The following is a 113,100-nucleotide window of genomic DNA, read 5'->3' as shown; positions in this document are numbered from 1 at the left end:
GTTCATCGGCTCTCCCGACCACCCGCAAGGTCAAGGGCCTTCTGGGAACCAAGCTGGGCATGACCCAGGTGTGGGATGAGCAGAACAACCTCGTTCCGGTGACCGTCGTGGCCACCGGAAACAACGTCGTGACCCAGATCCGCAACGAGGAAACCGATGGTTACCCCGCCGTGCAGATCGCGTTCGGCGAGATCGATCCTCGTAAGGTCAACAAGCCGACTGCAGGCCACTTCGAGAAGGCCGGCGTGACCCCACGTCGTCACCTCGTCGAACTGCGCACCGCAGACGCTGCTGACTACGAGCTCGGCCAGGAACTCGGTGTCGACTCGTTCGAGTCCGGGATCAAGGTCGATGTGACCGCGAAGACCAAGGGCAAGGGAACCGCCGGTGTCATGAAGCGTCACGGCTTCGCCGGTGTCGGTGCCTCCCACGGTCAACACCGCAACCACCGCAAGCCAGGTTCGATCGGCGGCGCCGCAACACCTGGTCGCGTGTTCAAGGGTATGCGCATGGCCGGCCGTATGGGCGCTGTCAAGCACACCACCCAGAACCTCACGATCCACGCCGTGGACAGCGAGAACAACTTCCTGCTCATCAAGGGTGCCGTTCCCGGCCCCAAGGGTGGAGTCGTCCTCGTTCGCTCGGCCGTGAAGGAGGCCTGAACGTAATGACTGATGTCAAGACAGTCGACGTCATCGATGCCGCTGGTGCCAAGTCCGGTTCCGTTGAGCTGCCCGCCGAAGTCTTCGGTGTGCCTGCAAACGTGCCGCTGATCCACCAGGTCGTCGTTGCGCAGCTCGCTGCGGCCCGTCAGGGCACACACAAGACGAAGACCCGTTCCGAGGTCCGCGGCGGTGGCCGCAAGCCGTACCGTCAGAAGGGAACCGGCAACGCCCGTCAGGGTTCGATCCGCGCTCCTCAGTACAACGGCGGCGGTATCGTGCACGGACCGGTTCCGCGCGACTACTCGCAGCGGACCCCCAAGAAGATGAAGGCTGCCGCACTGCGCGGTGCCCTGTCCGATCGTGCACGGCTCGATCAGGTCTTCGTCGTGAAGAATCTGGTCACCGGCGACGCACCGTCGACCAAGCAGGCGAAGGCCGCACTGGCCGGCCTGTCCGACCGTAAGAACACCCTTGTGGTGCTCGATCGCGACGACGAGCTCAACAACTTGAGCGTGCGCAACCTGCCGCATGTCCACGTGCTCACCTTCGATCAGCTCAACACCTACGATGTGCTGCTCGCCGATGACATCGTGTTCACCGAGGCAGCTCTGCAGTCGTTCCTGAGCGGCAACCGCAAATCGGAGGACGCATCATGAGTCTCAACTTCAAGGACCCGCGCGACATCATCGTCGCACCGGTCGTCTCGGAGAAGACGTACAGCCTGATGGACGAAGGAAAGTACACCTTCCTCGTCGACCAGGACTCGAACAAATCCGAGATCAAGCACGCCATTGAATCGATCTTCGATGTGCAGGTCGCCAAGGTCAACACCCTGAATCGCCAGGGCAAGCGCCGCCGCACCCGCACCGGTTGGGGAAAGCGCAAGGACACCAAGCGTGCCATTGTCGCCCTCAAGGACGGATCGATCGACATCTTCGGTGGATCGCTCTAAGCGATCCTTCGTCAAAGAAGGACAAGACTCATGGGAATCCGTAAGCACAAGCCGACGACCCCGGGCCGCCGTGGCTCGTCGGTCGCCGACTTCGTCGAAGTGACCCGGTCTACACCGGAGAAGTCGCTTCTGCGTCCGCTGCCCAAGCGCGGCGGCCGCAACAGCCAGGGACGCGTGACCACCCGCCACCAAGGCGGCGGTCACAAGCGCCAATACCGTGTCATCGACTTCCGCCGCCATGACAAAGATGGCGTTCCGGCGAAGGTCGCACACATCGAATATGACCCGAACCGTACGGCTCGCATCGCTCTGCTGCATTATGCAGACGGAGAGAAGCGCTACATCCTCGCCCCGCAGAACCTCAAGCAGGGTGCACAGGTGGAAGCCGGTCCGGGTGCAGACATCAAGCCGGGCAACAACCTTGCCCTGCGCAACATCCCGGTCGGTACCGTGCTGCACGCAGTTGAAATGCGTCCCGGCGGCGGTGCCAAGATCGCTCGTTCTGCCGGTTCGTCCGTGCAGCTCGTGGCGAAGTACGGCCGTTTCGCACAGCTGCGGATGCCTTCGGGCGAAATCCGCAATGTTGATGCGCGCTGCCGTGGCACGGTCGGCGAGGTCGGCAACGCCGAGCAGTCGAACATCAGCTGGGGCAAAGCAGGCCGCATGCGTTGGAAGGGCCATCGCCCGTCCGTCCGCGGTGTCGTGATGAACCCGATCGACCACCCGCATGGTGGTGGCGAGGGCCGTACTTCGGGTGGTCGTCACCCAGTCAGCCCGTGGGGTCAGTTGGAGGGCCGCACACGCCGGCCGAACAAAGAGAGCGACAAGTACATCGTGCGCCGTCGCCGGACCGGCAAGAAGCGCTGATTGGAGTACTGACTTATGCCTCGTAGCCTCAAAAAGGGTCCTTTCGTCGACGAGCACCTTTACCAGAAGGTCGCTCGCCAGAACGAGAAGAACACCAAAAATGTCATCAAAACATGGTCTCGTCGCTCGATGATCATCCCGGACTTCCTGGGACACACCATCGCGGTACATGACGGACGCAAGCATGTCCCCGTCTTCATCACTGAGTCGATGGTCGGACACAAGCTCGGCGAGTTCGCACCGACACGGACGTTCCGTGGCCACGAAAAGGACGATCGCAAGGGTCGCCGCCGCTGAGGCGGGGCACTCTTACGATCCTAGACAAGAGAGAAGGAAGCGATGGAAGCCAAGGCTAAGGCGCGTTACCTGCGCGTCACGCCTCGCAAGGCTCGGCGCGTCATCGACCTCATTCGTGGTCAGCAGGCGACCGAAGCACTTGCAGTGTTGAAGTTTGCAGAACAGTCGGCATCAGATCCGATTTACAAGCTCGTTGCCTCCGGCATCGCCAATGCGCGTGTCCGGGCCGACGAGGAAGGCGTTGCGTTCGACGAGAACGAACTGGTCATCTCCGAAGCATTCGTGGACGAGGGACCGACCATGAAGCGGTTCCGTCCGCGTGCCCAGGGTCGCGCTTTTCGCATCGAGAAGCGCACGAGCCACGTGACCGTGGTCCTGGCCAGCGGCGACGACCTGCCTCAGCGCAAGAGCCGGAAGGGGAACCGCTAATGGGCCAGAAGATCAATCCGAACGGATTCCGACTCGGAATCACCACGGATCACAAGTCGAAGTGGTTCGCTGACTCGACCAAGCCGGGGCAGCGCTACAAGGACTACGTGCTCGAGGATGTCAAGATCCGCGAGATGATGAACACCGGCCTCGAACGGGCCGGCATCTCGAAGGTCAACATCGAGCGCACGCGTGACCGTGTCCGCGTCGATATCCACACCGCACGTCCGGGCATCGTCATCGGACGTCGTGGAGCCGAAGCGGACCGCATCCGCGGTCAGCTCGAGAAGCTCACCGGCAAGCAGATTCAGCTCAATATCCTTGAGGTGAAGAACCCCGAGATCGACGCGCAGCTCGTCGCTCAGGGAGTTGCCGAACAGCTCGCCAGCCGCGTGGCCTTCCGCCGCGCAATGCGCAAGGCGATCCAGAGCGCGCAGCGTGCCGGTGCCAAGGGCATCCGCGTGCAGTGCTCCGGCCGCCTCGGCGGTGCTGAGATGAGCCGGTCCGAGTTCTACCGCGAAGGCCGTGTGCCGCTGCACACCCTGCGTGCGAACATCGATTTCGGTCTCCACGAAGCACACACCACATTCGGACGCATCGGCGTCAAGGTGTGGATCTACAAGGGCGACATGACCGACAAGGAGCTTGCTGCTGAGCAGGCGAAGGCTCCTGCTGCTCGTGGCCCGCGTGGCCGTGGGCGCGGTCGTGGTGGCCGCGGACGTGGTCAGGAAGGCGCACCGCGCCGGGGTGACCAGGCCCGTAACACTGAGAACAATGCCGAAGCCCCCGCGGCTGAGGCCGGATCGGAGGGCTGAGATATGTTGATCCCTCGTCGAGTGAAATTCCGTAAGCAGCACCATCCCCGTCGGGGCGGCGCCGCCAAGGGAGGCACGACGTTGTCCTTCGGTGACTACGGCATCCAGGCTCTCGAGCCCGCCTACGTCACCAACCGGCAGATCGAGGCCGCACGTATTGCAATGACGCGCTACATCAAGCGCGGCGGCAAGGTGTGGATCAACATCTACCCCGACCACCCGCTGACGAAGAAGCCTGCCGAGACCCGTATGGGTTCCGGTAAGGGATCGCCTGAATGGTGGATCGCCAATGTCAAGCCGGGTCGGGTCATGTTCGAACTCGCCGGTGTGTCCGAGGAAGTTGCTCGCGAGGCTCTGCGCCTGGCGATCCACAAGCTTCCGCTGAAGGCCCGTATCGTGGCCCGCGAAGGTGGTGAGTGAGAATGGCAATCGGTTCGAAGAACCTTTCCATCGACGCACTGGACGGTTTCGACAACGAGCGTCTGCTCGAGGAGCTCAAGAAGGCCAAGGCCGAGCTGTTCAACCTGCGTTTCCAGTCGGCCACCGGCCAGCTGGAGAGCCACGGTCGCCTCAAGGCTGTGCGTCGCGACATCGCTCGTATCTACACCGTGCTCAACGAACGGGAGCTGGACATCCGTCCGAACCCCGCTGATGCTAAGGAAGAGGGCAAGTGATGGCGGAGACCGCGAACACTGAGGCCACTGCTGCGGAGCGGAACTCCCGCAAGACTGCACGTGGTTACGTCGTATCCGACAAAATGGACAAGACCATCGTCGTCGAGGTCGAGGAGCGCATGAAGCACCGCCTCTACGGCAAGGTCCTGCGCAAGTCGGTCAAGTACAAGGTTCACGATGAGGAGAACACCGCCGGTATCGGTGATTTCGTCCTCGTGGCCGAGACGCGGCCGCTTTCGGCCGCGAAGCGTTGGCGGCTCGTCGAGATCATCGAACGCGCCAAGTAACCAACGCCACCCCACCCACCCGGTCCCGCCCGCGGTCTCCTGGAGACTGCGGGCGGCTACCGGGAACGGGGTGAAATGTCAATGAATCCGTTCCGCAAGGCTCACGCCTGTGCGTGAGAACCAGCGCGACGACAGGAGAAAATAGTGATTCAGCAAGAGTCGCGACTCAAAGTCGCCGACAACACTGGCGCCAAGCAGATCCTGGCCATCAGGATCCTGGGTGGCTCCGGTCGGCGCTACGCCTCGATCGGTGACACCATCGTGGCAACCGTCAAGGACGCAATCCCCGGCGGAAACGTGAAGAAGGGTGACATCGTCAAGGCTGTCATCGTTCGCACCGCCAAGGAACGCCGTCGTCCCGACGGCTCCTACATCAAGTTCGACGAGAATGCAGCTGTCATCCTCAAGAACGATGAGGAGCCGCGCGGAACCCGCATCTTCGGGCCCGTGGGACGCGAACTCCGCGACAAGAAGTTCATGAAGATCGTCTCCCTGGCACCGGAGGTGTTGTGAGCATGGCGAACAAGCTCAAGATCAAGAAGGGCGATCTCGTCCAGGTGATCGCAGGCGCTCGGGAGTCACGTGGTGGCGATCGCGGGAAGCAGGGCAAGGTTCTTGCCGTCTACCCCGAACGCAACCGTGTGCTCGTCGAGGGCGTCAACCGCGTGATCAAGCACAAGAAGGCTACGCAGACTCAGGCCGGCGGCACCGCTGGTGGCCGTGAGACCCACGAAGCCCCCATCCACGTGTCCAACGTGGCGCTCGTTGATCCCAAGGACAACAAGCCCACCCGCGTCGGATACCGCGAAGAGAACGTCGAGCGCGACGGTCGCACCAAGACCGTTCGGGTTCGCTACTCGCGTCGCACCGGGGAGGAGATCTGATGACGGAAACAACCACCAGCCGTCCCGCACCGCGTCTCAAGCAGATTTACCGCAATGAGATCGTGGCGAAGATGCAGGAAGAGTTCAACTACGCCAACCCCATGCAGGTTCCCGGACTGACCAAGGTCGTCGTGAACATGGGTGTGGGTGACGCAGCACGCGATTCCAAGCTGATCGAAGGCGCCGTCAACGATCTGACTCTGATCACCGGTCAGAAGCCGGTCGTGACCCGGGCTCGGAAGTCCATCGCTCAGTTCAAGCTGCGCGAGGGCCAGCCCATCGGTGTCCACGTCACCATGCGTGGAGCACGGATGTGGGAGTTCATCGACCGCGTCATCACCCTGGCACTGCCGCGTATCCGCGACTTCCGCGGACTCTCGGATCGTCAGTTCGACGGACACGGCAACTATACCTTCGGTCTCACGGAGCAGTCGATGTTCCACGAGATCGACCAGGACCGGATCGACCGTGTCCGCGGTATGGATATCACCGTGGTCACCACTGCCACGACGGACGATGAGGGACGTGCACTGCTGCGTCACCTCGGGTTCCCGTTCAAGACAAAATAATCGCTACGTTGCAGGTCCAAGCACAGCATGTGGGCGGAAACCGTAACGAGGAAGGGCAAGTGCCCAAATGACAATGACTGATCCAGTCGCAGACATGCTCACGCGTCTGCGCAACGCCAACTCGGCTTATCACGAGGACGTCAGCATGCCGTTCTCGAAACTCAAGTCGAACATCGCCGAGATCCTCAAGACGGAGGGTTACATCACCGGCTGGAGCGTCGAAGACGCCGAGGTCGGAAAGACCCTGTTCCTGGACCTCAAGTTCGGACCCAACCGGGAACGTTCCATCGCCGGACTGCGTCGTGTGTCGAAGCCGGGACTGCGCGTCTACGCGAAGTCCACGAACCTGCCCAAGGTTCTCGGCGGACTCGGCATCGCCATCCTGTCGACCTCGTCAGGCCTCCTGACAGACCGCCAGGCCGCCAAGAAGGGTGTGGGTGGGGAAGTCCTCGCCTACGTCTGGTAAGGAAGGAGAGAAGAATATGTCACGTATTGGCAAGAACCCGATCTCCGTTCCCAGCGGCGTCGAGGTCAAGGTCGACGGCCAGGATGTTGCCGTCAAGGGACCCAAGGGCGAACTGTCTGTCACCATCGCCGAGCCGATCACCGTATCGCTCGAAGACGGTGTCGTCACCGTGGCGCGTCCGGACGAGGAGCGCGAATCGCGTTCCCTGCACGGACTGTCACGCACGCTCATCAACAACCTGATCGTCGGTGTGACCGAGGGCTACTCCAAGGGCCTCGAGATCGTCGGAACCGGTTACCGTGTGCAGGCCAAGGGATCGAACCTCGAGTTCGCCCTCGGCTACAGCCATCCCATCGTCGTCGAGCCGCCTGAGGGAATCTCCTTCAGCGTCGAGGGTCAGACGAAGGTCGGCGTCCACGGAATCGACAAGCAGCTGGTCGGTGAGACCGCTGCAAACATCCGGAAGCTGCGCAGGCCCGAACCCTACAAGGGCAAAGGTGTGCGCTACGCCGGCGAAATCGTCCGTCGCAAGGTCGGAAAGGCTGGTAAGTAAAGATGGCCTTTGGCAAGAAGGAAAGCTACGGCAAGGGCAGGGCTGCTGCTCGCAAGCGTCGTCACGCTCGTCTGCGCAAGCATGTGAGCGGTACGGCCGAGCGCCCGCGCCTCTCAGTGACTCGTTCCACGCGCCATGTCTTCGTCCAGGTCATCGACGACACCGTCGGCAAGACCCTGGTCTCGGCCTCCACCATGGAAGCCGATCTGCGGACATTCGAAGGCGACAAGACCGGCAAAGCCCGCAAGGTGGGCGAACTGGTTGCCCAGCGCGCCAAGGACGCCGGTATCGAAGCCGTCGTATTCGACCGTGGAGGCAACGCCTACCACGGCCGTGTGCAGGCAATCGCCGAAGGTGCCCGTGAAGGAGGATTGGCCCTATGAGCACTGAAGAGAACAAGGAACAGCAGGCGACTGCTGAGACGCGCACCGACAACAGCGGTGACCGTTCCTCCCGTGGCCGCGGCCAGGGTGGACAGGGCGGCCAGGGCCGCGGACGCGGCGAAGGCCGTGGGCGTGGCGGTCGCAACGATCGTGACGACAAGAACCAGTTCGTCGAGCACGTCATCACCATCAACCGCGTGTCGAAGGTCGTCAAGGGTGGACGTCGGTTCTCCTTCACGGCTCTCGTCGTGGTCGGCGACGGCGACGGCATGGTCGGCATGGGCTATGGCAAGGCGAAGGAAGTTCCTGCCGCCATCGCCAAGGGTGTTGAGGAAGCGAAGAAGAACTTCTTCCGTGTCCCCCGCATCCAGAAGACCATTCCGCACCCGGTCCAGGGCGAGGAAGCCGCAGGCGTTGTCCTGCTGCGTCCGGCCGCTCCCGGTACCGGTGTCATCGCCGGCGGACCCGTCCGTGCAGTCCTCGATGCCGCTGGCGTCCAGGATGTGCTGTCGAAGTCGCTGGGTTCGTCGAACGCGATCAACATCGTGCACGCTGCGATCACCGCGCTGAAGAGCCTCGAACGGCCCGAGGAAGTTGCGGCTCGCCGCGGCCTTCCCGTCGACGAGGTTGCTCCGCACGCATTGCTGCGAGCAGCTGCTGAAAGTGGGGCGAAGTCCTGATGGCAAAGCTCAAGATTACTCAGCGCAAGTCCGCTATCGGTTACCGTCAGAGCCAGCGCGATACGCTGCGTTCGCTCGGTCTCAAGCGGACCAACGACGTTGTGGTGCAGGATGATCGCCCGGAGATCCGGGGAATGATCAACGCTGTTCGCCACATCGTGACTGTGGAAGAGGTCGATTGATATGTCGAACAACGACTCGCTGAAGCTGCACGATCTGCACCCGGCCCCCGGAGCCAAGACCACCAAGACCCGTGTGGGTCGTGGTGAGGCTTCGAAGGGTAAGACCGCCGGTCGCGGAACCAAGGGCACGAAGGCCCGTTACCAGGTTCCGCACGGCTTCGAGGGTGGCCAGACACCGATGCACATGCGTCTGCCGAAGCTGCGTGGGTTCAAGAACCCGGCCAAGGTGACGTTCCAGGTTGTCAACCTCGACAAGCTGTCCGCCCTGTTCCCCGAGGGAGGAGACGTCACCGTCGCCGATCTCGTGGCTAAGGGTGCTGTGCGTCCCAAGCAGCCCGTCAAGGTTCTCGGCACCGGTGAGATCACCGTGGCTCTGAACATCACTGCAGACAAGTTCTCCGGCTCAGCGGCCGAGAAGATCAAGGCTGCAGGCGGAAGCGCCAGCGAAGCCTGATCGGATCCGTTGGAACGGGCCTGAGGCTTCAATGCTGAAAGAGGGGGCGGTCACTGCGGTGACCGCCCCCTTCTGCATGCCCGGCTCTGCATGCCCGGCAATACCCCGGGAATCACTCCGAAACCAGTCTGTCGGGCCACTGACCGGTTTCAGTCTGGAGGTCATACCCTGATAGTCTTTTGCAGGTATTTGTCTCATTCGCCAGGTCGCGACCACGACTCTGACTTTTCATCCGCCAACGAGGAGGACGCTTGATCGGCGCAATCCGGAGGGCTTTCAGAACGCCCGACTTGAGGAACAAACTCCTCTTCACCCTGGGCATTCTTGTCATCTTCCGACTCGGCTCGTTCATTCCCTCGCCCGGCATCGATTACACCCAGGTGCAGGAGTGTGTGGCTTCGCCTCAGCTGAATGAGGGCGGATTCGCAATGATCAACCTCTTCAGCGGTGGCGCTCTGCTGCAGCTGTCGATCTTCGCTCTGGGCATCATGCCCTACATCACGGCGAGCATCATCGTGCAGCTCCTGCGCGTGGTCATCCCGCGCTTCGAATCCCTCCACAAGGAAGGGGCGTCCGGTCAGGCGAAGCTGACCCAGTACACTCGTTACCTCACCATCGGCCTGGCGATCCTCAACTCGACCACGCTCGTGGCCACTGTCCGTTCGGGTGCGCTCTTCGGCAGCGTCGAAGGCTGCACCGACCTCATCGCCAACGACACCTGGTGGGGCATCGCAGTCCTCGTGCTCACGCTCACCGCTGGTACCGGCCTCATCATGTGGCTGGGCGAGCAGATCACCGAGCACGGTGTCGGCAACGGTATGTCGCTGCTGATCTTCACCTCTGTCGCCTCGGCGTTCCCGTCCTCGCTCGGTGCGATCTTCCGCGAGCAGGGCGTCGACATCTTCCTCATCGTCTTGGCGGTCGGCCTGGTCCTCGTCGCGCTCGTCGTCTTCGTCGAACAGTCGCAGCGTCGCGTGCCCGTCCAGTACGCGAAGCGGATGGTCGGGCGTCGTATGTTCGGGGGCACCTCGACCTATATCCCGATCAAGGTGAACATGGCCGGAGTCATCCCCGTCATCTTCGCCTCCTCGGTGCTCTACCTGCCGAGCCTGATCTCGCAGTTCTTCGATCCCGAGTCGAAGTGGGTCGAATGGATCAACACCTACTTCACCCGCGGCGATCACCCGATCTACATCACCGTCTACGCTCTGCTGACGATCTTCTTCGCCTACTTCTACGTGGCGATCACCTTCAATCCCGAAGAGGTCGCGGACAACATGAAGAAGTACGGCGGGTTCATCCCCGGCATCCGCGCCGGTCGACCGACAGCCGAATACCTCAGCTTCGTGCTCAGCCGCATCAACTTCCCCGGTTCGCTCTACTTGGCCTTCGTCGCCCTCATTCCGCTCATCGCGCTGGTGCTCATCAACGCGAACCAGAACTTCCCGTTCGGCGGAACTTCGCTGCTCATCGTCGTGGGCGTCGGCCTTGAGACGGTCAAGCAGATCGATGCGCAGATGCAGCAGCGCCACTATGAAGGACTGTTGCGCTGATTTGACCTGACGCTGAGCTTCAGCGGACAACCATTGGAAGGACACCTTATGAGTTCACGCATTATCCTGATCGGCCCCCCGGGAGCCGGCAAGGGCACCCAGGCGGCTCGTCTGTCGGAGGCGCTCGGCGTCCCGGCGATCTCCACCGGAGACATCTTCCGGGCGAACGTGAAGGGTGAGACCGAGCTCGGCAAGCTCGCCAAGCGCTACATGGACGCCGGCGAGTACGTTCCCGACGAGGTCACGAACTCGATGGTCGCTGACCGTTTGGCTCAGGACGATGCGGCAGACGGGTTCCTGCTCGACGGCTACCCGCGCACCAGCGCCCAGGTCGAAGAACTCGATCGGATGCTCTCGGCCGAAGACAAGGCGATCGAACACGTCGTCGAACTCACTGCTGACACCGACGAAGTCGTCGCTCGTCTGCTCGCCCGCGCACAGACCGAGGGCCGCAGCGATGACAGCGAAGACGTCATCCGCCACCGCCTCGACGTCTACGAAGAGCAGACCCAGCCGCTGACCGACATCTACCGCAGCCGCGGTCTGCTGCGCCAGGTCGACGGCCTCGGAGAGGTCAACGACATCACTGACCGTATCCTGTCTTCCATTCGATGATCTTCGGACCACGGATCGAGCTCAAGACTCCTGCGGAGCTCGAGCTCATGCACCGGGCCGGGCAGCTGACACGCCAAGTGCTCTCAGCCGCCCGGTCCGCGGCCGTTCCCGGTGCCACGACCACCGAGGTGGACGCCGCGGCCGAAGCAGTCATCGATGCCGCCGACGCGCGGTCGAATTTCAAGGGATACCAGGGATTCCCCGCCGTGGTGTGCATCTCCGTGAATGAGGAGATCGTCCACGGCATCCCAGGCAGTCGTGTCCTCGCAGCAGGTGACATCGTCTCGATCGACGGCGGTGCCATCGTCGATGGCTTCCACGGAGATTCGGCACTGACGATGATCGTCGGCGGCGATGATGCCGGCACCGAAGCGGACCGTCTGCTCTCCGTCGCCACCGAGACGGCGATGTGGACCGGCATCGCCGCATTCGCCACCGGCACGAAGGTCAGCGACATCGGCGACGCCATCGACGACTTCGTGACTGAGAACCATCCGCATCTGGGTCTCGTCGAGGAATTCACCGGGCACGGCATCGGCACTGCCATGCACATGGCACCTGAAGTGCTCAACTACCGCGCCCGGTCGAACGGACCGAAGATCAAGGCGGGAATGTGCCTGGCGATCGAGCCGATGCTCACCACGGGAGGTGGGGACACCCGCACCCTCGCCGATGACTGGACGGTCGTGACGGCGGACGGTTCTCGGGCGAGTCACTGGGAGCACAGTGTGGCCCGCCACGACGGGGGAGTCTGGGTGCTGACCGCCGAGGATGGGGGAGCGGCCGGGTTGGCGCCGTTCGGAATCACACCTGTGCCTCCGAAGAGCGCCTGAGGGGAGAACTCAGGTCGGCAGCGCCTGCTTCTTCAGTGAAGCCCTGCCGACGAAATAGACGGCGGTGAAGGTTCCCGACGCCGCCATGAGTGCGAGAGCGAACATCCACGCCGCCGTCTCGACGATGTTGAATCCGGCCAACTGGAATGCGCAGAACGCGATGAATGCCGTGATTGCGCCGGCCAGCACACCGGCTGTGCGTGACATCTGATGGGCGCGCTGCTCGAGAGTGTACGTGTGGTCATCCATGTCGTGGCTCCTTAGACGCATCGTCGCGATCTCGGTCCTGTCGGCACCGATACTTGTGTTTTCACGGTAGGATCTCGCCATGGCGAGTGTCTACGATGTCCCGAAACGTCAGACAGATGTGGGCGATCGCTATCGGATGACACGGATCGCCTTCGACGTGATCTCCGCGTTCGGATGCCTTCAGGCCAGCGGTCTGCCGGGTCCGGTGATTGTCAGCATCCTCGGCGAACACGGGTATTCGTCCTCGAGCGTCCACAACCAGCTCGTGCGGATGGTCCGACGGGGGATCCTTTGCAGTGAACGGGTCGGACGGGTGTCCGTCTACCGGCTCAGCGCGCACATCCTCTCAGGCTTCACCGATATCGCCGGCGATCATGTCTTCCCCGAATACGAAGGTCGCTTTCACACCATCCTGTACTCGGTTCGCGAGGCCGCACGAGGCGTGCGTGACCGTCTGCAGTACATCGCCCGCAGTCTCGGCTACGGACAGCTGCGCCCGGGGATTCTCGTGGGTTTCTCCGACCGCAGTGCGCAGCTGGATGCGCGTCTGCCCGCGATCGCCGATCCCGGCTGGTATGAGACCGCCGTTCTGACTCCCGAGTCCGTGGAGGCGGCACGCAGGATGACCTCCCGAGCCTTCGGCCTCGACGCGGCCCTCGCCCAGCTGCCTGCGCTGGAAGAGCGGATGAACGCACTGAGCGCAAATGGTTCAGCGCCGGCTACCGGACGTGTGGGACTGAGTCTCAGCAGCTTCTTCGATCTGTACTTCGATGTTGCCCGGGATGTGATGGCCCACCCTCTGCTGCCCGAAGTGCTCGTCGAAGGCACACAGCCGGCCGTGAGGTTCCGGAAGCTGATGAATCAGTGCAACCTCGAGTACTACCTCAGATTCGACCAGAGGATCCTCGAATGTGCGGGGTCGTGCTCGTCCTATGACCTCATCGAATGGCTGCCGCAGCGATGACCCGGGTCGCAGCCCTCATGCATGGTCCGAAGAATCTCAGAGAATCCGAGCGATCCGTTCGACCGCCTCGGTGAGCAGGGGACGGGGGAGTGCGAAGTTGAACCGGATATGTCCGGCACCGACCTCACCGCACAGTCGTCCCTCGGTCACTGCCACCCCCGCGCGGGAATTGATCGTTTCGGCCAGTCCCGACTCGAGACCGTAGCCGCGCAGATCCAGCCACGCCAGGTACGTGCCCTCCGGCTGGATGTAGGCGGCGTTGGGCAGTAGCGAGGTGACGAGATCGGTGAACAGGTCGCGACTGCCTTTGAGGTAGCCGTTGACCTCGTCGAGCCAGTCGAGTGAACGGGTATAGGCAGCTGTGGTTGCGAGCATTCCGGGATTCGATGCCGCCCCGGAGACGAATTGACCCTTCTGCTTCCACGTTTCTCGATCGCTCGGGGAGGTCAGGATCAGCTGTGCGCATTTGAGGCCGGGGATGTTGAAGGCCTTCGACGCGGCCGTCGCGGTGGTGGTGTGGGCGGCGGTCGCCTCGGTGAGGGTGGCGTAGGGAATGTGCTTGGCGGGGTCGTAGACGACGGGGGCGTGGATTTCGTCAGAGAACACCCGGGCCTCCTCGGCCTCGACCACCTCGGCGAGGGCCAACAGCTCGTCTTCGGTGTAGACCTTGCCGATGGGGTTGTGAGGGTTGCACAGAACGAGGGTGGCGCCGGGGGTGAGCGCAGCGGCGATGGCGTCGAGATCGAGCGACCACCCGGTTTCCGAGCGCAGCATCGGCGCTTCGATGAGGCGGCGGCCGGTGACCCGGGCGACGTCGAAGAACGGCATGTACGCCGGGGTCGGGAGCACGATCGGGGTGTCGGCAGGTGTGAGGTGGGTGAGCACGCCGAGGAACGCCGCGAGCACATCGCTGGCCGGCTCGATGTGTTCGACGGGGATCTGCCACCCGTAGCGGTCGGCGCAGAATCCGGAGGTCGCGGCTCTGAGTTCGGCTGTGAGGTCGGCGGGAGCGTAGCCGTAGAGGTCACGGTCGTCGATCACCTGGAGGGATCGGCGCACGGCGGGAGCGACGCCGAAGTCCATCTCGGCGATGAATGCGCCGATCGAACCGGGGAAGGCAGACCATTTGCGGCCGCCCTTCGCAACCAGGGACTCCTGCGTGATGGCGTCGAACTCGGACATCGTCGTTCTCCTCTGCTGGACGATTCGGCGGTACCGGGCGGAGCGGTGTGCGCAATCGCTCCGACCGTGACTGCTGCCGTGGGACGGACGGGCGCTCGTCGCACACAGCCGCATGCGTCGGTGCCCGCCCGAATGAGTTTCTCACGCTAGCAGTCGAGGCCATCGTCCGGTGCGCAGCCTGTCGTCGGGAGTCATAGGAGGGACCTGAATCGGCAGAGGGGAGCCGTGCCGGGCGGCTGCAGAGGGGAGCCGTGCCGGGCGGCTGCGGCACGGCGCGGACGGGATTGTAAGGGACTTCACGCGCAGAAGCGAACACCGTGTGGAAGATTCTTCGCACGTGGTGTAGGGTTGTGGATTGGTCTGTTCTCACTCAACTCACCCTTTTTCAGATGTGGGCGGCTTCTGCCATCCACGTCTTTTATGTGGTGACGAGAGCGACAGGCCATGGGGTCACCGGCATTGAGTCGGTGATACACGATTACGTCGAACGCGAAGGTTTCGCGGGAATACGAGGTTAGCGAGCGATATGGCCAAAAAAGAAGGGGTCATTGAGATCGAAGGCACCGTTGTCGAAGCTCTGCCGAACGCATCGTTTCGGGTTGAGCTGAGCAACGGGCACAAGGTGCTGGCACATATCTCCGGAAAGATGCGTCAGCACTACATCCGCATCCTTCCCGAGGACCGGGTCATTGTGGAGCTGTCTCCATACGATCTCTCGCGCGGACGAATCGTTTACCGCTACAAGTAAGGATCTTCGATCATTCGCGTCTTGCTCCCTTCAGGGCAAGGACCGAAAGAAGGAAAAACGATGAAGGTTAAGCCCAGCGTCAAGAAGATCTGCGAGAACTGCCAGATTACCCGCCGTCACGGTCGGGTCATCGTCATCTGCTCCAACCCGCGCCACAAGCAGCGCCAGGGTTGAGCAGCTCTTCGAGCAGATCGAAGCTCCTCTGAGGAGCTTCAGCAGCACCACACCCGCGCAAACCTCGCCATCTGCGCCCGGGCCCCTGTGAAGTGAGAACTTCTCAGGCGAAGGCACAGGACGATACCTCCGGTCGGGGGCCGGAGACCTTGGGGGACCAGGGACAGGTTTGCATCAGCACCTCCGAAACAACAACAGGAGACAGTACCTATGGCACGACTTGCCGGAGTCGACATCCCGCGTGAAAAGCGCGTGGAAGTCGCCTTGACTTACATCTATGGTGTGGGCCGCACCCGTGCGCGCCAGACCCTGACCGAAACGGGAATCAGCCCTGATACCCGTGTGAAGGACTTGAGCGACGCCGAGCTCGTCCAGCTGCGTGACTACATCGAGGGCACATTCCAGGTTGAGGGTGACCTCCGTCGTGAGGTGGCCGCCGATATCCGCCGCAAGGTCGAAATCGGAAGCTATGAAGGCCTGCGTCACCGCCGCGGTCTGCCGGTTCGCGGACAGCGGACCAAGACGAATGCGCGTACCCGCAAGGGCCCCAAGCGCACCGTGGCCGGTAAGAAGAAGTAATTCGCTCACCCCGGTTGGCTGCGGCCAACCACCTCGATCAGGAGTAGGAATCTATGCCTCCCAAGTCACGCGCCGCTACAGTGCGCAAGCCTCGCCGCAAGCTGAAGAAGAATATCGTCGCCGGCCAGGCTCACATCAAATCAACCTTCAACAACACCATCGTGTCGATCACTGATCCGAGCGGTGCTGTCATCTCCTGGGCCTCCTCAGGTGAGGTCGGCTTCAAGGGTTCGCGCAAGTCGACCCCGTACGCCGCACAGATGGCTGCCGAATCGGCTGCTCGTCGCGCGCAGGAACACGGCCTGAAGAAGGTCGACGTGTTCGTCAAGGGACCCGGCTCGGGTCGTGAGACCGCGATCCGTTCGCTGCAGGCCGCGGGCCTGGAACTGGGCACCATCCAGGATGTCACCCCGGTTCCGTTCAACGGCTGCCGTCCCCCCAAGCGCCGCCGCGGCTGATCCTTCCGTGGAACTGCAACGGATGACGGGCGGGAGCCCGGCATCGGTCGCAGAACGGATTCCCAGATAACCCGAACCGTTCTTCATGGCTCATGCCATGACGTGCAGTGCGAACGTCATATAGCGGATGTTCGCTGAAAGGAAGCCCACGTGCTCATTGCACAGCGCCCAACGCTCACGGAAGAAGTCGTCTCCGATAACCGCTCACGGTTCGCCATCGAACCGCTCGAGCCAGGATTCGGCTACACCCTCGGCAACTCGCTTCGCCGGACTCTGCTGTCATCGATTCCCGGTGCATCCGTCACGTCCATCAGGATCGACGGAGTTCTCCACGAGTTCAGCACCGTTCCGGGGGTCAAAGAGGATGTCACTGAGTTCATCCTCAACCTGAAGTCCCTGGTCGTGTCGTCCGAATTCGACGAACCGGTCGTCGCCTACCTGCGCAAGCAGGGTCCTGGCACTGTGACCGCTGCCGATGTCTCTGCTCCTGCTGGGGTCGAGATCCACAATCCGGACCTGCACATCGCCACGCTGAATGGTGAGGGTCGTCTGGACATGGAACTGACCATCGAACGCGGACGCGGATACGTTTCGAGCGCTCAGAACAAGAATGCGGATGCAGAGATCGGCCGGATCCCGGTCGATTCGATCTACTCCCCGGTTCTCAAGGTCACCTACAAGGTCGAAGCCACACGCGTCGAACAGCGCACTGACTTCGATCGTCTGGTCCTCGATGTTGAAACCAAGCCCTCGATGACTCCGCGCGACGCGATCGCGTCTGCGGGCAAGACCCTGGTCGAGCTCTTCGGCCTGGCTCGAGAGCTCAACGTCGAAGCCGAAGGCATCGAGATCGGACCCTCGCCTGTGGACGCGGCTCTGGCCGCCGATCTGGCGCTGGCCATCGAAGACCTCGACCTGACCGTGCGCTCCTACAACTGCCTCAAGCGCGAAGGCATCCACACCGTCGGTGAGCTCGTTGCTCGCAGCGAAGCCGACCTCATGGATATCCGCAACTTTGGTTCGAAGTCGATCGACGAGGTCAAGGCCAAGCTCAACGAGCTCGGTCTCAGCCTCAAGGACAGTCCTGCCGGATTCGATTCCGGTCTCGTTGATGAGGACCAGTCCTACGTCGAAGACGAACAGTACTGATTTAGACCTAGGAGTAACTCACAATGCCAACCCCAACCAAGGGCCCCCGCCTCGGCGGATCGCCCACACACGAGCGCCAGATGCTCAACAACATGGCTGCCCAGCTGTTCGAGCACAAGCAGATCACCACCACCGTGACCAAGGCCAAGCGTCTGCGTCCGGTCGCTGAGCGGATGATCACGAACGCGAAGAAGGGTGACCTGGCTGCACGTCGTCGCGTGCTCGGTCAGATCTCTGACAAGTCGGTCGTGCACGAGCTCTTCACCTCGATCGCCGAGGCCATGGCTGAGCGTCCCGGCGGTTACACCCGGATCACGAAGATCGGCCCCCGTCCCGGCGACAACGCCCCGATGGCCGTCATCGAACTGGTCCTCGAACCCTACTCGCCCAAGCAGGCGACCGTGAAGGAAGCCGAACAGGCGACCGCCGCTGCCGCTCCTGCTGAGGAAGAGGCTCCGGTCGAGGCTGAGGTCGTCGATGAGGCCCCCGAGGCTTCCGAGGAAGCCGCTGCCGAGGCCGACGCCGAGGCTGCCGAGGACAAGTAAGCTCCTCTTCCGACCGTCGGCTCCGCGGCTGCGGAGGCACGGCCGAACTTCTCAGGCGGGCACCCACCAGGGTGCCCGCCTGAAATGCATTCACTCCGCCGTCGGCCGCAACCGTGTTTGCCAATCGCGCATCGGCTTCTGCCGCCGATGAGCTGAGAGCGAAGACGCAGCGAAGGCCGGAGCATCATTGTGCTCCGGCCTTCGCTGGTTCCGCCTTCAGGCTCTGCCCTCAGCGGTTTCGCGCGAATGAGGACAAGTCATCGGTCGAGCGTGTGCGCAGGGAGCGGCGCGGAGGCCGCCGTGTCGCGCTCACTTCGCCCGCGACAGCACCACTGACTCGTCGAATTCTCGGTCGGATTCCTCATCGTGCTTGTACGTCAGCTTGCTGACGACGACCGCAACGATGAGGTTGATCGCGAACCCGGGGATGATCTCGTAGACCGCGTCCGTCAGCGGTGTGCTCACCTGTCCCCACACGAAGGCGACGACCGCGCCGGACAGCAGCCCGGTCAGAGCGCCCCAATTGCTCAGGCGCTTCCAGAACAGGGTGAGGAGGACAATCGGACCGAACGATGCTCCGAAGCCGGCCCAGGCGAAGGCGACGAGGTCGAGGATGCTGTTCGACGGGGAGAGCGCCAGCACTACGGCGATGATCGCGACGACGAGGACACCGAGACGGCCGAGGAGCACATAGGTTTTGTCCTGCAGCGTGCGCGTGGACCCTGTTCGCAGAGCGACGATCTTGAACAGGTCCTCGATGAGTGCCGAGGAGGTCACGACCAGCTGCGAGGAGATCGTCGACATGATCGCGGCGAGGACCGCTGCCAGCACGAGTCCGGCGATGAACGGGTGGAACAGGATCTGCGCGAGATCGAGGAACACGGTCTCCGCGTCCGTCGGCTCCTGTGCGGCGTGTTCGGAGAAGTAGGAGATGCCGACGATCGCGGTGGCCACGGCGCCGAGTGCCGAAATCGCCATCCAGCTGACTCCGATGCGGCGGGCGACGGTGGCGTCAGCCGGGGTGCGCAGCGCCATGAAGCGCACGATGATGTGCGGCTGACCGAAGTAGCCCAGACCCCACGCGAGTGAGGAGACGATCGACATGATCGTAGCGAAAGTCCAGAAGTCGCCTGAGCCCAGAAGATTGAGCAGACCCGGGTCGATCTCCGAGACGTTCCTGATCACGGCCGCCGGTCCACCGGCATTGATGACTGCGACGATCGGTACGGCGACGAGGGCTGCGAACATCAGCAGTCCCTGGGCGACGTCTGTCAGCGTCGCACCGAGGAAGCCTCCGAAGAGAGTGTAGATCATGGTGATCGCGGCGACGAGGAGCATCCCCCCGATGTAGTTGAGCCCGAAGCTCGATTCGAAGAACTTTCCGGCAGCGACCATGCCTGAGGAGACATAGAAGGTGAAGAACACGAGGATGATGACGCCGCAGACGATGCGCAGCAGGCGGGTGCGGTCTTTCAACCGCTGTTCGAAGAAGCTGGGGATCGTGATCGAATCACCGGCCCGCTCCGTGAACGCTCGCAGACGCGGTGCCACGAACTTCCAGTTCACCCACGCACCGATCGTCAATCCGATGGCGATCCAGGCCTCGATGAGACCGGAGAGGTAAACGGCTCCGGGCAGTCCCATGAGCAGCCATCCGGACATATCCGATGCGCCGGCGCTCAGGGCCGCCACGCTCGGGCGCAGACCACGCCCGGCGAGCATATAGTCGTCGAGGTTGTTCCTGGTCCGGCGATAGGCGAACCATCCGATGGACAGCATCCCGACGAAATAGAGAACGATGGCAATCGTACGGAAAGTGGTTTCCGTCATCTGAGCTCAGCTCCTTCTGTAGACCGAGGCGACTTTACAGCAGGAGTGGTTCCGGGTGTGAATTCGCTGGCAATCTGCATGGCGCGAGCCTACACCTCCGTCGCCGCGTACGGGGGCGGTGTAGTCGAATCGCAATGCTTCGGTGACGTTGCCGAGGCGGCAGACGACGGTCGACCCCTACCGCGGGGACGTATGCGGGGTCAGCCGCGGGGACCGCGGCGCCGCGGTCGGCGATCATCCGACGGTGAACGCGGCGAGCGGGGGATCCGGAAGGGCTTCGCGGCAGGCTGTGTTTGCCTCAGTGAACTGCGCATCGGCCGGTTCCAGACGGCCTGACGGTGATGGAGGTCTGCAACCGAGAAGGTGGGCCATACGCCGGCGAGATGTTTGAAGAACGGGGGAAGGTGCTGATGAGATAGGTGTGGCCGGGATCGAAGTGGCGCATCGTGTCGAGGTTCTTCTCCAGGTTCGTTCGGGCCTGTGTTCTCCGGGCCCGTGTTCGTCACCATCGCGACCTTGGCCAGGGCCGGCCCGGCAGCCGCGCCGGATGGGTGCGAAGAAAGCGGTTGTGTCAGAAACACATCATCGGCCGCTTCCGGTGCGGCAGAGTCTCGCCGAGGCGGACCGGTCCGCTCTGGAACGGCGTGGCGACGGCCGAGCCATGACCTCGCCGAGGCGGGGTATCAGTTGAAGACGACCGTGCGATGTCCGTCCATAAGGACCCGCCCCTGAGCATGCCACGCGACCGCGCGGGCCAGCACCGCCGCCTCGACGTCCTGTCCGCGTTGGACGAAGTCGGCGATTGCGCGGCTGTGGTCGACGCGGGCGACATCCTGTTCGATGATCGGGCCTTCGTCGAGGTTGCTGGTGACGTAGTGGGCGGTGGCGCCGATGATCTTCACTCCGCGGGCATGCGCCTGGTGGTACGGTTTCGCACCCTTGAAGCTGGGCAGGAACGAGTGATGGATGTTGATGACTCGGCCTTCGAGGCGGTCGCAGAGTTCGGGGGAGAGGATCTGCATGTACCGGGCGAGCACGATGAGTTCGACGTCGAGCTCCTCGACGAGGGCGGACAGCCGCGCCTCGGCTTCGGGCTTCGTGTCCTTCGTGATCGGAATGTGGTGGAAGGTGTGCCCGTGGAATTCAGCCAACGACCGCAGATCGTCATGGTTGCCGACGACGCCGACGATGTCGATGGGCAGCTGAGACGACGAATGCTGGAACAGGAGGGTATTGAGGCAGTGCGCGGCTTTCGACACGAGGATGAGGGTCCTCGTCCTCTTCTCCGCCGGCTGCAGGCTCACGGTCATGGCGAACCGGTCGGCCACCTCGGCGAGTTCGGTTTCGAGGGCACCGGCGGTGACCTCGGCGGCGGTGGAGAACTGCAGGCGCAGGAAGAACTGTCGGGAATCGGGGGAGGAGAACTGCTGCGATTCGGTGATGTTTCCGCCGCGCCCTGCAAGGACTCCGGTCACGGCATGGACGACGCCGGTCGCATCTGGGCAGGTGACACTGAGGATCCATTCGCGGTTCATGGTCTCGATCCTAAACCGTGTGCCGGGTTCGCACCGACCCGGTGTCGGCATGCGGGTCCGTCGGATGGTCCGATCCGCCTCAGGCGGATGGTCGCGTTCCGACCGCCTCGAATCGGGTGTTCGGCAGGCGGTCGCCGCGGTGGGCGCGCGGACTTCGCTGTTAGCATGGTCTGCGGGTGTCCGCGGCGGCAGATCGCCCTGTTTCACCCTCTACATCGGATGCCACAGGAGAGTACTCATGACCGAAACCTCGATGCAGGCCTCGCTTGCAGACATCGATCCGCAGATCGCTGAGGTCCTCGACCTCGAGCTGGGCCGCCAGCGTTCAACTCTTGAGATGATCGCCTCGGAGAACTTCGTCCCCCGCGCCGTGCTCGAAGCACAGGGCTCGGTGCTGACGAACAAGTATGCAGAAGGATACCCCGGCAAGCGCTACTACGGGGGCTGCGAATACGTCGATGTCGCCGAGAACCTCGCCATCGACCGGGCCAAGAGCCTCTTCGGGGCCGAATATGCCAACGTCCAGCCCCATTCGGGTGCTTCGGCCAACGCTGCGGTCATGCACGCTCTGGCCCGTCAGGGCGACAAGATGCTCGGCCTGTCTCTGGCCCACGGCGGCCACCTCACTCACGGCATGAAGATCAATTTCTCCGGCCGCCTCTACGATGTCGCCTCCTACGAGGTCGACCCTGATACGTACCGCATCGACATGGACAAGGTGCGCGAGAAGGCTCTCGAGCATCGTCCGCAGGTCATCGTGGCCGGCTGGTCGGCCTATCCCCGCCAGCTCGACTTCCAGGCCTTCCGCGAGATCGCCGACGAAGTCGATGCGAAGCTGTGGGTGGACATGGCCCACTTCGCCGGACTCGTCGCCGCTGGTCTGCATCCGAATCCGGTGCCCTTCGCCGATGTCGTCTCCTCGACGGTGCACAAGACCATCGGCGGACCCCGCTCCGGGTTCATCCTCGGCAAGGAGGAGTTCGGCAAGAAACTCAACTCCGCAGTCTTCCCCGGCCAGCAGGGCGGACCGCTCATGCACGTCATCGCTGCGAAGGCTGTCGCCTTCAAACTCGCCGCGTCCGCCGAGTTCAAGGAACGTCAGGAACGCACTGTGCGCGGTGCCCAGATCCTCGCCGAACGTCTGCTCGCCGATGATGTCGCCGAGGCCGGCGCCACCGTGCTCACCGGTGGTACGGATGTCCATCTCGTGCTCGTCGACCTGCGCAATTCCGCACTCGACGGTCAGCAGGCCGAGGATCTCCTCCATTCGGTCGGCATCACCGTCAACCGCAACGCCGTGCCCTTCGACCCGCGCCCGCCGATGGTGACCTCGGGGCTGCGCATCGGCACCCCGGCCCTGGCCACCCGCGGTTTCGGTGACGAGGAATTCACCGAGGTCGCCGATGTCATCGCCGAGGCGCTCAAGCCCGGTGCCGATGTCGAGGCGCTCGCCGCCCGAATCGCGAAGCTCAGCGACTCCTTCCCACTCTACGAAGGGCTGGAACAGTACTGATGAGTGCACAGATCCTCGACGGCAGGGCCTGCGCCAAGCAGATCAAGGCCGAACTCACCGAGGCAGTGGCGGAACTGGCCGAGTCCGGGATCGTTCCCGGTCTCGGTACCGTCCTGGTCGGCGAAGACCCGGGCTCGAAGTGGTACGTCGCCGGCAAGCATCGTGACTGTGCGGAGGTGGGCATCCACTCGATCCGCCACGATCTTCCCGAAACGGTGTCTCAGGACGAGCTGCTGGCCGTCATCGACGAACTCAACCACGATGACGCGTGCACCGGGTACATCGTGCAGCTGCCGCTGCCGGCTCATATCGACACCGACACGATCCTCGAGGCCATCGATCCGGGCAAGGATGCCGACGGTCTGCATCCGACGAACCTCGGCCGGCTCGTGCTCAATGTGAATGCGGAGATCACGACCCCGCTGCCGTGCACCCCACGCGGTGTCATCGAGCTGATGACCCGCAACGGCATCGACCTGGCCGGCAAACATGTCGTCGTCATCGGTCGCGGAGTCACCGTGGGTCGGTCTATCGGTGCCCTGCTGACCAGGCGTGAGCACAATGCGACGGTGACGCTGACGCATACGGGTACGCGCAACCTCGATGAGCTGCTGGCTCAGGCCGATGTCATCGTCGCGGCCGCCGGTGCGGCGCGGATCGTCAAGCCCGGGTCGGTCAAGCTCGGCGCGATCGTCCTCGACGTGGGTGTGTCGCGAGAGACGGACCCGGAGACGGGGAAGTCGAAGATCGTCGGCGATGTGGATCCGGCAGTCGCCGAGGTGGCGTCCTGGGTGTCACCGAACCCCGGAGGCGTGGGACCGATGACCAGAGCTCTGCTGCTCAAGAACGTCGTCGACACCGCCCAGCGCACCACCACCCCAACCCCAGCCCCCTAATTGCTACGTGACGGCGGCCCAGCAACCTCGCGCGAGGTTGCTGGGCCGCCGTCAGGTAGTTCTGGGGAGGAGGAGGGGTGTGGGGTCAGTCCTCGGCCAGCTTGAGTTCGAAGAAGACTCGCGGATCGCCGTCACCGGCGTAGTCTTCGATGAGTTCGCCGCTGAAGCCCAGCGAGGAGTGGAATGAGATCGCACCCGAGGACTCGGGCAGCGTCGTCGCCTGCACCGAAGCCACTCCGAGCTTCCGAGCATGTTCGATGAAATGCTGGTAGAGATGACGACCGATTCCCTGGTGTCGGAAATCCGTACGTGCAGCGACCAAGTGGATGTAGGCCGGACCGTCATGGGGAATGACGCCGAGCAGATAGCCGACGATCTCCGAACGGTAGCGGGCCACCAGGCCGGACGTGACGAACTGGCGGAACCAGTAGGCGTCATGGTCGCGGCTGAGGTCGCGGTCTCCCCAGAAATTCTCCTGAGCACCCAGCAGGAACTCTCGCATCTCACGGGCGTCGACCTCATCGAGCTGTCGGATGCTCAGCTGCTCGAGATCGATCGTTTCGTCACCAGCCATGGCGCCTCCTGAAGTTTCTCATCATTGCTCACACTATATCGCCCTGTCCTGGATGGGTAGTGCGCTCATGTCATCATAGAACACATGATTCGGATTGCTTCAGTCAACGTCAACGGAGTCCGCGCAGCATGGAGGAAGGGGATGCCCACCTGGATCGATGCGGCGAAACCCGACTTCATCACCCTGCAGGAGGTGCGGGCCGCCAACGATATCGCCCACGGTGTCCTCGCCGACACCGGGTACACCACGATCAGCCATGACGCGGAGGCCAAGGGCCGTGCCGGGGTGGCGGTGATGGCCCGGACCGAGGCCGAAGCCAGCCGGGAGGGCCTCGGTGATGACGGCTACTTCGATCGTGCCGGACGGTGGGTGGAGACGGACTACCGCCTCGGTGACGGTTCGCTGCTGACCCTGGTCTCCGCCTACGTCCACTCCGGCGAGGTCGACACCCCCAAGCAGGAGGACAAGTACCGGTTCCTCGACCGCATGACCGAGCGGCTGCCGCAGCTGGCGAAGAGCTCGGACCATGTGCTCATCACCGGTGACCTCAACGTCTGCCACACCGAACGGGACCTGAAGAACTGGAAGGCCAACCGGAAGAAGGCGGGATTCCTGCCCGAGGAACGGGCCTACTTCGACGGCTTCTTCGGTGAGGTCGGCTATGTCGATGTCCACCGGAGGCTCAGCGGGGACGTCGACGGGCCCTACACCTGGTGGTCGATGCGGGGCAAGGCCTTCGACAACGACACCGGATGGCGCATTGACTATCAGATGGCGACTCCGGCCCTCGCCGAGGCGGCGGTGAAGGCCACCGTGGACAAGGCCGACAGCTGGGCGGAGCGGTGGTCGGACCACGCCCCTTTGGTCATCGACTACGACCTGCCCGCCCCGACCGCCTGAGCCTGCGGTCGAAAGACGGCAGCGAAGAAGCCCGGGTGCGCACGACTGCTCGTCGTCCGCACCCGGGCTTCTCATCCACTGAGTTCGCCGATCACCAGTCCCAGCTGTCTGTGCTGGGCCTGCCGATCAACAGCGTCAGCAGCAGCGGGCCTTCGGGTTGCGGTCCTGCTCATCGGTGAGATCGCGCCAGAACGCTTTCTCTTCCATCGCCCCTTCGCGCGTTCCGTGACGCCGTTCGTAGGATTCGAGGTAGTGGAGGTAGGCGTTCTCGCCCATGATCTCCTTGAGATACCAGTGCAGCCACGCACCACCTCGGCGCAGGGCTCCCCACGGGTCACGTGCGATGCGGCCGAGCGGATGTGCGGTGCTCATTGTCTCTGCCTTCCTGCGCGGTGGTCGTCCCACTGGGTCTGCAGCTCACGCTCGGGTTTGCGGGCGATGAGCCCGGACGGGGCGAACAGCTTCGTCTCGACGAAGGGCTCTTCCGAGGTCGGAAGCGCACCCTTCTGCAGAGCCTGGATGGACTTCCAGACTGCCATGATGACGACCATGGCGACAAGGAGTGCGAAGACGATGGACAGCGTTCCCTGGACGAAGGTGTTGCGCACGACCGCGCTCATCGCTTCGACGCCCTCGGTGTTGCCCAGCGAAGTCTCTCCCGATGCCAGAGCATCCTTGTAGGCGAAGTGCTGCGCCCAGTAGCCGAGCTTGGGATCGGAGGAGAAGATCTTCTGCCACGAGGCGGCCATCGTGACCACGAGATCCCAGACGAGTGGGATGCCGGGGATCCACGCCCACTTGGCCAAGCCCATCTTGCACACGATCGCGAACACGACGGCCAACGCGATCGCGGCCAGCAGCTGATTCGAGATGCCGAACAGCGGGAACAGGGTATTGATGCCGCCGAGGGGGTCGGTGACACCCATGAGCAGGATCGATCCCCAGGCGGCGACCATGATGGCGGTTGTCAGCCAGGCGCCCGGCGTCCACGAGGGATCCCGGAATCGCTTGGACAAGTTGCCGAGCGCATCGGAGAGCATGAAACGAGCAACGCGGGTTCCGGCATCGATCGTGGTGAGGATGAACAGAGCCTCGAACATCACAGCGAAGTGGTACCAGAAGGACATCCAGGCGGGCCCGCCGAAGACGTTGTGGAGGATGTGTGCCATCCCCATGGCGAGCGTCGGCGCACCGCCGGTACGGGAGATGATGCTCTCCTCACCGACATCCTTGGCCGCCTGTTCAAGCAGTTCGGGGCTCGTCTCGACTCCGGACATGCCCAGGGAATTGTTGATGAAGTCTGCCGCTCCCTGCGCCGTTCCGCCGGTCAGCGGTTCGGCAGCGTTCATCGCGAAGTAGAGACCTTTGTCGAGACAGATCGCAGCGACGAGCGCCATGATTGCGACGAAGGACTCCATGAGCATGCCGCCGTAGCCGATGAGCCGCGCCTGGGTCTCCTTCTCGATGAGCTTCGGGGTGGTGCCGGAGGAGATGAGGGCGTGGAAGCCCGACAACGCTCCACACGCGATCGTGATGAACAGGAAGGGGAACAGAGCACCGGCGAACGCCGGACCCTCGGAGTTGAACGCGAACTCGGTCAGAGCCGGCATCTGCACGGTCGGGTTGACGATGAGGATGCCCACAGCCAGGAGCACGATGGTGCCGATCTTCATGAATGTCGACAGGTAGTCACGCGGTGCCAGCAGCACCCACACCGGCAGCACAGCGGCGAGGAAGCCGTAGATCATCAGGCACCAAGCCAGGGTCACCTTGTCGAGGTGGAAGACCTCCGACCAGAAGGGTGAGCTGTGGACCCAGCCGCCGGCGATGATCGCGATGACGAGCAGCACGATGCCGATGACCGAGACCTCGATGACCTTGCCGGGACGCAGGTAGCGCATGTAGATGCCCATGAACACGGCGATCGGGATGGTCATGGCGATGGAGAACACGCCCCAGGGGCTCTCGGCGAGGGCATTGATGATGACGACGCCGAGGACTGCGATGAGGATGACCATGATGAGGATGATGCCGATGGAGGCGATGATGCCGCCGGTGCGACCGAGCTCATCGCGGGTCATCTGTCCCAGGGAGCGGCCGTTGCGGCGCATCGAGAAGAACAGCACCATGTAGTCCTGGACGCCGCCGGCGAGGATGACGCCGAAGACGATCCACAGCGTTCCGGGCAGGTACCCCATCTGGGCGGCGAGGATCGGTCCGACCAGAGGGCCGGCACCGGAGATCGCAGCGAAGTGGTGTCCGAACAGGACCCGACGGTCGGTGGGCGCGAAGTCACGGCCGTTGTCGTTGAGCTCTGCCGGAGTGGCCCGCTTCGGGTCAGGGCGGCAGATCTTCCATTCGATGAGCTTCGCGTAGAAGCGGAAGCCGATGAGATAGCTGCCGACGGCGGCGGCGACGAACCAGCTCGCCGACAGCTCCTCGCCGCGCACGAAGGCGATCATCGACCAGCCTGCGCCGGCGATGAGGGCAATAGCCACCCAGAGCACGATCTTCGCCGGTGTCCAGCGTGGCTTCTCGACCACGGCGACCGGCGGAAGGTCATCCTCGGTCTTGACGTATTCGACCGACATGGTCCTCCTCCTTGAGAGTGATGCTTTGGCATCGTTGTGTTGATCGCACAGTCATTCCCGCGCTGGACCCCGACCGTTGAGATGATCGGAAGGTGTGAGACACCTTGGGAAGTCATGTGATCTGCAAGGTCACTATACCGTCGGACTGTGCCGTTTCGTGTCGGCGGTCACGTTGAGATTCCGGTCGTTCCGAACCGGTCCGCGTGATCCGCTCCGTCTCCGGACAAGGGGCGCCCTCGAGCGCGGGCTCGCCGTTTCGGATGAGGGACCAAGGTGCGGACCGGGACGGCGAAGGTGGCATCATGGGACTATGACGATCTCTTCACAGCCGCGCACGGTCTCGGGTATCCAAGCCACCTCCGATTCTCTTCACCTCGGAAACTACATCGGAGCCCTGCAGCAGTTCGTGACACACCAGGTGTCGCACGACGCCTTCTACTTCATCGCGAACATGCACGCGATCACCACCGAACAGGATCCGGCCGATCTGCGGGAGCGGACGCTGCGCACCGCCGCCCAATTCATAGCCGCTGGCATCGATCCGGAGAAGTCGACGATCTTCGTCCAGTCGCAGGTGCCGGCCCATCCGCAGCTGTCGTGGGTCCTCGAATGCACGACCTCGATGGGGGAGGCGAGCCGGATGACCCAGTTCAAGGACAAGTCGACGAAGCAGCAGCATGTGTCCCTGGGCCTGCTCACCTATCCGGCGCTCATGGCCGCGGATATCCTGCTCTACAACCCGCAGCTCGTCCCCGTCGGTGAGGACCAGAGGCAGCACCTCGAGCTGACCCGCAACCTCGCCGAACGCTTCAACTACCGGTTCGGCGAGACCTTCACCGTCCCCAACGCGCAGATCCTCAAGGCGACTGCGAAGATCTATGATCTGCAGAACCCGGGCGCGAAGATGTCGAAGTCCCAGCCGAGCCCGCAGGGCCGCATCGACCTCCTCGACGATGCGAAGGCGCTGACGAAGAAGATCAAATCCGCCGTGACCGACGACGGCACCACGATCGCCTTCGACCCGGAGAACAAACCCGGCGTTTCGAATCTGCTGACCATCTACTCCTCCCTGACCTCCCGTCCGGTCGACGACATCGTCGCCGAGTATGAGGGCAAGATGTACGGACACCTCAAGGTCGACCTCGCCGAGGTGGCCGTGGAGACGCTCACACCGGTGCGGGAACGTACGCTCGAGCTGCTCGAGGACCGGGCTCAGCTACAGACCATCCTCGACCGTGGGGCGGAGAAGGCGAGCACCATCGCCGAGGTGACCCTGCGCGAGGTCTACGACAAGATCGGCTTCATCTGATCGTGGCGAAGAAGAAGCCCGAGGAGGGTCCGCTCAACCTCACCCCCGACATGCTCCACACCGCTGCGCGAGTGGAGGATCGTTTCAACGGGTGGATCCAGAATCGGGCCACCGACCACAGCTACCAGCGCACGGTCATCGCCTACGACACGTACGGCGGCACCGGCTGGGTGCGCGTCCTCGGACGCCTCGTGCTCACGCCCAACGGGCAGCCGGCTGCCGACGTCCATGCCAGCATCCGCGGCTGGAAGTCCTTCGTCAGCGTCCCCCTGGCCAATGACACGGCGTGGGTGCGGGTCAACGACGAAGAGCACATGGTCACCTCGGACCGAGGCGGCATCATCGACACCGTGATCCCCGGCGATTTCGAACCGGGGGAGACGGAGATCGAACTGTGGACCGACGGTTCCCTCGTCGACTCCGCGGCCGTGCGGATCATCGGCGAAGACTCGACGTTCGGCATCATCTCCGATATCGATGACACCGTCATGGTCACCTCGCTGCCGCGTCCCTTCCTCGCCGCGTGGAACACCTTCGTGCTCAGCGAGCATGCTCGCTCGCCTGTTGCCGGCATGGCTGTCCTCTACGACCGGATCACGTTCATGCGTCCGGCCACTCCGATGATCTACCTGTCGACGGGGGCCTGGAACTCGGCGCTGACGATCAAACGCTTCCTCTCCCGCAACCTCTATCCGATGGGTCCTCTGCTGCTCACAGACTGGGGTCCGACGACGACGCGGGTGTTCCGGTCGGGCAAGGAGCACAAGCGCAATACACTCGAACGCCTGTCCCGGGAGTTCCCGTGGATGAAATGGCTGCTCATCGGCGACGACGGGCAGAAGGACGAAGAAGTGTATGGAGAGTTCGTCGAGAACCATCCGGAGAATGTCGCCGCCGTGGCCATCCGCCAGCTCACCGTCGGTGAGGCCGTATGGGCGGGCGGCCGCTCGAAGCGGCACGGTCGCGGCCAGGGCGTACCGTGGATCTATGCTCCGGACGGGGCAGGGCTGGCCTCCCGCCTGACCGAGCGCGGGATCATCTCGACGATCTGATCGACATGACTCGTTGTTGTTTTGAATCGTGTTGAGTTCTGGTCTTCGGAGGTGAGGTTCTGATAGCTGCGTTCCGGCCGCAGAATTGGCGGCAGCCTTCGAGCTAGACGGTCGTGAATCTTGAGAAGACTCTGGTGACGATCGAGAAACGCACGGCGGGCTCAACTGTTGGTTGAGCCCGCCGTGTTCTGCGTCTGTGGACTGATCGGAGCGGATTCCGGCACGCTCGGCGCGTCAGTCTGAACCCGAACCCGCAATGACGAAGCCCTCCCTGCAGGTCCGCGGCGATGGGGTCTGCAGGGAGGGTACATGGTCGGTCGGTTCAGCTCAGCTTGCTCTGCAGGTCCTGCTTCGCAGCCTCGAACTGGGCAGCGAAGGTCTCGACGAGCTCCGCGGTCGTCTGCTGGGTTCCGAGCGCCCCGATGCCCTGCCCGGAGCCCCAGATGTCGCGCCAGGCCTTGGCATCCGAATCCGGATCGGAACCGAAGTCCATCTTCGTCGGATCGGATTCGGGAAGATTGTCCGGGTCGAGGCCGGAGGCGACGATCGAGCCGCGCAGGTAGTTGCCCTTGACCCCGGTGAAGTAGTTCGAGTAGACGACGTCCTCGGCCGCTGATTCGACGATCATCTTCCGGTAGTCCTCGACGACATTGGCCTCGGGCGTGGACAGGAATGCCGATCCGATATAGGCGAAGTCCGCTCCGGCCGCCAGTGCCGCCAGGATCGAACGGCCGTGGGCGATGGCGCCCGAGAGCAGCAGAGGACCGTCGAACCAGGACCGGATCTCCTGGACCAGCGCGAAGGGAGAGAGCGCTCCGGCGTGCCCGCCGGCGCCGGCCGCAACCGCGATGACGCCGTCGACGCCCTTCTCGACGGCTTTGTGGGCGAATTTGTTGTTGATGACGTCGTGGAGGACGATGCCGCCGTAGGAATGGACGGCCTCATTGACCTCTTCCCGGGCACCCAGCGAGGTGATCACGATCGGCACCTGGTGGCGGACCACCTCGGCGAGGTCGGCCTCGAGACGATTGTTCGACCGATGGACGATGAGGTTGACCGCGAAAGGTGCGGCCGGACGGTCGGGATTGGCCGAGGTGTGGGCCGCGTTCGATTCTGTGATCTCGTCGAGCCAATCGGTGAGCATCGCTGCCGGACGGGCGTTGAGGGTGGGGAAGGCTCCGACGATGCCGGCCTGGCACTGGGCCTTGACCAGTTCGGGCCCGGAGGCGATGAACATGGGGGAGCCGATGGCAGGCAGGCGCAGCTGGGAACACAGATCGGTGAGTGAGGTCATGGTGCCTCCTTGAGTGGTTGAATGCATATCCTCACTTTAACTGAACGATTGTTAAATGCGATACAGGGCACATCTGTCCTCACTCGACGGCACAGAGATGTCCCGAAAGCGCCCGCCCCAGAAGGCCGAGGTGGTGTCGAAATCGATCGCCGAGGGCACGTGGAACCCGTCTCGCCGAGGTGGCGCACCGTGCCGTCGACGGGGCGCGGAGACGACGATGGCGCAGACCCCGGAAGAGTCTGCGCCATGACAGTCGGGCTCGTGAAGCTCAGGAATCCGTGAAGTTCGGGTCCCGCTTCTCGACGAAGGCGGCCATGCCCTCGGACTGGTCGTTCGTGGCCAGGGAGGAGTGGAAGAGCCGGCGCTCGTAGCGCAGTCCCTGCTCGAGCGTCGTCTCGAAAGCGGTGTTCACCGCTTCTTTGACCATCGCCGAGGCGATGCGGGACTTCGACGCGATCGTCTGCGCGATCTCATTGGCCGTGGTCAGCAGCTCTTCGGGCTCGACAACGCGAGCGACGAGACCGGAACGCTCGGCCTCCTCGGCGCCCATCATCCGACCGGTCAGGCACATGTCCATCGATTTGGCCTTGCCGACGGCGCGGGTCAGACGCTGGGATCCGCCCATGCCCGGCAGCACGCCGAGGTTGATCTCGGGCTGACCGAACTTCGCCTTCGTCGAGGCGATGAGGATGTCGCCCATCATCGCCAGTTCGCAGCCGCCGCCGAGGGCATAGCCGCCGACGGCGGTGATGACCGGCTTGCGCACATCGGTCAGTCGCGTCCAGCCGGCGAACCAGTCGGCCTTGTACGCGGTGGAGAAGTCGAGGCTCGACATCTCCTTGATGTCGGCTCCGGCGGCGAAGGCCTTCTCGCTGCCGGTGATGATGATCGCTTTGACGGCGTCGTCGGAGTCGAATGCGGTGGCGGCCTCGGTGATGTCCGTGAGCACCTGCAGGTTGAGTGCATTCAGCGCTTTGGGCCGGTTGATGGTGATGGTGGCGACACCGTCGGTGACATCGGTGAGGATGGTTTCGAAATCGTTCATGAGAACACCTTCTCTGCGTGATCGGTGGTGAGGATGGACTGGACCTGTGCGTCGCTGACTTCGGCCAGGGAAGCCGGGCTCCATTTCGGGTTCCGGTCCTTGTCGATGACCTGGGCGCGGATGCCCTCCTTGAGGTCGGGCAGCTCGGTCAGGGTCACGGCCACCCGGTAGTCCTGCTCCAGGACCTCTGCCAGCGTCATCGTCTCCGCATTGCGGACGGCGGCCAAGGTCACCTTCACCGAGGTGGGGGCCTTGGTTGCGATGAGCTCTGCGGCGGCCTGTGCGTCGGGGTTCTCGTGTGCGGCGAGAGCCGCGACGATGGCTTCGGCCTCATCGCCGGCGTAGCATTCGTTGATCCAGTCGGCTGCCTCGGCGAGTTCATCGGCCGGCGCTTCAGCGGTGTACTTGCCGATGACGGTGTCGAGGTCGCCCCCTGCGGTGAGATCGGCGATGAGGTCGGGGATCTGCGCGTCGGGAACGTAGTGGTCGGCCAGTCCCAGGGCGATCGCCGAACCGGCGCCGACGGGCTGTCCGGTCAGCGCTAGATGGGTGCCGAGCTCTCCCGGAGCGTTGGCGAGAAGATGCGTGCCGCCGACATCGGGGAAGAGTCCGATTCCGGTTTCGGGCATGCCGACCTTCGTCGAATCGGTGACGATGCGGTGCGAACCGTGACCGGAGATGCCGACCCCGCCGCCCATCGTGATGCCGTTCATGATCACGACATAGGGTTTGGGGAATTCGGAGATCGCGAAGTTCATCTTGTATTCGCGGTTCCAGAACTTCGCGTTCTCGTCGCTGCCGGCCACGATGTCGTTGTATACGGCCTTGATGTCTCCGCCGGCGCACAGTCCGCGTTCGCCGCGTCCGGTGACGAGGACGAGGGAGACCGTGTCGTCATCGCGCCAGGCTTGGAGCGCGTCATCGATGCGTGTGACCATGTCCTGGCTGAGCGCATTGATCAGCTTCGGTCGGTTGAGTTCGATGCGGCCCACCCCATTGGACACCGAGGTGATGACGGAATCGTCCGCCTGCTCTGTCGAAGGTTCTGTCATATCAGCCCACTCCTGTGCTCTTGCGCGAGATGATCACGCGCATGATTTCGTTGGTGCCTTCCAGAATCTGGTGGACGCGCAGGTCACGCACCAGCTTCTCAATTCCATACTCTGTCAGATAGCCGTAGCCGCCGTGCAACTGCAGTGCCCTGTTCGCGACTTCGAAGCCGGTGTCGGTGGCTTTGAGTTTCGCCATGGCGGACAGGAGGGAGGTGTTGGCATCGCCTGCATCGTAGGCGTTGGCCGCGCGCCACAGGAGGGAGCGTGCCCCTTCCAGATCGGCCTGCATCTGAGCGACTTCGAAGCGCAGCGCCTGGAATCCCGAGAGCTCGGTGCCGAAAGCCTGACGCTCACCCATGTAGGCGATGGCCTTCTCGAGTGCGGCCTGTCCGCCGCCGAGCGAGCAGGCACCGATATTCAGGCGTCCGCCGTCGAGGCCGGACATAGCGATCTTGAAGCCCTGACCCGGTTCGCCGAGCATGTTCTCCTTGGGCACTCGGACGTTTTCCATGATCACCTGACGAGTCGGCTGCGCGCGCCAGCCCATCTTCTGCTCGTTGGGGCCGAAGCTCAGTCCCTCCATGTCCTTCTCGAGGATGAAGGCGGAGATTCCACGAGCCCCTTCCTGACCGCTGCGGGCCATGACGAGGTAGGTTTCGGAGGTGCCGGCGCCGGAGATGAACTGCTTGGCACCGTTGAGGACGTAGTGGTCGCCGTCTTCGCGGGCGGAGGTGCGCAGGGCCGCGGCATCGGAGCCGGCGTTGGGTTCGGTCAGGCAGTAGCTGCCGAGGTGCTCCATGGAGACGAGGGGAGCGAGGTACTTGGCCTTCTGCTCGTCGTTGCCGAACTGGTCGATCATCCACGCGACCATGTTGTGGATGGAGATGTAGGCGGCCACGGACGGGCACCCGGTCGACATCGCTTCGAAGATCAGCGCCGCGTCCATCCGTCCCATTCCGGTTCCGCCGGCTTCTTCGCTGACGTAGATTCCGCCCATCCCGAGGTCAGCAGACTTCTTGATGACGTCGACGGGGAAGAAGTGATCGGCGTCCCATTCGAGGGCGTGCGGAGCGATCTCGGTATCGGCGAACTCGCGGACCATCCCGGAGACGGTCTGCTGTTCGTCGGTGAGACCGAAGGGGAGTGCAGCGGCTGTACTGTGGGACATGATTCCTCCAGTGGTCGGACAGGTTTGTGGTGATGGGCACCACGATACGTCCAAATTACTTGGACATCCAACTAATTTCGCCGAGGTGACCCTGGACAGGGTCGGGCAGAAGAGGTGACCGGCCGTGGCCGGGTGCAGGTCGGACCGGGACAGGTCGAGTCCGGATCCGAGGTCAGCTTCGGTTCTCGAGTCCTGAACGCAGGCTCTTCAGATGAGGCAGGAGCGAGTCGAGGTCGCTCCCGGCGAAGTCGGGGGAGGCGAAGACTTCGACGTTGAGGGCCGCGGTTGCCTGGGCGGCGAGCTCCCGGCCCGCCTCGGTGAGGTCGACCAGTGTCGTGCGGCGGTCATCGGGATGGCTGCGTCTGGCCACGAGGCCGGCTTTCTCGAGACGGTCGACCGAGTTCGTCGTCGACGTCGCATGCACCTGCATGCGCGCCGAGATCTTCGACATCGGCAGTGTTCCGGCTCGAGTGAAGGACAGGAGAGCGAGGACTTCGTAGCGGGAGAAGGTGAGTGCGAAGGGTTTGAGCGCGGCGTCGACCCGGGCGAGGAACAGCTGGTGGATCCTCATCACCGAGATCACCGTCGTCATGCCGTCGGCGGCATCGTGCCACCCGTGGGCCAGCCATTGCCGACGGGACTCTTCGATCGGGTCGAGTCTGCTGCCTGTATTCTCTTCTGCCGCCATTGTCGACAGTGTAGTGAAGTGAGAAGATGGGCGCATGTGCGGTCGACTCAATATGTCCCTCGATCCGGCTGATCTCGCCGACGAGCTGCGGTTGGACGTTGTGTCCTATGACTTCACCCCGCGCTACAACGTACCCCCGGGGGCCTTCGTGCCGATCGTCGTCGAACGCCTCGATGAGGAGGGGCAGCTGCACCGCCGTCTCGAAACGGCTTCATGGGGCTTGGTTCCCGGCTGGGCCAAGGACGTGAAGATCGGCTTCAAGGCCTTCAATGCTCGTTCGGAGACCGTGCTCGACAAGCCGATGTTCCGCCAGGCGATCAGGCGCCGTCGCTGTGCGCTGCCGATCCCGGGCTATTACGAGTGGGAGACCACCGAGGACGGCAAACAGCCGTGGATGATGAGCGCCGCCGGCGAGGATCCTCTGTTCATGGCGGGACTCTTCGAGTTCTGGAAGCAGCCTGACCAGACGTGGTTGGTCTCGACGACGATCCTCACGATGGAGTCGGCCGGACATCTCAGTGATGTCCACCACCGGATGCCGGTCTTCCTCGGCCGCGATCAGATCGATGACTGGATCGATCCCGGCGTTCTCAGCAGCGCGGTCCCGAACCTGCTGAGCGCAACTCTTGATCAGGTGGACCCGGCGAGCGTGACCCGGCACAAGGTCGGCAAGGCCGTCGGCAATGTCCGCAATGACTCCCCGGAACTCGTTCAGCCGGTCGCCTGAGGCCGTAGCCGCCGACGATCCGAGTCGGTGAGCGCTCGGCGTCTGAGCGCGGAGGATTCGGCTCGGACTCGGCGCCGGCGACACCGGTCTGGAGGCGCTGAGCGAGGCCGTTTTGCACACGGTCGAAGATGTGTGTAATGTTGATCCAGCTGCCGGGCCGCAAGGAACAGCAGCAGTCGCTCTCACCGGGAGTGATTCGGGTGAAACGAAGATGAACTTCGAGTTGCACGGATCCGAACAACCAGGTAGAGTAGACATCCGCTGGCACAGCGAATCGCAAGATGAAAAGTGCAAACAGAAACTGATGCCCCCAGTGAACACGCCCTTTTTGTTGGGTTGTGGTGATGGGTGAGTGTTTGTGGTTTGAGAATCCAATAGCGTGTTTGTTTGAACAAGTTGTGATGCCAGAAACATTATTTTTCTGGTGAGACAATCACACGGTCGAACAGTCTGGTTCGCCTCCTTGAGGTGGGTGGTTCTTTGTTGAATCGTTCACTGTGGTGGCGGTTGGGGTGTTTGATCGTATTTTTTGAAGCCGGCTGGTCACCCCGTGACTGGTTTGGCTGTCTTGCTGGGATTCATACTGCAACATAATTTTTTTATGGAGAGTTTGATCCTGGCTCAGGACGAACGCTGGCTGCGTGCTTAACACATGCAAGTCGAACGCTGAAGCCGGGTGCTTGCACCTGGTGGATGAGTGGCGAACGGGTGAGTAACACGTGAGTAACCTGCCCCTGATTTCGGGATAAGCCTGGGAAACTGGGTCTAATACCGGATATGACCGTTCCACGCATGTGGGATGGTGGAAAGTTTTTCGATCGGGGATGGGCTCGCGGCCTATCAGCTTGTTGGTGGGGTAATGGCCTACCAAGGCGACGACGGGTAGCCGGCCTGAGAGGGCGACCGGCCACACTGGGACTGAGACACGGCCCAGACTCCTACGGGAGGCAGCAGTGGGGAATATTGCACAATGGGGGAAACCCTGATGCAGCGACGCAGCGTGCGGGATGACGGCCTTCGGGTTGTAAACCGCTTTCAGCAGGGAAGAAGCGAAAGTGACGGTACCTGCAGAAGAAGTACCGGCTAACTACGTGCCAGCAGCCGCGGTAATACGTAGGGTACGAGCGTTGTCCGGAATTATTGGGCGTAAAGAGCTCGTAGGTGGTTGGTCACGTCTGCTGTGGAAACGCAACGCTTAACGTTGCGCGGGCAGTGGGTACGGGCTGACTAGAGTGCAGTAGGGGAGTCTGGAATTCCTGGTGTAGCGGTGAAATGCGCAGATATCAGGAGGAACACCGGTGGCGAAGGCGGGACTCTGGGCTGTAACTGACACTGAGGAGCGAAAGCATGGGGAGCGAACAGGATTAGATACCCTGGTAGTCCATGCCGTAAACGTTGGGCACTAGGTGTGGGGGACATTCCACGTTCTCCGCGCCGTAGCTAACGCATTAAGTGCCCCGCCTGGGGAGTACGGTCGCAAGGCTAAAACTCAAAGGAATTGACGGGGGCCCGCACAAGCGGCGGAGCATGCGGATTAATTCGATGCAACGCGAAGAACCTTACCAAGGCTTGACATACACTGGACCGTTCTGGAAACAGTTCTTCTCTTTGGAGCTGGTGTACAGGTGGTGCATGGTTGTCGTCAGCTCGTGTCGTGAGATGTTGGGTTAAGTCCCGCAACGAGCGCAACCCTCGTTCTATGTTGCCAGCACGTGATGGTGGGAACTCATAGGAGACTGCCGGGGTCAACTCGGAGGAAGGTGGGGATGACGTCAAATCATCATGCCCTTTATGTCTTGGGCTTCACGCATGCTACAATGGCTGGTACAGAGAGAGGCGAGCCCGTGAGGGTGAGCGAATCCCTTAAAGCCAGTCTCAGTTCGGATCGTAGTCTGCAATTCGACTACGTGAAGTCGGAGTCGCTAGTAATCGCAGATCAGCAACGCTGCGGTGAATACGTTCCCGGGCCTTGTACACACCGCCCGTCAAGTCACGAAAGTCGGTAACACCCGAAGCCGGTGGCCCAACCCTTTTGGGAGGGGGCCGTCTAAGGTGGGACTGGCAATTGGGACTAAGTCGTAACAAGGTAGCCGTACCGGAAGGTGCGGCTGGATCACCTCCTTTCTAAGGAGCACACATTCAGATCCCCACCGTCAGGAACCGTTCGTGTTCCTGGGTGGGTTGCTCATGGGTGGAACATCACAACTTTCGCTCGTCCACTCAGCGTTGTCGGGGTGAGTGCCTCGTCGATGTATGGGTATGAGGATGGGCTAGAACAGGCACGTTATTGGGTCCTGGAATCACAAACCCCGACAGTGGTTGGGTGTGGTTTCAACCAGCAGGACCGACCCGCTTCACGGGCAGCCACGGCAGTGGTCTGGTTTGTGGGTGGTGTTTGGTAGTGGTTTGAGAATCGTATAGTGGACGCGAGCATCAATGCTGCAGCCCTTGTGGGGTTGTGGTGTTATGTAATGTGATTTTTCTTGTCATCATCTTGTGTGATTGAAAGACAATATTTCGCGTACACGCCGCCAACCCTTTTGGGGGTGTGGTGAGTGTGTAAGAGCGCATGGTGGATGCCTTGGCATCAGGAGCCGATGAAGGACGTGGAAATCTGCGATAAGCCTCGGGGAGCCGATAAACGGGCGTTGATCCGAGGATGTCCGAATGGGGAAACCCCGCTGCCTGTGAGGGTAGTGACCCGTGCCTGAATATATAGGGTACGTGGGGGGAACGCGGGGAAGTGAAACATCTCAGTACCCGCAGGAAGAGAAAATAACAATGATTCCGGGAGTAGTGGCGAGCGAAACTGGATGAGCCTAAACCGTGTGCGTGTCAAGCGTGCTGGTGTTGCGTGCACGGTGTTGTGGGGTATGTACGGTCTGGTCCAGCATGGCCAGTCTGTGTTGGTGTTGGTGTAGTCGAACCTGGTGGGAAACAGGACCGGAGTGGGTGAGAGTCCCGTAGACGAAACAGTGACGCCGGCGTAGTGTGCGTGTGCCCGAGTAGCACGGAACTCGTGGAATTTCGTGTGAATCTGCCAGGACCACCTGGTAAGGCTAAATACTTCCTGATGACCGATAGCGGATAAGTACCGTGAGGGAATGGTGAAAAGTACCCCGGGAGGGGAGTGAAAGAGTACCTGAAACCATGTGCTTACAATCCGTCAGAGCAGTATCTAGATGACTGTGATGGCGTGCCTTTTGAAGAATGAGCCTGCGAGTTAGCGGTGCGTGGCGAGGTTAACCCGTGTGGGGTAGCCGTAGCGAAAGCGAGTCCGAACAGGGCGTTGTCAGTCGCGTGTCCTAGACCCGAAGCGGAGTGATCTAGCCATGGGCAGGGTGAAGCGTGTGTAAGAGCGCGTGGAGGCCCGCACCCACTTCAGTTGAAAATGGAGGGGATGACCTGTGGTTAGGGGTGAAAGGCCAATCAAACTCTGTGATAGCTGGTTCTCCCCGAAATGCATTTAGGTGCAGCGTTGCGTGGTTCTTGCTGGAGGTAGAGCTACTGGATGGCTGATGGGCCCCACCGGGTTACTGACGTCAACTAAACTCCGAATGCCAGTCAAGGTTCAGCGTGGCAGTGAGACAGTGGGGGATAAGCTTCATTGTCGAGAGGGAAACAGCCCAGACCATCAACTAAGGCCCCTAAGCGTGTGCTCAGTGGGAAAGGATGTTCAGTTGCGAAGACAACCAGGAGGTTGGCTTAGAAGCAGCCACCCTTGAAAGAGTGCGTAATAGCTCACTGGTCAAGTGATTGAGCGCCGATAATGTAGCGGGGCTAAGTACACCGCCGAAGTTGTGGCAGCACCACGTGTATCCGTAATGGTGTGGTGTTGGGTAGGGGAGCGTCGAGTCGCTGGTGAAGCTGCCGTGTGAACGAGTGGTGGAAGCGGTTCGAGTGAGAATGCAGGCATGAGTAGCGAAAGACGGGTGAGAAACCCGTCCACCGGATGACCAAGGGTTCCAGGGCTAGGCTAATCCGCCCTGGGTAAGTCGGGACCTAAGGCGAGGCCGACAGGCGTAGTCGATGGACAACCAGTTGATATTCTGGTACCGACACACAACCGACAGTACCAAAACACATGAAACTAACCATGTCCCTCGCCCTCTCGTACTTCGGTAGGAGGGTTTGGCGAGGTATGTGGGACCTGAGTGTGGAGTCGGTAAGCGTGTGGTGTGACGCAGAAAGGTAGCCAGGCCGTGCGATGGTAGTCACGGTCTAAGGTTGTAGCACGCGGGGGTAGGTAAATCCGTCCCCGCTTTGTGTGTGAGAGCTGATGGGCGCCCCACTGTGGTGGGGTGATCTGGTGATCCTCTGCTGCCGAGAAAAGCATCGACGTGAGGGTGTGTGTTGCCCGTACCCTATAACCGACACAGGTGGTCGAGTAGAGAATACTAAGGTGATCGAGAGAATCGTGGTTAAGGAACTCGGCAAAATGCCCCCGTAACTTCGGGAGAAGGGGGACCATCCTGGTGAACCGCACTTGCTGCGGGATGTGCTGGTGGTGGTCGCAGAGGCCAGAGAGAAGCGACTGTTTATTAAAAACACAGGTCCGTGCGAAGATGTAAGTCGATGTATACGGACTGACGCCTGCCCGGTGCTGGAAGGTTAAGAGGACTCGTTAACAGGTTACTGTGAAGCGGAGAATTTAAGCCCCAGTAAACGGCGGTGGTAACTATAACCATCCTAAGGTAGCGAAATTCCTTGTCGGGTAAGTTCCGACCTGCACGAATGGCGTAACGACTTCTCTGCTGTCTCAACCACGAACTCGGCGAAATTGCATTACGAGTAAAGATGCTCGTTACGCGCAGCAGGACGGAAAGACCCCGAGACCTTCACTATAGTTTGGTATTGGTGTTCGGTGTGGTTTGTGTAGGATAGGTGGGAGACTATGAGGCTTGGTCGCTAGATCAGGTGGAGTCGATCGGTGAAATACCACTCTGACCATAGTGGATTCCTTAACTTCGGACCCTGATCGGGTTCAGGGACAGTGCCTGATGGGTAGTTTAACTGGGGCGGTTGCCTCCTAAAGAGTAACGGAGGCGCCCAAAGGTTCCCTCAGCCTGGTTGGCAATCAGGTGTCGAGTGTAAGTGCACAAGGGAGCTTGACTGTGAGACGGACGTGTCGAGCAGGAGCGAAAGCTGGGACTAGTGACCCGGCCATGGCTTGTGGAAGCGTGGTCGCTCAACGGATAAAAGGTACCTCGGGGATAACAGGCTGATCTTGCCCAAGAGTCCATATCGACGGCATGGTTTGGCACCTCGATGTCGGCTCGTCGCATCCTGGGGCTGGAGTCGGTCCCAAGGGTTGGGCTGTTCGCCCATTAAAGCGGTACGCGAGCTGGGTTTAGAACGTCGTGAGACAGTTCGGTCCCTATCCGCTGCGTGCGTAGGAAATTTGTGGAGGTCTGTCCTTAGTACGAGAGGACCGGGACGGACGAACCTCTGGTGTGCCAGTTGTTCCGCCAGGAGCATGGCTGGTTGGCTACGTTCGGGATGGATAACCGCTGAAAGCATCTAAGCGGGAAGCCTGCTCCGAGATGAGATTTCCATCCATACATTTTGTGTGGGAGAGGTGTCCTATAGATGATGGGGTTGATAGGCCGGGTATGGAAGCACTGTGAGGTGTGGAGTTGACTGGTACTAATACACCGATCACTCATTAACTCTTTTGTTGGGGTTGGTGTGTGCGTGAGAGTCTTTTTGGGTTGCACGTGGTGTTGGCTTGAGAAGTCACCCCTTTTTTTGTGGGGTGCATGTTATGTGACTGTTGTTGGTGTTCGCGTTCGCTGTGCGGTTCTTGGACCATTACCGCCTGACCTGTTTGTGGGTTGGGTGTGGTGGTTTGTTGGTTTTGCGGTGGTGATAGTGGTGGGGAAACGCCCGGTTAACCGTTCCGATCCCGGTAGCTAAGCCCATGCGCGCTGATGGTACTGCAACTTGGTGGTTGTGGGAGAGTAAGTGACTGCCGCAATATTTTTTGGTGGGGGTGGCCTCGTCTGATTCCTGTTTGTGTGGGGGTTGGGCGGGGCCTTCCTCGTATTCATGGTGCGTTGTTGCTGCTGACCACAACCGTGTTTCTTGGTGGTTTGTGGGCAGTGTGGCGTGGTGGTGTTTAGTCGATTCCGAGGAACCGACGGACCGCCGTCCTTTTGTATTTGTCTTTCGTAATTGAACTCCTAAGGGCATCGAGATGGCGTTCGATCGGATCAGAGGAATCGTCCTTTCGGCGCATTCTCACACTGATATGAGGCCGTCGAGTTCTATATCTCAATCGACGTTGCCAGACAGTCGTGTCCATAATCCGGGCGGTCGGAGTCATGTTATGAGTGTCACGGTATGTTTGGGCGTATGAGCCTACATCCATCACTGCAGCCAATCTTGGACACGGTACTCCAACGTAATCCTGGAGAGTCGGAGTTCCACCAAGCGGTACAGGAAGTCCTCTATTCCCTGGGCCCCGTCGTGGATAAGCATCCCGAGTACCTGGAGCTTTCCGCACTCGAACGTCTGTGCGAACCCGAACGTCAGATCATCTTCCGGGTTCCATGGATCGACGACGCCGGCGATGTTCAGATCAACCGTGCCTTCCGCGTGCAGTTCAACTCGGCTCTCGGACCCTACAAGGGCGGTCTGCGATTCCACCCCTCGGTCAACCTCGGTATCGTCAAGTTCCTCGGTTTCGAACAGATCTTCAAAAACGCGATCACCGGGCTGCCCATCGGCGGCGGCAAGGGCGGAGCAGACTTCGACCCCAAGGGCCGCAGCGACCAGGAAGTGATGCGCTTCTGCCAGTCGCTGATGACCGAGCTCTCACGCCACATCGGCGAATACCGCGATGTTCCCGCCGGTGACATCGGCGTCGGCGGCCGTGAGATCGGCTATCTGTTCGGACAGTACAAGCGTATGACGAACTCCTACGAAGCCGGTGTCCTCACCGGTAAGGGTCTGTCCTACGGAGGGTCCATGGTCCGCACGGAAGCCACCGGCTTCGGTGTCGTCTACTTCCTCAAGGACATGCTCGCCGCGGCGAAGAAGAACATCGACGGACGTACGGTTTCGATTTCCGGGTCGGGCAACGTCGCTGTGTTCGCCGCTGAGAAGGTCACCGCATTCGGCGGCACCGTCATCACGATGTCCGACTCATCCGGCTTCATCCACGACCCGGACGGAATCGACACCGAACTCGTCAAGCGCATCAAGTTCGAAGAGCGCGGTCGGATCTCCGACTACGTTGTGGAGCACGGCGGACGTTCCTCTTACCATGAAGGTGGAAACGTCTGGGATGTTGAGGTCGATGTGGCACTGCCCTGTGCGACGCAGAACGAGCTCGACGCGGATTCGGCCTCGACCTTGGTCAAGAACGGTCTCATCGCCCTCGCCGAGGGGGCGAACATGCCGTGCACCCCGGAGGCCGTGAAGATCTTCTCCGAAGCCGGAGTGCTCTTCGCTCCCGGCAAGGCCGCCAACGCCGGAGGCGTGGGAACCAGCGCCCTCGAGATGCAGCAGAACGCCAGCCGCGACTCGTGGGACTTCGACTTCACCGAGGCGCGGCTCGCCGAGATCATGGGCGATGTCCATGACAGCTGCGCGGCCGCGGCCGATGAGTTCGGTCAGCCCGGAGACTACGTCTCCGGCGCCAACATCGCCGGTTTCATCCGCGTCTCCGAAGCCATGCTCGCCCAAGGGGTCGTCTGACCTCCTCCCCTGCCGACCGCTCAGCCCACGGCTGAGCGGCAGCAACCGGGCAGCCACGGCCGAGCCGATGGCAGCTGGGGGACAGGCGACAGCCTGAGGCGCGCCATCGGGTGCCACAACTGGACGGCCCTGCCCACCGCCGACTTCCTTCGCTGCGAAGAGTGTCGGCCGTGGGCAGGGCCTCGTTCGTGTGCTGGGCGCAGCCGAGTCTCAGCGCTGTCCGATGGTGCCGTATCCCTTGCGCCAGCGCAGCAGAGGACGATTCGTTCCGGCATTCGTCCCCGCGCCCAAAGCAACAACCCGACCGACGACGATATTGTGCGTGGCGACGTCGAGCACCTCGGTGAGTTCGAGCTCGAACCATGCGAGAGCCTCGGTGAGCACCGGCTGACCCGCCTGTGGGGCGGGGAAGGTGTCCACCCCCTTGAGGGACCCGTAGAGCGGTTGGCCCGACGCTCCGAGGCGTTCGGAGATATCCCGCTGATCCGAATTCAGCAGCGAGATCGCGAAATGCGAACTCGTCTCCAAGGTCTCCATCATCCTTGAACCGGAATAGATGCTCACCGCCATGGTCGGCGGATCGTAGGACACGTCGAGAAACGAATCGACGGTGATGGCGTGAAGAGCGCTGCCACGGGTGGCAGACACGATGGCGACTGCCGCGGCGATGTCATCGCTGAGCTCGCGGTAGCGTTCTGTGAGGGATTCGTCGTAGGCCTGGTCCATGACTCTCATTCTAGGGAACTACAATGGAGCCATGACCATTCCAGCTTCAGGCGGTTCAGCAACGATCGAGCGCGAGCAGACCGAGCAGCTTGCCGAGCCCGGAGATCACGAGCGCTTCAGCCACTACGCGCCCAAGGACAAGATCATGGAGTCCATGGTGACTGGGACTCCGCTGATCGCCTTGTGCGGAAAGGTGTGGGTTCCCACTCGCGATCCCGAGCGGTTCCCGATCTGCCCCAAGTGCAAAGAGATCTACGAAACGATGTCCGAAGGACCGCAGGAGTAGATGTCCGCGGAACAGCTCCCTGGAGCTCCAGGGACCTCCGCGGCAGAACAGCTTCCACCGGCTTTCCCCGAACGTGCGGCATGGGGAACAGCCGGAAAGTTGCGTGCCTGGCAGGCGGAGGCTCTCGAGCTCTACTTCAAGACCGAACCCAAGGACTTCCTCGCTGTCGCGACCCCCGGGGCCGGTAAGACGACCTTCGCTCTGCGTTTGGCCGCCGAACTCCTGGCCCGACGGGTCGTCAACCGCGTGACCGTGGTCGCACCCACCGAGCACCTCAAGGTGCAGTGGGCCGATTCCGCAGCCCGTGTGGGGATCAAGCTCGACCCCCACTTCAAGAACTCTCAGGGCAAGCACGCACCCGGCTACCACGGTGTCGCACTGACCTATGCGCAGGTCGCCGCGAAACCGGTCCTCCATCACAACCGCACAGCGGCCGGCCGCACCCTCGTCATCCTCGACGAGGTCCACCACGGCGGAGACGCGCTGTCGTGGGGTGATGCCGTGCGCGAGGCGTTCGGTCCTGCCGTGCGCAGGCTGTCTCTGACCGGAACCCCTTTCCGTTCGGACACCTCACCGATTCCGTTCGTCACGTACGCGCCCGACGAGAACGGCATCCGCACCTCGGTGGCGGACTACTCCTACGGCTACGGCCGGGCACTGAAGGACTCGGTCGTCCGTCCCGTACTGTTCCTCGCCTACGCCGGCGCCATGACCTGGCGGACCAAGGCCGGCGACGAGATGTCGCACGTCCTCGGTGAGGAGACGACCAAGGACATCAACTCCCAGGCCTGGCGCACCGCGTTGGACCCGAAGGGCGACTGGATCCCGGCCGTGCTCAAGGCGGCCGACATCCGGCTGACCGAGGTCCGCCGCACCGTCCACGACGCCGGCGGACTCGTCATCGCCACCGATCAGGACGCAGCCCGCGCCTACGCCAAACGCCTCCATGAGATCACGGGAGAGAAACCGACCGTGGTCCTCTCCGACGAAGTCGGAGCCTCAGAACGGATCGAACAGTTCCAGAACTCCACCGACCGGTGGATGGTCGCCGTGCGCATGGTCTCCGAGGGTGTCGACGTTCCACGTCTGTGCGTCGGCGTCTATGCGACCTCCTCGTCGACTCCGCTGTTCTTCGCCCAGGCGATCGGCCGTTTCGTCCGCGCCCGCAAACGTGGCGAGACCGCCTCGGTGTTCTTACCGTCCGTGCCGGTGCTGCTGGCCCTGGCGAACTCGATGGAAGCCGAACGCGATCACGCTCTCGACCGGCCGAAGACCGAGGACGAGAATGATGTCGTCGTCTTCGACGACCAGGCCATGGAGCAGGCGAACCGGAATGAGGGCGCCTCCTCCGACCAGCTCGGCTCGTTCGAAGCCCTCGGCGCGGAAGCCCTGTTCGACCGAGTGCTCTTCGACGGCGGCGAATTCGGCACCGGCGGTGCCATCGGCTCCGAAGACGAACTCGATTTCATCGGGATCCCCGGCCTGCTCGAACCCGACCAGGTCCACGAACTGCTGCGAACCCAACAGGCACGTCAGGCCAAACGCAAGACGGCCACGGGCCCTCCGGCACCGGAAGTCGAGACCAGCGAACTCGAACACCGAGCGATGAAGGAAGAGCGCAACCAGCTGCAGAGCCTCGTGGGCGCCTGGTCCAGGCGCACCGGCACACCGCACCAGAACGTGCACGTCGAACTGCGCAAAGCGTGCGGGGGACCGGCGGTCGCTCAGGCCACGCGTGAGCAGATCCAAGCCCGGATCAAGAAGCTCCAGGGCTGGTTCATCGGCAAGAAGTGACGCCGCCGGGCCGGACCCCGAAGCCGACGGAGGAGGGCGGTGCGGCCGCCGAGGCGGTCCGGCCGCAGGAGATCAGGCGGAATAGAAGACTGTGGGAATGGCGGGCTCGCCGTCCTGCAGTCGACGCGCCGAACGCGGCAGCTCCGCCAAAGACTCATCGTGGCGGGCACAGGCCTTCTTCACACCCGCGGCTCCGGTGAAGGACTCATCGACCTCACCGTCGCGTACGAGATCGACGCTGAGACGACGACCCTCACCGAGATCATCGGGCAGGGCCGGAATGCCGACGGCTTCCTCGACCGCAATCGCGCCGTCGATGAGGCGCAGCGCCTCCTTGTGCCCGCCGCGAGAGGGCTTGCCCGATGAGTGCTTCGCCACCGAGGTCCACTCACCGGCTTCATCGGCGCGGGCGACGAGCTTGTACACCAGTCCCGCTGCCGGAGCGCCGGAACCGGTGACGACGCGGGTGCCGACACCATAGGAGTCGACCGGGGACGCGGCCAGCGCGGCGATCGCATACTCGTCAAGATCGCTGGTGACGGTGATCGTCGTGTCATGAGCGCCGAGGCGGTCAAGACCCTCGCGCACCTCGCCGGCCTGCTCGATGAGGTCACCCGAGTCGATCCGCACCCCGCCGAGCCCGGTACCGGCGAGTTCGACCGCGGTCGCCAGGGCCTCTTCGACGTCGTAGGTGTCGAGCAGCAGAGTCGTATCGGTGCCCAAAGACTTCAGCTGCGCGGCGAAGGCCTCACGTTCGGAATCGTGGAGCAGAGTGAAGGAATGGGCCGAGGTGCCGATTGTCCGCAGACCATAGGTCAGTCCAGCGGCGAGATTCGACGTCGATGCGAATCCGCCGATCACCGCGGCCCGCGCCGCCGCCACAGCGGCGTGTTCGTTCGTGCGTCGTCCGCCCATCTCAGCGCAGGGGCGGTCGCCAGCCGCCTGCGCCATCCGAGACGCCGCCGACGCGACCGCACAGTCGTAGTTCATCGCGGAGAGGATGAGCGTCTCGAGGATGACCCCCTCGGCGAAGGTCGATTCGATCGTCAGCAGAGGGGAGCCGGGGAAGTAGATCTCGCCTTCGGCATAGCCGCGGATATTGCCGGTGAACCGGTAGTTCGCCAACCAGTCGATCGTGCGGGCGTCGACGATGTCCTCGCGGCTGAGGAAAGACAGCTCCGCATCATCGAAGCGGAAGTCGCGGATCATCTCGAGGATCCGACCGGTGCCGGCGACGACACCGTAGCGGCGGCCAGCGGGAAGGCTGCGGCCGAACACCTCGAAGAGACTCTTGCGATGGGCGGCGCCGGATTCCAAGGCAGCCTGCACCATCGTCAATTCGTACTGATCCGTGAAGAACGCCGTCGAATCGGTCCGTGTGAGATCACTCATAGGCGCGATCTTACGTCACGACAGCGTCAGTGTTCTGCCGTAAGCTGGAAACGTGAGCAACCCAACGACACCAGTTCTCGAGCCGGAGGTCGACGTTCGACCGGCCGAGGACCTGGCTAAGCCCTGGCGAACCGTGGTCTTCAACGACCCGGTCAATCTCATGAGCTATGTCAGCTACGTGTTCCAGACCTACTTCGGATATTCCGAGGACAAAGCCGACGCACTCATGCTCGAAGTCCACGAGAACGGGCGCTCCGTCGTCGCCACCGGAGGCCGCGAAGCCATGGAGAGAGACACCCAAGCGATGCACGAATACGGTCTGTGGGCCGCGTGCCAACCCGATTCAGGATCCGACTGACCTATGGCAGCCATCGACGCACGGGGGGATGATGTCGTCCTCCGCCTCGAAGACAACGAGCGCTCGCTCATGCTCACGGTCTTCACCGACCTCGCCGCCCTGCTCTCCGAAGACGATGGGTCCGAGGACGGCTCCCGACCGGATTCGGAGAACTGGGATGCCCGCCTCGGGCTCGTCGGCCGTCCCCGCCCCGAGGATCCGGCGCTGCTGCGGCTGCTGCCGGATGTCGACCCGGAAGACGAAGAGCGGTCGACGGAATTCCGGCGGCTGACCGAATTCGACCTCAAACAGGCCAAGGCACACAATGTGCGCATCGTGCTGCTGGGCCTGAGCAAGGGCAACGACATCACCCTGACCCACGACGAGACCCTGGCGTGGATGAAGGGCCTGAACGATCTGCGGCTCGTGCTCGCCGTCCGGCTCGGCATCGACACCGAGGACGCGCAGGATGAGAAGTACGCGCGCCGTGAGGAGCTCTCCGAGTCCGAAGACCTCACGCTGACCCTGTACGACTTCCTGACCTGGATTCAGGACCGACTGACAACGACCTTGCTGACCCGGAAGCAGGGGGATGACGAGACATGAGACTCACCGCCATCGGCACCGCCGGCTCTTTTCCCGGACGCGGTGCTCTCGCCAGCTGCTACCTCATCGAAACGGAAGAGGACACGCCGACTCGCATCATCCTCGACCTCGGGTCCGGGGCGCTGAGCCCCCTGCAGCAGACCGTAGACACCGACCGGCTCTCCGGCATCGTCCTCAGCCACCTGCACCCGGACCACTGCATGGACATGACCGGGCTCTACGTCAAACACTGCTTCGATCCGAAGTTCTTCAACGGCGACATCTCCGACACCGGCACGATCCGCACCCGCACCCCCGTCTTCGCCCCCGCCGGCGCGAAGGAGCGACTGATGAGGGCGTATTACACGGATCCCGGAAAGTCCCCGGTCGCCAACGGGGGAGACGACTCGGACTTCGACCATGCCTTCGAATTCTCCGACCTCGACCACGGCACTCGGAATCAGATCGGGTCGCTGACCGTCGAGTCCTTCCTCGTCGACCACCCGGTCGAGGCCTACGCGCTGCGCATCACCGACGCGAAAGGCAGCGTCATCACCTACTCCGGTGACAGCGACGAATGCGACAACCTCGTCGCCGCGGCGAAGGATGCCGACCTCTTCCTCTGCGAAGCGGCTTTCCAGGAAGACCGCGACACCGCTCGCGGGATCCACCTCACCGGCAAACGCGCCGGACGCGTGGCACAGAACGCCGAGGTGTCCGCGCTCGTGCTCACCCACATTCCGATCTGGACCGACTGCTCCATCGTCCGCGGTGAGGCAGCCGGTGAATACCGCGGTCCCATCGAGCTGGCGAAACCCGGAGCCACCTGGACCGTGTGAGCCGGAGCCGCAGGGGCGAAGGCACATCAGACCAACCCGCAACCGAAACATGAAAGAGGCACACCGTGCGAGCAGACGGCCGTCAGGCAGACGAACTCCGTGAAGTCCGGATCACCCCCGACTGGATCAACACTGCCGAGGGTTCGGCGCTCATCGAGTTCGGCAATACCCGTGTCCTCTGCGCGGCATCTCTGACCGAAGGCGTGCCTCGCTGGCTCAAGGGCCAGGGTCGCGGCTGGGTGACCGCCGAATACGCGATGCTGCCCCGGGCCACGGACTCCAGGAACACCCGCGAATCCGTCAAGGGCAAGCTGGGCGGACGCACCCACGAGATCTCCCGCCTCATCGGCCGCAGCCTGCGCGCGGTCATCGACATGGAGAAGCTCGGCGAGAACACCCTCGTCCTCGACTGCGACGTCCTCCAAGCCGATGGGGGCACACGCACGGCTTCGATCACCGGCGCCTATGTCGCCCTGGCGAATGCCATCGACAAGGGCCGCTCGACCGGTCTCATCCCCGCAGCCCACAATCCGCTCATCGACTCCATCGCCGCCATCAGCGTCGGCATCATCGACGGTGAGCCTCTGCTCGACCTGCCCTATGTCGAGGATTCCCGAGCCGAAACCGATATGAACGTGGTGATGACCGGTTCGGGCAAGTTCGTCGAGGTCCAAGGCACCGCTGAGGGCGCACCCTTCGATCGCGACGAGCTCGGCAAACTCCTCGACCTGGCCGCGCACGGCTGCAGCGAACTCACTCGCCTCCAGTCCGAAGTGCTGACGCGATGACGACGTTCGTCCTCGCCACCCACAATGAGGGCAAGAAGCGGGAGCTGCTGGCCATCCTCGGCCCTGTCCTCGGCGCCGACACCCAGGTGCTCACCGCCGCCGAGGCGGGCCTGGCCGATGTCGCCGAAACCGGGGTGACATTCACCGACAATGCCCTCATCAAGGCTCGCGCCGCCGCTGCGGCGACCGGTCGCACCGCGATCGCCGATGACTCGGGCATCAGCGTCGACGTGCTCGGCGGGGCGCCGGGGATCTTCTCCGCCCGCTGGTCGGGACGCCACGGCGACGACAGAGCCAACCTCGAGCTCCTGCTCGCGCAGCTGAGCGACATCGCCGCCGAACACCGGGGTGCGCAGTTTCGCTGCGCAGCGGCCGCGGTGACCGCCGACGGTCGCGAATTCACCACCGAAGGCGTCATGCCCGGGCGCCTGGCTACGGAGCCGATGGGGGAGAACGGCTTCGGCTACGATCCGATCTTCGTCCCCGACGGGTCGACGCTGAGCACCGCGCAGATGAGCTCCGAGGAGAAGAACTCGCGGTCACATCGCCGCATCGCCTTCGATGCTCTCGCCGAGGTCCTCGCCGCCGAAACGAATCTCTGAAGTCTCACGTCACCTGCTCGGGTTCGGGAGTTCGACCGGACGCTGCGCATCGCCCCGTCCGTGAGGCCCGAAGAACCGGTTCGCATGCTCTCGTCCGGTGAGTCCGACAGGCCAGCTCACCTGATCCAACATGTGAACCTGAGCGCTTCGACTAGTGAGAATTTCGGATACACTGACGGTGCTTGAGTGTTGGCGAACGACCCTCTCTGCGGTCGGCGAAATCGAGGAGAACAATGAAGACTCCGCGCATCATGAAGTGGGTGGCGGCAGCGGCGGCCGCAAGCATGCTGCTGACCGGCTGTTCGGCGGGAGCTTCGGACTCCGGCGACGACGGGGAGAAGAAGGATTCGATGAGCATCGCCTTCACCGCCGAACCGGTCAACCTCGACTTCACCTCCACTTCGGGAGTCGCCATCCCCGAGGCACTGATGGAGAACGTCTACGAATCCCTCGTCCGCCTCGACGAAGAGGGCGAGATCCAACCGGCACTGGCGAAGGACTGGAGTCTCTCCGACGACCGCAAGACCTACACCTTCGAACTGCAGGAAGGCGTGAAGTTCTCCAACGGCGCCGACTTGACCAGCGAAGACGTGAAATTCTCCTATGAGCGGGTGCAGAAGGACTGGAAGAACGCACTCAAGGCGAAGATGGACATCGTCAAGTCCATCGACACTCCCGACGACAACACCGTCGAGATCGAACTGAAGAAGCCCTCAAATACGTGGCTGTTCAACCTCACCAGCCTCGTCGGAGCCGTGTTCGACACCGAAGGCACTGAGGACCTGGCCAACGAAGCGATCGGCACCGGGCCCTTCGAGATCGAGAAGTTCACTCGGGGACAGTCAATCGACTTCGCCGCCCGGGATGACTATTGGGGTGAGAAGCCGGCCCTGGAGAAGGTCCAGTTCAAATACTTCAAGGACGCGGTCTCGGCGTCGAACGCACTGAAGTCCGGAGAGATCGACCTCGTCTCCAACCTGCAGGCCCCCGAACTGGCCGGAGAGTTCCAAAGCGACGACTACCAGATCGTCTCCGGCACCACGAACGGCGAAGTCGTGCTGTCGATGAACAACGCGGACGGCATCTTCAAGGACAAGAAGGCCCGTGAAGCCGTCATGTACGCCATCGACCGCAAGGCCGTCCTCGACACCGCCTGGGCCGGTTACGGTGAACTCATCGGATCCATGGTCCCGCCGACCGACCCGTACTACGAAGATCTCACCGGGGTGTGGAAGCACGACCCGCAGAAGGCCAAGCAGCTCGTCAGCGACGCCGGAATCAAGGGCGAGGAATTCTCCTTCACCGTGCCGAACCTGCCGTACGCGAAGGCGATCTCCGAAATCGTGTCCGCCCAGCTCGAAGAGGTCGGTCTCAAAGCGAACATCGAGACCCAGGAATTCCCGGCCGTGTGGTTGGACAAGACGTTCACCGAACACGACTTCGACATGTCGGTGATCAACCACGCCGAACCGCGCGATATCCTCACTGTGTTCTCCGACGACTACTACATCGGCTACGACGATGCGAAGATCGAGAAGATCGCCGAGAAGGCCGACACCGGCACGGAAGAGGAATACATCTCCGGAATGAAGGAGATCGCGAAGACGATCACCGAGGATGCCGCATCGGACTTCCTGTTCCTCTTCCCGAACCTCGTGATCGCCAAGTCCGACATCGGAGGGATCCCCGCCAACCGGGTCTCCGATGCGTTCAAGATCGCCGACCTGAGCTGGAACTGACCCACCGGTTCGATGCTCACCTATGCGATCAACCGCGCGATCCAGTTCGCGCTGTCCCTCCTCGTCGCCTCGGTGGTGGTCTTCGCCCTGATGAGCCTGCTGCCGGGCAATGCGGCACAGGTGGCATTGGGGACGAATGCCACGCCTGAGGCCGTGGCGGCTCTCGAAGCACAGTACGGCCTCGACCGTCCGCCCGTGATCCGGTACTTCGACTGGGTGGGCGGCATGCTCGGCGGGGACTTCGGCACGTCCTATGTCACCGGTGCCGAGATCACTCCGGTCATCATCGACAGCGTCCAAGTCACCGCGATCCTCGTCATCGCCGCGATCGTCCTGTCGATCCTCATCGCCGTGCCCTTGGGCACCTTCGCCGCCCTCGGACAGCGCAACTGGATCGGCGTGACGATCTCGGCCGCCAGCCAGGTCGGCATCGCGATCCCGAACTTCCTTGCCGCGATCATCCTCGTCATCGTCTTCTCACTCCGCCTCGGCTGGTTCCCCTCCCAAGGGTGGATGGCTCCGGTCGAAGGATTCGGCGGGTTCGTTCTGCGTCTCGTCCTGCCGGTGGTGTCGTTGGCTCTCGTGCAGGCGGCGATCCTCACCCGTTATGTGCGTTCAGCCGTGCTCGACGTCATGCGCGAAGACTTCATCCGCACCGCCCGGGCGAAAGGGCTGACCAAGACGAGGGCGCTGTTCGTGCACGGACTGCGCAATGCGGCGATCCCCGTCATCACCGTCGCCGGCGTCCAATTGGCCACCCTGTTGGTCGGGGCCGTGATCATCGAACAGATCTTCGTCCTGCCCGGCATCGGCTCCGAACTCGTGCGCGCCGTCGCCAACCGCGACCTCGTCGCCGTCCAGGGCATCGTCATGGTGCTCGTCCTGCTGGTGCTCATCATCAACCTCATCGTCGACATCCTCGTGCCCGTAGTCGACCCTCGGATCAGGAACGCCGCATGAGCCAGACCCCCACCGGTGCCACCGACCCCCGCGATGACGTCGCAGTCGACGCCGCGACCGCTCGTGCGAGGGGACCGGCGACCAGTTCGCGACAGTCGCTGCGTCTCAACGCTTCGATGATCATCGGCACCTGCTTCGTCACCCTCATCGTCGGTCTGGCGCTCGTGTCCTTCATCTGGACGCCCTACGCCCCGAGCGAGATCGACCCGGTCGCCCGTCTGCAGTCCGCCAGCCTCGCCCACCCGTTCGGCACGGACAAATTCGGGCGGGACACACTGACCTGGGTGATGTTCGGAGCCCGGATCACCCTCCTCGTCGGAGTCGTCGCCGTCGGCATCGCTCTGCTCATCGGCACCCCGATCGGGATCATCGCGGCCCTGTTCGCGAAACAGTCGTGGGGCATATGGATCGACGCGGTGATCATGCGCGCCAACGACATCCTGCTGGCGTTCCCAGCCCTGCTGCTGGCGATCATCTTCGCCGCCGTGTTCTCACCGGGAACGGGGCCGGCCATGATCGCCGTCGGCATCGCAGCGATCCCCGGCTTCGCCCGCGTGGCGAGATCCGGAACGCTGCAGGTGCTCGGATCCGAATACGTGCGCGCGGCGCGGGCATCGAACCGCCGGGTCTCGGCGATCGCCGTCGTCCATGTGCTGCCGAACATCGCCGGCATGGTCATCGTCCAAGCCTCCGTGGCGTTCGCGATCTCCGTCCTCGCCGAGGCGGGGCTGTCCTTCCTCGGCCTCGGCACCCAGGCTCCGGTGCCCTCCTGGGGACGGATGCTCCAGGAGTCCCAGCAGTTCCTGTCCACCCACCCCGAACTTGCGTTGTGGCCGGGCATGTTCATCGCATTGGCCGTGCTCGGGTTCAACCTCCTCGGCGATGGGCTGCGTGACCGATTCGATCCGAAGATGGAGGCTCGTCGTGGCTGAGAATCTGCTCGAGGTCCGCGACCTCACCATCACCCCCTCCGGTGCCGACGCCGCCGTGCTCCACGATGTCAGTCTGAACCTGGAGCCGGGCGAGCGGGTCGGACTCATCGGGGAATCCGGTTCGGGCAAGTCCCTGACCGCCCAATCCGTGATGGGGCTGCTGCCCGAAGAGCTGCACGCCGAAGGCCGAGTGCACCTGCAGGGCCATCACGGGAACCTCCTCGAAGCGAACGAGAAGACACTGGCGAGCCTGCGCTCGGACATCGTGTCCATGGTGTTCCAGGAACCCATGAGCGCACTCAACCCGCTCATGCGCATCGGCGACCAGATCGCTGAAGTGCTGCGCATCCACGGCAAGATCCCACGAGCCCAGATCCCGGCACGGGTGAAAGAGCTGCTCGAGGATGTGCGCATGCCCGACCCGGACAGCGCCCGCTTCGCCTATCCCCACCAGATGTCCGGCGGACAGCGACAGCGAGTCATGCTCGCAATCGCGCTGGCGAACTTGCCGAAGCTGCTCATCTGCGACGAGCCGACCACGGCCCTCGACGTCACCGTGCAGCGACACATGCTCGACCTCATCGCCGAGCGGGTCTCGGCCGTGGAAGCCGGGCTCCTGTTCATCACCCACGACCTTGCCGTCGTCGCCGGTGTCTGCGACCGAGTCATCGTCATGTACCGCGGCCGCATCGTCGAAACCGGCACCGTGACCGAGATCTTCACCGATCCGCAGCACGACTACACTCGCGGACTCCTGGCCTCGTCCGACCTGGAAGCCACCGATGGGAACGGACGCCTCTTCACCCTCAAGACCGCGCTCGCCTACACCGGCCCGCAGACCTCGGCGGGGGAGGACACCCCGGACCCGGTCGGCACCGAGACCGTCGAGGCAGACGACCCGGCGGGAGGGAACATCGCGGTCGACGATGTCGGTGCGGCCGCCTCGGCGAGGGACTCTGCGCCGCTGATCGAGGTCGCAGACGTGACCCGAGTGTTCAAGGGACGGGGACTGTTCGGTCGGCGCCGTTCGGATGTCACCGCGCTCGGCGGCATCGACTTCAGCGTTGCGGCGGGGGAGCGATTGGGCATCGTCGGCGAATCGGGATCGGGGAAGTCGACGCTGCTGGGCATCCTCTCGGGACTCGACCGGCCCACCACCGGGCACGTGCGCGTCGGCGACATCCGCGTCGAGGCGGCGAGCTCACGGTCCCTGCGCGCCCTGCGGGAGAATCTGCAGATCGTGTTCCAGGACCCCTTCGCCTCACTCGACCCGCGCATGCGTGTGGCCGACATCGTCGCCGAACCGCTCATCGCCGCAGGAATCGAGAAGGACGAACGCATCGCACGGGTCGAGGAGATGCTCGAGGCAGTTGACCTCGACGCGCGCTCCCTGCGCCGCTACCCGCACCAATTCTCCGGCGGGCAGCGACAGCGGATCTCGATCGCTCGAGCCCTGGTGACACGGCCGCAGATCCTCGTCGCCGACGAACCCGTCTCCGCCCTCGACGTGTCGGTGCGCGCGCAGGTGCTCAACCTGCTCACCGACCTCGTCGAGGACTATGCGCTCACCCTCCTCTTCGTCTCCCACGACCTCGGCGTCGTCCAACACCTGTGCTCGCAGATCATCGTCATGAAAGACGGCCGGATCGTCGAATCCGGTGCGACCGAGGACATCTACGCGAACCCGCGGCAGGCGTACACGCGGCGACTCATCGCGGCGACCCCGAGCCTGACGGACGCGCTCGCCGCCAGCGGCTGAACAACGCCGGAACGGCACCGACTCCGGTCGGCGGCGACGCGGCGCGGGCGTGCGCACTCGGGGCCGGAGGCACGCACTCGGGGCCGGGCAACACGGTTTTCATCATCGAGAGAAAGGGCAGGACATGGGCAACACGACGCTTGCCGATCACAGCGCATCCGACATGGTCGTCGGATTCGCCAAGGGAGACTTCGACCCGATTGAGGTGCACAGCGCGGTCGTGAACCGCATGGACGAATGCGAATCGACGATCAACGCACTCTTCCACCGCGATGACGAACGCTCTCGAACCGCGGCCGTGGCCAGCGCCGCCCGATGGCGAGAGGGCCGACCGCTGAGCGACCTCGACGGGGTGCCGGTCACGATCAAGGAGAACATCGCCCGCCGCGGCGTGCCGCTGCCCAGCGGGCACGCCTGGGTGGACATGCCGGTGTCCGACCACGATGCGCCGATCACACAGCGACTCGAAGAGGCCGGTGCCGTCATCCTCGGCTCCACGACGATGCCCGACTGGGGCATGCTGTCCTCGGGCGTCTCCTCGCTGCACGGCATCACCCGGTCACCGCTCGACCCCGCGCTCACCACCGGTGGTTCGAGCGCCGGAGCCGGAGCGGCCGCGGCAGCCGGGTACGGACCGATCCACATCGGTTCGGACATCGGCGGATCCATCCGCCTGCCGTGCACCTGGCTCGGACTGACCGGACTCAAGCCCAGCTTCGGTCGGGTCCCGCTCGACGGCCCGTACCTCGGTCGATGCGCCGGGCCCCTCACCCGATCGATGGCTGACGTCAAGGCCGCCATGGACATCATCTCCGCCCCCGATGACCGGGACTATTCGAGGCTGCCGCGATTCGCCGCCGACGAGACGCAGGCTCTTCCCGGACACGATTCGCCGGCTTTCGACCCGCGCGGACTGCGTATCGGACTGCAGCTCGATGCCGGGTGCGGGGTCGCCCCCGACGCGCAGGTGCTGTCGACGATCACCGAGGCGGCCGAACGGTTCGCTGCCGCCGGCGCCGAGCTCGTCCCCCTCGACCCGTTCATCGACGACGATCTGCTCCATGACATGGACCTGTTCTGGAGGGTCCGGTCCTGGGGCGACCTCAAGGCCCTGCCCGTGGAGGAGCAGGAGCTCATCCTGCCCTATATCCGACAGTGGGCTCAGGGCGGGGCCGACGTCAGCGGTGTCGAGCTCATGAGCTGCTATCACAGCGTGCAGGAGATCCGCCGTCGCACAATCACCGCCACGGCCGAGTTCGACCTCATCATTTCGCCGACAGCACCGGGCGCGGCGTTCCCGGCCGAGCAGCCGATGCCCTACCCGAGAGTGCACGAGCCGATGGGACACATCGGGTTCACCATGCCCTTCAACATGTCCGAACAGCCTGCCGCGACCGTGCTGGGCGGGTTCACGGCCGATGGGCGCACCATCGGAGTGCAGATCGCCGGGAAGCGCTTCGCCGACGAATCGGTCATGGCCGCAGGTTCCTGGTTCGAAGACGTCGCCGGAGTCGAGCGCCCGACCCGGACGGCGATGGGCTGAGCGGATTCGCAACGAAGAAGGCGGGCCCGCAGTGACCGGTATCGGTCGCTGCGGGCCCGCCTTCGTGCTCTCACCGCCTCGGCGAGGTGGTCAAGCTGCGCAGGATCAGAAGTCGAAGAATTCGACCTTGAGTTTGTCTCCGTCGATCTTCACGCTTCCCGACACCGACAGTGCGTTGCCGTTGGAGAAGTATGAGGAACCGGACTTCTTGCCGTCGACGGAGAAGTTGAACTTGCCGGGCTTGTCGGTGAAGAACGAACCGGTGTTCGTATCTGCCGTACCGAAGCTGGCCTTCACCTTGGGCATGTTCTTCATGTCCCACTTCGCGGTGCCGTCCTTCGCCAGATCATCGAGCTTCTTGTCCGAACCTCCGACAGGGATCTCGGTCGGGTCGTACTTGATGAACTTGCACTTCGGCTTGATGCTCTTATTGTCGAAGCACTTCTTGAGTTCCTTTTCGACCTGCTTCTGCACTTCTTTCTCGAACGCGCCCGTCGGTGCCAGATCGAGGTTGAGAGTCGTGGGGGAGACCTGACCCTGGTTCGGCTGACCGCCCGGGGCGAAAGCCTTCGGGAAGTTCACTCCGGCGGAATCCGAGGCCTCCGAGACCCATTTGCTCTTGGGGATCTTGAAGTCGTATTTGCCGGGGTAGACGGCGAACGACGTGGTTCCCGACTTCGCCGTGTAGTCCTGACCGTTGACGGTGAGACCGTCAGCGGCGGGAACGTCGAGGGAGATGACATTGAGCTCGGGCCCGGTCAGCGTCCATTTGTCGAAGAACAGGTCCTGTTTGCCATCCTTCTTCGCTGCCAGCTCGACGTTGTACTCGCTGCCGTCGAGTTCATAGGACACGAGGACCTTGCCGCTGTCCCCATCGACCTTGGAGGACTCGACCTTGGCCTTCTCGATCTTCGCCGAGGAGGATTCGGTGAAGTTCTTCGACAGCAGGTCGAGGTTCGTCCCTTCAGGACGCGGTGACGGCGCGATCTTCTCCGCAGCCGCGAAATCGCCCTTGTTCAGCGCGGCGATGTAGTCTTCTGCCACCTTGTCGGGCCCGTACTTGTTCTTGTTGACGCTGCCGATGACGAAGATGCCGGCGAGGACGAGGATGATGACGAGGGCGACGGCACCGAGTGTGATGAAGAGCGGAAGCCTGCTCTTCTTCTTCTCGGGGCGGGAGTCGGCCCGTGTTGCGGTCGCCTGCGAACCGGCGAAGCCCGGAGCCGGCGCCGGCTGCGGGATGGCCTGCGACTGTCCGGGACCGGAACCGGTCCGCTGGCTGTCCGGTCCCGAACCGGTCTGATACGGGTTCGACGAGTACTGGCTCGGCTGGTCGGGTCTGGGCTGATTGGGTCCGGCTTGATTCTGTGCTCCGGGGTACGGGGCGCCGCCTTGATGCTGACCGCCCTGGGGCTGGCTTCCGGGGTGTTGACCAGCAGAGCCCTGCGCACTCTGATACTGAGAGTTCTGGTAGGGCACATTCGGACCGCTCTGCGCGTTCTGTGCTCCGGGACCCGAGTACTGAGGCGCCTGATTCGGCTGCGATGAGGCCGGGGCCACGGTGGGGCGCGCCGCGGAGCCGTCTCCGGACTGTCCCAGCGGGGGCGCCAGGTCGTCGGGAACCGCGGACCCGGAGGAATCCGAGTCTGCCGAGGCTTCCGGCGGCTTCTTCACATCGTCGGGTGCTGCCGAACCCTCGATGCCTGCGTCCGTTTGCGGTTCCGAGTTCGGCTTCGATCGGCCGGCCTCCGGAGGCTCGCTGGGTGGTGGCGGGAAATGGGGGTGATCGTTCCCGTTGCTCATCGTTGGGTTCATCCTTTGCGTGTACAAGCCTGTCCTGGCGCAATTGTACGTCCCAGAGCAGGGAATCGCGTTGTCAATACCAGGAAGCCGCCCCGTAGTCAGCGAAAATGGTCGTGATGCACACTTCTCCTCACCCCCAGCCCTATCGTCGCCCGATCCTCGCAGCTCTGCTCGAGGTCGTGAAGATCGACCTCATCATCGTGCCTGCCGGCTTCGTGGCGGCGATCGTCTTCTGGATCGTCGGACTCGGCTCGCAGCTTCCCTACTCCGCGATTCCCGAATGGGCATTCGCGCTGTGGGCGGCGGTCTCGGGCCTGAGCGTGTCGACGCTCGGATTCGAATTCTCCATCGCTCCCAGCCTGGTCACCCTCGGACTGTGGTTCCTCGTGGCCGGCGCTGCGAAGCGGCTGGTCGAAGGTGCAGCAGCTGACACCTCGGATACCGGAGAGGACGCACCCGGCCAGTGGTGGACGGTGATGGCCGCTGCTCTCGGCACCTTCGTCGTCGGCTACGCCGGGCCTCTTCTCGTGCTCGCCATCGTCGTCGGTCACGCCGGCGTCTCCCCGTCCGGGATCCTCCGCCTTCTCCTCTTCCTCGTCACTGCCGTGGCCTGCGGTTTCCTCAGGGTCCGCGGCATCGGCGACATCCCCGGATTGCGCACTGTCGATGACGAGACGTGGAACGTCGGGACCCGTTTGGCTCGTCGTCTGCTGTGGGGCGCGTTGGCGGCGGCTGTGCTCGAGCTCGCTGTCGGCTTCGTCTTCCGTTGGCAGGCAGTGACCGAGTCCCTGCAGGTCTACAGCGCGCCGCTGGCCGCGGGCGTCGGACTGTTCATCGTCCAGTTCCTCTTCGCTCCGGGCATCCTCTACTCGGCCCTGTCGTGGAGCGCCGGGACGGGAGTCGTCGTCGGCGGAGCGGACGTCAGTTCGGCGTTCCGGTCGACTTCCTCGCCGGTGCCCGATGTCCCGGTGCTGCAGCTGCTCAGCGGCGAATACCCCGCGTGGACGATGGCCGCCCCGGTGATCTTGGTCCTCTTGGGGCTGCTGGGCACGATCCTGGGGCGGGTCCGGGCTCGCGAAGTCGCTGAGAGTTCATGGCCGGGCCTCGGTGTCGCCTCCGGCATTTTGTTCGTCGGTTCTGCAGTCCTCGGCGTCTTCTCGCGCGGAGCGCTGGGACCGTTCGGTCTCGCCGGCTTCGGCCCGTCGGCGCTGCTGTCGGCCGTTGCCATCACGGTGTGGATCGGAGTGGGACTGGCCGTCGGACTGCTCCTCATCCGACTGTCGAGCCTGCAGCAGGAGAACAGCGAGACCGATGGAGATGAGTTCACTTCCGATGGATCTGCGGGCGTCGACCGCGAAGACGCGCAGCAGAGCGATGTTGAGCCGGAGGCCGCGGATCTCGATGATCCAGCATCCGACGAGGATGAGCCGCGGTAAGAGTTGGACCAGCTGCGGTCAGAGGCGGCGTGGCGCGAGGCCTGATCGAACGCAACGACTGCTCGGCGGTCGCCGTCGTGCTGCCGCTCGCCGTGCCGCCGGTCGTTGTGCTGAACGGCTCAGTCTCGGCTGGGCGAGCCCGGACGGGCGAAGATCACTTGGTGCCCGGCAGGTCGAGTTCCTGCCCGGTGAGCTGCTTGAACCAGTCTCCGAGCCCGGATTGGTACTCGCTGGTGCATGAGAGCTGAGCCTGCTGCGTGATCGCATCACGCAGGCACTCCTCGTAGTTCGACTGCACCGGCCAGAGGATGATCGACGAGGCCGTCGAGAAGATGAGATAGAGGCTGAGAAGTCCACCGAGGATGCCCAACGACATGTTCCGACGCTGCTTGGTCTTGACCACGGCGACGATGTACTTCACCGACCACACGATCGCGGCGATGGAGAAGCCGATCGCGGCAAGCTTGAACGGAAGCTGATAGGTGAACGTCAGAACGGACGCGAGGATGAGCAGGATCAGGACGAGCCCGTGTCGTGCCGGAGCAGCCTGCTTCTCCTCTTCGGGAGTCGGCGCCTTCTTCTCTTCAGTGCTGTGTGGTGACGTCACCCCGCCAGTTTGTCATAGTCGCCTGACAAATGCCTCGGCAGGATGCCTGCCGGTGATGGTGGGGCGGCGACCGAGCCCGGCCACAGACGTTAGACTGGTCGGGTGCACATCGTTCTTCTGGCCTCAGGATCCGGTACCCTCACCCAGGCGGTCATCGACGCCTTCGCCGATGGGAAGCACGGCATCGACATCCTCGCCGTCGGTTCGGACTCGCCTACGGCCGGAGTGCTGGACCGGGCCCAGAAGCATGACATCCCCACCTTCGTCGTCCGCCCCAAGGACTTCGCCGACCGTGCCGCATGGAACGAAGAGCTGCGCGACGTCGTCGCCGAACTCGCACCCGACTGGGTCGTCTCGGCCGGGTTCATGCGCATCCTCGGCGAGAGCTTCGTCGCAGCGTTCCCGTCGCGGATCATCAATACGCACCCGGCGCTGCTGCCGTCGTTTCCCGGCGCACACGGCGTCCGCGATGCTCTCGCCCATGGAGTGAAGCTGACCGGCGGAACCATCCACCTCGTCGACGCCGGCGTCGACACCGGTCCGATCATCACCCAATACGCAGTGCCGATCGCTGATGACGACACCGAAGAGACCGTGCACGAACTCATCAAGGCCCGAGAACGCGAAGAGCTGGTGCGTCTGCTCGCGCACCTGGCCCACTCCGACCTCGTCGTCGACGGTCGGCATGTCCGCGGATATGCCGCCTCGGCGATGACCGCCAATTGACCCCAGCCGTGAGAAGAACCGACCGGCGACCGAACCTCAAGGAGGATCAGTGACAGGAACCCGCACGATCAAGAGGGCGCTCATCAGCGTCTATGACAAGACCGGGTTGGACGAGCTGGCCCGCGGACTCCACGCGGCCGGAGTCCAGATCGTGTCGACCGGCTCCACTGCCGGCAAGATCGCCGAGGCGGGAGCCGAGGTGACGAAGGTCGAAGAGCTCACAGGGTTCCCCGAATGCCTCGAGGGCCGCGTCAAGACCCTCCACCCACGTGTGCACGCCGGAATCCTCGCCGATTCCCGCAAACCTGAGCATTTCGAGCAGCTCAGCGAACTCAAGATCGAACCCTTCGACCTCGTCGTCGTCAACCTCTACCCCTTTGCCGACACGGTCGCCAGCGGCGCCGGATTCGATGACTGCATCGAACAGATCGACATCGGCGGACCGTCGATGGTGCGGGCGGCGGCGAAGAACCATCCCACCGTCGCCGTCGTCACCGACCCGGCCGATTATTCATCGGTGCTCGAAGCCGCTGCCGGAGACGGTTTCGACCTCGAGGCTCGGCGTTCCTTCGCCGCCCGCGCCTTCGCCCACACCGCCGCCTACGACTCCGCCGTGGCCTCCTGGTTCGCCTCCGAACTCGCCGGAGACGACAAAGCCGCGTTCGCCGGACTCACCGGTGAGAAGATCGCCGACCTGCGCTACGGGGAGAATCCGCACCAGGCGGCCGCGGTCTATTCCGACGGCACTCGCGGAATCGCCGGCGCCGAACTGCTCGGTGGTAAGGCGATGTCATACAACAACTACACCGACACCGATGCCGCGATCCGTGCCGCATTCGACTTCGACCAGCCGGCCGTGGCCATCATCAAGCACGCGAATCCGTGCGGCATCGCCGTTGCCGAGACCGCCGCCGCCGCCCACAGCGCCGCCCACGAATGCGATCCGCTCTCGGCCTACGGCGGCGTGATCGCCACGAACCGGGAAGTCGATGCCGATCTGGCGGCTTCGATCAAGCCGATCTTCACCGAATGCCTGGCCGCGCCGTCCTTCAGCGCCGAGGCGCTCGAGATTCTCTCGACGAAGAAGAACCTGCGTCTGCTCGCACTCGGAGACATCGATGCTCCCACCGCAGAGATCAAACCGATCAGCGGCGGCTTCCTCGTCCAGGACCGGGACGCTTTCCAGGCCGAAGGCGATTCTTCGCAGTACTGGACTCTGGCGGCCGGACCGGCAGCCAGCCCGGAGATCCTCGCCGACCTCGAGTTCGCGTGGAAGGCCGGACGGGCCGTGAAGTCCAATGCGATCCTGCTGGCCAAGAGCGGCGCATCCGTCGGTGTGGGCATGGGGCAGGTCAACCGCGTCGACTCCGCGAAGCTGGCCGTCGAGCGCGCCGGTGCCGAACGTGCCACCGGTGCTGTCGCCTCCTCCGATGCCTTCTTCCCGTTCCCCGATGGTCTCCAGATCCTCATCGATGCCGGTGTGAGCGCCGTCGTCCAGCCCGGCGGGTCGATCCGCGACGAGGAGGTCATCGCGGCTGCGGAAGAAGCCGGCATCACCATGTACCTGACCGGGAGCCGCCATTTCTTCCACTGAGATGAAGCGTCCTCACCCCCGCCACGCACGGCGGGGGAGAGGCCCGATCGCGAAACGGTGGATCTACTGGAAACGCCGGTACGCCCATCCCACCAGACGCGACTGGGTGCTCCTCGGGTGCCTCGTGGGCGCGATCGCCGCCGCGGCCTGTACGTTCATCGACTTCCGGGTCGGCGCCGTGGTTCTGGCGGTCGTTCCCACTGCTCTGGCCGCGCTGCGGGCGATGCCCGAGCCGTGGACCGATGTGTGGACCAACCGTTCGAAAACCGTCGACATCGCGACATGTCTCCTCTTCGCGGTGCTCCTCGTCAGTCTGGCCTTCATCGTCCCCACCTCGCGATGACCGTGAGGGCCTCGAAGGCACGCTGAAGACCAGAAGACAAGGTTTATGTGCATTCGCTGAGAAACGGGGCTCCTCGGTGTCGTGCCGACGGAATCGGTGGCAGGGTGAAAGGCGTCAAGGGGTTCGCTGAGAACCCTTTCCGAGGAAGGGAGACAGCATGGGACTGGACGATCTGACAAACAAAGCCAAGGACGCCTTGAATAGCGATAAGGGTGAGAAGATCAGCGACCAGGGCCTGGGTAAGGCTGCTGACGCCGCTAACAACGCCACCGGTGGTAAGTTCGATGACCAGATCAACAAGGGTCGCGACGGAGTCGATGGCAAGCTTGGCAACGAATGATCTTTGATCCATAGCCGCGTCCGGCATGGAAGAGCGCCGAGGAGAACTCTAGTTCTCCTCGGCGCTTTCGTCTTCTGCCCGGCTTCGCTGCGGTTTCCGCAGTCGCCCTCGACGTATTCGACCGGGAGTGAGGCCCGGCAGGCCGTCTCAGCCGAGCTTTTCGATCGGGGCGTAGCGCAGCAGCAGGCGCTTCGACCCGGCCGAACCGAAATCGACGACGGCCACGGTCTTGTCTCCGACACCGTTGACCTCGGTGACGGTGCCGAGACCGAAGGACTCGTGGGAGACCTTCTCACCGACCTCGACCGAGATGACCTCACGATTGGGACGGATTCGGTTGGGGAATCCTGCCACCGGCGACGAGGAACTTGCGTTCGAACGGGAACGCGACGAACCTCCCGAATACCGGGTCGAGCCGAAGCTGCGGGAGCCTCCCGAATACCCGGACGGTGCCCCTCCGGAGCCGTAGCCGCCTGAACCGAATCCCCCGGAGAACCCGCCCGAGAAGCTGCCCGTGTTCTCCCAGCTGATGAGGGTCTCCGGGATCTCTGCCAGGAACCGGCTCGGCGGATTGTACTGCGGCTGGCCCCACATGCTGCGGGTCTCGGCTCGGGTGACGAGCAGCCGCTGCCGGGCACGAGTGAGCCCGACATACGCCAGACGACGTTCCTCGGACAGCTCCTGCGGATTCTCGAACGACCGCGAATGAGGGAAGCCGCCGTCCTCGAGACCGGTGAGGAAGACGACGGGGAACTCCAGCCCCTTAGCCGTGTGCAGCGTCATCAGCGTGACCTGTCCCAGTTCCGCGTCGGGGATCTGATCGGTGTCGGAGGCCAGAGCGACCTGTTCGAGGAACTGGTCGATCGCGGCCGGCCCGACACCGGGCGCGGCACCCGCGGTGCCGGTCTCATCGATGGCAGCGGCCGCCTCGGCGGGGATGTCGTCTGCGGGCGCGGCCGCCTCGGTGGGGGTGTCGGTCTCTTCCGCCTCGGCGACAGCGGCAGACTCACGGGTGGCGACGAAGTCTTCGGCCACGGCGACGAGCTCGGCGAGGTTGTCGACGCGGGACTCATCCTGGGGATCCGTGCTCTTCTGCAGCGATTCGAGATAACCGGACTGTTCGAGGATCGCTTCGATGACACGCGACAGCGGCGAGGATTCGGCAGTGGAGCGGAGGTCCTGCATGAGGTCGTAGAACTTCTGCACCGAAGTCTGCGCGCGGGAACTCAGGTGGGGGATCTCAGCGAGCCGACCCAGAGCGGTGTAGAAGCTGATGTTCTCGCGGTCGGCGAAGTCCGCGATGAGACCTTCGGTGCGGTCGCCGATGGACCGTTTGGGCACGTTGAGGATGCGGCGCAGATTGACGTCGTCATCGGGGTTGGCGATCACGCGCAGGTAGGCGAGGGCGTCCTTGATCTCTTTGCGCTCGTAGAAGCGAGTGCCGCCGACGACCTTGTACGGAATGCCCGAGCGGACCAGGGCATCCTCGATCGCGCGGGACTGAGCGTTCGTGCGGTAGAACACGGCGAAGTCGCCGTAGGTGTACTTCTCTTCGTCGATGAGGTCGTCGATGCGGTCGACGATGAAGCGGGCCTCACCCTGCTCGTTCTCGGCGACCCAGCCGACGATCTGCTCGCCCGAGCCCTCCGAGGTCCACAGCTTCTTCTCTCTGCGGTCGTCGTTGTTGGCGATCACGGCGTTCGCCGCGTCGAGGATGTTCTGCGTCGACCGATAGTTCTGCTCGAGCAGAATGGTGTCCGCGGTCGGGAAGTCCTTCTCGAATTCGACGATGTTGCGGACCGTGGCGCCGCGGAAGGCATAGATCGACTGGTCGGCGTCACCGACGACGGTGAGTTCGGCCCCGGTCGCGCCACCGGCACCGTCCCCGGCCAGTGCCTTGATGAGCGCATACTGGGCCGGGTTCGTGTCCTGATATTCGTCGACGAGGATGTGGCGGAAGCGACGACGGTAGGAATCGGCCACCTCGGGGAAGGCCCCGAAGAGGTGGACGGTCTCGGCGATGAGGTCGTCGAAGTCGAAGGCATTGGCCAAGCGCAGACGAGCGGTGTATCGCCGGAAGACGTCGGCGAGCACCTCGTCGGCGGGATTGTTCGGACGGGGGATGAAATCGTCCGGAGTCTGCAGCTCGTTCTTGAGGTTCGAGATCCGATGGAGGATCGCCCGCGGTGCGTACTTCTTCGTATCGAGGCCGAGTTCCTTGAGGATCTGTGCGACGAGTCGCTGCGCGTCCTGGGCGTCATAGATGGTGAAGTTCGACTTCATGCCCAGGATCTTCGCCTCCCGGCGCAGGATCCGCACGCAGGAGGAGTGGAACGTCGAGACCCACATGGATCGGGAGGCCGGGCCGACGATGGAGGACACGCGTTCGGCCATCTCTTTGGCGGCCTTGTTCGTGAACGTGATCGCGAGGACCTCACCGGGATGTGCGCGTCCCGTGGCCAGGGCATAGGCGATGCGACGGGTGAGGACGGTGGTCTTGCCCGATCCGGCACCGGCGACGATGAGCAGCGGAGATCCGGTGTGGATCACGGCCTCGCGCTGTCGCGGATTGAGCCCGGTGAGGAGTTCGGCCGCTCGGGAGTCGGCGTCGGCGGCATGGTCGGTGTGTTCAGCTGCAGCAGTCATGTCGCCCATAACGATACCGCCCGGGTCCGACACGGGGCGATTCCCCTCCGCACCCGCAATAGCTCCTCGTCCAACGCGCACGCCGAACACACCCTCCCAGAACTACCTGACGGCGGCGCAGCAACCTCGCGCGAAGTTGCTGCGCCGCCGTCAGGTAGCAAGAGGGGTGGGTCAGTGGATGAAGACTGCCACGATGACGTTGATGATCGCGAATGCGAACGTCAGATGCGCCATCGTCGCCGAGGGGTTCTTCACCGCCGTCGCCGTTGCGCCCTCGGCCGGGGCGGCCGCGGCGAAGGCCTTCTGCTTCTTGTTGCCGATGAAGGCGAAGACCGTGACGAGGATCGCCACGACCAGCTTGATGCCGATCTTCATGTGGTTGACGCTGCCGTCGCCCATCTCGGCCAGGCCCATGAGCAGAAGCCCGGTGATGAGCTGAAGATAGGAGGCGTGCAGCATTCCGGGAAGCACTCTGGGGGAGCGGATGACGGTGAAATAACCGCCGACAATGATCGCCATTCCGACCAGATGCAGGGTCAGAAGAATCTCGCGTAGAATTTCCATAGAGTTAATCGTAGTGGCATGATGGTGTCTCGTGAGCGCGGGCCCCTGAACTGGTGCACGCTGTTCCGCCCTGGTGTAATGGCAGCACGCCGGCCTTTGGAGCCGTGCAGTATAGGTTCGAATCCTATGGGCGGAGCTGGCCCCAACCGACATGCGAAGGATTCAACAATGTCGCAGACTCGTCCGACCGCCGTCATCGTACTGGCTGCGGGCCAGGGAACCCGAATGAAGTCGGCTCTTCCGAAGGTGATGCATCCCATCGGCGGGCGCTCCCTGCTCCACCATGCTGTCTCCGCTGCCGCCGGAACGTCGCCGGAACATCTCATCGTCGTCGTCCGACACGAACGCGACCAGCTCGTCGCTCACCTCGACTCCCTGCCGGTGACCTCCCAGCGCACCCTGCTCATCGCCGACCAGGACGAAGTGCCCGGCACCGGCCGCGCCACCGAATGTGCGCTCACCCAGCTGCCCGAAGACCTCACCGGCACCGTCGTCGTCACCTACGGCGATGTGCCGCTGCTGACGACCGAGACGATCAACGGTCTCGTCGAGATCCACGAATCCGCGGCCAACGCCGTGACCGTCCTGTCCGCCGAGGTGGACGACCCCAATGGCTACGGACGCATCGTCCGTGATGCCAACGGCTCTCTGCTGCGCATCGTCGAGCAGAAGGACGCGGACGATGACGAGCGCTCCATCCGTGAGATCAACTCCGGCATCTACGCCTTCGACGCCGCTGCGCTGAAGGAGGGGCTGGCCTCGCTGACGACCGACAACGCCCAAGGCGAGAAGTACCTCACCGACGTCATCGGCCACTCCCGCCAGTCCGGACTGTCCGTCGCCGCCACCGCCACCGACGATCTGTGGCAGGTCGAGGGAGCCAATGACCGCGTGCAGCTGGCGAACCTGGGCAAGGAGCTCAACCGCCGCCAGTGCGAGAAGTTCATGCGTGCAGGCGTGTCCATCATCGACCCCGACACCACGTGGATCGACGTCGACGTCTCGATCGCCGCCGACGCGACGATCCTGCCGGGCACCCAGCTGCTCGGTGCCACGGACATCGGCGCCGACGCCGTCGTCGGCCCCGACACCACGCTCAAGGACACCGAGGTGGGATCGGGAGCACACGTCGTGCGCACCCACGGGGAGCTCGCCGTCATCGGTGCCGGCGCCAACGTCGGACCCTTCGCCTACCTGCGTCCGGGGACCAAGCTCGGCGAATCCGGAAAGATCGGCACCTTCGTGGAGACGAAGAACGCCGAAATCGGCAAGGACGCCAAGATCCCCCACCTCTCCTACGTCGGCGACGCCGAGATCGGGGAAGGCACGAACATCGGCGCCGCCTCGGTGTTCGTCAACTATGACGGCGTCAACAAGCACCGCACCGTCATCGGCAAGCATGCACGCATGGGCTCGGACAATATGTACGTCGCCCCTGTCACCGTGGGCGACGGCGCCTATTCGGGTGCAAGCACGACGGTGCGCAAGGATGTCCCTGCAGGAGCGTTGGCCATCTCGGTGGCCCCACAGCGCAACCTGGAGGGCTGGGTCCAGACAAACCGTCCCGGCACACCTGCAGCGCAGGCGGCCGAAAACGCATCCGAAGGGGAACGGATTAGTGAATGAGATAACGACGACGGGCGATAAGAAGCTCGTCCTGGTCAGCGGTCGGGCGAACCCCGAACTCGCCGAACAAGTCGCGGAGAACCTGGGGACCGAACTCCTCCCCACCGACATCTACAACTTCGCGAACGGTGAGATCTACGTCCGCTATTCCGAGTCCGTGCGCGGCAGCGACGTCTTCGTCCTGCAGTCGCACTGCGCTCCCATCAACGAATGGCTGATGGAGCAGCTGATTATGGTCGATGCCCTCAAGCGCGCCTCGGCCAAGCGGATCACCGTCATCGCACCGTTCTTCCCGTACGCTCGGCAGGACAAGAAGCACCGCGGACGCGAACCGATCTCCGCCCGCCTCGTGGCCGACCTGTACAAGACCGCCGGTGCCGACCGCATCATCGCCGTCGACCTGCACACCGCGCAGATCCAGGGCTACTTCGACGGCCCCGTCGACCACCTCATCGCAATGCCGATCCTCGCCGGCTACGTCAAGGACAAGTACCCCGGTGAGCTTGCTGTCGTCTCGCCCGATGCCGGACGCATCAAGGTCGCGGAGAACTGGTCGAACTCGCTCGGCGGCGTGCCGCTGGCGTTCATCCACAAGACCCGCGACATCACCCGCCCGAACGAGACGAAGGCCAACCGTGTCGTCGGAGAGGTCGAAGGCCGCACCTGCGTGCTCGTCGACGACATGATCGACACCGGCGGCACCATCGTCCAGGCCGCCGACGCCTGCATGGCCGCCGGCGCGAAGGGCGTCATCGTCGTGTCCACCCACGCCGTGTTCTCCGGCCCCGCCGTCGAACGTCTGTCGAACTCCGTGGCCGAAGAGGTCATCGTCACCAACACGCTGCCGCTGAGCGAAGACAAGATCTTCGACAAGCTCACCGTGCTCTCGATCGCCCCGCTCATCGCCCGGGCCGTGCACGAGGTCTTCGAAGACGGATCGGTCACCAGCCTCTTCGAGGTCTGAGACCGACCGAATCCGCTCGCCGCGAATCCCGCGACGCGCACAGGAACCCCGAGTCGTCACCGGCTCGGGGTTCCTTCGTCTCCGCAGCCGCAATGACCCGTGTCCTTCGCGCCCGTGGTCTCCGCTGCCGCGATGGCCCGTGGTCTTCGTGCCGACCCAGGCCCATCGTTTCCGCGCCCCGGACGATCTACACTGGTAGCAACGCCAAAGCGAAGGGATCCGCGACGATGTCGTCACACGATTACAACCGTTACCGCGTGGACGTGGAAGGCGGGCAGCTGTCCGTGGGGGTGTGGGAGCCGGTCGCTGCCGGTCCCGGGCACGTGCCCACCGTCTGCGTCATCCACGGGATCACCTCGAATCATCTCTTCTTCGCCGGGCTCGTCTCCGCCCTGCCTGGGGTCCGCGTCATCGGCCCTGACCTGCGCGGACGTGCCGATTCCCGGACCCTGCCCGGCCCCTACGGAATGGCCGTCCATGCCGCCGACGTCCGCGCCGCCATCGATGCCTTCGCCCCGGACGGCTCCGTGACGCTCGTCGGACATTCGATGGGCGGGTTCGTTGCGATGACTCTTGCCGGAACCACCAAGAGCACCGCTGCCGGCACCGAGGCGGCCGACCGCTTCCGCGGCCCCGTCCTCATCGACGGGGGACTTCCCCTGCCCGAGGGGCAGCCCAGCGGCGGAGCGCCGGTCGATGACCTCAATGACGAAGACCTCGACACCGACGATCTCATCGCCGCCGTGCTCGGGCCTGCCGCCGAGCGTCTGTCGATGAGCTTCGGCTCCATCGAGGAGTACCTGGCGTTCTTCGCCGCACATCCGGCCTTCGTCGACGGACTCGACACGGTAGCCACCGAGAGCTTCGTCTACGACCTTGCGGCCAAGGACGACGATTCCTTCCAACCGTCGACGTCGATCGAAGCGATGCAGGCCGATTCGGCCGATATGTACACCGGGTCGGCATACCAGAGTGCACTCGAAACGATCATGGGCGACGACCGGGCCCAGGCCGAGGTCGTCTTCCTCTTCGCCGAACGGGATCTCGTCGCGGCGGAACCGGGCCTCTACCCGCCCGAACTCACCGCCGACTATGCGCGGAAGTGGCCGCACATGAGCGTCATCGACGTCCAAGGCACGAATCACTACGACATCCTGCTCACCGAGGTGGGAATCGACGCCTGTGCCGATGCCGTGAACAGCCGACTTGGTGCCGTCGCGGACAGTGCCGTAGAATGATCAGGTTGCCTCGGCGAGGGAGACGGATCTCGTCTCCGTGATCGACGCGGTCGGCATCCCACGAATCCCTGAGGACCGGTTTCTCGAGATTTGCAGCGGATCCAGGCTGTTTCGCCGTGGTGCTCGAAGATAAGTTCACCACGAAGGAGAGAAAATGGCTGACTTCAAACTTCTGGCCGAAGCTCGCAACGAGTTCGGCAAGGGCGCAGCGCGCCGCATCCGCCGCGCCGGACGTATCCCCGCGGTCGTCTACGGACACGGCGGCGATCCCGTGCACATCTCGCTCGAGGGCCACGCCACCATGCTGGCACTCAAGCACGCCAACGCGCTGCTCGAGATCGAAAGCACCGACGGATCCAAGAACGTCCTCGCCATCGCCCGCGATGTGCAGATCGAACCCGTCCGTCGCGAGATCGAGCACCTCGATCTCATCATCGTCAAGCGCGGTGAGAAGATCGAGGTCGACGTGCCCGTCCACATCATCGGAGAGGCCGCACCCGGAACCATGGTCTCGCAGGAGGAGTCGACCATCGCCGTCAAGGCCGATGCGACCCGTCTGCCCGAACTCATCGAGATCTCCGTCGACGGCCGTCCTGCAGGCGAGCACGTCCTCGCCGGTCAGGTCGAGCTGCCCGCCGGCGTCGAACTCATCGCCGACGAAGAGCTGCTCATCGTCAACGTCTCGGAAGAGGCTGAGATGGACACCGAGTCGGACGCAGAGGACGAGGCTGCCGAAGAGTCGACCGGCGAAGAGTCGACCGAAGAGTCCGCAAGTGCAGAAGGCTCCTCCGAGGAGGAGTGATCTTTTCACACCACGGCACCTCGGTGCTGAGGTGAGTGCAGACTGAACACTCGATTCGGTGGGTCGCCTACAAGGCGGCCCACCGAATTCGTCTCAGCCCCGGGCCATCGCCGACGGCAATCGCGCACAGTGACACCCCCTGACTCTCGGGCAGGCGGCCAGCCCTGACGCGCTTGGACCAGCACCGACCCGCGTGCACGCCACAAGTGCCTCACGGGGTAGGCTTGCGCCGGATCGGCGGAGAACAGACAGACGAAGGACGGCAATGACGAACGAAGCCTGGTTGGTCTTCGGGCTGGGCAATCCCGGCCCCAAATACGAAGCGACCCGTCACAACATCGGACAGATGGTCATTGCCGAACTCGCTTCACGTATCGGCACGGGCCTCACCCGGACGAAGCTGAGATCCAATGTCGGCACCGGCCGCCTGCCCACCGGCCGCGTGCCGGGAGTGCCCGGGCCCCGTGTGGTGCTGGGAACTTCGACCGGATACATGAACGAATCCGGCGGGCCGGTCAGGCAGCTGGCCGATTTCTACGGCATCGCCACCGAACGGATCATCGCCGTTCATGACGATGTGGACCTTCCCTTCGACGCGATCAGAGCCAAACGGGGTGGGGGAGAAGGCGGCCACAACGGCCTGCGTTCGATGACCTCGGTGCTGGGGACGAAGGACTATCTGCGGGTACGGGCCGGAGTCGGACGGCCTCCCGGCCGGCAGGACACCGCCGATCATGTGCTGCGTCCGTTCTCCAAAGACGAACGGACCACACTGCCGATCTTCGTCTCCGACCTCGCCGACGCCGTCGAAGCTCTCATCAATGACGGTTTGGACGCCGTGCAGCAGAAGTTCCACTCCCGCTGAACGCAGCACCGAGCGAACAGTCACCTCCGCCCGACGGTGCCGAACGGCCCTGCCCGAGGCGGCCGGGACCTGAACGCGAGAGCACGCAGCGGTCAGCGGCTGTGTCGGCCGTCCTGGCGCCGGCGGTGAAGCAGCCACGCGGCGAAGATGCCGCCGGCGAATCCGAAGAGGTGACCCTGCCAGGAGATGTCATTGGTCTGCGGCAGCATGCCGAAGATCATCGAGGCCCCGTAGGTGACGAAGATGAAGAGCCCGATCGCAAAGTAGACGATCTTGCGCAGCACGTCATCGGTGAACCAGGTGCGCACCGCGAGGTATCCGAAGAAGCCGAAGACAATTCCCGAGGCGCCGATGATGTGCTGACCCGGCCAGGTGGTCAGCCAGGCGCCGAGACCCGAAGCGAGCGCAGTGATCGCGGTGACCTGCCAGAATCGGCGCGAACCTTCGAACGCGATGACGATGCCGAGGACGAGGAACGGGAACGTATTGGCCATGAGGTGGCCGAATCCCGAGTGCAGCAGCGGTGAGGTGACCAGCCCGTAGAGCGAGAGCGGATTCCACGACTGCAGGCTGAAGGCATCGAGGTCGAGGGGGAGGAGAGCATCGACGATCTCGACGACCCACATCGCCGCCAGCAGGACGAGGACCGGGACGAACCTCGAGAAGTGATGATTGCGGTCGACGCTGGTGGTCAGGTGGGCCACCGGCGGGTTCGCGGAGCGGCCGGGGTGAGGGGATCCGGAACCGGCGGATTCGGAGCCGAAGAGCATGCGGGATTCTTCGGGGGTGAAACGAGGGGAGTGGTCGGAGCTCATAACCCAATTGTGAGTGATGAAGATTGGAGAACCCCGAAAAACCGGGGCTCTGGTGCAATCGTGACCGTTCCGTTAGGCCCGTTATCGCCTCGACATGTTCCCGGTGACGGAGTCTGACTTCAGTGCACTCGCGGTGCCACTCGCGCCGACGCGAGCGTCTTGCCATCGTCATCGAGGGCTTCGACGATGATCTTCGACCCGTTCGGGGTGATATCCACGGCGGTTTCGAACCCGGTGCGTTCGACGACCGTGTTCTCGCTGAGATGGTCGTCGTCATCTCCGCTGAGCACCCGCCACGACTCCACCTCGGTGGCGCCGTTCCAGCTCATGTGGATGCGGGTGACATCGGGCTGCGGTTCGGTCTTCGTGGCCGTCGGCGGGGCGACCGGCTGGGCATGCCAATCGGAGCGGTACGCGCGGTAGTTCGACCCGCCGACGAAGGTGAGGTCGGTGAGCAGCTTCCCGTCCTTCGTGAACTCCGAGACATAGGGTTCAGAACCCCATCCGACGACGACATTGCCGTTGTCGAGTTCCTGCAGGTTCCCCTGACTGCCCGACGAGCGGTCGTCGGGGGCGGGATACTCGGTGACCACCTCGGCGCGCTTCTTCTTCTCATCGACGTCGAGACGCAGCCCGCGAGTGTCGCCGAGGCGGGGCGCGGCATGGTTGTCGAAGAGCGTCAGCGTCCCATCGGAGCGGCGGCGGGCATCGTGCTGCCAGGCGAACGTCGCCCCCTGACCCATCTCGAAGTCCGAAGCTTTGCCGCCGAGGACCCAGTTGAGATCCGCCGTCTTCCGGTCGAGCTGGTAGATCGCATGCGTATTGCGGGCGGACACAAGGAGGGACTCACCGTCGTCGTCCTCGTCCACGGAGTTGAGGTGGATGTAGTCGAAGGGTTCGTCCTTCGTGCCTTCGCCGTCCTTGAGTTCGGCTTCGGACTGGTCGACGGGAACGGCGTCGAGGGAGTGCCATTCGAAGAGGGGCTCGCCGGTGGCGATGTCGACCTCCTGGACGATGCCCTCCCACACCCAGCCATCGGCGCCTCCGCCGACGGAGCTGAGATCGGTCTGGGTCTTGACGTAGGAGAGGAGGAACATGGTGTCGTCATCGGTGATCGTCGTCTCGTGCAGATCCGAGGTGTCCTGGGGCAGTTCGCCGCCCATGCCCACGCGGGCGATCTCCTGGTACGAGGCGTCGAGGATGACGACCTCGCCGGCGGTGTGCGGAGTCTCCGCCAGACCCTCCCACCAAGTGAGAACCGGTTCTCCACGATACTCCTGTACCCGCAGGTCCCACAGCGCATCGCCGCCCTCACGGATCCACAGCGGGTCGCCGGCGGCATCGAGGATGAGTCCGCCGACCCACGACTTCTCGTCGGTCTTCGTCTGGCCCTTCGGCGCGAGGAGGGTCGACAGGTCCCCATCGTCGGTGGGGAACGCTGCCGAGTCGATCTCGACTTTCGGAGGGGCGAGATCGGGACGGGAGTGGAAGTCCCATCGTTCGGCGACTGCGATGTCGTCGTCGGCATCGCCGGTGCAGCCCGTGAGCAGGAGCGCGGTCGCGGCCAGTCCTGCCAGGACGGTTCTCAACTTGGCCATGTACTCATCCTCACACGTTTCGATGAATTCCGCCGCTGTCCGCCCGCCTCGAGCGCCCCTACGGCGCGGGCGCGGGAACCTTGTCCTCGCACCGGGGACGCACAGGTCCTCTGTCCGGGACACCGGTCGTGAGCGCAGACACCGGATGGGCCGTGTCAGGTGCGTGGCCTAGACTGTTCGGGTGCTCAACGGACTTGATCTCACCCGCCAGAACCCCGCCGTCAACGGACTCGTCGCCGCCTTCAACGACCCGGACTCGGGTGGGGGCACGATCGATGCGATCAAGGGACTGTGGCCGTCGATCCTGCGTCGGACGGTCGGCGCCGCGGGAGCAGCCTCGGCGCCGCAGCTCATCGTCACCGCCACGACCCGTGAGGCCGAAGACCTCGCCCAAGCGCTCGCCGACTGGGTTCCGGCCTCCTCCATCGCGATCTTCCCCAGCTGGGAGACGCTGCCGCACGAAAAGCTGTCCCCACGCTCGGACACCGTCGGCCAACGCCTCGAGGTGCTCCGCCGCCTGGCCCACCCCAGCCCGGGTCGGGAGCTGAGTTTCATCCTTGCGCCCGTGCGCGCATTCCTCCAGCCCGTGGCGAAGGGGCTGGGGGACATCGCGCCGGCCGAGCTCGCCGTCGGCGACGAATCCGAGATCGACGACCTCGCCGCACGACTGACGGAACTCGCCTACTCTCGCGTCGACATGGTCTCGCGACGGGGCGAATTCGCCGTGCGCGGCGGCATCGTCGACATCTTCCCGGCCACCGCTGAGCGGGCGCTGCGCGTGGAGTTCTTCGGCGACGAGGTCGATGAGATCCGCGAATTCTCCGTCAGCGACCAACGCTCCATCCCCGCCGCCGAAGGGGAGGAACCGCTGACCCTGTCCGCACCGCCGTGCCGGGAGCTGCTCCTGACCGATTCGGTGCGCGAACGCGCGGCGAAACTCGCCGAGGATGTGCCCGGTGCTGCGGACATGCTTGAGAGGATCGCCGGCGGAGTCGCCGTCGAAGGCATGGAATCGCTGTCCGCCGTCCTCGCCGACGGGATGGAGCCGATCATCGCGCTGCTGCCTGCGGAGTCGAAGATCATCATCACCGAACCCGAGCGAGTCGAAGCCCGCGCCGCAGACCTCGTGGAGACGACGAACGAATTCCTCGAAGCCGCGTGGGCCGGAGCCGCCGCCGGGGGAGAGTCCCCGATCGACCTGTCCGCGGCGAGCTTCCGCACCGTCGCCGAAATGGCAGAGGGCGCTCGCCTCATCGGGCTGGCCTGGTGGGAGATCGGGGGTTTCGCCCACGATGAGGAGCTCGCCGACCCGGAGGAGAACATCTTCGCCGTTCCGGCCCGCATCCCCAAGGGCTATGCCGGTGACGTCGAAGCGATCCTCGCCGATGTCAGGGACCTCATCCACGACAAGTGGCGGATCCTTGTCCTCACCGAAGGACCGGGACCGGGCCACCGGATGGTCGAAGTCTTCTCCGAAGCCGGAGTGCCCGCCACCTTCGTCGACGATCCCACGGACCTGCCCGAAGCGCTCGTGACTGTGACGACGGCTGCCTCGTTCGGCGGATTCGTCTTCGACGATCTCAAACTCGCCGTTCTCACCGAAGCCGATGTGCTCGGGCGGGCGGCGGCCACCTCGACGAGGGACATGCGGCGGCTGCCCACCCGACGTCGGCGCAACCAGGTGGACCCGCTCAATCTGGCCCCCGGCGACTACGTCGTCCACGACCAGCACGGTGTGGGACGCTTCGTCGAGATGACACAGCGGACGACCGGACGCGGTGCGAACAAGCACACCCGCGAGTACCTCATCATCGAATATGCTCCAGCCAAACGCGGCCAGCCCGGTGACCGTCTCTACGTCCCCAGCGACGCGCTCGATCAGGTCACCCGCTATGTCGGCGGCGAGAGCCCGAGCCTCAACAAGATGGGCGGGGCGGACTGGCAGACGACGAAGGCCAAGGCGCGCAAGGCAGTCAAGGAGATCGCAGGCGAACTCATCCGGCTCTACTCGGCTCGGCAGGCCACAGTCGGTCACTCCTATGGGCCCGACACACCATGGCAGCGCGAACTCGAAGACGCCTTCCACTATGTCGAGACCGCCGACCAGCTCACGACCATCGATGAGGTCAAATCGGACATGGAGAAGACGGTGCCGATGGACCGTCTGATCTGCGGCGACGTGGGCTATGGAAAGACGGAGATCGCGGTTCGTGCCGCGTTCAAAGCGATCCAGGAGGGCAAGCAGGTCGCGGTGCTTGTGCCGACCACGCTGCTTGTCCAACAGCACTATGAGACCTTCGCCGAACGGTATTCGGGATTCCCCGTCACGATCGGCGCGCTCTCCCGGTTCCAGTCGAAGCAGGAGTCGGAGAAGGTCAAAGAGGACTTGGGTGCAGGCAAACTCGACCTCGTCATCGGCACCCACCGGCTGCTCAGCGGCGAGGTGCGATTCAAGGACCTCGGACTGGTCATCATCGATGAGGAGCAGCGCTTCGGTGTCGAGCACAAGGAGACGCTCAAGGCCCTGCGGACCAATGTCGACGTGCTCGCAATGTCCGCGACACCGATTCCCCGCACCCTGGAGATGGCCGTCACCGGCATCCGCGAGATGTCGACCCTGGCCACGCCTCCGGAGGAGAGGCACCCGGTCCTGACCTATGTGGGCAGGCGCGAGGACAAGCAGATCAGGGCCGCGATCCGCCGTGAGCTCATGCGCGAAGGTCAGGTCTTCTACATCCACAACCGGGTCCGAGACATCGAGGCCGTGGCCGGGCATATCGCCGAGATGGTGCCCGAGGCCCGGATCGCCATCGCCCACGGCAAGATGAACGAAACCCGACTCGAGCAGGTCATCGTCGACTTCTGGGAGAAGAAGTACGACGTGCTCGTGTGCACGACGATCGTCGAGACCGGCATCGACATCGCCAATGCGAATACACTCATCATCGACAACGCCGACCGCTACGGGCTCTCCCAGCTCCACCAGCTGCGCGGGCGAGTCGGTCGCGGCCGGGAACGCGCCTATGCCTATTTCCTCTACCCGCCGGACACCCAGCTGACCGAAACCGCCCACGACCGACTGACGACGCTGGCTGCGCACACCGAACTGGGTGCCGGCATGCAGGTGGCGATGAAGGACCTGGAGATCCGCGGTGCCGGCAACCTCCTCGGGGGTCAGCAGTCCGGTCACATCGAAGGCGTCGGGTTCGACCTCTACGTCCGACTCGTCGGCGAAGCCGTCGCGAAGTTCCGCGGTGAGGAGACCGAACCCGAGGCCGATATGCGCCTCGAACTGCCCGTCGACGCGCACCTGCCGGCCGAGTACGTCGACCACGAACGGCTGCGCCTCGAGGCGTACCGGAAGCTGGCGGCGGCAGCGAACGAAGACGAACTCCAGGAAGTCCTCGATGAACTCGTCGACCGCTACGGCCCCTATCCGGCACCGGTCGGTGTGCTCGCCGACGTCGCCAGGCTGCGCATCCGTGCCCGCGCCTCCGGCGTCAGCGACATCGTCGCGCAGGGCAACTTCATCCGCTTCGGCCCGGTCGAACTCGCCGGCTCGCAGGTGGTCAGGCTCAAACGCCTGTACCCGAAGGCGCTGCTCAAACCGGCGTTGCGCTCCGTCCTCGTGCCCAAACCGATGGCCGGAACCGGGTTCGATGCGAAGGAGATGACCGATTCTGACATCCTGCGCTGGGCCCATCAGTTCCTCGACGCGATCCTGCCCGTCGTCGAGTCCGAGGCCACCCAGGAGACGGTCGAGAACACGTGAGAATTCCCCGACTGTTCTCCAAGCTTCCGCTCACCAGCGGCAGCGGTGGCGTAGAGTGCGAAGAGCGGAGCACTCCGCAGTAAGCGATACACCATTCGACGAAGGAGAATCGCCATGGGCGTTGACGACAAGTTCGAGAACAAGGCCGAAGACCTCGGCGGACGTGCCAAGGAATCCATCGGAGACGTCACCGGTGACGACGAACTCAAGGCCGAAGGCGCAACCGATCAGCTCAAGGCCAAGGCCAAGGACGTCGGCGAATCCGTCAAGGATCTCGGCGCATCGGTCAAGGACAAATTCTCGAAGTGACCATCGCAACGGCCCCCACTGCCTCGGTGGTGGGGGGCCTTTCGCGTCGGCAGGAGGACAGCGCGTGGATGAGCCCGCAGCCGAAGAGGACACCTCAACTCGGCACGTGGTGGCGGCGATGGCGACCCTGCGCAGACGGTGCCCTTGGTCGAGCCGACAGGACCACCGCAGCCTTGAGAAATACGCTCGCGAAGAGACCGAGGAGCTCATAGAAGCTCTCGAGGACTTCACCGCTGCACCGACATCGGCCCACCGTGCGGCAGTGGTCGAGGAGCTCGGCGACGTGTTCTACCAGGTGCTGTTCCACTCCGCTCTGCTCGACGAGAGCGGCGGACACGAATACGGGCACAGCCTCGGGACCATCATCGACGGTCTCGAGGAGAAGCTCATCCGCCGCCACCCGCTGGCCTTCGGCGAAGACGCCGGGGAAGAGATGGCCGCTTTGGAAGATGTGGAACGCGAATACCGCCGGATCAAAGCGGAAGAGAAGACCGCGCGGCGCAGAGAGGACGGAAATCGATGAGTCTGGAGCGTCTCGAGATCGAGGGCACCTTCAACTTCCGTGACCTCGGCGGCGCTCGCACGCAGTCCGGGGATAATGCGGTGCGACTCGGGAAGGTGTTTCGAGCCGACGGCCTGGCACGGCTGACCGACCGGTCACGCGCCGATATGCGCGAACTCGGCATCGGTGCCGTCGTCGACATGCGGGACATCGGTGAGCGTTCGAAGCTGCCCGACACCCTCGACGGGCTCGAGGTCGCCCACATCGAACTTCCTGTCTTCGAGGATCATTTCTTCCCCAGTCGACCGATGAGCGTCGAGGAGATGAGGGCCGCCGCCGAGGCGACGGGAATGGATCTCAGCGATCGCTCGCTCGAGCGCATCTACGACCTCATGATCACTCATTTCGGGCACCGGCTGGCCGCGGTCGTCGACACCGTCGCCGATCACTGCGGAACAGGTGTCGTCTTCCACTGCTCTGCGGGCAAGGACCGCACCGGTGTGGTCGGAGCGTTCCTGCTCGACCTCCTCGGCGTGGGCAGGGAAGCGATCATCGACGAATACGCGATCACCTCCACTCACCTCTCCGGCGGGTTCCTCGACTCGATCACGAAGAACTTCGCTGATGCCGGCATCTCCGGAAACCTCGCCGCGACCGCCACGGCCGCCCCTCCCGAACTCATGCACGAGGTCCTCGATCGGATCGAGACCGACTACGGGGCCGCCTCGGCGAATGGAATCGGAGTCGGCGGCGCAGGAAAAGGCTCCGACACCGGCAGGATCGCTGCCAACAGAGCAGGCGCCGGCGGGATCGGCACCGGCGGGGCAGTGGAAGCGTATCTGCTCACCCACGGAATGGACCCGTCCACCCCGCAGCGGCTGCGCGAGTGTCTGCTCGAACCCGCAGCCGAGGCCTGAACGATCGCGGACAGTCGGCGCCGCGGCGGGGCCGGCCAGTGTCATGCGACGAACAGAGAGTGAGCCCCGTCGTGCGTTGCATTAAGCTGTCCTGCAGGCACATGTTCCCCATGTGAAACCAAAAGCTAAGGAGTACTCAGTGGCTGAGATCGTTGCCGCAAATGCCCGCGAAATCCTGGATTCCCGGGGAAACCCCACCGTTGAGGTGGAAGTGCTGTTGGCCGACGAGTCCGTCGGTCGTGCCGGAGTCCCGTCCGGCGCCTCCACGGGAGAGTTCGAAGCCGTCGAACTGCGCGACGGAGATCCCGAACGCTACCTGGGCAAGGGAGTCACCCAGGCCGTCGACGCCGTCGTCGACGAGATCCACGAAGTCATCGCCGGGCTCGAGAGCGACGATCAGCGACTGGTCGACCATGCGCTCATCGAGCTCGACGGCACCGACAACAAGTCCCGCATCGGCGCGAATGCGATGCTCGGAACCTCGCTGGCCGTGGCTCGGGCGGCAGCGGTTTCGGCGGACCTGCCCCTCTACCGCTACCTCGGTGGCCCGAACGCACACGTCATGCCCGTGCCGATGATGAACATCCTCAACGGCGGGTCACACGCGGACTCGAACGTCGACATCCAGGAATTCATGATCGCCCCGATCGGTGCCGCAAGCTTCCACGAAGCGCTGCAGTGGAGCGTCGAGGTCTACCACGCGCTCAAGGGCGTGCTCAAGGAACGCGGTCTGTCGACCGGACTCGGCGATGAGGGCGGGTTCGCCCCGAACCTCGACTCGAACGCCGCGGCACTCGACCTCATCCTCGAAGCCATCGACCTCGCCGGACACCGTCCCGGACGGGACATCGCCGTCGCCCTCGACGTGGCCTCCTCGGAGTTCTACAACGATGGAGTCTACGAATTCGAAGGCGGCAAGAAGACGGCCGAAGAGATGGCCGCCTACTACGAGGAGCTGCTCGCGAAGTACCCGCTCGTGTCCATCGAGGACCCCCTCGACGAGAACGACTGGGAGGGCTGGGCGACCCTGACCGAAGCGATCGGTGCGAAGGTCCAGCTCGTCGGCGACGACCTGTTCGTGACCAACCCGGAGCGCCTGCAGCGCGGAATCGACAGCGCCACCGCGAACTCGCTGCTGGTCAAGGTCAACCAGATCGGCACCCTCACCGAAACCCTCGACGCTGTGTCCCTGGCGCAGACGCACGGGTACACGACGATGATCTCGCACCGTTCGGGCGAGACCGAGGACACGACGATCGCCGATCTGGCTGTGGCCACGAACGCCGGTCAGATCAAGGCCGGTGCCCCGGCCCGGTCCGAACGCGTTGCGAAGTACAACCAGCTGCTGCGCATCGAAGAGCAGCTCGGCGATGCGGCACGCTACGCCGGTCGCGGAGCCTTTCCGCGCTTCGAAGCCTGAGCGAACCCGGCAATCACGGGACACAGGTTCCTGAGGAACTCCCCGAGGCGGGGCCGGACGATCAGCGGTCGTCCGGCCCCGCCTCGGTGCGTGCAGACGGGGTTGCTCTGGTGCGGACGGGCGAGACCATCTCGGCGCGGACGGCTGAGGGAGGGCGAGACTGCCTCGTTGAGGACGGGCGAGACCATCTCGGTGCGTTGGTTCGGGGCATCCCTCACCGTTGCCGTCGCGTGGCACCGCCGGCCGCACTCCCTCCAGCTGGCGACACGTTGCACCGGTGCACCGGGAGGAGCTAGCGCGAACGGTGGGTGATCATGCCGTCTGTGGCTGTGAGCGGCGGATCGCCCGAAGGATCTCCTCGAATTTCGTCTCCCGAAACAGCTCCTTCCAGCTGATCCTGATCACCCGCCAGCCTCGATCGCGAAGCCACTGCTCGCGGCGGCGCTCCTCTTCGAGTTCCGTTCGCGGGACTCCCGAGCCCAGATAGAGCTTGCCGATGCCGTCGATCTCGACGATGAGACGCGCCTGGCTGTGGCGGAAGTCGACACGGATGTCACGGCGCAGATTCTCGGTGCGGAAGGTGATCTGCGGTTCCAGTCCCGTGATGCCGTGCTGGAAGAAGCGGACCGCGGCAATCGCCTCGGCGGGGGATTCGCGGCGGGAATCAGCGAGCTCGATCGCCAGCTTCACCTTGCTGATATTGCGCTTCTCCAGGCACTGGGCGAGGACAGTGCGGATCTGGTCTTTCGTGGTCAGTCCACGGTGCAGCGCATCGTCGAGCATGGCCACGGAGATGTCGAGGTTGTAGCTGCGGGCGACATCGATGAGGGTGCGCTCGAGCGTGGTGACCTCAGCGCCGCAGCCGGTGACGGCACGGTGGTTGGGCGGAATGAGATTCCCGCGAACGTGGATGCTCTTGAACCGCCGGTTGGTGCCGGGGCGGACGACTTCGACCTGGTGGGTGACTGGGTAGGCGACCGGGAGGTTGTGGATGAGGGCTGCGGAGATGTGAGAGAAGACCTCGGGCGGCGGATTCGGCTTCGAGGCATCGGTGCGAAGATCGGACTGCTGGTTGTGCCGCGCCATCACCGAGGCGTTGAGGTCCTCGACCTGATCGCGGATATCGCCGTGTTCGACGAAGGTCTTGTGGACCTTCTCATGGATGCTGGCCCACAGCGGCTGATGGGCCTTTTGATCGCAGACATGTTTGACGAGATAGACGCCTCTCGACAGCCGCCGCAGACAGCAGGTGCGGGCACGTCTGATATCACTGTGGCTGAAACCGAGTCTGTTGAGTTCTTCTGTGCCGATGAGTTTGTACATGCACTCAAATTGCATGAAACGGCAGCAAAGTGCAATGGAGGGCTGTTGATATGTGGATAACACTGTTGATACAGGCGCGTGAATTCAAGGGTGTGGGTGTGGAGTGGGTGGTGCTTTCGCGTGGTCGCGCGGTGGTGGTCACGCGGTATCAGTCACCGGTAGTCACAGAACATCCTGCCGGACCGGTGCGTGGCATCGGTTCCGGTGTTGGATGCCTCACTGACTGTAGGAGGCGCCGCGAGCGGGAGAACGTGACGCTTCCGGTGCTGGACGGGACAACGCGCGCCGGGCCGGGTCAGCGGGCAGGGTGCGGAATCGAACACGCCACGGGGCCCAAATCCTCGCGCGAAGTGAGCGGACACGGCACACTTGGAGATGTTGCGACACCCTTCCCCGATCCCCAGTCGCAGAGGAAAGAAGCATGGTCCCGAGCAAGCCCAGACGCAGTGCCCCGAAGTCGGCTCCAGGTAAGGCCGCCCCTCGTCGACGGTCGAAACCCGTCGTCGAAGCCGACGCCAGCGCCGAAGCGCGCAGCCGCCGCATGTCCTGGCGCACGGGAATGTTCCTCCTCGTCATCGCCATCGTCCTCTTCGCATTCCTGTCTCCGCTGAATTCCGCACTCAAGCAGGCCCAGCAGATCGCCGCTCTGAACAACGAGATCGAAACAACGAAATCCGAGGTCAAGAGCCTCGACGAGAAGAACAAGAACCTCAAGGATCCCGACTACATCAAGCGCAAAGCGCGCGAAGACCAGTACTACGTGGAGAAGGGCAAGAACGCGGTCATCGTGACCAACCAGGATGCCGTCGAGGAGGATTCCGAGGCAGATCGACCGGTTGCCAAGCAGGCCTGGTACCTTGAGTTGCTGGAGTCCATTCAGGAGACCGGCAATACCGTGGAGAAGAGCTGATGATCACAGAGTGCACCGAGGCGGATTTCGCAACCCTTCACGACCAGCTCGGGCGCATTCCCCGCGGAGTCGTCGGCATCGCAGCTCGCAGCACCGCCGGTGAACCTCTCGTCGTCGCCACGGCCCCCAGGCTCGAGGACGGCACCCCGTTCCCGACGACCTTCTACCTCACCCATCCCGCCTATGTCGCCGAGTGCTCGCGCCTGGAGGCCTCCGGGATCATGGCCGAATGGACGACCGAGGTCGGCGAGGACGAAGAGCTCGCCGCTGCCTACGCCGCCGCCCACCGGGCCTACCTGGCCGTCCGCTCCGAGATCGGGGCTGCAGCCGGACTGGCCGAAGTCGAGGAGATCAAGAACTATTCGGCCGGGGGAATGCCCACCCGCGTCAAGTGCCTCCACGCCCTCGTCGGCCATTCGCTCTCCGCCGGGCCCGGAGTCAACCCGATCGGTGACCGTGCACTGTCCTTCATGAACGATGTGCCCCCGATCGCCGCACCGGATCCCGAGCCCGCCGCCACAGGTGCCGGATCGTCCGACCCCTCGGACGCTGCCGAACCGTCCGCGCAGGCGACTGCTCCGACTGACACCGCCGAGGCGATTGCCGCCACCGAACCGACTGACTAGGATCCGACCATGCGAGTTGCTGCCTTCGACTGCGGGACGAATTCTCTGCGCCTGCTCATCGCGGATGTCGCCGACGGCACCCTCACCGATCTTCGCCGCGAGACCCGGATCGTGCGGCTGGGCCAAGGTGTCGATGCCACCGGCGAATTCGCTCCCGAAGCTCTGGAGCGCGCCTTCGCTGCGGCGAAGGAATTCGCCGAGGTGGCCGTGGAGTACCAGGTGGAGAGGCTGAGATTCGTGGCGACCTCGGCCAGCCGCGATGTGAAGAATCGCGATGAGTTCTTCGCCGGCATCTTCTCGATCCTCGGCATCGTCCCCGACGTCATCACCGGCGAAGAGGAGGCACGACTGTCCTTCCTCGGCGCCACCGCGGATCTCGAGGCCGCAGAGGGGCCCTTCGTCGTCATGGACCTCGGCGGCGGATCGACCGAACTCGTCCTCGGCCAGGGCGACGTCGAGGCGGCGGTGAGTATGGACATCGGATCCGTGCGTCTGACCGAACGCCACATGCCCGTGGAGACTCCCGGCGAGGATCAGACCCGTGCGGCGATCGCTGATATCGACGCCCAGCTCGATCGGGCCGCGCAGACGGTCGACTTCTCGGCCCCGCGCACCTTCATCGGCGTTGCCGGCACCGTCACGACCATAACCGCCGGCGTGCTCGGACTCGACAGCTACCAGCGAGACCGCATCCACGGCGCCCATATCAGCGTCGCCGACATCGAGGCCGAATCCCGCAGACTCCTCGCCATGGACCGCGAAGCCCGTACCGAACTGCCGTACATGCATCCGGGACGCGTCGATGTCATCGGTGCCGGCTCCCTGCTGTTCGCCCGCATCACCGCCCGCTTCGACCAGGCGGTCACCGCTGCAGGCGGGACACTGGACATCCGTATCTCGGAGACTGACATCCTCGACGGAACCGCGCTCGACCTGGCGCTGACGAGCTCGTGAGGGCCACCGCCAGACTCTTCGCCGCCACCGTCCTCGTCCTCGGCCTCATCGTCGGCACCACCCAGCCGGTCATGGCCGCGCCGAAGGCGGGGCCCGGTCAATGGTTCATCAAGGACTACGGCATCGACAAGGTCTGGAAGAAGTCCACCGGCAAAGGTGTCAAGGTCGCTGTCATCGACTCGGGCGTGAACACCGACCATGAGGATCTCGGAGGGGTCGTGACCTCAGCGAAGGACTTCAGCGGACTGGGAAAAGACGGAAAGACCCCTATCGGCGGCAAGACCACCATTCACCACGGCACTGCCGTCGCCGGAGTCATCGCCGGCCAGGGAACCGGAGCCGGACCGACCGGAGTCGCCCCCGATGCGAAGATCCTCTCCGCCTCGATGTGGCTGGGCCCTGACCGCCCGAAGGAATCAGGATCGACTCGTGAACAGGCCGAAAAAGCCCTCCGCTGGTCCGTCGACTCCGGAGCCAAAGTCATCAACATGTCCTTGGGATGGGACGATCCGGGCTGGCCGGAGAGTTGGGATGACGCCTTCGCCTACGCCTATAAGAAAGACGTTCTCATCGTGGCCTGCGTCGGCAACGCCTCACAGGGCGCAACTCAGGCCTGGTCGCCATCGACAGTCCCGGGAGTCATCGGTGTCGGGGGATTGGACAAGAACGGACGCGTGCTCGACGACTCCACTGCACCGGGCACGGCCGTCGACCTCATGGGGCCGGCCAAGGACATCCCGATCCCGTACTACAGCGGCGGGTACGCCGAAGGGCAGGGGTGCTCGTTCGCCTCACCGATCGTCTCCGGAGCGGCTGCGCTCATCCGCTCCGACAACCCGAAGCTCACCGCCGATGAAGTTCGCGCAAAGCTGCAGTCGAGCGCGAAGCCGGTCGCCGGTCACAAGGCAGTGAGCACGGAGGACAAACCCGATCCGACCGTCGGTTGGGGCAGGCTCGACCCGCAGGCGGCGGTCAAGGCGAAAGTCCCGGGCAAGGTCGTCTCCGCAGAGACAGAACTGGCGGACTGGGTGAAGATGCATCGTCGTGGCGAGGCGAAGGCGAAGGAGACCGAGACTGCTGCTCCGGACGAGAGCGAGAGCCCGCGGGCTGTTGCTCCCACAGACATCGCGGCCTCGCAGTCGACACCGATCTTCGGCTTCGCCGTCCTCGGCGTCGGCGCCCTGGTCACGCTCGTCCTCCTCGTCGCCTCAACCGTTTCCTTCGCTCGTCGCCGCAGGTGAATCGGGCCGGTGGAACGGCTCTGATCTGGGGCGTTCTGAGCCTACGGAGAAACAATTAGTGAAAGTTTTCACAAGGGTCTAGCATGGGAATATGGCACTCATCAGAAACTCGAAACTGCGTCCACGAATCCTCGTCGTCGGTGGCGGCTACCTCGGCCTGACCACCGCCCAGAACCTGCTGAAGAACCTCGGTCGGGGCGAAGCCACCGTCACCGTGGTCGACCCCAACCCGTACATGACCTATCTGCCGTTCCTCCCCGAGGTGGCAGCCGGTTCGATTGAGCCCCGTCACGCCGTTGTGCCGCTGCGCCGCAACCTGCCGGGTGCAGAGGTCATCACCGCGAAGGTCACCTCGATCAACCACGCCGAGAAGTTCGCCACCATCGAGCCCGACAACGATGAGGCATTCGAACTCGACTACGATCACATCATCCTCGCCGCCGGTTCGGTCGCTCGCGCGCTGCCGATTCCCGGTCTGAAGGAGAACGCGATTGCGCTCAAGCGCATCGAAGAAGCCGTCGCCCTGCGCGACCACTTCCTCTCCCGCCTTGCAGACGCTTCGCTGATGGAAGACGACGAGGAGCGCCGCAAGGCTCTGACCTTCGTCTTCGTCGGCGGCGGATTCGCCGGCATCGAGGCGCTCACGGAGCTCGAAGACCTCGTCCGTTCGGCCATCGCCCAGTATGAGACGCTGACCGAAGCCGATGTCCGCTTCGTCCTCGTCGAGGCCGTCGACCGCGTCATGCCCGAGGTCGGCGAAGCACAGGCCCGGTGGGTTGTCGAGCACATGCGTGAGCGTGGAATCGACGTCTACCTCGAGACCTTCCTCCAGGACTGCACCGATAAGCACATCAAGCTCTCCAACGGCGAGGAATTCGACGCCGACACCATCGTGTGGTCCGCCGGCGTCAAGGCCAATCCGCTGCTCGTCGATTCCGACCTGCCGATCAACGAACGCGGCAATGTCACCGTCCGCGCCGATCTGCGTGTCGAGGGCGACGACGGAGTGGTCGAGGGCGCTTGGGCAGCAGGCGACAACGCCGCTGTGCCCGACCTCTCCGGAGGCGGAGTGGCAGGCTTCTGTGTGCCCAACGCCCAGCACGCTTCGCGTCAGGCTCCGGTGCTCGCCGCCAACGTGCTCGCCGCTCTGCGGGGAGAAACGGAGTTCAAGCAGTACTTCCACAAGACGATCGGCTCGGTGGCTGGTCTGGGTCTGTACAAGGGCGTGTCGCAGATGGGCGACTTCGAGGCCCGCGGACTTCTCGCTTGGCTGATGCACCGTGCTTACCACGGCTACGCCATTCCGACCCTGGACCGCAAGGTCAAGGTCTTCGGCAACTGGTTCCTCAACGCCGTGCTCGGCCGCGATGCCATGCCGTTGGCCGACCTTGATGTTCCGCGCAAGAACTTCGTCGAGGCCGCTAACTCGAAGCCGGCTCCGAAGAAGGAACCCAAGGAACCTGCCAAGGCCTGATCCACTGCAACCGGTGCCATCCGGTGACAGGCCCTGATGAGACGACCGACGCCGGGGATGCATGAGTGCATCCCCGGCGTCAGTCATATCTGCAGACTCTGCTGCGAGTTCGTCCTGCTCAGTTCGCGACGGTGAAGCGGGCGTCGATGTGCTTGGGATCGGCGATCTCATCGACCATTGCGACAGCGAAGTCCTCGGCCGAGATCGAGTCGCCCGCAGGCACCTCGAGCTCGACGTTGTAGGAACCGGTGCGCTCACCCGGAGCGATTTCCGGGGCGGGGGAGATGAGCGTCCACGGGGACGGATTCGCGGCACGCAGAAGCTCGAGGGCCTTCGTGCCGGTTTCGGCCTCAGCCTTGTACGCGGGAGGGAAGCCCTCCGTGTCTTTGAGCATCGTGTCCCCGGCGAACAGCGAACCGGCACCGCCGACGACGAAGAGTCGAGCGTCGCCGGTGGCCTTGGCCAGAGTCGACAGCGCGTTAAGCCATTCTTGGTGGTCACCGCCGGTGCGGCTGGGGCCCGTGGTGGAGACGATGACATCGTGGTCGGCGGCCATCCGTGCTCCGAGCTCCGCATTGGCCATATCACCGGTGATTGAGCGGGCCGCTCCGGCCACCTCGGCGCCGGACCGAGTGATGGCGGTGACCTCGATCCCGCGGGAGGCCGCCTCCGCGACGACGCGAGAGCCGATCATTCCCGATGCTCCAAAGAGTGCGATCTTCATAAGAGTCCCTTCGTTCTTCGTGCGGCGCGACTGCGGTGCACGGTGGATGTCGTAATCTGACTTTCCTAAGGTATCTTTTGGATAGCGAGTACCTCAAGGATACTATGGAGCTATGAGTGTGAAAGTTCGCTGGGAAGGCGATGCCTTCGACCCCGAATGCCCGACTCGAGTGGTTCTTGACCGCGTCGGAGACAAGTGGACGGTGCTTATCGTCGACATTCTCGATTCCGGTCCGAAGCGCTTCAACGAGATCCGTCTGGCCATCGGCGGGATCACCCCGAAGGTGCTGACCTCGACCCTGCGGTCGCTTGTCGCCGATGGTCTCGTGGTCCGGGAGGTCTTCGCCGAGGTTCCGCCGCGGGTGGAATACTCGCTCACCGGCCTCGGACGATCGCTGCAGGATCCTGTGGCAGCGCTCCGGGAGTGGGCAGAGGCCAACGTCGCGGAGATCGTCGAGAACCGGGACCGCCATGACGAGCCACAGGTGTCCGAAGGCATGCGAGCGTTCCGGTGACCGGAGCCAGACGGTCAACCGGCCGCGGGCCCGGGCGCTTCGGCAGAATCGATGGGTCGCATCTCGACCAGTCGTGTGGTGGATACCGTCACAGTCGTACCGCGGAGGAACAGCAATAGGGATCAGGCGCGGGAGAATTCCCCGAGCACGGTGACGAAATCACGCAGCTCTCCGGCGACACGATAGACCCGCGGCTGGCCTGAGTAGACCCAGTTGTTCGTGATGATCGAGGCGCTGCCGCCGTTCGTCGCCTGTTTGAACTCGGCGACGTCGAGCGTCGCAAGATGATCCTCGACGAGGCGGCTGCGTAGGTCCGGCCCCATCTGCACCCAATGATCGGCGGCTTCGAAGCCGATCTCCGTCCAGTCTCCACCGGTCTCACGGAAGGCGAACGGGCGACCCTGCGACGGGAAGTCGGCAGTGGTGGAGCCGTCTGCCGAAGCGGGGGAGGCCGACTCGGTGGCGGTGATGATGACGGCGGGTCCGTGCTGCGTACGGGCGAGATCATCGTCGACGGAGGCGATCGGCTGGGGTGCCTGACCGGGGCTGAGAAGAAGGAACGACATAAGACGATCATGCCGCAAACGGCGGAAATCGGCGATCTCGGTCGGCACTCGACACCGACAAAGAATCGTCCCCCAGTGGGACTCGAACCCACACTGAATCGATGTGGAGTCATAGTTTTCGCGAGTTTCCGTGGGGTGGCTTCTGCCCCGAGAAATCGAGGAACGCGATGCTTCTGAGGTTCGCTTAGTTGCCATGAGTTTCCGTGGGGTTCCGCTGAAAAAGATGGGTAAACGTGGGGTGAGTGGAGTTATTTAACCGAAATGAAGCATCGCGGTAGAAGGATGCTGTCAGCGCGGCCGGCGAAAACGAACGAGATGGCCACTGGCTTTGAGGAATGGTCGCCTGTGCTCGGCCACAATGAGCGCCAGGAAGCTTGCCTGATGCTCAGTGTCCATCAACGCCAGCTTGTGCGGCCTCAGAAAAGTGGTCGCTCAAGAACCGAATCGCTTCGTCAACCTTCCGTGATGTGTGGGCTCCTCTCGGCAAGACAGCACTAATCGCGTTCCTCGGCACCGTATCTGCGGCCGGAATCTCAATGACACCAGGTCCCGGTGCGCTGGTCTCGCCGGGGAGTGCGTAGCGGAGAGAATATCCCAGTCCGTTCGCGACCAGAGCCATCACCGTTGCCAGGTTGGTGCTAGTCCATCTGATGCGGGGTTCCACTCCAGCATTTCGCATGAACTCGATCGATCTGTCACGGCTGGGAGGCAGATCGATCAGGATTGCGGACTCGTGGGCCACCTCGCTGAATGAGATCGATTTCCTACTGCATAGAGGGTGCTCAGCCGGAAGCATGATCTTCAAGATTGCTTCTGTGATGTCGTGAGAATGGACCGCTTCGAGAGTCTGCCGGGAGAATACGAATGCCATATCGAGAGCGCCGTCGATGAGCGCCTGCTGGAGGTCTCCGGCGGAGCCTTCTCGGTAGTTGAAGGTCACTTGAGGGTAGTGCCTTTCGAAGTGTGCGGCTAATGGCGGCACGACTTGAGGGGAAAGGGAAGACACGCACCCGATTTCGAGCACCCCTGAGATCTCCGAAGTTCCGGTTGCTGCCACCTGTTCTATCTCGGCTGTCATCGCAACGACGTGGCGTGCACGCGCTGACAGTTCTCTTCCGGCGCGGGTCGGTACGACCCCTTTGGACTGTTGTCGGATGAGCAGATCCGTGCCAAGGCGGCTTTCCAGTTGTGCAATCGCCATCGACACCGTTGCCTGAGTGACGTTGACCTTCTTCGACGCTGCGGTCACCGAACCGGCGTCGACGACAGCGACGAAATATTCGAGTTGACGAAGCGTGAGCTCACCCATCAATTCCGCCTATGTAGTACTTCACAAGTATTGATTCTACAAAATTAATGGCGTAGACCACACTGGGAACCAGATGTCCTATCGAACCGCTTGAGGAGCAACGCCGACCCATGACCAAGGCAAACAGTCCGCACATCATCACGTTGGGAACCGCGGGCGGACCACGCTGGTGGCGTTATCAAGGACAGAGCGTACGCGCGGGAATCTCGACTGCTCTCGTCATCGGCGAAGCTGTGTACTTGATTGATTGTGGTTATGGAGTGTCAACGGTCAGTAGGAACTGCCCATAGACGGCCACGAGAATTGCCCACTGGTGGCCAATAAAACTGCCCGCTGGTGGCCACGATTTCTGCCCATCGACTCGTTGTGTCCAGTCGTGACCACCCGGGGCCGTCGATATCAGCTCAAAGCAACCACCCCTGCCCCAGAAACGGCCTGGCTGAGTCGAATCGATTCCCCACTGGTCTGGACCAAATGAGCATGATGAAGGAGCCGATCAACCGTCGCCGTAGCCACGGTCTTGGGCATCAGCTGGTCGAAAGCAGAAGGATGGAGATTCGACGAAATCGCGACGGATCTCTTCTCATAAGCAGCATCGACAAGCCGATACAGACCTTCGGCAGCATCATCACTGACCGGCAGCAGCCCGATGTCGTCAACGATCACGAGATCGGCTCGCAACAGCCGCTGAACAGTCTTCGTCACCTGGTCATCAGGACGATGAGCACGAATGAGTCCGCCCAGATCTTCCAGCTTCAGCCAGGACACGCGTCCACCGCCGTCGATGACTTTCTGTCCCAGCGCTTCCAGGAAGAACGATTTGCCGGTTCCCGCGGGCCCACAGATGGCCAGGTTCTCCTTCCGCCCCACCCACTCCAGCGTCGACAGCGCCTGCTGTGTGGGTACAGGAATCGATGACACTTCCTCATCCCAGGACTCGAACGTCTTGCCCGTGGGAAACCCGGCCTGCTTCCGCCGGGTCGCTAACATCGCCGCCGATCGGCCACGAGATTCCTCGACTAACAGTGCCCGCACGACCTCGACCGGCTCCCACCGTTGCGCTTTCGCCGTGGCCAACAACTCGGGGGCAAGACTGCGCGCATACGGCATCTTCAACCGTCGCATCAGCGCCTCGACCTCGGTATCAAGGACTGGCGCCTGGGCAGAGACAACCATCACAGCTCACCCCCGTCCGCAGTCGTCGACGGTGAGCTCATCGCCCGCCATCCCGCCGTCCCCTGCGCCAGGGACGCATCCTCACCCGCACTGCGACTGCCTTGATCAGCAACCCGGTGGGCCAGCAGCGACGCCAGATCACCAGTGCCGAAGCGACCATAGGCAGCCGCCGTACCCAGGACCTCATCGACACGTTCTCGACCATGCAACCGCGACAGTGCCACGGCCTGGCCCATCTTCTGTCGCATCCTCGACGTCCCTGCCGCGGCCGCCTCACGTAACCACTCGTGAGCACCATGCCCAATCATCAGGAACGCTTCCTCATCAGGACTGTTCGCTGTGACCGCATACACTCCGGGCACCTTCTGTGTGGCATCAGTCGGGAAATGCTCGTCATCGATCTTCGGCGATCCGGGCCGGGCCCTGCCGTGTCGGGCGACTTCCCGAACCCCATCACGACCGGCAGCTACGATGATGATCTGTTCTGCCTCGGCGACACCGTGGACGCGGACGAAGACCTCGGACCCCAGGAGTGCATGCGGTACCGAATACTGCCCGGACTCGAAAGCGACCATCGGCGTATTGACCGGAACCTTCCTCGACAGACCGAACGCGATCGTATGCGCCCGATCCGGGACCGGATGCATCCTCTCCTGCTCCTGACCGATCAAGTCGATCGGACATCGTTTCGTCACCCGATGCTCTTTCTCGTTGATCTCGGACATAAAGGCTTGGCACGCGGCCTCGAGGTCAGCAAACGAAGCGTACTCATTGCGCAGGTTCGTGGCTGTGGGCACCAGATCAGCCTTCGCGATCTGGACGGACCGCTCCACCCCGCCCTTCGACGCCGGATCGGCCGGCTGACACGTCAGGACCGTCGTTCCGTAGTACTTCGCGAATGAGACTGTGTCGCGATTGCGCACCGGAACCCCGGCGATATGCATCGTCGTGACGGTCTTCTCGTTATCAGTCAACACATAGGTCGGGATGCCGCCGATGAGTCGAAACGTGCGGTCTAAGACCATAAACACCGACGCCAGCGTCTTATCCCGAAGCGGAATGACGATGCGAAACCGCGAGAACGCCAACCACGCGATGAACAACACCGTCTTCACGCCACCGACGACGGGCCCGTCACCGTAGTCGTATTGAAGCCACAGTCCCGGCTCTGCCACCCAGGGACGATGCACACGACGACCCGCTCTTTCATGGACCGCTTTGGCGTGGGCGACGGCACGGCGAGTTGATCTCTCCGAACCTTCATAGCCGAGTCCAAGAAGGCGTTCGTGGACCTTATCGGCACGGATCCTGCCCCCTGAACGAGCTACCAGCTCCGTGATTTTGTCCAAGAACTCGTCCGTGACCCGATCACGGCGGACGGGCACGCCCACCGGGCGGCCTTGAGCGCGGGCGGTGACGTGGGCCTTGACTGTGTGGTGTGAACACCCTGCCAACTCGGCTGCGGCTCGGTAGGACCCTGTGGAGTCATACGCTTCTAGAATTTCCATGATTTCTCCGTCAGACTTCATACGCGGCCCCGAACCCTCTCGTGGTGGATGTTGATCGATTAGACACCGTCATCATCTCCCGGAAGTGGTTCGGGGTCGTGTCTCAATGAGAGGTTCTACATGCTCGGATGGGCAGAAATCGTGGCCGCCACTGGGCAGTTCTTGTGGCCAGGAACGGGCATTTCTACTGTCCGCCTATGGGCAGTTTTCCATGGCCGCCAACAATGGAGCCGGCCGCCAACTCGTCCAAGCTGGATACAGCCTCGACAATGTCGTTGGGATGTTCCTGACGCATCTGCATTCGGACCATATTGCAGACCTGGCGTCGATTGCCATGTTCAGCACATTTGAAATCACCAATAGCGACCGTGATCCGATCGTCGTCATCGGGCCGGGAGACCGTGGCGTCTTGCCGACGGTCTCGCCGCATGCGAAAGTCGCGCCACGTCCGATTTCCGAGCAGTCGCCGACTCCCGGGACGGCCGAGACGCTGACCCGGCTTGTCGAAGCGAATGCCACAGACCTCAATGAGCGCATCCTCGATAGTCTTCGACCTTCTCCCCTGGACATGTTCCAGGCAGAGGACATCGTCTTGCCTGAAGGTCTCGGTTTCGAGCCGAACACGAACACTGCGCCCAAGATGTCCCCATTTGTCGTCTATGAGGACAGCAGGGTTCGTGTGTCGGCGATTCTGGTCGAGCACCCGCCCATGGCACCGGCATTCGGCTATCGATTCGACACAGATGATGGATCAGCGGTGATCTCAGGTGATACCGCCTTTACGACGAATATGATCACGCTTGCTCAGGGTGCTGACCTGCTCTTGCATGAGGCTATTGACTTGGAATGGTTGACTGGGAAGTTTCCTGATCCGACGAGTCCTCGCGCTCGAGCCATTCGGAGCCATCATGAGCGTTCGCACACCTCGATCGCAGACGCGGTCGCTATTGCTGAGGCGGCCGAGGTCAATCGACTGGCATTACATCATCTCGTTCCTGGCACTTCGGGACCCTCGCTGAAAAGTCAGTTGGATTCTGCGGCACATCTGTCCCCCATGGTTCCAGATGACCTCGAAGTGCTTCCGTTTGGCCAGAACGAATGAACACGTGAAAACCAGACCCCTGCCTCAGCCCTCTTCCTTCCTGGAGTGACAACGATGTACACGCCCAAGAAACCCAATTTCATCATCGCGACTATCCCTCTGCTGTCCCTGATCTTTATGGCCTTCATGTCCACCGTGTACTGGGGTATCGGCATGCTGTGTTTTGTCAACTTTTTTCCGGCCAAAAGAGCGCCGAAAATCCAGCCAGGCGAGCATGGTTTCCAGCCGTGTGAGCTCCGCGTCCGATACGGGGAACGTGCCTACCCGTGCAGGGCTGCGGATGGGAATCTGTCCGCAGCCCTGACCTTCGTGGTTACTACCAGCCTTGATGGTCCGCAATCTGGTCTTTCAGCGTTTCGATCTCCGCCAGCAGGCGCTGGTAGTGAGTTCCGTGGTGATCGGGGCCGAACAGGAATTGGGCGGCTGATGAGATCGCGATCTGGCCGTCGAGACTGCTTCGGCGCAGGATGGTTTCAGCTGCGTAGAGGACGGTTTCGCATCGTTGGAAGAGCTCGTCGGTGCTGACAGAGTTCATGGTTGGTGTCCTTGGATCGCCCCGGGTGTGGTGGAGGGCTTGATCCAACCGAGAGGATAGGAACATGCCCGCACCAAGTAAGTACCCTGCAGAAGTCCGAGACCGCGCCGTGCGCATGGTCAACGAGAAGCTGACCGACGATCCGGTCCTGGCCGTGAGCACCGCGTGTCGGCTGGTCGGTGAACAGATCGGAATCAACAAAAACACCCTCCGCAATTGGGTGAAGCACAATCATGTTGATTCTGGAAAGACGCCGGGAATGACGACTGACGACAAGCAACGCATCACAGATCTGGAAAAGGAAATCCGAGAACTGCGCCGGGCGAATGAGATCTTGCGGAAAGCGAGTGCGTATTTTGCCCAGGCGGAGCTCGACCGCCGCTGACGGATATCGATGGTTTCATCGATGACAATCGTGACGAATTCGGAGTCGAGCCGATCTGCCGTGTCCTTTCCGGTACCGGGGTGCAGATCGCTGCGAGTTCATATTACGCCAGAAAGTCTCGACCGGTCTCGGCACGGAAACAAACTGACGCCGTGTGGGATGAACGGATTCAGAAAGTGCATGCGAAGAATCGAGGATTATTCGGAGCACGGAAAATGTGGGTCATGCTCCGCCGGCTCTATCCAGACGAGCCGATCGCCAGGTGCACAGTCGAACGACGCATGCGCGCCCTGGGTCTGGCAGGGGTGAGCAATGCCCGGTCGGCGACTACGACATGGCAGTCCAAGACCGCCTCGTACCCGAGCGACCTTGTGTGCCGGGACTTCACCGCCGATGCTCCAGATACCCGCTGGGTCGCTGACATTACGTATGTTTCGACGTGGAGTGGTTTCGCCTATGTCGCGTTCGTCATGGATTTGTTTTCCCGCATGATTGTCGGGTGGCGAGTCGATACGACGCTGCGGACCGATTTGGCGCTGGATGCCCTGGAGCACGCCTTATGGGAAAGGAGACGAAAGAACCGTAATATCAATCAGCTAATTCACCATTCAGACAAGGGAAGCCAGTATGTTTCTCTTGCTTACACAGAGCGACTACGTGAAGCCGGGATAGAAGCCTCGGTCGGCTCGACGGGTGATTCTTATGATAATGCCGCAGCTGAAGCGTTAAACAAACTATTTAAGAAAGAGGTGGTGTGGCGCGAAGGTCCGTGGACTGGTCGCGATGCTGTGGAATTCGCGACTTTGGAGTGGGTGCATTGGTATAACAACACCCGCCCGCATTCGTACTGTAAAGACCTTGCTCCAGTGCAGTTCGAGGATCACTACTATACTGAAATCAGTCGGCCAGAGGTGGCTGGCGTACCGTCAAGAGCTCTCCACTGAACTCGGGGCGATCCACCTTTCGGTGTCTGGTGGTGGGGTCATCTCATGAGTGCGTTCTTGACGCGGTAGGACTGGCCGGTGAAGTGGAGGAGTCTGCCGTGGTGGACGATGCGATCGATGATTGCTGCGGCCATGTTGTCGTCGCCGAACACGGTTCCCCACCGGGCGAACTCGAGGTTCGTGGTCAGGATGAGGCTGCGTTTCTCGTAGGCGTCGGCGATGACCTGGAAGAGGAGCCTGGCGCCTTCGGTATCGATGGGCAGATATCCGAACTCGTCGATGATGAGCAGTTTGTTCTTACCCAGCAGGGCCAGTTCCTTATCGAGTCGTCCTTGATCGGCTGCTCGGCGTAGATGTGTGACGAGGCTGGCGGTGGTGAAGAATCTGGCGGGTATTCCCCGGTGACAGGCGTGAGCGGCTAAAGCGATCGCCAGATGCGTTTTCCCGCATCCGACGTCGCCGTAGAAGACGAGGTCGGAACCAGTGGTCAGGAACTCGAGGTCGGTCAGTCGAGTGCGGCCGTAGTCGGTGGGGAACTTGATGTTTGTCCAGTCATACCCGTCGAGGGTTTTCAGGGTGGGCAGTTTCGCGGCTTTGAGTAGCCGGGTGCGGCGCTGATGGGCTCGGGAGGCGTGTTCGGCGGTGAAGAGGTCGTGGAGGAGTTGTCGTTGTTTCGGAGTTGCTTTGGCGGCGGCTTCGGCGACGACGGTATGGCTGATGCCGGTGTGTCGTCCCGCGTCGATGACGTCTGTGGTCGTGATGGTCATGCTGGTTGTTCCTGCCGAGTAGTGGTGAAACGGTCATAGAGGCTTAAATCGACGTTCGATGCTGGTGGTTCGCTGCCTTGACACAGGCGTCTGGCCAGCATCGGCAGTCCTGGGCCGGTGGGGTCATCGCCGAGTCGGATGAGCCTGTCAGCAGCCTCGACGGCGGTGTTCCAAGACGTGGCTTGGGCACTGGCATCGAGACGGCCGAAGAACTCGGAACGAGCCCGACTATCGGCAGCATCGGCCCAGTCACGGACAGGGTCGGACACCTGGGCACGGATTGGTGAGTTCGACCAGGCTCCGGGTTTGGTCATCAACGCGGCCAGAAGCGTATCGGGAGTGAACACGGTCGGCCCCGGCTGGCCCCAGGCGCGGTCGAAGCCGATGACAGGTTGAGATCGTTCGTTGAGGATGCTGATGGCATCGTGACGGATCGCGACGGTGAGCAGCCTGTTGTGGTAGTCGGGGCCGGCGAGGTAGGAATGACCATCGATGACGATGGTGCCGGTCTTATCGGCCTTACGCGATTCGTAGCGGACCGGGTCGAAGGCGATCCCGGGCAACGCGAGTCCCGCGGCGATGTCGTGGGCGAACAGGTCCTGGATCTTCTGGCCCTTCTTCCAGTGATCCTCGGAGCCGAGTCCGTCGCAGTAGGCCAGCAGGTCCGTGTTGAAACCGGCCAGGGAGACCGCGGTGGGTTCGGGGACCATGAAGTTGCGGCGGATGAATCCGACAGCGTTTTCGACGTTGCCTTTCTCATGCCCCGAATAGGGGCTGCAGTAGCGGGCGGTAGTCCGATAGTGGGCTTTGAACGCGGCGAAGAGTCTGGCTTCGGTGATAATCGTGCCACAGCGTCTGCCAGCACCGGTGGCGTTATCGAGGATGAGTTCGACGGGCACGGTATTGATGTGGTGAAAGATCGTGGCCAGGCCCTGGCCGATGCATTCGCTGGTTTCTCCGCGGAAGGTCTGAGCGAAACGCATATTCGAAAACGGGAACGTAATGACCAGCAGGTGGAGGACTTCACGGATGCCGTCGACGATCGCTTCGGCCTGACCGAAATCGACTTGCGCGTGTCCGGGTGCCCATTCGAGTTCGAAGAAGCCCTGACTGCGGGCCCGGTGCATGGTCTTGTAGTCCTTGATGAAGCGCTGCACGGGTGAGTAGGAGCCTTGATAGTCGTGTTCGGCGACGAGTCTGTCGTAGACCCGTTTGGATGTGTGGCGCTGTTTACGGGGACGGCGGGCATCGTCGGTCAGCCACTGTTCGATGATGTGGGTCAGTCCTGCCAGGACGGCAGCACCGGCCTGACGGGTCGGGGCTGGTGGTTGCGGAGAGAAGTCGTCTTGGTTGAGGTATTTCGCGACGGTTTCACGATCGATGCCCAGATCGGTGGCGATCTGGCGTCCGGATCTTCCTTCGGCGTCGAGGCGCCTGATATTTTCGATGGTAGTCATGGGTGTGGTCATGGTCTTTCTGGTTCCCTTCTGACACCCCGGTTCGATCCTGCTGCAACGGGATCGGGGTGTTCGTTTGGGAACCTAATCGATGAGAGTGGCCACGCCCATGACTTTGTGTTTTCTGGGAGTGGCGCACAGAAGCAGAGACGGGCTGTTATGGCTGGAATCCAGCCGCTGTACTGGCTGGATTCTGGAGCTGAACCGGCCTACTTAAAGTTGATCACACACACCGAACCACGACGCCGTTGCTCAGGATCCGTTGATCATCGACATCGATGCCAGTCTCGTCACCTCACACAGCGAGAAAGAAAACGCGAAACCCACCTACAAGAAAGGATTTGGATTTCATCCCTTGCTCGCCTTCATCGACCACGGCGACTGTGGCACCGGTGAGCCTGTGGCCCAGTTGCTGCGTCCTGGCAACGCGGGATCGAACACCGCTGCTGATCACATCAAGTTGGTCAAACTCATCCTCGACCAATTACCCGGCAGCAATCCTCGTCCGGGTAAGAGCGTCCTCATCCGTACCGACACCGCTGGTGGCACCCATGACTTCGTTGAGTTCCTCACGAAGCGACGTCTGTCGTACTCGGTGGGCTGGAGGCTTCCCGGCAACACTCCCGAACTGTATCGGCAACTGTCGGAACTCGGTGCTTGGGAGCCGGCCTATGACACCAACGGCGATCCCCGCGAGGGTGCTGATGTGGCCGAGTTGACAGGGGTGCTCGACCTGGCCGACTGGCCGGAAGGAATGCGAGTCATTGTCCGCCGTGAGCGTCCTCATCCGGGTGCACAGTTGCGCTTTGATGATGTCGACGGGTACCGGGTCACCGCGTTCGTCACGAACACGAAGAGCGGGCAGTTGGCGGACCTGGAAGTCCGCCACCGATCCAGGGCTCGTTGTGAGGATCGGATCCGCATCGCCAAGGACTCCGGGTTACGCAACTTCCCGCTGAAGGGATTCGATCAGAACCAGATCTGGTTAGCTGTTGTCGCTTTGGCTGGAGAGATCGAGGCGTGGAAGTCGTTGCTGGCGTTTCCGACCCACGAGATCCGCCGGTGGGAACCAAAGAAGCTGCGGATGCACGTCTACGCGGTCCCGGCGACGATCGCGAGGACAGCCAGGCGGGCCGTGGTGCATATGAAGGCGACTGCCCGTTGGGCCGGGGTCATCGTTGCTGGTCTCGACCGGTTGCGGAGTCTGCCGCGGCCAGCCCCAGGATAGAGCCGTGGTGGCAGTGTTCGTTCGAGTTGAGGAAAGGGCTGGGGTTGGATCCCCGCAGGGCCGTGGCGACACACGGTGGTCGTGTCATGCTCGAATGGCAGAATCAGTGTCGGTACGCGGCAACGGAGCCGGAATCATGGGCAACCAGCTACCCATGAAAAATCGAGGTTAACAAAGTGGATCGCCCCGAGTTCAGTGGAGAGCTCTTGACGGTACGCCAGCCACCTCTGGCCGACTGATTTCAGTATAGTAGTGATCCTCGAACTGCACTGGAGCAAGGTCTTTACAGTACGAATGCGGGCGGGTGTTGTTATACCAATGCACCCACTCCAAAGTCGCGAATTCCACAGCATCGCGACCAGTCCACGGACCTTCGCGCCACACCACCTCTTTCTTAAATAGTTTGTTTAACGCTTCAGCTGCGGCATTATCATAAGAATCACCCGTCGAGCCGACCGAGGCTTCTATCCCGGCTTCACGTAGTCGCTCTGTGTAAGCAAGAGAAACATACTGGCTTCCCTTGTCTGAATGGTGAATTAGCTGATTGATATTACGGTTCTTTCGTCTCCTTTCCCATAAGGCGTGCTCCAGGGCATCCAGCGCCAAATCGGTCCGCAGCGTCGTATCGACTCGCCACCCGACAATCATGCGGGAAAACAAATCCATGACGAACGCGACATAGGCGAAACCACTCCACGTCGAAACATACGTAATGTCAGCGACCCAGCGGGTATCTGGAGCATCGGCGGTGAAGTCCCGGCACACAAGGTCGCTCGGGTACGAGGCGGTCTTGGACTGCCATGTCGTAGTCGCCGACCGGGCATTGCTCACCCCTGCCAGACCCAGGGCGCGCATGCGTCGTTCGACTGTGCACCTGGCGATCGGCTCGTCTGGATAGAGCCGGCGGAGCATGACCCACATTTTCCGTGCTCCGAATAATCCTCGATTCTTCGCATGCACTTTCTGAATCCGTTCATCCCACACGGCGTCAGTTTGTTTCCGTGCCGAGACCGGTCGAGACTTTCTGGCGTAATATGAACTCGCAGCGATCTGCACCCCGGTACCGGAAAGGACACGGCAGATCGGCTCGACTCCGAATTCGTCACGATTGTCATCGATGAAACCATCGATATCCGTCAGCGGCGGTCGAGCTCCGCCTGGGCAAAATACGCACTCGCTTTCCGCAAGATCTCATTCGCCCGGCGCAGTTCTCGGATTTCCTTTTCCAGATCTGTGATGCGTTGCTTGTCGTCAGTCGTCATTCCCGGCGTCTTTCCAGAATCAACATGATTGTGCTTCACCCAATTGCGGAGGGTGTTTTTGTTGATTCCGATCTGTTCACCGACCAGCCGACACGCGGTGCTCACGGCCAGGACCGGATCGTCGGTCAGCTTCTCGTTGACCATGCGCACGGCGCGGTCTCGGACTTCTGCAGGGTACTTACTTGGTGCGGGCATGTTCCTATCCTCTCGGTTGGATCAAGCCCTCCACCACACCCGGGGCGATCCAGAACAACCCGATCGAGCGGTTGAACCGAGAGATCAAACGTCGTGCTGATGTGGTCCAGATCTTTCCGAACCGGGAGTCGGTGACGAGGCTGATCGGGGCCGTGTTACAAGAGCAGCACGAGGAGTGGCAGTACGGTGAACGACGCTATTTGTCGGAGATCTCGATGCGCAAACTCATCACCGTGCTCAACGGAGATTCCAGCGCCGATCCTGTCGGGGTGGTGATGCCACTGACCGCGTGATCCGACGCTGGTCCCCACTGCTTACTACCAAGTCAAAGGAACTAGGAAAGAACACCACGAAAAGGGACTTGACCCTGTTCAGCGGGGCTGCTGAGGGTTTGGTCGGCTCCGAGACTCCGTCTTCCCGCGAACACCTTGTCAGTCTTTTATCTGTGGAACAGCTCCTGTCTGACCGGGAATAGTTGTCAGCGGAAGGGATAATGATCTCTTGCGGCTCCCAAACGCTTCTTCCGAGTCTTCGCTGTGGCCGAAACCATCACCTGGAACCCGTCGTGACACTGCACAACCACGAGTGAATAGTCGCTGGATCTCGAGGCCGTCGGTTGATGCCCATCGCAAGAGGCTCTTCCGATCGTCCACCTGACCCCGGTGTCTCTGGCGGTCACAGTGGTCCACGTCTGGATCGCCCCGTTATCTCTACACGATGTAGTTTGAGTGTTCGGGCGTTTGCCGTTAATGTGACTACTACGTGATGTAGATATAGGCAGGAGCGGCAGTGTTCGGTGATCCGGTAACGCAGTGGTGTTTCACCGTTGTGTTCCTCGTTCTCGGGCTCGACTCGACTATCCGAATGGTCATCGATCGCCGGCGTCCATTGCAGTCAGTCGGCCATGGTCTGCATCTTGCGATGTCAGTGGTCATGATGGCTATGGCTTGGCCGTGGTGGTCGGGTCTTCCCAGCGCTCCGCAGGTTGTGTTTTTCACCGTCGCTGCGGGATGGTTCGTGCTCATGCTCCTCGCACAGAGTTTGCGCCGGATGCCTCGCTGGTACGCGCATGGGCACAATCCCTGGCACCTGGTCATGCATGTAGTGATGATGCTGACCATGGTCTGGATGGTGGTATCTATGGCGGGTATGGGCCCATCGGCCCCGGGTCACGATCATTCGTCCCTGTCGTTGCCGATCGCGATCAGCGGGGTAGTCCTGACCGGGGGATTAATTGTCGCTGCGATGATCTGCCTCGTCGATTGCATGGAAAATCTGCGCGGCGATCGACGCAGCGGCGCGGAGGCGAGGGCATCCGGTGCCCAAACTCTCATGAACCTGGGCATGGCAGCGATGTGCCTGCCGATGCTTGTCGTATGAGCTCGCGCCAAAACAGGAGCGGGAAAACAAAAGGAGAAGAACAATGACGACAACCAACATGGACAAATCGATGCTCTCTCGAGTCAAACGGCCACTGGTGATGGGGGCGGCGGCAGCAGCTGGGGCTCTTGCACTCACCTTCAGCGGGGCAAGCGTAGCGAGTGCGCATGTGACGGTGGAGGCGGACACGACTGAGGCCGGCGCGTACTCGGTGCTGACGTTTAGTGTTCCGCATGGTTGCGATGGCTCGGCGACGGACAAGGTGGCCATCCAGGTGCCTGAGGGCATCGATGCGGTCACCCCCACTCGCAATCCCTACTATTCAGTGGACGTGAAGAACGAGAAGCTCGATACTCCGATCAAGGACAGCCACGGCAATGAAGTGAGCGAACGAACATCCGAAGTCGTCTACAAGGCCAAGACCCCTTTGCCTGATGACCAGCGTGACACCTTCGAACTCTCTCTCAAACTTCCTGACGACGCGGCGGGAAAGACACTGGACTTCCCCACAGTGCAAACTTGCGAGGAGGGTGAGACCGCGTGGGTTCAGACTCCCGCCGAGGGACAGGATGCAGATGAGCTCGAGGCGCCGGCTCCGCAGCTCACGGTCACCAAGCCCGGCGCTGATGACCCCGCCGGTGAGTCGGGGGTAGAGGCGGGTGCGGCAGGCAGCAGTGGTAGGCAGACTCCTCTGGTGATCACTTCTTTGGTCATCGGGTCGCTGGGACTGGTCGTCGCGATCATCGCTGTGGCCAGGGGTCGTAAGAAGGCATGAGTTCGAACGTTCACAGCAGCCGGCAGCGATCATGGGCAGTGCTTGTACGCGCATTGATCGCGTTCCTCTGTGGGGGTGTACTGGCCTTGTCGACGTCGGCCGACCCGGCGTCTGCCCATGCTGCTCTGCTTGAAACCTCGCCAGCTGAGGACGAGGTCCTGGACGCGGTGCCGGACTCGGCCGAACTGCGCTTTAACGAACCGGTCGAACTCATCGACGGTGCGATTCGTCTCTTTCCCAGCAGCGGCGACGTTCAGACTCTGGAGGCACAGACCCGTGATCACTCGGTCATTGTCGACCTTCCTCAGGAGCTGCCCGATGGCACCTATTCCCTTACGTATCGCATTGTGTCAGCTGATGGTCATCCCGTCGGCGGCGCGGTGACTTTCCACATCGGCGAGGAATCCGACTCGGCCCCGGCACCGACGACCCCCGATGCCGACTCCACACCAACGTCGACGGAAACGGCAGTCATTATTCTGACTGTGATGCAGTACCTCGGTCTGCTCACCTTTGCCGGATTGCTGTTCTTTGACGCGATGGTCCGCCGTTCACCCGCTCGCCCCGATCGCACGACCCGTCGGGTTGCCCGCTGGGGCATCGGCCTGGGTGTGATGGCATCGTTCCTGCTGATTCCCGTTTCGGCTCTGCGCATTACTGGTCAGGCTCTGACTTCGATTGTGGATCTGAGTTCATGGGTCTTAGGGATCCGGGTAGCACCGACGATCTTAGCGGCCGTTGTGTTGTTGGCCGGGTCCTTGGCACTGCTATTGTTCGGCCGACGCAGACGCTCAAGAGTCGCACCACGCGCGGCCGTCATCGTCGCAGCTGTCACAGTCGCCTCACCGGTGCTCGTTGGCCACTCCCAGACGATGGAACCCATCTGGCTCATGAGCGCCGCCGACATCGGGCATCTGCTTGCCGGATCCTTCTGGGTCGGAGGGGTTCTCGGACTGGTCCTGACTCTCAGGTCGATGAGCCCGCACCGGCCCGGGATCACCAGCGACGTTGATGCAGCGCTTGCGGTGGTGGAGCGGTTCTCTCGGTTCGCGCTCTATAGCGTGATCCTATTGGCCGCCAGTGGAACGCTCATGGCCGTCCTCATTTTCAGCGAGCCCAACAAGGTCATCACAACGGGCTACGGACGCACTCTGCTGATCAAACTCATCATTGTGGCAGCGATCATCACCGTGGCGGCCTGGAACCGAAAACGCATCCTGCCGTCCATCGCTACCGAACCACGATCGTATGAACGATGGGGGCATCTGTGTCAAACACTCAGTTACGAAGCCGCTCTGCTAATCGCGGTGATCTCGGTCACCGGGTTCCTCTCCAATTCCTCCCCAGATCATCAACATCAAGACCAGACTCAGCAAGAGTCGGTGGCCTCTGAAATCTCGTTCGGGGCTGAATCCCAGGGGCTTGTCATCGACGGGCAGGTGGATCCGGGGGCCACAGGAGCAAACACTTTCACATTCGATCTCACCTATAACGGTGAACCAGTCTCGAGCGATGACGTCGAGGTCTCTGCTCGACTGCCCGAGCAACAGCTTGGACCGTTGAGCACAACGCCCATGTTCGATTCGGAGACCGGTAAGTACACGGCTCAGCTGACTCTGCCGACGAGCGGCGACTGGGAGGTCCAGGTCAGTGCACGTGTCTCGAGATTCGAGCAGCCAATCGCCCTCGTTCCTGTCCGCATCAACTGACTTTTGGGCTGGTGGCCTGGGCTCTCCGGTTTTCGGGTTCGGACTCAGACCCTGACCGGTTCGGGGACGGTACGGTGGAATCTAGTTGGCCACCGCCGTAGCGTCATTCGTTCGGCACGCAGCTCCATCGAGGTGTCACCTGTCAGGTGGGAGTGGCGAACGAGAGCGTTGCCAAGATTTGCTGCACCAACTTGCTTTGCTGCAGCATCATCGGCAATCAACTCGATGAGCAGCTTCGTCGCTCGGCGCAATTCCGGCCCGGCGGAGAGGAACTGAGGCAGGCACGCAGCATTGATCTCAGCGATTCGTACTGCCCAGCCGTGCCTGTACCGAAGGTGAGCGCATTCATGGGCGATGACGGCACGCAGCTGAACTGTGGTGAGAGCTTCTTCCAAAGCAGTCGAGATCATGATCTCGTCCGGGCGCCCGGGAACGGCGAAAGCCAGGACTTCGGATGATTCGAATCGCACGAGAATGAACTGCCCTCGGTCTTCACGTGATTTTGCCACAGGAACAATCCTTCTGACTGTGTCACGGTGGGAGCTGATCAACGGTTCCGTGGAATCAGACACCAACGCAGCCACGGCCCCCACTATTGCGAGGCTCAACCACGAGATGAGGGTGAAAATGAGCTGCTGCGCTGGCGTCAACGCAGGCGAGGCCTCGAGGCCGATTGCTACGATCGCGATCACCGATCCCAGCGCCAAAGCACATCCAGTACCCACAGCAGACCACCATAGGGTCATCGCCAAACGGGGAAACCGAATCTGCCATGGGCTCAAAGCCAGGACAGAGGGCGTCGCAAAGAGCAGGAAACCTGCCCCGAGTACGCATCCGCACACCCACAGCACAGGCTATTTACGCTTTCGTGGTCGAGGACCGGCAATTGCGTTGCGCAACAGTTCAGCGTCCCTGGAGTCGAGGTTGCCTGCGAAACGCAACAGGGCTGATTCGCGATCGCTGGCCTCCTCGAGAGCGGAGAACATCGTCAGGCCCACATGCTCATCTTCTGAGTATGCTGCCCGGAAACGCACCTTCCGTTCCGAAACGACGATGCGAACTACCTGGGCCTTTTTCTCAAGTCGATCTAGTGCCGTCATTACCGTTGTATACGCCGGCGGATGGCCACTGGCCAGATGCTGGATTTCCTTGGCGCTGAGGCCCTCTGGGCGTGAGCGAAGGACCCGCATGACTTCTGCCTCGAGCTCGCCGGGACCCCGAGTCCGTTTTCCTACCATGAGCACCTCCACTCTAACTCTACAATATGTGGACCAACGGAGGCGCAGACTCGTTCGATACGGTCGTTGTGGTGGCAGGTGGCAAGGCCGCTCTTATGACACCATCGTGTCGTCAAGCGCTCCGTTGGATCCACGGCCAGGTACACGGATGGTGGAGTTGGTGCTTCCGGCAGTGGCACCTGAGATTCGCATTTCACATCATCTACTACAATGATACGTAGAATGAAGAAGCAGTCGCCACGGTCCCCTGCCGAAGCGGAGAAGGGCCACACAGCAATAAGAGCCACTCCTTTCGTGGTGGTGCCCGTGATCGTTGTCATCGCGACAACGGTCACGATTGCCACCGTGATCGGTGCGGGCACAGAATCATATACTTCGATCGCTCGTGAGTTTCCCGGCACTGCCGTCGTTGTGCTCGATGCGGTGTTGCGTTCGTTTCACGAAGTTTTCTCGGTCCTTTCACTCGGCTCGCTTGCCGCCGTGCTCATTTTCACCCCGCGAACCGCCCAATTGGGACGGACACGAACGACTGCCACCGCTCAGGCCCTGGTGCGGGCCTGCAGCGGGGTCTGGGCCACGGCGGTGCTCCTGCTCATTGTCGTCGACGGACTCAACACCACCGGGGTGTCTTTGACAGGCCTCGACAGCCCGGAACAATTGTGGTTTGCCTTGACCGGCACCTTCTACCCAGCGGCGTGGTTGATCGTCTTCGCAGCGGCGTTCACAGTCTTCTCGGTCTCCATCCTGTCGGAGTCCTGGGCTGCCTACGCTGTGAGCTTGTGGATAGGGATGATCGCGATCCTTGCCCCGGTCGTCATCTCACAGGTGCTCGTCGGACCGAACCATGACTTCGGAGAGGACGCGGCGATCATCCAAACACCCGTAGCGACAGTCGTCCTCGGGCTCCTGTTGGTCGGAGTGCTCCTCGACATAGGGCACCCGAGCGGAAGAATCATGCCGCAACTTTCATGCTCCCGACTCATGTGGGCCGGTCTGATCTCGATCGGGGGCACGGACGTCGTGATCTCGGTGTTCAAGCTCGCCGGCACCGCGTTGACCGACTCGATCACAGGTTGGCAGCTGACGACTCGCTGGATCGGCCTGCTCGTCGTTGCTCTGGGAATGTTGACAGCCTCCTCGACGCGCCCCCAGTGGGGTCGCCTCGGCGTCGTTGCCGGAGTCACGGTATGGGTGACAATGACAGCAGCCATGACCTTCATCCCTTCACCGAACTACTTCGCTCCCAACAGCATCGTCGCCGTCTTCCTCGGCTACACTCTCGACGCCGCCCCAGACCCGATAATCCTGCTCACACACTGGCGGATCAACTTGCTGCTGACCACCATTGCTGCCGTTGCGATGATCGGATACTGTCTCGGGGTGCGACGACTGCGACGTCGTGGCGATCACTGGCCGGTGTTACGGACGATCTGCTGGCTGATCGGTTGGTTGCTGACCATCGTGCTGATGGGGTCAGGGATCGGTAAATACTCTCCGGGTGACTTCGGTATCCACATGGTTGTGCATATGACGTTGAATATGCTCATCCCTTCCTTCCTCGTCGGAGCCGGACCGATCACGTTGTTGCTGCGAGCCTCCACTGGCACCGGTCCGCTCGGACACATGGTCCACGCCCGCGTGAATCAGGTGATCAATTCGCCTGGGCTGCGATTGCTGCTGCACCCCCTGTTCGTCTTCGTTGTCTACGTCGCCTCGTACTACGCCCTCTACCTCAGTCCGCTGTTCGGTGAGCTCATTCGCTATCACTGGGGGCACCAGCTGATGAACGTGCACTTCCTCATCGTCGGCTACATGTTCTTCTCGCTGGTCATCGGCGTCGATAAGCTCCCGTTCGAGCTTCCGCACATCGGCAGACTCGGCTATGTCATCGCTGCGATGCCCTTCCACGCCTTCTTCGGCATCGTGCTGATGATGACGAACACCCCTGTGGCCCAGAACTTCTATCGCACCCTCGACCTGCCCTGGCTCGATATCGCTGCCGAGCAGTACTTCGCCGGCGGCATCGCCTGGGCCGGGGGAGAGTTGCCTCTGTTGGGAGTGGTCATCGTCCTCGCCGTGCAGTGGACCCGACAGGACAAGCGGGATGCCAAGCGTTTCGATCGCCATGAGGACGCTGGCTTAAGCGATGAATTCGCGGCCTATAACGACATGCTGCGGCGGTTGGCAGAGCGAGACGGAGTCGCTGTTGCCGCGGATGCGACAAGCAGGTCTGAAAAGGAAGGGCTGAAATATAATGAGCAGTGACAGCGTGGTCCGACCGGAGGCCTCAAACCTACTCGAGCAGGTCGGCAATGGGATCGATATCGATATCACCGGGATGACATGCACAGCGTGTGCCCGCCGAGTCGAAAAATCGCTGAACACGATCGACGGCGCCACGGCATGGGTGAATTTCGCGACCGAACGGGCCCGAGTGACTGGACTCGATCATCCTGATGATGCACTGAAGGCGGTGAAAAAGGCCGGCTACGGTGCACAGATCCACAAGGCCGGCGACGACACATGGTCACAGCGAGCCGCCGAGGTGAGATTGAGTTCCCTTCGCTGGCGGCTCATCTTCGCCGCGATTCTCACCGTCCCGCTCATGGACGCCACCATCGCCCTGGCCTTGGTCGACACGTGGCGCTTCCCCGGTTGGGAGTGGGTCTGTATCGCCGTTGCCCTGCCGATTGTGACGTGGGCGGCGTGGCCGTTCCACCGGTCGGCGTGGAAGAACCTGCTGGGCCGGACAGCGAATATGGATACTCTCGTGTCCCTGGGCATCACTGCCGCATTCGGGTGGGCCGTAGTGACCGCGGCATTTGACTTCACCGGACCCGATGCGTGGTTGGGTTTCGGGCTCGTACCCGACGGTGCGGACGCTCTCTACCTCGATGTCGCCGCCGGAGTGACTACTTTCCAGCTGGCTGGCCGCTACTTCGAGACGCGATCGCGGCGGAAGGCCGGCGACCTGCTGGCCGCGCTCGGAGAACTCGCGCCGAAGACCGCTCGTGTCCGCGGTGACGACGGCGAATACGCTGAGACCCCTATTGAACTGGTCACACGCGGTGATGTCGTTCTCGTCCGTCCCGGCGAAACCGTACCTGTGGACGGAGCAGTCATCGACGGGCAGGCCGAACTCGATACGAGCAGCCTTACTGGCGAACCGGTGCCGACTCCTGTCGGGGCTGGGAGCCGGGCGGTTGGAGGGTCCTTTGCCACGAACGGGCAAATCCTCGTTGAGGCCGAGGCCGTCGGGGCCGATATGCAGCTGTCCCAGATTGCGACGATGGCGGAGAAAGCACAGTCGCAGAAGGCTTTGGTCGAAAGTCTGGTCGATCGCATCACTGCAGTATTCGTCCCCGTCGTACTCGTCTTAGCAGTCGGGACTCTGCTCGTCTGGTTGCTTCCACTCGGATACTCACCCTCACGGGCCATTGGTGTGGGCATCTCGGTGCTCATCATCGCCTGCCCCTGTGCACTCGGATTGGCGACGCCGACAGCGCTCATGGTCGGCATCGGCCGCGGTGCTCGTTTAGGCATCCTTGTCAAAGGTCATACAGCGCTTGAAGCCAGTGGAAACATCGACACGGTCATACTGGACAAAACTGGCACTGTGACCACCGGAACACTTGAAGTCGAGCAGACATGGTTCGCCGAGACCCACCGGCCAGACCTGCTGGACCGTATCGCCGCGCTTGAGTCCCGCTCGGAGCACCCAGTCGCCCGCGGCATCCTCGAATACGCCGACTCGGCAACCAATGCCACTGCTGCTGTGACAGTCGAACAGACGGAACCACCGATTGAAGTTAAGGATGTCCAGGTGTTGCCCGGCGTCGGCATCGAAGGCTTTGTTGGCGAGGCGACATTGTCAGTCATCAGCGCTGCTGCCGCCCTCGATCGACTGGAGCTCGATTCACAGCTCAGTGAATGGATCCGCGACCAAGAGGGAACGCAGCGCAGCGTCATCGTCATCATCGACGCTGGCACGCCGGTCGGGGCTCTGGCTTTACGCGACCAGGTCAAGTCTGACGCCGCCGCCAGTATCGAGCAGTTGCAGGCGCTTGGTCTGCGCACCGTCCTGCTCACCGGCGACAGTCGCGGACCGGCGGAGACAACAGCAGAGAGCATCGGTACCGATGAGGTTATTGCTGAGGTTATGCCGAATGATAAAGCAGACGTTGTGTCCGCATTGCAGGAGTCGGGCCACCGTGTGGCGATGGTCGGCGACGGGATCAACGATGCCTCAGCCTTGGCTGCGGCTGACCTTGGCATCGCTGTCGTCACCGGCTCGGACATCGCGATGAAGTCGGCCGATATCATTATCGTCCGTGACGATCTTGGGGCGATTGCCGAAGCGATCATGCTCTCCAGGAAGACCCTGCGTACGATCCGTGGGAACCTCGTCTGGGCGTTCGGTTACAACGTCTTAGCTATTCCGATCGCGATGTTCGGACTGCTGAACCCATTGATCTCGGCAGCGGCGATGGCAATGTCGTCGGTGTTCGTCGTCTACAACAGCCTGCGCCTGCAACGCGTGACACTGGA

The 113,100-nt window shown here is 62.9% G+C and carries 108 protein-coding genes, 1 tRNA gene, 3 rRNA genes, 2 pseudogenes and 2 other annotated features (2 of these 116 running past the window's edge); of the genes and pseudogenes, 82 read left to right on the top strand and 32 right to left on the bottom strand.

Features of this window, described 5'->3' with window-relative positions:
- From rplC to map, 22 genes are all read left to right on the top strand, one after another.
- Positions 1–662: the 3' portion of a 50S ribosomal protein L3 gene (gene rplC / locus ACQE2J_RS14600; RefSeq protein ID WP_135537129.1), read on the top strand. It extends 13 nt beyond the left edge of the window; the window shows 662 of its 675 coding nt (coding positions 14–675); its start codon lies off the left edge, out of view; it ends in the stop codon at positions 660–662.
- A gap of 5 nt (positions 663–667) precedes the next feature.
- Positions 668–1,321, top strand: coding sequence for a 50S ribosomal protein L4 (gene rplD / locus ACQE2J_RS14595; protein WP_135537128.1), 654 nt, complete (start codon positions 668–670; stop codon positions 1,319–1,321).
- A complete protein-coding gene (gene rplW / locus ACQE2J_RS14590; RefSeq protein ID WP_135537127.1) occupies positions 1,318–1,617 on the top strand; it encodes a 50S ribosomal protein L23 in 300 nt (99 codons plus the stop codon). The genes rplD and rplW overlap by 4 nt, the downstream gene beginning before the upstream one ends.
- 30 nt (positions 1,618–1,647) lie before the next feature.
- Positions 1,648–2,484, top strand: coding sequence for a 50S ribosomal protein L2 (gene rplB, locus ACQE2J_RS14585; RefSeq protein WP_135537126.1), 837 nt, complete (start codon positions 1,648–1,650; stop codon positions 2,482–2,484).
- Positions 2,485–2,499: 15 nt separating this feature from the next.
- Positions 2,500–2,781 carry a 30S ribosomal protein S19 gene (gene rpsS / locus ACQE2J_RS14580; RefSeq protein ID WP_135537125.1) on the top strand — a complete coding sequence of 94 codons (282 nt, stop codon included), beginning with the start codon at positions 2,500–2,502 and terminating at the stop codon, positions 2,779–2,781.
- Positions 2,782–2,823: 42 nt separating this feature from the next.
- The gene (rplV, locus tag ACQE2J_RS14575; RefSeq protein WP_025777926.1) at positions 2,824–3,210 is read left to right on the top strand and encodes a 50S ribosomal protein L22; all 387 of its coding nucleotides are present in this window, start codon (positions 2,824–2,826) and stop codon (positions 3,208–3,210) included.
- Positions 3,210–4,025, top strand: a complete 816-nt coding sequence (rpsC, locus tag ACQE2J_RS14570; RefSeq protein ID WP_135537123.1) for a 30S ribosomal protein S3 — start codon at positions 3,210–3,212, stop codon at positions 4,023–4,025. The genes rplV and rpsC overlap by 1 nt, the downstream gene beginning before the upstream one ends.
- 3 nt (positions 4,026–4,028) lie before the next feature.
- Positions 4,029–4,445 carry a 50S ribosomal protein L16 gene (rplP, locus tag ACQE2J_RS14565; protein WP_426936523.1) on the top strand — a complete coding sequence of 139 codons (417 nt, stop codon included), beginning with the start codon at positions 4,029–4,031 and terminating at the stop codon, positions 4,443–4,445.
- Between the two features lie 2 nt (positions 4,446–4,447).
- On the top strand, positions 4,448–4,699 hold the full coding sequence (rpmC, locus tag ACQE2J_RS14560) for a 50S ribosomal protein L29 (protein ID WP_135537474.1): 252 nt from the start codon (positions 4,448–4,450) through the stop codon (positions 4,697–4,699).
- Complete coding sequence (gene rpsQ / locus ACQE2J_RS14555) at positions 4,699–4,986, top strand: 30S ribosomal protein S17 (protein WP_135537121.1); 288 nt, start codon at positions 4,699–4,701, stop codon at positions 4,984–4,986. The genes rpmC and rpsQ overlap by 1 nt, the downstream gene beginning before the upstream one ends.
- A 144-nt stretch (positions 4,987–5,130) precedes the next feature.
- Entirely contained in the window at positions 5,131–5,499 is a 369-nt protein-coding gene (rplN, locus tag ACQE2J_RS14550) for a 50S ribosomal protein L14 (protein ID WP_135537120.1), read from the top strand.
- A 2-nt stretch (positions 5,500–5,501) separates the two neighbouring features.
- On the top strand, positions 5,502–5,870 hold the full coding sequence (rplX, locus tag ACQE2J_RS14545; RefSeq protein ID WP_135537119.1) for a 50S ribosomal protein L24: 369 nt from the start codon (positions 5,502–5,504) through the stop codon (positions 5,868–5,870).
- Positions 5,870–6,439, top strand: a complete 570-nt coding sequence (rplE, locus tag ACQE2J_RS14540; protein WP_135537118.1) for a 50S ribosomal protein L5 — start codon at positions 5,870–5,872, stop codon at positions 6,437–6,439. Before rplX ends, rplE begins: the two co-directional genes overlap by 1 nt.
- 67 nt (positions 6,440–6,506) lie before the next feature.
- The gene (gene rpsH, locus ACQE2J_RS14535) at positions 6,507–6,905 is read left to right on the top strand and encodes a 30S ribosomal protein S8 (protein WP_135537117.1); all 399 of its coding nucleotides are present in this window, start codon (positions 6,507–6,509) and stop codon (positions 6,903–6,905) included.
- A 16-nt stretch (positions 6,906–6,921) separates the two neighbouring features.
- A complete protein-coding gene (gene rplF, locus ACQE2J_RS14530) occupies positions 6,922–7,458 on the top strand; it encodes a 50S ribosomal protein L6 (protein ID WP_135537116.1) in 537 nt (178 codons plus the stop codon).
- A gap of 2 nt (positions 7,459–7,460) precedes the next feature.
- The gene (gene rplR, locus ACQE2J_RS14525; RefSeq protein ID WP_135537115.1) at positions 7,461–7,841 is read left to right on the top strand and encodes a 50S ribosomal protein L18; all 381 of its coding nucleotides are present in this window, start codon (positions 7,461–7,463) and stop codon (positions 7,839–7,841) included.
- Positions 7,838–8,521, top strand: a complete 684-nt coding sequence (gene rpsE, locus ACQE2J_RS14520; protein WP_135537114.1) for a 30S ribosomal protein S5 — start codon at positions 7,838–7,840, stop codon at positions 8,519–8,521. The genes rplR and rpsE overlap by 4 nt, the downstream gene beginning before the upstream one ends.
- Positions 8,521–8,703, top strand: a complete 183-nt coding sequence (gene rpmD, locus ACQE2J_RS14515; RefSeq protein WP_135537113.1) for a 50S ribosomal protein L30 — start codon at positions 8,521–8,523, stop codon at positions 8,701–8,703. Before rpsE ends, rpmD begins: the two co-directional genes overlap by 1 nt.
- Position 8,704: 1 nt before the next feature.
- Positions 8,705–9,157, top strand: coding sequence for a 50S ribosomal protein L15 (gene rplO, locus ACQE2J_RS14510; RefSeq protein ID WP_135537112.1), 453 nt, complete (start codon positions 8,705–8,707; stop codon positions 9,155–9,157).
- A 251-nt stretch (positions 9,158–9,408) separates the two neighbouring features.
- Positions 9,409–10,710 carry a preprotein translocase subunit SecY gene (gene secY, locus ACQE2J_RS14505; RefSeq protein WP_135537111.1) on the top strand — a complete coding sequence of 434 codons (1,302 nt, stop codon included), beginning with the start codon at positions 9,409–9,411 and terminating at the stop codon, positions 10,708–10,710.
- A gap of 48 nt (positions 10,711–10,758) precedes the next feature.
- The gene (locus ACQE2J_RS14500; RefSeq protein ID WP_135537110.1) at positions 10,759–11,325 is read left to right on the top strand and encodes an adenylate kinase; all 567 of its coding nucleotides are present in this window, start codon (positions 10,759–10,761) and stop codon (positions 11,323–11,325) included.
- Positions 11,322–12,158 carry a type I methionyl aminopeptidase gene (map, locus tag ACQE2J_RS14495; RefSeq protein WP_135537109.1) on the top strand — a complete coding sequence of 279 codons (837 nt, stop codon included), beginning with the start codon at positions 11,322–11,324 and terminating at the stop codon, positions 12,156–12,158. Before ACQE2J_RS14500 ends, map begins: the two co-directional genes overlap by 4 nt.
- A 9-nt stretch (positions 12,159–12,167) precedes the next feature.
- On the opposite strand, the gene ACQE2J_RS14490 is transcribed toward map, so the two are convergent.
- Positions 12,168–12,407: a hypothetical protein gene (locus tag ACQE2J_RS14490; protein ID WP_426936522.1), complete on the bottom strand. Its 240-nt coding sequence runs from the start codon at positions 12,405–12,407 to the stop codon at positions 12,168–12,170.
- 79 nt (positions 12,408–12,486) lie between these two features.
- Here ACQE2J_RS14490 and ACQE2J_RS14485 point away from each other — a divergent pair, with 79 nt between their 5' ends.
- A complete protein-coding gene (locus ACQE2J_RS14485) occupies positions 12,487–13,371 on the top strand; it encodes a PaaX family transcriptional regulator (RefSeq protein ID WP_135537107.1) in 885 nt (294 codons plus the stop codon).
- 36 nt (positions 13,372–13,407) lie between these two features.
- Here ACQE2J_RS14485 and ACQE2J_RS14480 read toward each other — a convergent pair whose 3' ends face one another.
- Positions 13,408–14,553, bottom strand: a complete 1,146-nt coding sequence (locus tag ACQE2J_RS14480) for a MalY/PatB family protein (protein ID WP_426936521.1) — start codon at positions 14,551–14,553, stop codon at positions 13,408–13,410.
- A gap of 526 nt (positions 14,554–15,079) precedes the next feature.
- Between ACQE2J_RS14480 and infA the strand changes: the two genes are divergently transcribed.
- The 6 genes from infA (at position 15,080) to rplQ (ending at position 18,206) form a co-directional block, all read left to right on the top strand.
- Positions 15,080–15,301 carry a translation initiation factor IF-1 gene (gene infA / locus ACQE2J_RS14475; RefSeq protein ID WP_009379245.1) on the top strand — a complete coding sequence of 74 codons (222 nt, stop codon included), beginning with the start codon at positions 15,080–15,082 and terminating at the stop codon, positions 15,299–15,301.
- Between the two features lie 60 nt (positions 15,302–15,361).
- A complete protein-coding gene (rpmJ, locus tag ACQE2J_RS14470) occupies positions 15,362–15,475 on the top strand; it encodes a 50S ribosomal protein L36 (protein ID WP_009884960.1) in 114 nt (37 codons plus the stop codon).
- 210 nt (positions 15,476–15,685) lie between these two features.
- Complete coding sequence (rpsM, locus tag ACQE2J_RS14465; RefSeq protein WP_025777905.1) at positions 15,686–16,054, top strand: 30S ribosomal protein S13; 369 nt, start codon at positions 15,686–15,688, stop codon at positions 16,052–16,054.
- A 53-nt stretch (positions 16,055–16,107) separates the two neighbouring features.
- Positions 16,108–16,512: a 30S ribosomal protein S11 gene (rpsK, locus tag ACQE2J_RS14460; RefSeq protein WP_135537105.1), complete on the top strand. Its 405-nt coding sequence runs from the start codon at positions 16,108–16,110 to the stop codon at positions 16,510–16,512.
- Positions 16,513–16,662: 150 nt separating this feature from the next.
- Positions 16,663–17,661 (top strand): DNA-directed RNA polymerase subunit alpha, encoded by a 999-nt coding sequence (locus ACQE2J_RS14455; RefSeq protein ID WP_135537104.1) that lies wholly within the window; start codon positions 16,663–16,665, stop codon positions 17,659–17,661.
- 23 nt (positions 17,662–17,684) lie between these two features.
- Complete coding sequence (rplQ, locus tag ACQE2J_RS14450) at positions 17,685–18,206, top strand: 50S ribosomal protein L17 (protein WP_425120280.1); 522 nt, start codon at positions 17,685–17,687, stop codon at positions 18,204–18,206.
- 309 nt (positions 18,207–18,515) lie between these two features.
- On the opposite strand, the gene putP is transcribed toward rplQ, so the two are convergent.
- Both putP and purU read right to left on the bottom strand, forming a co-directional pair.
- Entirely contained in the window at positions 18,516–20,036 is a 1,521-nt protein-coding gene (putP, locus tag ACQE2J_RS14445) for a sodium/proline symporter PutP (RefSeq protein ID WP_135537102.1), read from the bottom strand.
- A 683-nt stretch (positions 20,037–20,719) separates the two neighbouring features.
- Positions 20,720–21,571, bottom strand: a complete 852-nt coding sequence (gene purU / locus ACQE2J_RS14440) for a formyltetrahydrofolate deformylase (protein ID WP_135537101.1) — start codon at positions 21,569–21,571, stop codon at positions 20,720–20,722.
- A gap of 238 nt (positions 21,572–21,809) precedes the next feature.
- Here purU and glyA point away from each other — a divergent pair, with 238 nt between their 5' ends.
- Positions 21,810–23,084: a serine hydroxymethyltransferase gene (gene glyA, locus ACQE2J_RS14435; protein ID WP_135537100.1), complete on the top strand. Its 1,275-nt coding sequence runs from the start codon at positions 21,810–21,812 to the stop codon at positions 23,082–23,084.
- The gene (locus tag ACQE2J_RS14430) at positions 23,084–23,980 is read left to right on the top strand and encodes a bifunctional methylenetetrahydrofolate dehydrogenase/methenyltetrahydrofolate cyclohydrolase (protein ID WP_135537099.1); all 897 of its coding nucleotides are present in this window, start codon (positions 23,084–23,086) and stop codon (positions 23,978–23,980) included. The genes glyA and ACQE2J_RS14430 overlap by 1 nt, the downstream gene beginning before the upstream one ends.
- A gap of 85 nt (positions 23,981–24,065) precedes the next feature.
- On the opposite strand, the gene ACQE2J_RS14425 is transcribed toward ACQE2J_RS14430, so the two are convergent.
- Positions 24,066–24,554 (bottom strand): GNAT family N-acetyltransferase, encoded by a 489-nt coding sequence (locus ACQE2J_RS14425; RefSeq protein WP_135537098.1) that lies wholly within the window; start codon positions 24,552–24,554, stop codon positions 24,066–24,068.
- A gap of 84 nt (positions 24,555–24,638) precedes the next feature.
- Between ACQE2J_RS14425 and ACQE2J_RS14420 the strand changes: the two genes are divergently transcribed.
- Entirely contained in the window at positions 24,639–25,454 is an 816-nt protein-coding gene (locus ACQE2J_RS14420; protein WP_205683259.1) for an exodeoxyribonuclease III, read from the top strand.
- A gap of 135 nt (positions 25,455–25,589) precedes the next feature.
- On the opposite strand, the gene ACQE2J_RS14415 is transcribed toward ACQE2J_RS14420, so the two are convergent.
- Together ACQE2J_RS14415 and ACQE2J_RS14410 are read right to left on the bottom strand one after the other, a co-directional pair.
- A complete protein-coding gene (locus ACQE2J_RS14415; RefSeq protein WP_135537096.1) occupies positions 25,590–25,826 on the bottom strand; it encodes a CstA-like transporter-associated (seleno)protein in 237 nt (78 codons plus the stop codon).
- A complete protein-coding gene (locus ACQE2J_RS14410) occupies positions 25,823–28,045 on the bottom strand; it encodes a carbon starvation CstA family protein (RefSeq protein WP_135537095.1) in 2,223 nt (740 codons plus the stop codon). The genes ACQE2J_RS14415 and ACQE2J_RS14410 overlap by 4 nt, the downstream gene beginning before the upstream one ends.
- Positions 28,046–28,355: 310 nt before the next feature.
- On the opposite strand from ACQE2J_RS14410, the gene trpS reads away from it, so the two are divergent.
- The gene (gene trpS / locus ACQE2J_RS14405) at positions 28,356–29,354 is read left to right on the top strand and encodes a tryptophan--tRNA ligase (RefSeq protein WP_426936520.1); all 999 of its coding nucleotides are present in this window, start codon (positions 28,356–28,358) and stop codon (positions 29,352–29,354) included.
- Positions 29,355–29,356: 2 nt separating this feature from the next.
- A complete protein-coding gene (locus ACQE2J_RS14400) occupies positions 29,357–30,406 on the top strand; it encodes an App1 family protein (protein WP_135537093.1) in 1,050 nt (349 codons plus the stop codon).
- A gap of 322 nt (positions 30,407–30,728) precedes the next feature.
- On the opposite strand, the gene ACQE2J_RS14395 is transcribed toward ACQE2J_RS14400, so the two are convergent.
- From ACQE2J_RS14395 to ACQE2J_RS14375, 5 genes are all read right to left on the bottom strand, one after another.
- Positions 30,729–31,700: an NAD(P)H-dependent flavin oxidoreductase gene (locus ACQE2J_RS14395; protein WP_426936519.1), complete on the bottom strand. Its 972-nt coding sequence runs from the start codon at positions 31,698–31,700 to the stop codon at positions 30,729–30,731.
- A gap of 268 nt (positions 31,701–31,968) precedes the next feature.
- A complete protein-coding gene (locus ACQE2J_RS14390) occupies positions 31,969–32,745 on the bottom strand; it encodes an enoyl-CoA hydratase (protein WP_135537091.1) in 777 nt (258 codons plus the stop codon).
- Positions 32,742–33,797, bottom strand: coding sequence for an enoyl-CoA hydratase/isomerase family protein (locus tag ACQE2J_RS14385; protein ID WP_135537090.1), 1,056 nt, complete (start codon positions 33,795–33,797; stop codon positions 32,742–32,744). The genes ACQE2J_RS14390 and ACQE2J_RS14385 overlap by 4 nt, the downstream gene beginning before the upstream one ends.
- Position 33,798: 1 nt before the next feature.
- Positions 33,799–34,965: an acyl-CoA dehydrogenase family protein gene (locus tag ACQE2J_RS14380; RefSeq protein ID WP_135537089.1), complete on the bottom strand. Its 1,167-nt coding sequence runs from the start codon at positions 34,963–34,965 to the stop codon at positions 33,799–33,801.
- Between the two features lie 172 nt (positions 34,966–35,137).
- Positions 35,138–35,653, bottom strand: a complete 516-nt coding sequence (locus tag ACQE2J_RS14375) for a MarR family winged helix-turn-helix transcriptional regulator (protein ID WP_135537088.1) — start codon at positions 35,651–35,653, stop codon at positions 35,138–35,140.
- Between the two features lie 52 nt (positions 35,654–35,705).
- Here ACQE2J_RS14375 and ACQE2J_RS14370 point away from each other — a divergent pair, with 52 nt between their 5' ends.
- From ACQE2J_RS14370 to gdhA, 5 genes are all read left to right on the top strand, one after another.
- Positions 35,706–36,380, top strand: a complete 675-nt coding sequence (locus ACQE2J_RS14370; protein WP_240689506.1) for an SOS response-associated peptidase — start codon at positions 35,706–35,708, stop codon at positions 36,378–36,380.
- Between the two features lie 598 nt (positions 36,381–36,978).
- A 16S ribosomal RNA gene (locus ACQE2J_RS14365) occupies positions 36,979–38,504 on the top strand.
- A gap of 425 nt (positions 38,505–38,929) precedes the next feature.
- Positions 38,930–42,050 (top strand): 23S ribosomal RNA (locus ACQE2J_RS14360).
- A 188-nt stretch (positions 42,051–42,238) separates the two neighbouring features.
- Positions 42,239–42,357: ribosomal RNA gene (gene rrf / locus ACQE2J_RS14355) — 5S ribosomal RNA — on the top strand.
- Together the 16S, 23S and 5S rRNA genes form the textbook arrangement of a ribosomal RNA operon.
- Positions 42,358–42,734: 377 nt before the next feature.
- Complete coding sequence (gene gdhA / locus ACQE2J_RS14350) at positions 42,735–44,081, top strand: NADP-specific glutamate dehydrogenase (RefSeq protein ID WP_135542169.1); 1,347 nt, start codon at positions 42,735–42,737, stop codon at positions 44,079–44,081.
- A gap of 210 nt (positions 44,082–44,291) precedes the next feature.
- Here gdhA and ACQE2J_RS14345 read toward each other — a convergent pair whose 3' ends face one another.
- On the bottom strand, positions 44,292–44,807 hold the full coding sequence (locus ACQE2J_RS14345) for a flavin reductase family protein (protein ID WP_135542167.1): 516 nt from the start codon (positions 44,805–44,807) through the stop codon (positions 44,292–44,294).
- A gap of 31 nt (positions 44,808–44,838) precedes the next feature.
- Between ACQE2J_RS14345 and ACQE2J_RS14340 the strand changes: the two genes are divergently transcribed.
- Both ACQE2J_RS14340 and ACQE2J_RS14335 read left to right on the top strand, forming a co-directional pair.
- Positions 44,839–45,093, top strand: a complete 255-nt coding sequence (locus ACQE2J_RS14340) for a DUF3039 domain-containing protein (protein WP_135542165.1) — start codon at positions 44,839–44,841, stop codon at positions 45,091–45,093.
- A complete protein-coding gene (locus tag ACQE2J_RS14335) occupies positions 45,094–46,887 on the top strand; it encodes a DEAD/DEAH box helicase (protein WP_135542163.1) in 1,794 nt (597 codons plus the stop codon). It abuts the gene before it with no gap.
- Positions 46,888–46,959: 72 nt separating this feature from the next.
- Here ACQE2J_RS14335 and ACQE2J_RS14330 read toward each other — a convergent pair whose 3' ends face one another.
- Positions 46,960–48,279: a nicotinate phosphoribosyltransferase gene (locus tag ACQE2J_RS14330; RefSeq protein WP_135542161.1), complete on the bottom strand. Its 1,320-nt coding sequence runs from the start codon at positions 48,277–48,279 to the stop codon at positions 46,960–46,962.
- Between the two features lie 52 nt (positions 48,280–48,331).
- Here ACQE2J_RS14330 and clpS point away from each other — a divergent pair, with 52 nt between their 5' ends.
- The 10 genes from clpS to ACQE2J_RS14280 all read left to right on the top strand — a co-directional run bounded on the left by clpS (position 48,332) and on the right by ACQE2J_RS14280 (position 58,363).
- A complete protein-coding gene (gene clpS, locus ACQE2J_RS14325) occupies positions 48,332–48,637 on the top strand; it encodes an ATP-dependent Clp protease adapter ClpS (protein WP_135542159.1) in 306 nt (101 codons plus the stop codon).
- Positions 48,638–48,640: 3 nt separating this feature from the next.
- Complete coding sequence (locus tag ACQE2J_RS14320) at positions 48,641–49,222, top strand: DUF2017 family protein (RefSeq protein ID WP_135542157.1); 582 nt, start codon at positions 48,641–48,643, stop codon at positions 49,220–49,222.
- Positions 49,219–50,040, top strand: coding sequence for an MBL fold metallo-hydrolase (locus tag ACQE2J_RS14315; protein WP_135542155.1), 822 nt, complete (start codon positions 49,219–49,221; stop codon positions 50,038–50,040). Before ACQE2J_RS14320 ends, ACQE2J_RS14315 begins: the two co-directional genes overlap by 4 nt.
- 65 nt (positions 50,041–50,105) lie before the next feature.
- Complete coding sequence (rph, locus tag ACQE2J_RS14310) at positions 50,106–50,828, top strand: ribonuclease PH (RefSeq protein ID WP_135542153.1); 723 nt, start codon at positions 50,106–50,108, stop codon at positions 50,826–50,828.
- Positions 50,825–51,430 carry an RdgB/HAM1 family non-canonical purine NTP pyrophosphatase gene (gene rdgB, locus ACQE2J_RS14305; RefSeq protein WP_135542151.1) on the top strand — a complete coding sequence of 202 codons (606 nt, stop codon included), beginning with the start codon at positions 50,825–50,827 and terminating at the stop codon, positions 51,428–51,430. The genes rph and rdgB overlap by 4 nt, the downstream gene beginning before the upstream one ends.
- 233 nt (positions 51,431–51,663) lie before the next feature.
- On the top strand, positions 51,664–53,169 hold the full coding sequence (locus tag ACQE2J_RS14300) for an ABC transporter substrate-binding protein (protein WP_135542150.1): 1,506 nt from the start codon (positions 51,664–51,666) through the stop codon (positions 53,167–53,169).
- Positions 53,170–53,181: 12 nt separating this feature from the next.
- Positions 53,182–54,129, top strand: a complete 948-nt coding sequence (locus ACQE2J_RS14295; protein ID WP_135542148.1) for an ABC transporter permease — start codon at positions 53,182–53,184, stop codon at positions 54,127–54,129.
- Positions 54,126–55,061 (top strand): ABC transporter permease, encoded by a 936-nt coding sequence (locus ACQE2J_RS14290; RefSeq protein ID WP_135542146.1) that lies wholly within the window; start codon positions 54,126–54,128, stop codon positions 55,059–55,061. The genes ACQE2J_RS14295 and ACQE2J_RS14290 overlap by 4 nt, the downstream gene beginning before the upstream one ends.
- Positions 55,054–56,820: a dipeptide ABC transporter ATP-binding protein gene (locus ACQE2J_RS14285; RefSeq protein WP_426936518.1), complete on the top strand. Its 1,767-nt coding sequence runs from the start codon at positions 55,054–55,056 to the stop codon at positions 56,818–56,820. Before ACQE2J_RS14290 ends, ACQE2J_RS14285 begins: the two co-directional genes overlap by 8 nt.
- Positions 56,821–56,944: 124 nt before the next feature.
- Complete coding sequence (locus ACQE2J_RS14280; RefSeq protein WP_135542142.1) at positions 56,945–58,363, top strand: amidase; 1,419 nt, start codon at positions 56,945–56,947, stop codon at positions 58,361–58,363.
- A 105-nt stretch (positions 58,364–58,468) separates the two neighbouring features.
- Here the strand turns inward: ACQE2J_RS14280 and ACQE2J_RS14275 are convergent, their stop codons facing one another.
- Positions 58,469–60,166: a hypothetical protein gene (locus ACQE2J_RS14275; protein ID WP_426936517.1), complete on the bottom strand. Its 1,698-nt coding sequence runs from the start codon at positions 60,164–60,166 to the stop codon at positions 58,469–58,471.
- A 116-nt stretch (positions 60,167–60,282) separates the two neighbouring features.
- Between ACQE2J_RS14275 and ACQE2J_RS14270 the strand changes: the two genes are divergently transcribed.
- On the top strand, positions 60,283–61,602 hold the full coding sequence (locus tag ACQE2J_RS14270; protein ID WP_426936516.1) for a DUF6350 family protein: 1,320 nt from the start codon (positions 60,283–60,285) through the stop codon (positions 61,600–61,602).
- 154 nt (positions 61,603–61,756) lie between these two features.
- Here the strand turns inward: ACQE2J_RS14270 and ACQE2J_RS14265 are convergent, their stop codons facing one another.
- Positions 61,757–62,209, bottom strand: a complete 453-nt coding sequence (locus ACQE2J_RS14265) for a hypothetical protein (protein ID WP_135542138.1) — start codon at positions 62,207–62,209, stop codon at positions 61,757–61,759.
- Positions 62,210–62,311: 102 nt separating this feature from the next.
- Between ACQE2J_RS14265 and purN the strand changes: the two genes are divergently transcribed.
- From purN to ACQE2J_RS14245, 4 genes are all read left to right on the top strand, one after another.
- Positions 62,312–62,935 carry a phosphoribosylglycinamide formyltransferase gene (purN, locus tag ACQE2J_RS14260; RefSeq protein ID WP_426936515.1) on the top strand — a complete coding sequence of 208 codons (624 nt, stop codon included), beginning with the start codon at positions 62,312–62,314 and terminating at the stop codon, positions 62,933–62,935.
- Between the two features lie 49 nt (positions 62,936–62,984).
- Positions 62,985–64,529, top strand: a complete 1,545-nt coding sequence (purH, locus tag ACQE2J_RS14255) for a bifunctional phosphoribosylaminoimidazolecarboxamide formyltransferase/IMP cyclohydrolase (protein ID WP_426936514.1) — start codon at positions 62,985–62,987, stop codon at positions 64,527–64,529.
- Between the two features lies 1 nt (position 64,530).
- Positions 64,531–64,872 (top strand): DUF3017 domain-containing protein, encoded by a 342-nt coding sequence (locus ACQE2J_RS14250; RefSeq protein WP_135542132.1) that lies wholly within the window; start codon positions 64,531–64,533, stop codon positions 64,870–64,872.
- A 157-nt stretch (positions 64,873–65,029) separates the two neighbouring features.
- The gene (locus ACQE2J_RS14245) at positions 65,030–65,212 is read left to right on the top strand and encodes an antitoxin (RefSeq protein WP_426936513.1); all 183 of its coding nucleotides are present in this window, start codon (positions 65,030–65,032) and stop codon (positions 65,210–65,212) included.
- A gap of 147 nt (positions 65,213–65,359) precedes the next feature.
- Here ACQE2J_RS14245 and ACQE2J_RS14240 read toward each other — a convergent pair whose 3' ends face one another.
- Both ACQE2J_RS14240 and ACQE2J_RS14235 read right to left on the bottom strand, forming a co-directional pair.
- Positions 65,360–67,858 carry a UvrD-helicase domain-containing protein gene (locus tag ACQE2J_RS14240; protein WP_426936512.1) on the bottom strand — a complete coding sequence of 833 codons (2,499 nt, stop codon included), beginning with the start codon at positions 67,856–67,858 and terminating at the stop codon, positions 65,360–65,362.
- A gap of 171 nt (positions 67,859–68,029) precedes the next feature.
- The gene (locus tag ACQE2J_RS14235; protein WP_135542125.1) at positions 68,030–68,422 is read right to left on the bottom strand and encodes a hypothetical protein; all 393 of its coding nucleotides are present in this window, start codon (positions 68,420–68,422) and stop codon (positions 68,030–68,032) included.
- A 64-nt stretch (positions 68,423–68,486) separates the two neighbouring features.
- Between ACQE2J_RS14235 and ACQE2J_RS14230 the strand changes: the two genes are divergently transcribed.
- The 6 genes from ACQE2J_RS14230 (at position 68,487) to pth (ending at position 73,917) form a co-directional block, all read left to right on the top strand.
- Positions 68,487–68,558: transfer RNA gene (locus ACQE2J_RS14230), tRNA-Gln, on the top strand.
- A 32-nt stretch (positions 68,559–68,590) separates the two neighbouring features.
- Positions 68,591–70,048 carry a bifunctional UDP-N-acetylglucosamine diphosphorylase/glucosamine-1-phosphate N-acetyltransferase GlmU gene (gene glmU, locus ACQE2J_RS14225; protein ID WP_135542123.1) on the top strand — a complete coding sequence of 486 codons (1,458 nt, stop codon included), beginning with the start codon at positions 68,591–68,593 and terminating at the stop codon, positions 70,046–70,048.
- Complete coding sequence (locus ACQE2J_RS14220; RefSeq protein WP_135542121.1) at positions 70,041–71,012, top strand: ribose-phosphate diphosphokinase; 972 nt, start codon at positions 70,041–70,043, stop codon at positions 71,010–71,012. Before glmU ends, ACQE2J_RS14220 begins: the two co-directional genes overlap by 8 nt.
- 227 nt (positions 71,013–71,239) lie before the next feature.
- Positions 71,240–72,250 (top strand): alpha/beta fold hydrolase, encoded by a 1,011-nt coding sequence (locus ACQE2J_RS14215; RefSeq protein WP_135542119.1) that lies wholly within the window; start codon positions 71,240–71,242, stop codon positions 72,248–72,250.
- 154 nt (positions 72,251–72,404) lie between these two features.
- A complete protein-coding gene (locus ACQE2J_RS14210; RefSeq protein ID WP_135542117.1) occupies positions 72,405–73,052 on the top strand; it encodes a 50S ribosomal protein L25/general stress protein Ctc in 648 nt (215 codons plus the stop codon).
- Between the two features lie 265 nt (positions 73,053–73,317).
- The gene (gene pth / locus ACQE2J_RS14205; protein ID WP_135542115.1) at positions 73,318–73,917 is read left to right on the top strand and encodes an aminoacyl-tRNA hydrolase; all 600 of its coding nucleotides are present in this window, start codon (positions 73,318–73,320) and stop codon (positions 73,915–73,917) included.
- A gap of 92 nt (positions 73,918–74,009) precedes the next feature.
- Here the strand turns inward: pth and ACQE2J_RS14200 are convergent, their stop codons facing one another.
- A complete protein-coding gene (locus tag ACQE2J_RS14200; protein WP_425120550.1) occupies positions 74,010–74,732 on the bottom strand; it encodes a rhomboid family intramembrane serine protease in 723 nt (240 codons plus the stop codon).
- A 119-nt stretch (positions 74,733–74,851) separates the two neighbouring features.
- Positions 74,852–76,330, bottom strand: coding sequence for an arylsulfotransferase family protein (locus ACQE2J_RS14195; protein ID WP_426936511.1), 1,479 nt, complete (start codon positions 76,328–76,330; stop codon positions 74,852–74,854).
- A 181-nt stretch (positions 76,331–76,511) separates the two neighbouring features.
- On the opposite strand from ACQE2J_RS14195, the gene mfd reads away from it, so the two are divergent.
- The 5 genes from mfd to eno all read left to right on the top strand — a co-directional run bounded on the left by mfd (position 76,512) and on the right by eno (position 83,250).
- Entirely contained in the window at positions 76,512–80,102 is a 3,591-nt protein-coding gene (gene mfd / locus ACQE2J_RS14190) for a transcription-repair coupling factor (RefSeq protein ID WP_426936510.1), read from the top strand.
- A gap of 114 nt (positions 80,103–80,216) precedes the next feature.
- Complete coding sequence (locus ACQE2J_RS14185; RefSeq protein WP_135542107.1) at positions 80,217–80,411, top strand: CsbD family protein; 195 nt, start codon at positions 80,217–80,219, stop codon at positions 80,409–80,411.
- 64 nt (positions 80,412–80,475) lie between these two features.
- The gene (locus ACQE2J_RS14180; protein WP_240690064.1) at positions 80,476–80,934 is read left to right on the top strand and encodes a MazG nucleotide pyrophosphohydrolase domain-containing protein; all 459 of its coding nucleotides are present in this window, start codon (positions 80,476–80,478) and stop codon (positions 80,932–80,934) included.
- A complete protein-coding gene (locus tag ACQE2J_RS14175) occupies positions 80,931–81,830 on the top strand; it encodes a tyrosine-protein phosphatase (protein WP_426936509.1) in 900 nt (299 codons plus the stop codon). Before ACQE2J_RS14180 ends, ACQE2J_RS14175 begins: the two co-directional genes overlap by 4 nt.
- Before the next feature lie 139 nt (positions 81,831–81,969).
- Positions 81,970–83,250, top strand: coding sequence for a phosphopyruvate hydratase (eno, locus tag ACQE2J_RS14170; protein WP_135542103.1), 1,281 nt, complete (start codon positions 81,970–81,972; stop codon positions 83,248–83,250).
- 312 nt (positions 83,251–83,562) lie between these two features.
- Here eno and ACQE2J_RS14165 read toward each other — a convergent pair whose 3' ends face one another.
- The gene (locus ACQE2J_RS14165) at positions 83,563–84,573 is read right to left on the bottom strand and encodes a DUF559 domain-containing protein (protein ID WP_135542101.1); all 1,011 of its coding nucleotides are present in this window, start codon (positions 84,571–84,573) and stop codon (positions 83,563–83,565) included.
- 421 nt (positions 84,574–84,994) lie between these two features.
- On the opposite strand from ACQE2J_RS14165, the gene ACQE2J_RS14160 reads away from it, so the two are divergent.
- The 5 genes from ACQE2J_RS14160 to ACQE2J_RS14140 all read left to right on the top strand — a co-directional run bounded on the left by ACQE2J_RS14160 (position 84,995) and on the right by ACQE2J_RS14140 (position 89,778).
- Complete coding sequence (locus ACQE2J_RS14160) at positions 84,995–85,483, top strand: FtsB family cell division protein (RefSeq protein WP_135542100.1); 489 nt, start codon at positions 84,995–84,997, stop codon at positions 85,481–85,483.
- The gene (locus ACQE2J_RS14155; RefSeq protein ID WP_135542098.1) at positions 85,483–86,109 is read left to right on the top strand and encodes a DUF501 domain-containing protein; all 627 of its coding nucleotides are present in this window, start codon (positions 85,483–85,485) and stop codon (positions 86,107–86,109) included. Before ACQE2J_RS14160 ends, ACQE2J_RS14155 begins: the two co-directional genes overlap by 1 nt.
- Before the next feature lie 9 nt (positions 86,110–86,118).
- On the top strand, positions 86,119–87,063 hold the full coding sequence (locus ACQE2J_RS14150; RefSeq protein ID WP_135542095.1) for a Ppx/GppA phosphatase family protein: 945 nt from the start codon (positions 86,119–86,121) through the stop codon (positions 87,061–87,063).
- Complete coding sequence (locus tag ACQE2J_RS14145) at positions 87,060–88,304, top strand: S8 family peptidase (RefSeq protein ID WP_426936508.1); 1,245 nt, start codon at positions 87,060–87,062, stop codon at positions 88,302–88,304. Before ACQE2J_RS14150 ends, ACQE2J_RS14145 begins: the two co-directional genes overlap by 4 nt.
- A gap of 91 nt (positions 88,305–88,395) precedes the next feature.
- Positions 88,396–89,778: an NAD(P)/FAD-dependent oxidoreductase gene (locus tag ACQE2J_RS14140; protein WP_135542093.1), complete on the top strand. Its 1,383-nt coding sequence runs from the start codon at positions 88,396–88,398 to the stop codon at positions 89,776–89,778.
- 118 nt (positions 89,779–89,896) lie between these two features.
- Here the strand turns inward: ACQE2J_RS14140 and ACQE2J_RS14135 are convergent, their stop codons facing one another.
- On the bottom strand, positions 89,897–90,502 hold the full coding sequence (locus tag ACQE2J_RS14135) for an NAD(P)-dependent oxidoreductase (RefSeq protein WP_135542091.1): 606 nt from the start codon (positions 90,500–90,502) through the stop codon (positions 89,897–89,899).
- A 112-nt stretch (positions 90,503–90,614) separates the two neighbouring features.
- Here ACQE2J_RS14135 and ACQE2J_RS14130 point away from each other — a divergent pair, with 112 nt between their 5' ends.
- A complete protein-coding gene (locus ACQE2J_RS14130) occupies positions 90,615–91,016 on the top strand; it encodes a winged helix-turn-helix transcriptional regulator (RefSeq protein WP_135542089.1) in 402 nt (133 codons plus the stop codon).
- A 122-nt stretch (positions 91,017–91,138) separates the two neighbouring features.
- Here the strand turns inward: ACQE2J_RS14130 and ACQE2J_RS14125 are convergent, their stop codons facing one another.
- The 4 genes from ACQE2J_RS14125 to istA (ACQE2J_RS14110) all read right to left on the bottom strand — a co-directional run bounded on the left by ACQE2J_RS14125 (position 91,139) and on the right by istA (ACQE2J_RS14110) (position 95,596).
- Complete coding sequence (locus ACQE2J_RS14125; RefSeq protein ID WP_135542087.1) at positions 91,139–91,582, bottom strand: hypothetical protein; 444 nt, start codon at positions 91,580–91,582, stop codon at positions 91,139–91,141.
- 385 nt (positions 91,583–91,967) lie between these two features.
- Positions 91,968–92,891, bottom strand: coding sequence for a LysR family transcriptional regulator (locus tag ACQE2J_RS14120; RefSeq protein WP_135542085.1), 924 nt, complete (start codon positions 92,889–92,891; stop codon positions 91,968–91,970).
- 399 nt (positions 92,892–93,290) lie between these two features.
- The gene (gene istB / locus ACQE2J_RS14115) at positions 93,291–94,067 is read right to left on the bottom strand and encodes an IS21-like element helper ATPase IstB (RefSeq protein ID WP_426936507.1); all 777 of its coding nucleotides are present in this window, start codon (positions 94,065–94,067) and stop codon (positions 93,291–93,293) included.
- Positions 94,067–95,596, bottom strand: a complete 1,530-nt coding sequence (gene istA / locus ACQE2J_RS14110; RefSeq protein ID WP_426936506.1) for an IS21 family transposase — start codon at positions 95,594–95,596, stop codon at positions 94,067–94,069. The genes istB (ACQE2J_RS14115) and istA (ACQE2J_RS14110) overlap by 1 nt, the downstream gene beginning before the upstream one ends.
- 190 nt (positions 95,597–95,786) lie before the next feature.
- Here istA (ACQE2J_RS14110) and ACQE2J_RS14105 point away from each other — a divergent pair, with 190 nt between their 5' ends.
- A complete protein-coding gene (locus ACQE2J_RS14105; protein WP_425120639.1) occupies positions 95,787–96,677 on the top strand; it encodes an MBL fold metallo-hydrolase in 891 nt (296 codons plus the stop codon).
- A 316-nt stretch (positions 96,678–96,993) separates the two neighbouring features.
- Here the strand turns inward: ACQE2J_RS14105 and ACQE2J_RS14100 are convergent, their stop codons facing one another.
- On the bottom strand, positions 96,994–97,212 hold the full coding sequence (locus tag ACQE2J_RS14100) for a hypothetical protein (protein ID WP_135542787.1): 219 nt from the start codon (positions 97,210–97,212) through the stop codon (positions 96,994–96,996).
- Positions 97,213–97,276: 64 nt separating this feature from the next.
- Between ACQE2J_RS14100 and ACQE2J_RS14095 the strand changes: the two genes are divergently transcribed.
- Positions 97,277–98,541, top strand: a protein-coding gene (locus ACQE2J_RS14095; RefSeq protein ID WP_135542703.1) for an IS3 family transposase whose coding sequence is annotated in 2 segments (ribosomal slippage) — positions 97,277–97,568 and positions 97,568–98,541 — 1,266 coding nt in all. Because the reading frame shifts where the segments join, the coding sequence is not laid out codon by codon here.
- Positions 97,561–97,692: a sequence feature (AL1L pseudoknot), on the top strand. Its footprint overlaps the gene before it by 132 nt.
- A 38-nt stretch (positions 98,542–98,579) precedes the next feature.
- Here the strand turns inward: ACQE2J_RS14095 and istB (ACQE2J_RS14090) are convergent.
- Both istB (ACQE2J_RS14090) and istA (ACQE2J_RS14085) read right to left on the bottom strand, forming a co-directional pair.
- Positions 98,580–99,308, bottom strand: a complete 729-nt coding sequence (gene istB, locus ACQE2J_RS14090) for an IS21-like element helper ATPase IstB (protein ID WP_135542789.1) — start codon at positions 99,306–99,308, stop codon at positions 98,580–98,582.
- Positions 99,305–100,765 carry an IS21 family transposase gene (gene istA / locus ACQE2J_RS14085; protein WP_426936505.1) on the bottom strand — a complete coding sequence of 487 codons (1,461 nt, stop codon included), beginning with the start codon at positions 100,763–100,765 and terminating at the stop codon, positions 99,305–99,307. Before istA (ACQE2J_RS14085) ends, istB (ACQE2J_RS14090) begins: the two co-directional genes overlap by 4 nt.
- Before the next feature lie 226 nt (positions 100,766–100,991).
- Between istA (ACQE2J_RS14085) and ACQE2J_RS14080 the strand changes: the two are divergent.
- Positions 100,992–101,993: pseudogene (locus ACQE2J_RS14080) on the top strand (IS1380 family transposase); the annotation flags it as partial.
- Between the two features lie 192 nt (positions 101,994–102,185).
- Here the strand turns inward: ACQE2J_RS14080 and ACQE2J_RS14075 are convergent.
- Positions 102,186–103,450 (bottom strand): IS3 family transposase gene (locus ACQE2J_RS14075; protein ID WP_135542703.1). Its coding sequence is split into 2 segments (ribosomal slippage): positions 102,186–103,159 and positions 103,159–103,450, totalling 1,266 coding nucleotides; the frame shifts between segments, so codons are not numbered across the junction.
- Positions 103,035–103,166: a sequence feature (AL1L pseudoknot), on the bottom strand. (Overlaps the previous gene by 132 nt.)
- A 53-nt stretch (positions 103,451–103,503) precedes the next feature.
- On the opposite strand from ACQE2J_RS14075, the pseudogene ACQE2J_RS14070 reads away from it, so the two are divergent.
- The 4 genes and pseudogenes from ACQE2J_RS14070 to ACQE2J_RS14055 all read left to right on the top strand — a co-directional run.
- A pseudogene (locus ACQE2J_RS14070) lies at positions 103,504–103,743 on the top strand (transposase); the annotation flags it as partial.
- Positions 103,744–104,239: 496 nt separating this feature from the next.
- Positions 104,240–104,830, top strand: a complete 591-nt coding sequence (locus ACQE2J_RS14065; RefSeq protein WP_426936504.1) for a DUF5134 domain-containing protein — start codon at positions 104,240–104,242, stop codon at positions 104,828–104,830.
- Between the two features lie 43 nt (positions 104,831–104,873).
- Complete coding sequence (locus tag ACQE2J_RS14060; RefSeq protein ID WP_135542699.1) at positions 104,874–105,605, top strand: YcnI family protein; 732 nt, start codon at positions 104,874–104,876, stop codon at positions 105,603–105,605.
- Entirely contained in the window at positions 105,602–107,314 is a 1,713-nt protein-coding gene (locus ACQE2J_RS14055; RefSeq protein ID WP_135542697.1) for a copper resistance CopC/CopD family protein, read from the top strand. Before ACQE2J_RS14060 ends, ACQE2J_RS14055 begins: the two co-directional genes overlap by 4 nt.
- 44 nt (positions 107,315–107,358) lie before the next feature.
- Here ACQE2J_RS14055 and ACQE2J_RS14050 read toward each other — a convergent pair whose 3' ends face one another.
- On the bottom strand, positions 107,359–108,060 hold the full coding sequence (locus ACQE2J_RS14050) for a M56 family metallopeptidase (protein ID WP_346763102.1): 702 nt from the start codon (positions 108,058–108,060) through the stop codon (positions 107,359–107,361).
- Positions 108,061–108,168: 108 nt separating this feature from the next.
- Positions 108,169–108,552: a BlaI/MecI/CopY family transcriptional regulator gene (locus ACQE2J_RS14045; protein WP_135542707.1), complete on the bottom strand. Its 384-nt coding sequence runs from the start codon at positions 108,550–108,552 to the stop codon at positions 108,169–108,171.
- 222 nt (positions 108,553–108,774) lie between these two features.
- Between ACQE2J_RS14045 and ACQE2J_RS14040 the strand changes: the two genes are divergently transcribed.
- Complete coding sequence (locus ACQE2J_RS14040) at positions 108,775–110,817, top strand: cytochrome c oxidase assembly protein (RefSeq protein ID WP_426936503.1); 2,043 nt, start codon at positions 108,775–108,777, stop codon at positions 110,815–110,817.
- Positions 110,807–113,100, top strand: the 5' portion of a protein-coding gene (locus ACQE2J_RS14035; protein WP_135542691.1) for a heavy metal translocating P-type ATPase. The gene runs 7 nt beyond the window's last position; 2,294 of the gene's 2,301 nt are visible here — the first part of the coding sequence; the start codon lies at positions 110,807–110,809; its stop codon lies beyond the right edge, outside the window. The genes ACQE2J_RS14040 and ACQE2J_RS14035 overlap by 11 nt, the downstream gene beginning before the upstream one ends.

The organism is Brevibacterium sp. LE-L (assembly GCF_050214925.1).
Classification (GTDB): domain Bacteria; phylum Actinomycetota; class Actinomycetes; order Actinomycetales; family Brevibacteriaceae; genus Brevibacterium.
The sequence above is the reverse complement of the archived record's forward strand: the minus strand, read 5'-3'. Positions and strand labels throughout refer to the sequence as shown.

Excerpts from the sequence above, each read along its gene's own strand:
- rplD (WP_135537128.1), top strand. The coding sequence starts at position 668 with ATGACTGATGTCAAGACAGTCGACGTCATCGATGCCGCTGGTGCCAAG.
- rplW (WP_135537127.1), top strand. The coding sequence starts at position 1,318 with ATGAGTCTCAACTTCAAGGACCCGCGCGACATCATCGTCGCACCGGTC.
- rplB (WP_135537126.1), top strand. The coding sequence starts at position 1,648 with ATGGGAATCCGTAAGCACAAGCCGACGACCCCGGGCCGCCGTGGCTCG.
- rpsS (WP_135537125.1), top strand. The coding sequence starts at position 2,500 with ATGCCTCGTAGCCTCAAAAAGGGTCCTTTCGTCGACGAGCACCTTTAC.
- rplV (WP_025777926.1), top strand. The coding sequence starts at position 2,824 with ATGGAAGCCAAGGCTAAGGCGCGTTACCTGCGCGTCACGCCTCGCAAG.
- rpsC (WP_135537123.1), top strand. The coding sequence starts at position 3,210 with ATGGGCCAGAAGATCAATCCGAACGGATTCCGACTCGGAATCACCACG.
- rplP (WP_426936523.1), top strand. The coding sequence starts at position 4,029 with ATGTTGATCCCTCGTCGAGTGAAATTCCGTAAGCAGCACCATCCCCGT.
- rpmC (WP_135537474.1), top strand. The coding sequence starts at position 4,448 with ATGGCAATCGGTTCGAAGAACCTTTCCATCGACGCACTGGACGGTTTC.
- rpsQ (WP_135537121.1), top strand. The coding sequence starts at position 4,699 with ATGGCGGAGACCGCGAACACTGAGGCCACTGCTGCGGAGCGGAACTCC.
- rplX (WP_135537119.1), top strand. The coding sequence starts at position 5,502 with ATGGCGAACAAGCTCAAGATCAAGAAGGGCGATCTCGTCCAGGTGATC.
- rplE (WP_135537118.1), top strand. The coding sequence starts at position 5,870 with ATGACGGAAACAACCACCAGCCGTCCCGCACCGCGTCTCAAGCAGATT.
- rpsH (WP_135537117.1), top strand. The coding sequence starts at position 6,507 with ATGACAATGACTGATCCAGTCGCAGACATGCTCACGCGTCTGCGCAAC.
- rplF (WP_135537116.1), top strand. The coding sequence starts at position 6,922 with ATGTCACGTATTGGCAAGAACCCGATCTCCGTTCCCAGCGGCGTCGAG.
- rplR (WP_135537115.1), top strand. The coding sequence starts at position 7,461 with ATGGCCTTTGGCAAGAAGGAAAGCTACGGCAAGGGCAGGGCTGCTGCT.
- rpsE (WP_135537114.1), top strand. The coding sequence starts at position 7,838 with ATGAGCACTGAAGAGAACAAGGAACAGCAGGCGACTGCTGAGACGCGC.
- rpmD (WP_135537113.1), top strand. The coding sequence starts at position 8,521 with ATGGCAAAGCTCAAGATTACTCAGCGCAAGTCCGCTATCGGTTACCGT.
- rplO (WP_135537112.1), top strand. The coding sequence starts at position 8,705 with ATGTCGAACAACGACTCGCTGAAGCTGCACGATCTGCACCCGGCCCCC.
- ACQE2J_RS14500 (WP_135537110.1), top strand. The coding sequence starts at position 10,759 with ATGAGTTCACGCATTATCCTGATCGGCCCCCCGGGAGCCGGCAAGGGC.
- map (WP_135537109.1), top strand. The coding sequence starts at position 11,322 with ATGATCTTCGGACCACGGATCGAGCTCAAGACTCCTGCGGAGCTCGAG.
- ACQE2J_RS14490 (WP_426936522.1), bottom strand. The coding sequence starts at position 12,407 with ATGGATGACCACACGTACACTCTCGAGCAGCGCGCCCATCAGATGTCA.
- ACQE2J_RS14485 (WP_135537107.1), top strand. The coding sequence starts at position 12,487 with ATGGCGAGTGTCTACGATGTCCCGAAACGTCAGACAGATGTGGGCGAT.
- ACQE2J_RS14480 (WP_426936521.1), bottom strand. The coding sequence starts at position 14,553 with ATGTCCGAGTTCGACGCCATCACGCAGGAGTCCCTGGTTGCGAAGGGC.
- infA (WP_009379245.1), top strand. The coding sequence starts at position 15,080 with ATGGCCAAAAAAGAAGGGGTCATTGAGATCGAAGGCACCGTTGTCGAA.
- rpmJ (WP_009884960.1), top strand. The coding sequence starts at position 15,362 with ATGAAGGTTAAGCCCAGCGTCAAGAAGATCTGCGAGAACTGCCAGATT.
- rpsM (WP_025777905.1), top strand. The coding sequence starts at position 15,686 with ATGGCACGACTTGCCGGAGTCGACATCCCGCGTGAAAAGCGCGTGGAA.
- rpsK (WP_135537105.1), top strand. The coding sequence starts at position 16,108 with ATGCCTCCCAAGTCACGCGCCGCTACAGTGCGCAAGCCTCGCCGCAAG.
- rplQ (WP_425120280.1), top strand. The coding sequence starts at position 17,685 with ATGCCAACCCCAACCAAGGGCCCCCGCCTCGGCGGATCGCCCACACAC.
- putP (WP_135537102.1), bottom strand. The coding sequence starts at position 20,036 with ATGACGGAAACCACTTTCCGTACGATTGCCATCGTTCTCTATTTCGTC.
- purU (WP_135537101.1), bottom strand. The coding sequence starts at position 21,571 with ATGAACCGCGAATGGATCCTCAGTGTCACCTGCCCAGATGCGACCGGC.
- glyA (WP_135537100.1), top strand. The coding sequence starts at position 21,810 with ATGACCGAAACCTCGATGCAGGCCTCGCTTGCAGACATCGATCCGCAG.
- ACQE2J_RS14430 (WP_135537099.1), top strand. The coding sequence starts at position 23,084 with ATGAGTGCACAGATCCTCGACGGCAGGGCCTGCGCCAAGCAGATCAAG.
- ACQE2J_RS14425 (WP_135537098.1), bottom strand. The coding sequence starts at position 24,554 with ATGGCTGGTGACGAAACGATCGATCTCGAGCAGCTGAGCATCCGACAG.
- ACQE2J_RS14420 (WP_205683259.1), top strand. The coding sequence starts at position 24,639 with ATGATTCGGATTGCTTCAGTCAACGTCAACGGAGTCCGCGCAGCATGG.
- ACQE2J_RS14415 (WP_135537096.1), bottom strand. The coding sequence starts at position 25,826 with ATGAGCACCGCACATCCGCTCGGCCGCATCGCACGTGACCCGTGGGGA.
- ACQE2J_RS14410 (WP_135537095.1), bottom strand. The coding sequence starts at position 28,045 with ATGTCGGTCGAATACGTCAAGACCGAGGATGACCTTCCGCCGGTCGCC.
- trpS (WP_426936520.1), top strand. The coding sequence starts at position 28,356 with ATGACGATCTCTTCACAGCCGCGCACGGTCTCGGGTATCCAAGCCACC.
- ACQE2J_RS14395 (WP_426936519.1), bottom strand. The coding sequence starts at position 31,700 with ATGACCTCACTCACCGATCTGTGTTCCCAGCTGCGCCTGCCTGCCATC.
- ACQE2J_RS14390 (WP_135537091.1), bottom strand. The coding sequence starts at position 32,745 with ATGAACGATTTCGAAACCATCCTCACCGATGTCACCGACGGTGTCGCC.
- ACQE2J_RS14385 (WP_135537090.1), bottom strand. The coding sequence starts at position 33,797 with ATGACAGAACCTTCGACAGAGCAGGCGGACGATTCCGTCATCACCTCG.
- ACQE2J_RS14380 (WP_135537089.1), bottom strand. The coding sequence starts at position 34,965 with ATGTCCCACAGTACAGCCGCTGCACTCCCCTTCGGTCTCACCGACGAA.
- ACQE2J_RS14375 (WP_135537088.1), bottom strand. The coding sequence starts at position 35,653 with ATGGCGGCAGAAGAGAATACAGGCAGCAGACTCGACCCGATCGAAGAG.
- ACQE2J_RS14370 (WP_240689506.1), top strand. The coding sequence starts at position 35,706 with ATGTCCCTCGATCCGGCTGATCTCGCCGACGAGCTGCGGTTGGACGTT.
- gdhA (WP_135542169.1), top strand. The coding sequence starts at position 42,735 with ATGAGCCTACATCCATCACTGCAGCCAATCTTGGACACGGTACTCCAA.
- ACQE2J_RS14345 (WP_135542167.1), bottom strand. The coding sequence starts at position 44,807 with ATGGACCAGGCCTACGACGAATCCCTCACAGAACGCTACCGCGAGCTC.
- ACQE2J_RS14340 (WP_135542165.1), top strand. The coding sequence starts at position 44,839 with ATGACCATTCCAGCTTCAGGCGGTTCAGCAACGATCGAGCGCGAGCAG.
- ACQE2J_RS14335 (WP_135542163.1), top strand. The coding sequence starts at position 45,094 with ATGTCCGCGGAACAGCTCCCTGGAGCTCCAGGGACCTCCGCGGCAGAA.
- ACQE2J_RS14330 (WP_135542161.1), bottom strand. The coding sequence starts at position 48,279 with ATGAGTGATCTCACACGGACCGATTCGACGGCGTTCTTCACGGATCAG.
- ACQE2J_RS14320 (WP_135542157.1), top strand. The coding sequence starts at position 48,641 with ATGGCAGCCATCGACGCACGGGGGGATGATGTCGTCCTCCGCCTCGAA.
- ACQE2J_RS14315 (WP_135542155.1), top strand. The coding sequence starts at position 49,219 with ATGAGACTCACCGCCATCGGCACCGCCGGCTCTTTTCCCGGACGCGGT.
- rdgB (WP_135542151.1), top strand. The coding sequence starts at position 50,825 with ATGACGACGTTCGTCCTCGCCACCCACAATGAGGGCAAGAAGCGGGAG.
- ACQE2J_RS14300 (WP_135542150.1), top strand. The coding sequence starts at position 51,664 with ATGAAGACTCCGCGCATCATGAAGTGGGTGGCGGCAGCGGCGGCCGCA.
- ACQE2J_RS14295 (WP_135542148.1), top strand. The coding sequence starts at position 53,182 with ATGCTCACCTATGCGATCAACCGCGCGATCCAGTTCGCGCTGTCCCTC.
- ACQE2J_RS14290 (WP_135542146.1), top strand. The coding sequence starts at position 54,126 with ATGAGCCAGACCCCCACCGGTGCCACCGACCCCCGCGATGACGTCGCA.
- ACQE2J_RS14280 (WP_135542142.1), top strand. The coding sequence starts at position 56,945 with ATGGGCAACACGACGCTTGCCGATCACAGCGCATCCGACATGGTCGTC.
- ACQE2J_RS14275 (WP_426936517.1), bottom strand. The coding sequence starts at position 60,166 with ATGAGCAACGGGAACGATCACCCCCATTTCCCGCCACCACCCAGCGAG.
- ACQE2J_RS14270 (WP_426936516.1), top strand. The coding sequence starts at position 60,283 with ATGCACACTTCTCCTCACCCCCAGCCCTATCGTCGCCCGATCCTCGCA.
- ACQE2J_RS14250 (WP_135542132.1), top strand. The coding sequence starts at position 64,531 with ATGAAGCGTCCTCACCCCCGCCACGCACGGCGGGGGAGAGGCCCGATC.
- ACQE2J_RS14245 (WP_426936513.1), top strand. The coding sequence starts at position 65,030 with ATGGGACTGGACGATCTGACAAACAAAGCCAAGGACGCCTTGAATAGC.
- ACQE2J_RS14240 (WP_426936512.1), bottom strand. The coding sequence starts at position 67,858 with ATGACTGCTGCAGCTGAACACACCGACCATGCCGCCGACGCCGACTCC.
- ACQE2J_RS14235 (WP_135542125.1), bottom strand. The coding sequence starts at position 68,422 with ATGGAAATTCTACGCGAGATTCTTCTGACCCTGCATCTGGTCGGAATG.
- glmU (WP_135542123.1), top strand. The coding sequence starts at position 68,591 with ATGTCGCAGACTCGTCCGACCGCCGTCATCGTACTGGCTGCGGGCCAG.
- ACQE2J_RS14215 (WP_135542119.1), top strand. The coding sequence starts at position 71,240 with ATGTCGTCACACGATTACAACCGTTACCGCGTGGACGTGGAAGGCGGG.
- ACQE2J_RS14210 (WP_135542117.1), top strand. The coding sequence starts at position 72,405 with ATGGCTGACTTCAAACTTCTGGCCGAAGCTCGCAACGAGTTCGGCAAG.
- pth (WP_135542115.1), top strand. The coding sequence starts at position 73,318 with ATGACGAACGAAGCCTGGTTGGTCTTCGGGCTGGGCAATCCCGGCCCC.
- ACQE2J_RS14200 (WP_425120550.1), bottom strand. The coding sequence starts at position 74,732 with ATGAGCTCCGACCACTCCCCTCGTTTCACCCCCGAAGAATCCCGCATG.
- ACQE2J_RS14195 (WP_426936511.1), bottom strand. The coding sequence starts at position 76,330 with ATGGCCAAGTTGAGAACCGTCCTGGCAGGACTGGCCGCGACCGCGCTC.
- ACQE2J_RS14185 (WP_135542107.1), top strand. The coding sequence starts at position 80,217 with ATGGGCGTTGACGACAAGTTCGAGAACAAGGCCGAAGACCTCGGCGGA.
- ACQE2J_RS14175 (WP_426936509.1), top strand. The coding sequence starts at position 80,931 with ATGAGTCTGGAGCGTCTCGAGATCGAGGGCACCTTCAACTTCCGTGAC.
- ACQE2J_RS14165 (WP_135542101.1), bottom strand. The coding sequence starts at position 84,573 with ATGTACAAACTCATCGGCACAGAAGAACTCAACAGACTCGGTTTCAGC.
- ACQE2J_RS14160 (WP_135542100.1), top strand. The coding sequence starts at position 84,995 with ATGGTCCCGAGCAAGCCCAGACGCAGTGCCCCGAAGTCGGCTCCAGGT.
- ACQE2J_RS14155 (WP_135542098.1), top strand. The coding sequence starts at position 85,483 with ATGATCACAGAGTGCACCGAGGCGGATTTCGCAACCCTTCACGACCAG.
- ACQE2J_RS14150 (WP_135542095.1), top strand. The coding sequence starts at position 86,119 with ATGCGAGTTGCTGCCTTCGACTGCGGGACGAATTCTCTGCGCCTGCTC.
- ACQE2J_RS14140 (WP_135542093.1), top strand. The coding sequence starts at position 88,396 with ATGGCACTCATCAGAAACTCGAAACTGCGTCCACGAATCCTCGTCGTC.
- ACQE2J_RS14135 (WP_135542091.1), bottom strand. The coding sequence starts at position 90,502 with ATGAAGATCGCACTCTTTGGAGCATCGGGAATGATCGGCTCTCGCGTC.
- ACQE2J_RS14130 (WP_135542089.1), top strand. The coding sequence starts at position 90,615 with ATGAGTGTGAAAGTTCGCTGGGAAGGCGATGCCTTCGACCCCGAATGC.
- ACQE2J_RS14125 (WP_135542087.1), bottom strand. The coding sequence starts at position 91,582 with ATGTCGTTCCTTCTTCTCAGCCCCGGTCAGGCACCCCAGCCGATCGCC.
- ACQE2J_RS14120 (WP_135542085.1), bottom strand. The coding sequence starts at position 92,891 with ATGGGTGAGCTCACGCTTCGTCAACTCGAATATTTCGTCGCTGTCGTC.
- istB (WP_426936507.1), bottom strand. The coding sequence starts at position 94,067 with ATGGTTGTCTCTGCCCAGGCGCCAGTCCTTGATACCGAGGTCGAGGCG.
- istA (WP_426936506.1), bottom strand. The coding sequence starts at position 95,596 with ATGAAGTCTGACGGAGAAATCATGGAAATTCTAGAAGCGTATGACTCC.
- ACQE2J_RS14105 (WP_425120639.1), top strand. The coding sequence starts at position 95,787 with ATGGCCGCCAACAATGGAGCCGGCCGCCAACTCGTCCAAGCTGGATAC.
- ACQE2J_RS14100 (WP_135542787.1), bottom strand. The coding sequence starts at position 97,212 with ATGAACTCTGTCAGCACCGACGAGCTCTTCCAACGATGCGAAACCGTC.
- istB (WP_135542789.1), bottom strand. The coding sequence starts at position 99,308 with ATGACCATCACGACCACAGACGTCATCGACGCGGGACGACACACCGGC.
- istA (WP_426936505.1), bottom strand. The coding sequence starts at position 100,765 with ATGACTACCATCGAAAATATCAGGCGCCTCGACGCCGAAGGAAGATCC.
- ACQE2J_RS14060 (WP_135542699.1), top strand. The coding sequence starts at position 104,874 with ATGACGACAACCAACATGGACAAATCGATGCTCTCTCGAGTCAAACGG.
- ACQE2J_RS14055 (WP_135542697.1), top strand. The coding sequence starts at position 105,602 with ATGAGTTCGAACGTTCACAGCAGCCGGCAGCGATCATGGGCAGTGCTT.
- ACQE2J_RS14050 (WP_346763102.1), bottom strand. The coding sequence starts at position 108,060 with ATGACCCTATGGTGGTCTGCTGTGGGTACTGGATGTGCTTTGGCGCTG.
- ACQE2J_RS14045 (WP_135542707.1), bottom strand. The coding sequence starts at position 108,552 with ATGGTAGGAAAACGGACTCGGGGTCCCGGCGAGCTCGAGGCAGAAGTC.
- ACQE2J_RS14040 (WP_426936503.1), top strand. The coding sequence starts at position 108,775 with ATGAAGAAGCAGTCGCCACGGTCCCCTGCCGAAGCGGAGAAGGGCCAC.